The 113,858-nt window shown below is 69.6% G+C and carries 108 protein-coding genes, 3 tRNA genes and 1 pseudogene (2 of these 112 cut by a window edge); 43 read left to right on the plus strand and 69 right to left on the minus strand.

Annotation, left to right across the window (positions count from 1 at the left end; all coding sequences use genetic code 11):
- Positions 1-1,067: the 3' portion of a nicotinate phosphoribosyltransferase gene (locus tag CCR79_RS09595; RefSeq protein ID WP_201171508.1), read on the plus strand. The gene continues 259 nt to the left of window position 1, outside the view; only the last 1,067 of its 1,326 coding nucleotides appear in the window; its start codon lies off the left edge, out of view; the stop codon is at positions 1,065-1,067.
- Here the strand turns inward: CCR79_RS09595 and CCR79_RS09600 are convergent.
- From CCR79_RS09600 to adk, 4 genes are read right to left on the minus strand one after another with little or no spacing between them, the layout of a single operon-like run.
- A complete protein-coding gene (locus tag CCR79_RS09600; protein ID WP_201171510.1) occupies positions 1,064-1,255 on the minus strand; it encodes an H-NS histone family protein in 192 nt (63 codons plus the stop codon). The two genes, CCR79_RS09595 and CCR79_RS09600, sit on opposite strands and share 4 nt — an antisense overlap.
- Positions 1,256-1,283: 28 nt before the next feature.
- Positions 1,284-1,889 carry a pyridoxamine 5'-phosphate oxidase gene (gene pdxH, locus CCR79_RS09605; RefSeq protein ID WP_201171512.1) on the minus strand — a complete coding sequence of 202 codons (606 nt, stop codon included), beginning with the start codon at positions 1,887-1,889 and terminating at the stop codon, positions 1,284-1,286.
- Positions 1,882-3,330 (minus strand): NfeD family protein, encoded by a 1,449-nt coding sequence (locus CCR79_RS09610; RefSeq protein WP_201171515.1) that lies wholly within the window; start codon positions 3,328-3,330, stop codon positions 1,882-1,884. Before CCR79_RS09610 ends, pdxH begins: the two co-directional genes overlap by 8 nt.
- A gap of 57 nt (positions 3,331-3,387) precedes the next feature.
- Entirely contained in the window at positions 3,388-4,047 is a 660-nt protein-coding gene (gene adk / locus CCR79_RS09615) for an adenylate kinase (RefSeq protein WP_201171518.1), read from the minus strand.
- A gap of 127 nt (positions 4,048-4,174) precedes the next feature.
- Here adk and CCR79_RS09620 point away from each other — a divergent pair, with 127 nt between their 5' ends.
- Entirely contained in the window at positions 4,175-4,891 is a 717-nt protein-coding gene (locus tag CCR79_RS09620) for a pentapeptide repeat-containing protein (protein WP_242510896.1), read from the plus strand.
- 21 nt (positions 4,892-4,912) lie between these two features.
- Here CCR79_RS09620 and bamB read toward each other — a convergent pair whose 3' ends face one another.
- The 10 genes from bamB to CCR79_RS09670 all read right to left on the minus strand — a co-directional run bounded on the left by bamB (position 4,913) and on the right by CCR79_RS09670 (position 12,893).
- A complete protein-coding gene (gene bamB / locus CCR79_RS09625) occupies positions 4,913-6,055 on the minus strand; it encodes an outer membrane protein assembly factor BamB (protein ID WP_201171524.1) in 1,143 nt (380 codons plus the stop codon).
- On the minus strand, positions 6,052-6,678 hold the full coding sequence (locus CCR79_RS09630; protein ID WP_201171527.1) for a YfgM family protein: 627 nt from the start codon (positions 6,676-6,678) through the stop codon (positions 6,052-6,054). The genes bamB and CCR79_RS09630 overlap by 4 nt, the downstream gene beginning before the upstream one ends.
- Before the next feature lie 27 nt (positions 6,679-6,705).
- Entirely contained in the window at positions 6,706-7,977 is a 1,272-nt protein-coding gene (gene hisS / locus CCR79_RS09635; protein WP_201171530.1) for a histidine--tRNA ligase, read from the minus strand.
- 4 nt (positions 7,978-7,981) lie between these two features.
- Positions 7,982-8,566: a helix-turn-helix domain-containing protein gene (locus CCR79_RS09640; protein WP_201171533.1), complete on the minus strand. Its 585-nt coding sequence runs from the start codon at positions 8,564-8,566 to the stop codon at positions 7,982-7,984.
- Positions 8,563-9,306: a tetratricopeptide repeat protein gene (locus CCR79_RS09645; RefSeq protein ID WP_201171536.1), complete on the minus strand. Its 744-nt coding sequence runs from the start codon at positions 9,304-9,306 to the stop codon at positions 8,563-8,565. Before CCR79_RS09645 ends, CCR79_RS09640 begins: the two co-directional genes overlap by 4 nt.
- Positions 9,303-10,412 (minus strand): 23S rRNA (adenine(2503)-C(2))-methyltransferase RlmN, encoded by a 1,110-nt coding sequence (gene rlmN, locus CCR79_RS09650; protein WP_207190351.1) that lies wholly within the window; start codon positions 10,410-10,412, stop codon positions 9,303-9,305. The genes CCR79_RS09645 and rlmN overlap by 4 nt, the downstream gene beginning before the upstream one ends.
- Positions 10,393-10,818, minus strand: a complete 426-nt coding sequence (gene ndk / locus CCR79_RS09655; RefSeq protein WP_201171538.1) for a nucleoside-diphosphate kinase — start codon at positions 10,816-10,818, stop codon at positions 10,393-10,395. Before ndk ends, rlmN begins: the two co-directional genes overlap by 20 nt.
- A gap of 132 nt (positions 10,819-10,950) precedes the next feature.
- Positions 10,951-11,280 carry a HesB/IscA family protein gene (locus CCR79_RS09660; RefSeq protein ID WP_201171540.1) on the minus strand — a complete coding sequence of 110 codons (330 nt, stop codon included), beginning with the start codon at positions 11,278-11,280 and terminating at the stop codon, positions 10,951-10,953.
- A 67-nt stretch (positions 11,281-11,347) separates the two neighbouring features.
- The gene (gene cysE / locus CCR79_RS09665; RefSeq protein ID WP_201171543.1) at positions 11,348-12,136 is read right to left on the minus strand and encodes a serine O-acetyltransferase; all 789 of its coding nucleotides are present in this window, start codon (positions 12,134-12,136) and stop codon (positions 11,348-11,350) included.
- A gap of 22 nt (positions 12,137-12,158) precedes the next feature.
- On the minus strand, positions 12,159-12,893 hold the full coding sequence (locus CCR79_RS09670) for an RNA methyltransferase (protein ID WP_201171546.1): 735 nt from the start codon (positions 12,891-12,893) through the stop codon (positions 12,159-12,161).
- Between the two features lie 72 nt (positions 12,894-12,965).
- Here CCR79_RS09670 and CCR79_RS09675 point away from each other — a divergent pair, with 72 nt between their 5' ends.
- Positions 12,966-13,775: an inositol monophosphatase family protein gene (locus CCR79_RS09675; RefSeq protein ID WP_201171549.1), complete on the plus strand. Its 810-nt coding sequence runs from the start codon at positions 12,966-12,968 to the stop codon at positions 13,773-13,775.
- 13 nt (positions 13,776-13,788) lie between these two features.
- Here the strand turns inward: CCR79_RS09675 and CCR79_RS09680 are convergent, their stop codons facing one another.
- From CCR79_RS09680 to CCR79_RS09735, 12 genes are read right to left on the minus strand one after another with little or no spacing between them, the layout of a single operon-like run.
- A complete protein-coding gene (locus CCR79_RS09680; RefSeq protein WP_201171551.1) occupies positions 13,789-14,988 on the minus strand; it encodes an O-succinylhomoserine sulfhydrylase in 1,200 nt (399 codons plus the stop codon).
- Complete coding sequence (gene purF / locus CCR79_RS09685) at positions 14,969-16,483, minus strand: amidophosphoribosyltransferase (protein WP_201171553.1); 1,515 nt, start codon at positions 16,481-16,483, stop codon at positions 14,969-14,971. The genes CCR79_RS09680 and purF overlap by 20 nt, the downstream gene beginning before the upstream one ends.
- Before the next feature lie 44 nt (positions 16,484-16,527).
- Positions 16,528-17,091 carry a CvpA family protein gene (locus CCR79_RS09690; RefSeq protein ID WP_201171555.1) on the minus strand — a complete coding sequence of 188 codons (564 nt, stop codon included), beginning with the start codon at positions 17,089-17,091 and terminating at the stop codon, positions 16,528-16,530.
- A complete protein-coding gene (locus CCR79_RS09695) occupies positions 17,088-17,720 on the minus strand; it encodes an SPOR domain-containing protein (RefSeq protein WP_201171563.1) in 633 nt (210 codons plus the stop codon). The genes CCR79_RS09690 and CCR79_RS09695 overlap by 4 nt, the downstream gene beginning before the upstream one ends.
- A gap of 3 nt (positions 17,721-17,723) precedes the next feature.
- Positions 17,724-19,028, minus strand: a complete 1,305-nt coding sequence (locus CCR79_RS09700) for a bifunctional folylpolyglutamate synthase/dihydrofolate synthase (RefSeq protein WP_201171565.1) — start codon at positions 19,026-19,028, stop codon at positions 17,724-17,726.
- Positions 19,025-20,038 (minus strand): acetyl-CoA carboxylase, carboxyltransferase subunit beta, encoded by a 1,014-nt coding sequence (gene accD / locus CCR79_RS09705; RefSeq protein WP_238634476.1) that lies wholly within the window; start codon positions 20,036-20,038, stop codon positions 19,025-19,027. Before accD ends, CCR79_RS09700 begins: the two co-directional genes overlap by 4 nt.
- Positions 20,035-20,856, minus strand: coding sequence for a tryptophan synthase subunit alpha (trpA, locus tag CCR79_RS09710; RefSeq protein ID WP_201171578.1), 822 nt, complete (start codon positions 20,854-20,856; stop codon positions 20,035-20,037). The genes accD and trpA overlap by 4 nt, the downstream gene beginning before the upstream one ends.
- Positions 20,853-22,073, minus strand: a complete 1,221-nt coding sequence (trpB, locus tag CCR79_RS09715) for a tryptophan synthase subunit beta (protein ID WP_201171580.1) — start codon at positions 22,071-22,073, stop codon at positions 20,853-20,855. The genes trpA and trpB overlap by 4 nt, the downstream gene beginning before the upstream one ends.
- Entirely contained in the window at positions 22,057-22,680 is a 624-nt protein-coding gene (locus CCR79_RS09720) for a phosphoribosylanthranilate isomerase (protein ID WP_201171582.1), read from the minus strand. The genes trpB and CCR79_RS09720 overlap by 17 nt, the downstream gene beginning before the upstream one ends.
- Before the next feature lie 60 nt (positions 22,681-22,740).
- A complete protein-coding gene (gene truA, locus CCR79_RS09725) occupies positions 22,741-23,541 on the minus strand; it encodes a tRNA pseudouridine(38-40) synthase TruA (RefSeq protein ID WP_201171584.1) in 801 nt (266 codons plus the stop codon).
- An 11-nt stretch (positions 23,542-23,552) separates the two neighbouring features.
- Complete coding sequence (locus CCR79_RS09730) at positions 23,553-26,015, minus strand: FimV/HubP family polar landmark protein (protein ID WP_201171585.1); 2,463 nt, start codon at positions 26,013-26,015, stop codon at positions 23,553-23,555.
- Positions 26,016-26,037: 22 nt separating this feature from the next.
- Positions 26,038-27,060, minus strand: a complete 1,023-nt coding sequence (locus tag CCR79_RS09735; protein WP_201171593.1) for an aspartate-semialdehyde dehydrogenase — start codon at positions 27,058-27,060, stop codon at positions 26,038-26,040.
- 179 nt (positions 27,061-27,239) lie between these two features.
- On the opposite strand from CCR79_RS09735, the gene CCR79_RS09740 reads away from it, so the two are divergent.
- The gene (locus tag CCR79_RS09740; RefSeq protein ID WP_201171596.1) at positions 27,240-27,860 is read left to right on the plus strand and encodes an outer membrane beta-barrel protein; all 621 of its coding nucleotides are present in this window, start codon (positions 27,240-27,242) and stop codon (positions 27,858-27,860) included.
- 99 nt (positions 27,861-27,959) lie between these two features.
- Here CCR79_RS09740 and leuB read toward each other — a convergent pair whose 3' ends face one another.
- The 5 genes from leuB to aroC form a co-directional block, all read right to left on the minus strand.
- The gene (gene leuB / locus CCR79_RS09745) at positions 27,960-29,030 is read right to left on the minus strand and encodes a 3-isopropylmalate dehydrogenase (protein WP_201171599.1); all 1,071 of its coding nucleotides are present in this window, start codon (positions 29,028-29,030) and stop codon (positions 27,960-27,962) included.
- Positions 29,031-29,053: 23 nt separating this feature from the next.
- On the minus strand, positions 29,054-29,701 hold the full coding sequence (gene leuD / locus CCR79_RS09750) for a 3-isopropylmalate dehydratase small subunit (protein WP_201171602.1): 648 nt from the start codon (positions 29,699-29,701) through the stop codon (positions 29,054-29,056).
- 45 nt (positions 29,702-29,746) lie between these two features.
- Positions 29,747-31,147: a 3-isopropylmalate dehydratase large subunit gene (gene leuC, locus CCR79_RS09755; RefSeq protein WP_201171604.1), complete on the minus strand. Its 1,401-nt coding sequence runs from the start codon at positions 31,145-31,147 to the stop codon at positions 29,747-29,749.
- Positions 31,148-31,228: 81 nt separating this feature from the next.
- Positions 31,229-32,398, minus strand: coding sequence for an MFS transporter (locus tag CCR79_RS09760; RefSeq protein ID WP_201171606.1), 1,170 nt, complete (start codon positions 32,396-32,398; stop codon positions 31,229-31,231).
- Positions 32,399-32,402: 4 nt separating this feature from the next.
- On the minus strand, positions 32,403-33,506 hold the full coding sequence (gene aroC, locus CCR79_RS09765; protein ID WP_201171616.1) for a chorismate synthase: 1,104 nt from the start codon (positions 33,504-33,506) through the stop codon (positions 32,403-32,405).
- Positions 33,507-33,582: 76 nt separating this feature from the next.
- On the opposite strand from aroC, the gene CCR79_RS09770 reads away from it, so the two are divergent.
- The 6 genes and pseudogenes from CCR79_RS09770 (at position 33,583) to CCR79_RS09795 (ending at position 40,060) form a co-directional block, all read left to right on the plus strand.
- A complete protein-coding gene (locus tag CCR79_RS09770) occupies positions 33,583-34,584 on the plus strand; it encodes a CobW family GTP-binding protein (RefSeq protein ID WP_201171618.1) in 1,002 nt (333 codons plus the stop codon).
- Positions 34,585-34,674: 90 nt separating this feature from the next.
- On the plus strand, positions 34,675-35,418 hold the full coding sequence (gene queC / locus CCR79_RS09775) for a 7-cyano-7-deazaguanine synthase QueC (RefSeq protein WP_201171621.1): 744 nt from the start codon (positions 34,675-34,677) through the stop codon (positions 35,416-35,418).
- 31 nt (positions 35,419-35,449) lie between these two features.
- Positions 35,450-36,736, plus strand: a pseudogene (locus CCR79_RS09780) (D-amino acid dehydrogenase); the annotation flags it as partial.
- A 105-nt stretch (positions 36,737-36,841) separates the two neighbouring features.
- Positions 36,842-37,219, plus strand: a complete 378-nt coding sequence (gene pyp / locus CCR79_RS09785; protein WP_201171625.1) for a photoactive yellow protein — start codon at positions 36,842-36,844, stop codon at positions 37,217-37,219.
- Between the two features lie 58 nt (positions 37,220-37,277).
- Complete coding sequence (pcl, locus tag CCR79_RS09790) at positions 37,278-38,462, plus strand: 4-coumarate--CoA ligase (RefSeq protein ID WP_201171627.1); 1,185 nt, start codon at positions 37,278-37,280, stop codon at positions 38,460-38,462.
- Positions 38,463-38,467: 5 nt separating this feature from the next.
- The gene (locus CCR79_RS09795; RefSeq protein WP_201171629.1) at positions 38,468-40,060 is read left to right on the plus strand and encodes an HAL/PAL/TAL family ammonia-lyase; all 1,593 of its coding nucleotides are present in this window, start codon (positions 38,468-38,470) and stop codon (positions 40,058-40,060) included.
- Positions 40,061-40,064: 4 nt separating this feature from the next.
- On the opposite strand, the gene CCR79_RS09800 is transcribed toward CCR79_RS09795, so the two are convergent.
- From CCR79_RS09800 to CCR79_RS09820, 5 genes are read right to left on the minus strand one after another with little or no spacing between them, the layout of a single operon-like run.
- Positions 40,065-40,649: a GspH/FimT family protein gene (locus tag CCR79_RS09800; protein ID WP_238641590.1), complete on the minus strand. Its 585-nt coding sequence runs from the start codon at positions 40,647-40,649 to the stop codon at positions 40,065-40,067.
- Positions 40,571-40,987 (minus strand): type IV pilin protein, encoded by a 417-nt coding sequence (locus CCR79_RS09805; protein ID WP_201172523.1) that lies wholly within the window; start codon positions 40,985-40,987, stop codon positions 40,571-40,573. The genes CCR79_RS09800 and CCR79_RS09805 overlap by 79 nt, the downstream gene beginning before the upstream one ends.
- 10 nt (positions 40,988-40,997) lie before the next feature.
- Complete coding sequence (locus tag CCR79_RS09810) at positions 40,998-41,429, minus strand: hypothetical protein (protein WP_201171634.1); 432 nt, start codon at positions 41,427-41,429, stop codon at positions 40,998-41,000.
- A complete protein-coding gene (locus tag CCR79_RS09815) occupies positions 41,426-42,370 on the minus strand; it encodes a prepilin-type N-terminal cleavage/methylation domain-containing protein (RefSeq protein ID WP_201171635.1) in 945 nt (314 codons plus the stop codon). Before CCR79_RS09815 ends, CCR79_RS09810 begins: the two co-directional genes overlap by 4 nt.
- Positions 42,367-42,792: a type IV pilus modification PilV family protein gene (locus CCR79_RS09820; RefSeq protein ID WP_201171637.1), complete on the minus strand. Its 426-nt coding sequence runs from the start codon at positions 42,790-42,792 to the stop codon at positions 42,367-42,369. The genes CCR79_RS09815 and CCR79_RS09820 overlap by 4 nt, the downstream gene beginning before the upstream one ends.
- A gap of 182 nt (positions 42,793-42,974) precedes the next feature.
- Between CCR79_RS09820 and CCR79_RS09825 the strand changes: the two genes are divergently transcribed.
- From CCR79_RS09825 to CCR79_RS09845, 5 genes are all read left to right on the plus strand, one after another.
- Positions 42,975-43,050: transfer RNA gene (locus tag CCR79_RS09825), tRNA-Thr, on the plus strand.
- Positions 43,051-43,059: 9 nt separating this feature from the next.
- Positions 43,060-43,569, plus strand: coding sequence for a serine aminopeptidase domain-containing protein (locus CCR79_RS09830; RefSeq protein WP_201171639.1), 510 nt, complete (start codon positions 43,060-43,062; stop codon positions 43,567-43,569).
- 111 nt (positions 43,570-43,680) lie between these two features.
- Entirely contained in the window at positions 43,681-44,040 is a 360-nt protein-coding gene (locus CCR79_RS09835; protein WP_201171641.1) for a PA2779 family protein, read from the plus strand.
- A 14-nt stretch (positions 44,041-44,054) separates the two neighbouring features.
- Complete coding sequence (locus tag CCR79_RS09840) at positions 44,055-45,053, plus strand: PA2778 family cysteine peptidase (protein WP_201171643.1); 999 nt, start codon at positions 44,055-44,057, stop codon at positions 45,051-45,053.
- A 130-nt stretch (positions 45,054-45,183) separates the two neighbouring features.
- A complete protein-coding gene (locus CCR79_RS09845; protein ID WP_201171645.1) occupies positions 45,184-46,215 on the plus strand; it encodes a hypothetical protein in 1,032 nt (343 codons plus the stop codon).
- Here the strand turns inward: CCR79_RS09845 and CCR79_RS09850 are convergent.
- From CCR79_RS09850 to CCR79_RS09860, 3 genes are read right to left on the minus strand one after another with little or no spacing between them, the layout of a single operon-like run.
- Positions 46,212-47,231: an LPP20 family lipoprotein gene (locus tag CCR79_RS09850; protein ID WP_201171647.1), complete on the minus strand. Its 1,020-nt coding sequence runs from the start codon at positions 47,229-47,231 to the stop codon at positions 46,212-46,214. The two genes, CCR79_RS09845 and CCR79_RS09850, sit on opposite strands and share 4 nt — an antisense overlap.
- On the minus strand, positions 47,228-48,553 hold the full coding sequence (locus tag CCR79_RS09855; RefSeq protein WP_207190353.1) for a COG3014 family protein: 1,326 nt from the start codon (positions 48,551-48,553) through the stop codon (positions 47,228-47,230). The genes CCR79_RS09850 and CCR79_RS09855 overlap by 4 nt, the downstream gene beginning before the upstream one ends.
- Positions 48,554-48,566: 13 nt before the next feature.
- Positions 48,567-49,166, minus strand: coding sequence for a penicillin-binding protein activator LpoB (locus CCR79_RS09860; RefSeq protein ID WP_201171652.1), 600 nt, complete (start codon positions 49,164-49,166; stop codon positions 48,567-48,569).
- Between the two features lie 104 nt (positions 49,167-49,270).
- Here CCR79_RS09860 and CCR79_RS09865 point away from each other — a divergent pair, with 104 nt between their 5' ends.
- Entirely contained in the window at positions 49,271-49,714 is a 444-nt protein-coding gene (locus CCR79_RS09865; protein WP_201171654.1) for a DUF2058 family protein, read from the plus strand.
- Here CCR79_RS09865 and ispH read toward each other — a convergent pair.
- From ispH to murJ, 5 genes are read right to left on the minus strand one after another with little or no spacing between them, the layout of a single operon-like run.
- Positions 49,709-50,665 carry a 4-hydroxy-3-methylbut-2-enyl diphosphate reductase gene (gene ispH / locus CCR79_RS09870; RefSeq protein WP_201171655.1) on the minus strand — a complete coding sequence of 319 codons (957 nt, stop codon included), beginning with the start codon at positions 50,663-50,665 and terminating at the stop codon, positions 49,709-49,711. The genes CCR79_RS09865 and ispH overlap by 6 nt on opposite strands.
- A 28-nt stretch (positions 50,666-50,693) precedes the next feature.
- Positions 50,694-51,170 (minus strand): signal peptidase II, encoded by a 477-nt coding sequence (gene lspA, locus CCR79_RS09875; protein WP_201171657.1) that lies wholly within the window; start codon positions 51,168-51,170, stop codon positions 50,694-50,696.
- Between the two features lie 10 nt (positions 51,171-51,180).
- Positions 51,181-54,006, minus strand: coding sequence for an isoleucine--tRNA ligase (gene ileS, locus CCR79_RS09880; protein WP_201171660.1), 2,826 nt, complete (start codon positions 54,004-54,006; stop codon positions 51,181-51,183).
- A 13-nt stretch (positions 54,007-54,019) separates the two neighbouring features.
- The gene (locus CCR79_RS09885; RefSeq protein WP_201171663.1) at positions 54,020-54,955 is read right to left on the minus strand and encodes a bifunctional riboflavin kinase/FAD synthetase; all 936 of its coding nucleotides are present in this window, start codon (positions 54,953-54,955) and stop codon (positions 54,020-54,022) included.
- A gap of 47 nt (positions 54,956-55,002) precedes the next feature.
- Positions 55,003-56,577 (minus strand): murein biosynthesis integral membrane protein MurJ, encoded by a 1,575-nt coding sequence (murJ, locus tag CCR79_RS09890; RefSeq protein ID WP_201171666.1) that lies wholly within the window; start codon positions 56,575-56,577, stop codon positions 55,003-55,005.
- An 80-nt stretch (positions 56,578-56,657) separates the two neighbouring features.
- Here murJ and CCR79_RS09895 point away from each other — a divergent pair, with 80 nt between their 5' ends.
- The 5 genes from CCR79_RS09895 (at position 56,658) to rpsT (ending at position 60,510) form a co-directional block, all read left to right on the plus strand.
- Entirely contained in the window at positions 56,658-57,788 is a 1,131-nt protein-coding gene (locus CCR79_RS09895) for an MlaE family ABC transporter permease (protein ID WP_238632672.1), read from the plus strand.
- Positions 57,782-58,570: an ABC transporter ATP-binding protein gene (locus CCR79_RS09900; protein ID WP_201171670.1), complete on the plus strand. Its 789-nt coding sequence runs from the start codon at positions 57,782-57,784 to the stop codon at positions 58,568-58,570. The genes CCR79_RS09895 and CCR79_RS09900 overlap by 7 nt, the downstream gene beginning before the upstream one ends.
- Complete coding sequence (locus tag CCR79_RS09905) at positions 58,571-59,512, plus strand: MlaD family protein (RefSeq protein WP_201171671.1); 942 nt, start codon at positions 58,571-58,573, stop codon at positions 59,510-59,512.
- Complete coding sequence (locus CCR79_RS09910; RefSeq protein ID WP_201171672.1) at positions 59,509-60,129, plus strand: ABC-type transport auxiliary lipoprotein family protein; 621 nt, start codon at positions 59,509-59,511, stop codon at positions 60,127-60,129. Before CCR79_RS09905 ends, CCR79_RS09910 begins: the two co-directional genes overlap by 4 nt.
- A 114-nt stretch (positions 60,130-60,243) precedes the next feature.
- Complete coding sequence (gene rpsT, locus CCR79_RS09915) at positions 60,244-60,510, plus strand: 30S ribosomal protein S20 (RefSeq protein ID WP_201171673.1); 267 nt, start codon at positions 60,244-60,246, stop codon at positions 60,508-60,510.
- Positions 60,511-60,594: 84 nt separating this feature from the next.
- Here the strand turns inward: rpsT and CCR79_RS09920 are convergent, their stop codons facing one another.
- From CCR79_RS09920 to CCR79_RS09955, 8 genes are all read right to left on the minus strand, one after another.
- Positions 60,595-62,421, minus strand: a complete 1,827-nt coding sequence (locus tag CCR79_RS09920; protein WP_207190355.1) for an ankyrin repeat domain-containing protein — start codon at positions 62,419-62,421, stop codon at positions 60,595-60,597.
- Between the two features lie 36 nt (positions 62,422-62,457).
- Positions 62,458-63,594, minus strand: a complete 1,137-nt coding sequence (gene proB, locus CCR79_RS09925; protein WP_201171677.1) for a glutamate 5-kinase — start codon at positions 63,592-63,594, stop codon at positions 62,458-62,460.
- Positions 63,575-64,615, minus strand: coding sequence for an Obg family GTPase CgtA (cgtA, locus tag CCR79_RS09930; RefSeq protein ID WP_201171679.1), 1,041 nt, complete (start codon positions 64,613-64,615; stop codon positions 63,575-63,577). Before cgtA ends, proB begins: the two co-directional genes overlap by 20 nt.
- 87 nt (positions 64,616-64,702) lie before the next feature.
- Positions 64,703-64,960 (minus strand): 50S ribosomal protein L27, encoded by a 258-nt coding sequence (gene rpmA, locus CCR79_RS09935; protein WP_201171682.1) that lies wholly within the window; start codon positions 64,958-64,960, stop codon positions 64,703-64,705.
- A gap of 15 nt (positions 64,961-64,975) precedes the next feature.
- Positions 64,976-65,290 (minus strand): 50S ribosomal protein L21, encoded by a 315-nt coding sequence (gene rplU, locus CCR79_RS09940; RefSeq protein WP_201171683.1) that lies wholly within the window; start codon positions 65,288-65,290, stop codon positions 64,976-64,978.
- Positions 65,291-65,444: 154 nt separating this feature from the next.
- Positions 65,445-65,521 (minus strand) — tRNA-Pro (locus tag CCR79_RS09945).
- Positions 65,522-65,532: 11 nt separating this feature from the next.
- The gene (gene ispB, locus CCR79_RS09950; protein WP_201171684.1) at positions 65,533-66,504 is read right to left on the minus strand and encodes an octaprenyl diphosphate synthase; all 972 of its coding nucleotides are present in this window, start codon (positions 66,502-66,504) and stop codon (positions 65,533-65,535) included.
- Positions 66,505-66,562: 58 nt separating this feature from the next.
- Positions 66,563-67,066: a hypothetical protein gene (locus CCR79_RS09955; RefSeq protein WP_201171685.1), complete on the minus strand. Its 504-nt coding sequence runs from the start codon at positions 67,064-67,066 to the stop codon at positions 66,563-66,565.
- A gap of 116 nt (positions 67,067-67,182) precedes the next feature.
- Between CCR79_RS09955 and CCR79_RS09960 the strand changes: the two genes are divergently transcribed.
- A complete protein-coding gene (locus CCR79_RS09960) occupies positions 67,183-68,814 on the plus strand; it encodes a BCCT family transporter (protein WP_201171686.1) in 1,632 nt (543 codons plus the stop codon).
- Positions 68,815-68,847: 33 nt separating this feature from the next.
- On the opposite strand, the gene CCR79_RS09965 is transcribed toward CCR79_RS09960, so the two are convergent.
- The gene (locus CCR79_RS09965) at positions 68,848-70,182 is read right to left on the minus strand and encodes a DUF3422 family protein (RefSeq protein WP_238634521.1); all 1,335 of its coding nucleotides are present in this window, start codon (positions 70,180-70,182) and stop codon (positions 68,848-68,850) included.
- Between the two features lie 97 nt (positions 70,183-70,279).
- On the opposite strand from CCR79_RS09965, the gene cobU reads away from it, so the two are divergent.
- From cobU to CCR79_RS10005, 8 genes are all read left to right on the plus strand, one after another.
- Entirely contained in the window at positions 70,280-70,816 is a 537-nt protein-coding gene (gene cobU, locus CCR79_RS09970; RefSeq protein ID WP_201171687.1) for a bifunctional adenosylcobinamide kinase/adenosylcobinamide-phosphate guanylyltransferase, read from the plus strand.
- Between the two features lie 40 nt (positions 70,817-70,856).
- Entirely contained in the window at positions 70,857-71,954 is a 1,098-nt protein-coding gene (gene cobT, locus CCR79_RS09975; protein ID WP_207189817.1) for a nicotinate-nucleotide--dimethylbenzimidazole phosphoribosyltransferase, read from the plus strand.
- The gene (locus CCR79_RS09980) at positions 71,951-72,580 is read left to right on the plus strand and encodes a histidine phosphatase family protein (protein ID WP_201171691.1); all 630 of its coding nucleotides are present in this window, start codon (positions 71,951-71,953) and stop codon (positions 72,578-72,580) included. Before cobT ends, CCR79_RS09980 begins: the two co-directional genes overlap by 4 nt.
- Positions 72,577-73,329 carry an adenosylcobinamide-GDP ribazoletransferase gene (locus CCR79_RS09985; protein ID WP_201171694.1) on the plus strand — a complete coding sequence of 251 codons (753 nt, stop codon included), beginning with the start codon at positions 72,577-72,579 and terminating at the stop codon, positions 73,327-73,329. The genes CCR79_RS09980 and CCR79_RS09985 overlap by 4 nt, the downstream gene beginning before the upstream one ends.
- A gap of 9 nt (positions 73,330-73,338) precedes the next feature.
- Positions 73,339-74,265, plus strand: a complete 927-nt coding sequence (cbiB, locus tag CCR79_RS09990) for an adenosylcobinamide-phosphate synthase CbiB (RefSeq protein ID WP_201171696.1) — start codon at positions 73,339-73,341, stop codon at positions 74,263-74,265.
- A gap of 10 nt (positions 74,266-74,275) precedes the next feature.
- Entirely contained in the window at positions 74,276-75,301 is a 1,026-nt protein-coding gene (cobD, locus tag CCR79_RS09995; protein ID WP_201171698.1) for a threonine-phosphate decarboxylase CobD, read from the plus strand.
- Between the two features lie 147 nt (positions 75,302-75,448).
- Complete coding sequence (locus CCR79_RS10000; RefSeq protein ID WP_201171699.1) at positions 75,449-76,438, plus strand: Gfo/Idh/MocA family protein; 990 nt, start codon at positions 75,449-75,451, stop codon at positions 76,436-76,438.
- A gap of 12 nt (positions 76,439-76,450) precedes the next feature.
- Positions 76,451-77,557, plus strand: a complete 1,107-nt coding sequence (locus CCR79_RS10005) for an aminotransferase class I/II-fold pyridoxal phosphate-dependent enzyme (RefSeq protein ID WP_201171701.1) — start codon at positions 76,451-76,453, stop codon at positions 77,555-77,557.
- A 30-nt stretch (positions 77,558-77,587) separates the two neighbouring features.
- Here the strand turns inward: CCR79_RS10005 and CCR79_RS10010 are convergent, their stop codons facing one another.
- The 4 genes from CCR79_RS10010 to glgC form a co-directional block, all read right to left on the minus strand.
- Positions 77,588-80,344, minus strand: coding sequence for a cation-transporting P-type ATPase (locus CCR79_RS10010; RefSeq protein WP_201171702.1), 2,757 nt, complete (start codon positions 80,342-80,344; stop codon positions 77,588-77,590).
- A 62-nt stretch (positions 80,345-80,406) separates the two neighbouring features.
- Positions 80,407-81,264, minus strand: a complete 858-nt coding sequence (locus CCR79_RS10015; RefSeq protein WP_201171703.1) for a universal stress protein — start codon at positions 81,262-81,264, stop codon at positions 80,407-80,409.
- A complete protein-coding gene (locus CCR79_RS10020) occupies positions 81,261-82,931 on the minus strand; it encodes a cation:proton antiporter (protein ID WP_201171704.1) in 1,671 nt (556 codons plus the stop codon). The genes CCR79_RS10015 and CCR79_RS10020 overlap by 4 nt, the downstream gene beginning before the upstream one ends.
- A 62-nt stretch (positions 82,932-82,993) precedes the next feature.
- Positions 82,994-84,265 carry a glucose-1-phosphate adenylyltransferase gene (gene glgC, locus CCR79_RS10025; RefSeq protein ID WP_201171705.1) on the minus strand — a complete coding sequence of 424 codons (1,272 nt, stop codon included), beginning with the start codon at positions 84,263-84,265 and terminating at the stop codon, positions 82,994-82,996.
- A 169-nt stretch (positions 84,266-84,434) separates the two neighbouring features.
- On the opposite strand from glgC, the gene CCR79_RS10030 reads away from it, so the two are divergent.
- The 3 genes from CCR79_RS10030 to dinB are packed head-to-tail and all read left to right on the plus strand — an operon-like array spanning position 84,435 to position 87,188.
- A complete protein-coding gene (locus tag CCR79_RS10030; RefSeq protein ID WP_201171707.1) occupies positions 84,435-85,625 on the plus strand; it encodes an HD domain-containing phosphohydrolase in 1,191 nt (396 codons plus the stop codon).
- Between the two features lie 46 nt (positions 85,626-85,671).
- Positions 85,672-86,106 carry a small multi-drug export protein gene (locus CCR79_RS10035; RefSeq protein ID WP_201171713.1) on the plus strand — a complete coding sequence of 145 codons (435 nt, stop codon included), beginning with the start codon at positions 85,672-85,674 and terminating at the stop codon, positions 86,104-86,106.
- Positions 86,107-86,117: 11 nt separating this feature from the next.
- The gene (gene dinB, locus CCR79_RS10040) at positions 86,118-87,188 is read left to right on the plus strand and encodes a DNA polymerase IV (RefSeq protein ID WP_201171734.1); all 1,071 of its coding nucleotides are present in this window, start codon (positions 86,118-86,120) and stop codon (positions 87,186-87,188) included.
- On the opposite strand, the gene CCR79_RS13905 is transcribed toward dinB, so the two are convergent.
- The gene (locus CCR79_RS13905) at positions 87,172-88,110 is read right to left on the minus strand and encodes a diguanylate cyclase (protein ID WP_201171735.1); all 939 of its coding nucleotides are present in this window, start codon (positions 88,108-88,110) and stop codon (positions 87,172-87,174) included. The genes dinB and CCR79_RS13905 overlap by 17 nt on opposite strands.
- Positions 88,111-88,448: 338 nt before the next feature.
- Between CCR79_RS13905 and CCR79_RS10050 the strand changes: the two genes are divergently transcribed.
- A complete protein-coding gene (locus CCR79_RS10050; RefSeq protein ID WP_201171737.1) occupies positions 88,449-89,129 on the plus strand; it encodes an NBR1-Ig-like domain-containing protein in 681 nt (226 codons plus the stop codon).
- Here CCR79_RS10050 and amrS read toward each other — a convergent pair.
- Complete coding sequence (amrS, locus tag CCR79_RS10055; RefSeq protein WP_201171738.1) at positions 89,126-90,241, minus strand: AmmeMemoRadiSam system radical SAM enzyme; 1,116 nt, start codon at positions 90,239-90,241, stop codon at positions 89,126-89,128. The genes CCR79_RS10050 and amrS overlap by 4 nt on opposite strands.
- A gap of 91 nt (positions 90,242-90,332) precedes the next feature.
- On the opposite strand from amrS, the gene amrB reads away from it, so the two are divergent.
- The 6 genes from amrB to CCR79_RS10085 all read left to right on the plus strand — a co-directional run bounded on the left by amrB (position 90,333) and on the right by CCR79_RS10085 (position 95,579).
- Complete coding sequence (gene amrB / locus CCR79_RS10060; RefSeq protein ID WP_201171739.1) at positions 90,333-91,139, plus strand: AmmeMemoRadiSam system protein B; 807 nt, start codon at positions 90,333-90,335, stop codon at positions 91,137-91,139.
- Positions 91,126-91,728, plus strand: coding sequence for an AmmeMemoRadiSam system protein A (gene amrA / locus CCR79_RS10065; RefSeq protein ID WP_201171741.1), 603 nt, complete (start codon positions 91,126-91,128; stop codon positions 91,726-91,728). Before amrB ends, amrA begins: the two co-directional genes overlap by 14 nt.
- A gap of 44 nt (positions 91,729-91,772) precedes the next feature.
- A tRNA-Ser gene (locus CCR79_RS10070) sits at positions 91,773-91,861 on the plus strand.
- 113 nt (positions 91,862-91,974) lie between these two features.
- Positions 91,975-93,579: a C69 family dipeptidase gene (locus tag CCR79_RS10075; RefSeq protein ID WP_201171746.1), complete on the plus strand. Its 1,605-nt coding sequence runs from the start codon at positions 91,975-91,977 to the stop codon at positions 93,577-93,579.
- A gap of 234 nt (positions 93,580-93,813) precedes the next feature.
- Positions 93,814-94,380 carry a TetR/AcrR family transcriptional regulator gene (locus CCR79_RS10080; protein ID WP_201171747.1) on the plus strand — a complete coding sequence of 189 codons (567 nt, stop codon included), beginning with the start codon at positions 93,814-93,816 and terminating at the stop codon, positions 94,378-94,380.
- On the plus strand, positions 94,377-95,579 hold the full coding sequence (locus CCR79_RS10085; RefSeq protein ID WP_201171748.1) for an MFS transporter: 1,203 nt from the start codon (positions 94,377-94,379) through the stop codon (positions 95,577-95,579). The genes CCR79_RS10080 and CCR79_RS10085 overlap by 4 nt, the downstream gene beginning before the upstream one ends.
- Positions 95,580-95,601: 22 nt before the next feature.
- On the opposite strand, the gene CCR79_RS10090 is transcribed toward CCR79_RS10085, so the two are convergent.
- The 9 genes from CCR79_RS10090 to smc all read right to left on the minus strand — a co-directional run bounded on the left by CCR79_RS10090 (position 95,602) and on the right by smc (position 110,150).
- Positions 95,602-96,183, minus strand: coding sequence for a carboxymuconolactone decarboxylase family protein (locus tag CCR79_RS10090; protein WP_201171750.1), 582 nt, complete (start codon positions 96,181-96,183; stop codon positions 95,602-95,604).
- Positions 96,184-96,234: 51 nt separating this feature from the next.
- The gene (locus CCR79_RS10095; RefSeq protein WP_201171761.1) at positions 96,235-96,828 is read right to left on the minus strand and encodes a GNAT family N-acetyltransferase; all 594 of its coding nucleotides are present in this window, start codon (positions 96,826-96,828) and stop codon (positions 96,235-96,237) included.
- A 77-nt stretch (positions 96,829-96,905) separates the two neighbouring features.
- Positions 96,906-97,400 carry a DUF2867 domain-containing protein gene (locus CCR79_RS10100; RefSeq protein WP_201171763.1) on the minus strand — a complete coding sequence of 165 codons (495 nt, stop codon included), beginning with the start codon at positions 97,398-97,400 and terminating at the stop codon, positions 96,906-96,908.
- Between the two features lie 25 nt (positions 97,401-97,425).
- Positions 97,426-98,946, minus strand: coding sequence for a TolC family protein (locus tag CCR79_RS10105; protein WP_201171764.1), 1,521 nt, complete (start codon positions 98,944-98,946; stop codon positions 97,426-97,428).
- Positions 98,933-101,986 carry an efflux RND transporter permease subunit gene (locus tag CCR79_RS10110; RefSeq protein ID WP_201171766.1) on the minus strand — a complete coding sequence of 1,018 codons (3,054 nt, stop codon included), beginning with the start codon at positions 101,984-101,986 and terminating at the stop codon, positions 98,933-98,935. The genes CCR79_RS10105 and CCR79_RS10110 overlap by 14 nt, the downstream gene beginning before the upstream one ends.
- Positions 101,983-103,203: an efflux RND transporter periplasmic adaptor subunit gene (locus CCR79_RS10115; RefSeq protein ID WP_201171768.1), complete on the minus strand. Its 1,221-nt coding sequence runs from the start codon at positions 103,201-103,203 to the stop codon at positions 101,983-101,985. The genes CCR79_RS10110 and CCR79_RS10115 overlap by 4 nt, the downstream gene beginning before the upstream one ends.
- A 98-nt stretch (positions 103,204-103,301) precedes the next feature.
- On the minus strand, positions 103,302-105,434 hold the full coding sequence (gene ligA, locus CCR79_RS10120) for an NAD-dependent DNA ligase LigA (RefSeq protein WP_201171770.1): 2,133 nt from the start codon (positions 105,432-105,434) through the stop codon (positions 103,302-103,304).
- A 23-nt stretch (positions 105,435-105,457) separates the two neighbouring features.
- Complete coding sequence (locus CCR79_RS10125) at positions 105,458-106,639, minus strand: cell division protein ZipA C-terminal FtsZ-binding domain-containing protein (RefSeq protein WP_201171772.1); 1,182 nt, start codon at positions 106,637-106,639, stop codon at positions 105,458-105,460.
- Between the two features lie 13 nt (positions 106,640-106,652).
- Positions 106,653-110,150: a chromosome segregation protein SMC gene (gene smc / locus CCR79_RS10130; RefSeq protein WP_201171783.1), complete on the minus strand. Its 3,498-nt coding sequence runs from the start codon at positions 110,148-110,150 to the stop codon at positions 106,653-106,655.
- Positions 110,151-110,221: 71 nt separating this feature from the next.
- Here smc and queF point away from each other — a divergent pair, with 71 nt between their 5' ends.
- Positions 110,222-110,578, plus strand: coding sequence for a preQ(1) synthase (queF, locus tag CCR79_RS10135; protein ID WP_201171786.1), 357 nt, complete (start codon positions 110,222-110,224; stop codon positions 110,576-110,578).
- A 13-nt stretch (positions 110,579-110,591) separates the two neighbouring features.
- Positions 110,592-111,479, plus strand: a complete 888-nt coding sequence (gene gluQRS / locus CCR79_RS10140) for a tRNA glutamyl-Q(34) synthetase GluQRS (RefSeq protein WP_201171790.1) — start codon at positions 110,592-110,594, stop codon at positions 111,477-111,479.
- Here gluQRS and CCR79_RS10145 read toward each other — a convergent pair.
- Positions 111,462-113,534 carry a TonB-dependent siderophore receptor gene (locus tag CCR79_RS10145; protein ID WP_201171793.1) on the minus strand — a complete coding sequence of 691 codons (2,073 nt, stop codon included), beginning with the start codon at positions 113,532-113,534 and terminating at the stop codon, positions 111,462-111,464. The two genes, gluQRS and CCR79_RS10145, sit on opposite strands and share 18 nt — an antisense overlap.
- A gap of 164 nt (positions 113,535-113,698) precedes the next feature.
- Between CCR79_RS10145 and CCR79_RS10150 the strand changes: the two genes are divergently transcribed.
- On the plus strand, positions 113,699-113,858 hold the 5' portion of the coding sequence (locus CCR79_RS10150) for a hypothetical protein (RefSeq protein WP_201171796.1). The gene runs 32 nt beyond the window's last position; only the first 160 of its 192 coding nucleotides appear in the window; the start codon lies at positions 113,699-113,701; the stop codon falls past the right edge of the window.

Below are 113,858 nucleotides of genomic sequence, written 5' to 3' on the forward strand. Positions count from 1 at the left end.
AGCTGCGCTTTACCGGTCACGTCGAGGCCGTGCCGGACGGCACCATCCTCTTCCCCCAGGAGCCGATCCTGCGTGTGACCGCCCCGCTGCCCGAGGCCCAGCTGATCGAGAGCCGGGTCATGAACCTAGTCCACCTGCACAGCCTGCTCACCAGCAAGGCCGCCCGCGCGGTACTGGCCGCCGGGGGCGGCAGCCTGGTGGACTTCGGCATGCGCCGCGCCCACGGCGCCGAGGCCGCCATGGCCGCTGCACGCAGCACCTGGATCGCCGGCTACGCCGGCACCGCCACCTGTCTGGCCGGCGCCCGGTACGACATCCCCACCGTGGGCACAATGGCCCACTCCTACGTGCTCGCCTTCGACCGCGAGATCGACGCCTTCCGCGCCTTCGCCACCGCCCATCCGCGGAACGTGGTGCTGCTGATCGACACCTACGACACCGCCGACGGGGCTCGGAAGACGGTCCAGCTTGCCCGGGAGGGCCACCCCGTCCACGGCGTGCGCATCGACAGCGGCGACCTCGGGGCCGAAGCCAGACGCGTGCGCCGCATCCTGGACGAGGGTGGGCTGGAGCAGGTGCGCATCCTGGTCAGCGGTGACCTGGATGAGTATGCCATCGCCCGCCTGCGCGCCGACGCAGCCCCCATCGACGGTTTCGGCCTGGGCACACGGATGGACACCGCCGCCGATCAGCCCCACCTGGACATGGCGTACAAGCTACAGGAGTATCGCGGCGTTGCCCGGCGCAAACGCTCCGTGGGGAAGATGCACTGGCCGGGCCGCAAGCAGGTCCGGCGGCGCTTCGTCGATGGTGTGGCCGCCGGCGACACCCTCTGCCTGGCCGAGGAGGAGCTGCCCGGGGCGCCATTGCTCACCGAAGTCATGGACGGCGGCCAGCGTACCCGCTCCCCGGAGGGCACCGCCGCCATCCGCGAGCGGGTGCGGGAGGGGCTCGCCGCCCTGCCCGAGGCCTGCCGCGCGCTGGAGGCGGAGCCGGACCTCTACCCTGTGGAGGTCTCCACCCGGCTGCGCGCCTGCGCCGAGGCCACGGACCGCCAGCGCCACTAGCCGGAGTCCCCCGTCCCGCGCATGCCCTCAAGCAGATCGCTGAGGGCGAATCCGTAGCGCTCGGCGATGGCTTTCAGCTCGCGCCGCGCCTGGACGATGTTCTCCCGGCGACGGCGCTCGATCTCGCGTTCCACATCCTTGCGCAGGTCGCGCAACTGCTCCACCGAGTACCTGGACAGATCCTCCATCACGCTCCCTTTCGGCCCGATACGCCCATCACGGATTGAGCAGGAAATGGCTCCAGCCGTCCGGTCGGTGCTCGTATCGCTCGCGCTGATGCAGGCGTCCGTCACCGGCCGACCAGAGTTCGATACTGGACGGGATTATACGGTAACCGGACCAGTGCGGGGGACGCGGCACCCGCTCCGGGAAGCGCGACTCGACCTCCTCCAGGCGGGCCTCCAGCTCGTGACGGCTGGCCAGCGGGTCGGACTGATGCGAGGCCCACGCTCCCAGCTGGCTGAGCCGCTCCCGCTGCGCCCAGTAGTGGTCCGCCTCACTCGCACTCACCGCTGCTACCACGCCGCGAATCTCGACCTGCTCGTAGAGGGGCTGGAAATGGAAGCACAGCGCCGCGCGGGGATTGGCCGCCAGGTGCTGCCCCTTGCGGCTGTTGCGATTGGTGTAGAACACGGCGCCCTGGTGGTCCAGCTGTTTGAGCAACACCGTCCGCGCCGCCGGCCAGCCGTCGGGGCCGACCGTCGCCAGAACGCCGGCGGTAGGCTCCGGCAGGTCCGTGGCCCGGGCCCGCTCCAGCACCTGGTGCACCCGGCTCAGCGCCTCCTGGTAGATCGTGTCCGAATCCATCCCCGGTTCACTCATTGGGTTCGACCCTCAACGTCAGTCCCTCCTTGCTGACCACCCGCACCCGCTGACCGCTACGCACCGGGCGGACCGCCACGGCATTCCAGCGCTCGCCGGCGTAGCGCACATGGCCCGTGGCATCGAAAGCCTCCTCGGCGATGGCCTCGGCATCGATCAGCTCATCGGCCCCGCCGAGCTTCGGCCGTCGCCACGCCCGAGCGGCCATGGTGGCCACCCCGGTGAAGACGATCAGGCTAGCGACCGTAAACCCGGCGATCAGGCCGATCGAGACCTGGAAGGCCTCGAGATCGGTATCGAACAGCATGATCGAACCGAGCACAAAGGCAACGGCTCCACCGATGCCCATGATCCCGAAACTGGGCATGAACGCCTCGGCGATCATGAAGGCGATCCCCAGCCCGATCAGCCCCAACCCGGCGTAGGTGATCGGCAGGGCCTGGAAGGCGTAAAGCGCCAGCAGCAGGCTGATGCCGCCGAGCACCCCCGGCACCAGGGAGCCGGGATTGATCAGCTCGAAGATGATGCCGTAGATCCCGACCAGCATCAGGATATAGGCCACGTTGGGATTGGTGATCACCGCCAGCAGGCGGTTGCGCCAATCCGGCTCGAGCAGCTCCACCTCCAGACCGGCGGTCTCGATGGCGCGCTCGCCCACCGGGAACTTGACCACCATGCCGTCGGCCTTGGCGAGGAGTTCGTCCACGTCCTCGGCGACAAAGTCGATCACCCCCAGCTCGGCCGCCTCGCTGGCCGAGGCGCTCACCGACTCGCGCACCGCCTTCTCCGCCCACTCGGCGTTGCGCCCGCGCAGCTCGGCCAGGCCCTTGATGTAGGAGACCGCGTCCTCAATGATCTTGCGCTCCATGGCATCCGGGCGCTCGTCCGCCCGCTCTTCCGCCGGCTCGTCCTCGTCGCGGGCTTCCTCGTCGTCGTCCTCGCCGAGCAGATCCTGGAGTTCGTCGAAGCCCTCGCCGTCGCGCTCCTCGTCGTCCCCGCCGGGGAAGATCCCACCACCGCCACCGCCGATCTGCACCGGCGTGGCCGCACCCAGGTTGGTTGCCGGCGCCATGGCCGCAACATGGGAGGCGTAGAGGATGTAGGTCCCGGCACTCGCCGCCCGGGAACCACTGGGCGCGACATAGGTGGCCACGGGGATTTCGCTGGCGAGGATCTCGCTGATGATGTCGCGCATGGCGTCATCGAGGCCGCCCGGGGTGTTCATGCGCAGGATGACCAGCCTGGCGCCGCGCTCCTGCGCCTCGGCGAGGCCGCGGACGATATAGTCGGTGGTTGCCGGGCCGATGGGCCCCTTGACCTCGAGCATCAGCGCCGTACCGGCCGCTTCCTCATCGGCGTCCGGCGTTGTCTCGGCACTGCCCAGCGGCACGGCCGAGAGGAAGTAGGCGAGCAGGACGGCAAGCAGACGTCGAATCCACATGGCCAGGCACACCTCCAGAAAGCGGCGAGGGCCGACAAGCCCTCGCCGCCTGTCCGATCAACGCGCCTTGAGCGCGGCGAGGATCTCGTCCCGCACCGTCTCCACGGGCCGCTGCCCGTCGACGGTGATGTAGGCGGGCGCATCGGCACCACCCTTTTGCGCCCACTGGGAATAGTAGTCGACCAGCGGCCGAGTCTGCTCGTGATACACCGAAAGGCGGTGGCGGACGGTTTCCTCGCGATCGTCATCGCGCTGGACCAGGTCTTCGCCGGTGACGTCGTCCTTGCCCTCTTCGCGGGGCGGATTGTGCTTGATGTGGTAGACCCGCCCGGAACCGGGATGGACGCGCCGCCCGGCCATCCGATCGACGATCTCCTCGTCGGGCACCTGGATCTCGACCACGGCATCGATGCCGATCCCCTGCTCGTTCAGGCCATCCGCCTGGGCGATCGTCCGCGGGAAACCATCGAACAGGAAGCCGTTGCCGCAGTCTGGCTGAGCGACCCGCTCCTCGATCAGGCCAAGGATGATATCGTCCGACACGAGGCCACCCTCATCCATGATCTTCTTGGCCTGCTGCCCGAGCGGGGTGCCGGCCTTGACGGCGGCGCGCAGCATGTCACCGGTGGAGATCTGAGGGATGCCGAAGGCCTCACAGATATGGGCAGCCTGCGTACCTTTCCCGGCGCCCGGAGGGCCTAATAGAATGAGCCGCATTGATTCACCTCGTATATCGTTTAGTGGGATATGCCGTCGAGGCCGAGGGGCCTGCGACACGAACGCAAACGAACAAGAAGACGAAAGGCTGATGAGACGGCACGTATGCAGAGTCGCCGCGGTGGCGATGTTGGGCGCGAGCGTATCACCGGCCCTGGCCACCTGCAATGACGCGCCCGCCCCCGGCGTCAACTGGTTCAACTGCGACCTGAGCGAGGCACAGCTCGCCGGTGAGGACCTAGAGGGGGCGGTACTCGGACGCAGCCGACTGGAAGGGGCCAACCTGGAGGGGGCCCACCTGCGGCGGGCAGACCTGACCAGTGTCAGCGCCGCCGGCGTCAACCTGCGCGACGCCAACCTGTCGCGGGCCCGGCTGAGCTCCGGGGATTTTACCGACGCCGACCTCTCGGGCAGCGACCTGCGAGACGCCCGGGCAGGCCGCGCCGATTTTGAGGGTGCCCGGCTCGACGGCGCCATCGCCACCGGTATCGACCTCAACAGCGCCCGCATGCGCGGCGCCAGCCTGCAGGACGCCGATCTGAGCGGTGCCTCGCTGCGGCGCACGGGCCTGCGCGAGCTGCAGGCAGCGAGGGCGAAGCTGGCCGGGGCCGATCTCAACGGCGCGGATCTAGAGGGGGCCAACCTCTCGGGAGCGGAGATGCGGCAAGTGGATCTGCGCGATGCGAACCTAGTCGATGTGGACTTCACGGACGCCGACTTGGGGCGGGCCGACCTGCGCGGCGCGGACCTCAGCGGCGCCGAGTTCACCGAGGCCCGCCTCGGCAGCACCCTGTGGACCGACGGCCGGCGCTGCCGCCCCACCTCCGTGGGGGAGTGCCAGTAGCGGCGCCCGCAGGCGCCGCGCCTAATGCAGGCGCAGCGCCGTCATGCGGCCGCGGGCATCCAAGACGTAGACATCGCCGTCGCCGGTGACCACCGGAGGCCTCTCCAGGGGCACGTCAGAGAGGCGCTCCCGCGCCACCAGCTCTCCGTCGCGCAGGCGCAGCCAGTTGACGTGTCCGGCATCGTCGCCCATCACCAGGTAGCCCTCGTGGACCACAGGGCGCGTTAGGGCCAGCCCCTCGAGGGCCTCCTGTCGCCAGGCGGTGGCACCGTTACGCCGATCGAAGGCCCAGACCCGCCCGTCATCGGCGGCCAGGTAGACCTCCTCGCCCTGAGCGACCAGCCCTCGATGGCTTGCCACATCCCGGCTCCAGGCCTGGGCCCCGCTGGCGATGCGGACCGAACCGATCGCCCCCTGATAGGCCACGGCGTAGGCGGCACCGCGGTGAATGACCGGATCGGCGGCGATGTCCGACATACGCTCGAGTTCAGTCCGTCCCCGCGGCTCGGTGAGGGTGTGCTCCCAGCGCACGCTGCCATCGGCCACGTTCAGCGCCACCAGTCGCCCGTTCTGCAGACCCACCACCGCGGTACCGCCGCTGACCGCCGGCGCGCTGTTGCGACGCAGGGTCAGGGCGGGGATGCTGCGGTCGAAGATCCACTGCCGCGACCCGTCCTCGGCGTCGAGGCCGTAGATCCGGCCATCGGCGCTACGCGCCACCACCATCCCGCGGGTGTAGCGCGGGCTCGCCAGCACTTGGGCCGAGAGGCCGGTCATCCACGCCGGCTCGCCGCTGTCCCGTTCGTACGCGTAGACCCGCCCCTTGCGATCCCCCACCAGCAAGCGGTCACCGGCGACCACCGGACCGGCGGACAGGGGACGGTTTAGGCGATCGTGCCACAGCCCCTCGCGGGTCTCGGCATCGAGGGCCCGGACCCAGCCGCGGGCGTCAGCCACGTACAGCACGCCGTCCGCGTAAGCCGGCTCCAGAGCGAAGGCGCCGGACTCCAGGCTACCCACCGGCCGCCCGCTCCAGACCAGTTCGACATCCAGCGTGTCGGTGGCCTCGACCTGCGGGTTGGGCAGCGGATCCTGCAGCGCGCAACCGGCCGCCATGCCGAGCACCGCAGCAACCCCGATGGAACGCAGTCCCGCGCGGATCACGCCTCACTCTCCACGGCCTGCAGCTTCAGGCGGACCAGCTCGCGTGACTGTGCGCCCAATCCTTCCTGATCCAGCGCCTGCTGATATGCTTCGGTGGCCTCGTCATAGCGACCGAGCTCGCGGAGCAGGTCACCACGCAGCTCGGCATAGGCGGCCGCAAAACCAGCCGAGACAGAACCCTCCAGCGCCGCCAGGGCCTCCTCCGCGTCAACCTCGCCGAGGACCCGGGCCTGGCGCAGCCGGGCGAGCTCCGCCATGGCGCTATGGTCGGCGTTGTCGATCAACCAGCCGAGCGTCTCCGCCGCACGCCGGTACGCGCCGGCTTCGGCCTGGATACGGGCCATGCGCAACGCAGTCAGCCCTGCGTAACCGCTGCGGGCGTGATCGTCGAGCACCCGCTGGCCCGCCTGCTCGGCCATCTCGGGCTCACCGGACCGGGTGGCCTGCAGGAACTCGGCGTAGGCCGCGGCGGCCTGCTGCGCGCCTCGCTCTTGCCAGGTGCCGTAGCCCCACCAGCCGGCCACGATCAGCAGCGCCGCGGTCAAACCCAGCATGATCGACCCACCGTTGCGCCGCCACCAGTCCTTGAGCTGCTGAAGCTGTTCGTCGTCGGTGCGCTCCATCTCCAGTCCCCTTGCCAGCGACCGGGGCTACGCCCCGATCAGCCCTCGCAGATATTTGACTGCGTCGTCGAAGGGCAGCCGCTGCTGCCCGTCTTCGCCACGCAGATCCTTGATCGTCAGTGCACCGGCCGCATGCTCCTCGTCACCGAGAATCAGGGCCACCCGGGCACCACTGCGGTCGGCGCGCTTGAGCTGCGCCTTAAAGCCGCCACCGCCGGCATGGGTCTGCAGACGCAGTTCCGGCAGCGCGTCACGCAGGGCCTCAGCCGTCTCCAGCCCGGCCCCGACCTCGGTGGCCACCACCAGGTAGGCGTGGGGCACCCCGCCCTGACCGGGCACCCCCTGTTCCTCGAGCAACGCCACCAACCGCTCCAATCCCAGGGCGAAACCGATCGCCGGGGTCGGGCGGCCACCGAGCTGCTCGACCAGCCCGTCGAAGCGCCCGCCGGCGCAGACCGTGCCCTGGGCACCGAGTCGATCGGTCACCCATTCGAAGACCGTGCGCGTGTAGTAGTCGAGCCCCCGCACCAGCGAGGGATTCACCTCGTATTCGACGCCGGCCCGCTCAAGCAGGTTCCGTACCGTGTCGAAGTGTTCCGCCGAGGTAGCATCGAGGCAGTCCATCAGCCGTGGCGCATCGGCCATGATCTGCTGCACTTCCGGGTTCTTGCTGTCGAAGATGCGCAGCGGATTTGTCTCCAGGCGTCGCCGCGCGTCCTCGTCGAGCCGGTCCTCGTGGCGGCGCAGGTAGGCGACCAACTCCTCGCGATGGGCCGCGCGGCTCTCCGGGGTGCCGAGCGAATTGAGCTGCAGGCGCACATCGGGCAGTCCCAGCTCACGCAGCATGCGCGCGGTCATGATGATCATCTCGGCGTCGAGCTCGGGCCCGGGGATCCCGAAAACCTCGGCCCCGACCTGATGGAACTGCCGCAGCCGCCCCTTCTGCGGCCGCTCGTGCCGGAACATGGGGCCGGCGTACCAGAGCCGCGGCTCGGCATTGTGCAGCAGACCGGACTGGATGCCGGCGCGTACACAGCCGGCCGTACCCTCAGGGCGCAACGTGACGCTGTCGCCATTGCGATCGTCGAAGGTGTACATCTCCTTCTCGACGATATCGGTGACCTCACCGATGGACCGGCTGAACAGCTCGGTGCGCTCGAGCACCGGCAGCCGGATCTCGCGATAACCGTAGGCCTCCAGGACCCGGCGGATCACCGACTCGGCGCGCTGCCACAGCGGGCTCTCCTCCGGAAGGATATCCGAGAACCCGCGAACGCTCTGAATCCCCTTTTTTGACAAAACGCTACTCCGACTCCATCGACGTCCAAGGCACACCGGCGACCGGCGTGCCCACCTGCGCGGCGGAGGCCTCCCGGGCCTGTGCACCGTCCTCGCCCGGGCCTGTCGGTTCCGGCTCGCCACCATCGAGCAGGATTGCGGTCATCACCACGGCCACGGCGAGCAGCAGCACAAGGAGCATCAACGGCAACCAGCGCCGCCGGCGGCGCCCGGCCGGTCGGGGCTCAACGGCTCCCACATTGCCCACGGCCCGCTCCTCGCTGGCCGGATCGCTGCCCCGGCGCCGGTTGTACGCCTCGACCACCGCCTCGGGATCGAGTTCGACCAGGCGCGCATAGGCGCGTAGGTAACCGCGCACGAAGGTTGGCGGCGGCAGACGTTCGTCGTCATCTTCCTCGAGGGCCGTCACCCGGTCCGCCGACAGGTTGAGACTCGACCCCACCGCACGCACGGTACGCCCCTGCGCCTCACGGGCGCGGCGCAGTTGCTGCCCCGGCGACGGCCGGGCGCCCTTGTCCCCGGCATCATCCGGGGCATCGGCCCGGGGCCGCGCCCCGTCGCTGTCGTCCTGCCCCGTTTCATCAGTCATGGCCCGACCTCATCCGCGTGCAAACGTTCGTTCCACCCCGAACCAGGGAAACGCTCGGCCAGCATCTCGGCGAAGGCGGCCGCCTCCTCCGGCCGCCCCTGCTCGGCCGCCACGCGTGCCGACCAGTAAAGGCCGCGCGCCCCGGCGCCACCGCTGTCACGGGCACGTTCCAAGTCTTCGGCGGCCGCCTCCAGCGCCCCCTGGCGGTAACGCAGCTCCCCGCGCACCACACGCGCCGGGGCAAACCCCGGTGCCGCCTCGACGGCAGCATCGGCGCGGCGGGCAGCGGCATCCTCGCGCCCCGCATCGAGGGCGCAGCGGGCGGCGTTGGTCAACGGCACTTCGGCGGAATCATAGCCACCCGCCCCGGCGGCATCCCCGAAGACCTCCAGCGCCTCATCCACTTGCCCGGCACGGCACAGACTCCGCCCCCGGTTGTTCAGGATAGGCCCCGAGTCCGGAGCGGCCTGCGCGGCACGCCGATGGTATTCGTGGGCCATCTCCAGATCGCCCTGCGACTCGGCCACGAGCCCCATGCCGGAAAGCGCCTGTGGGTGTTCTCCATCGATCTGCAACGCCCGCTCCAGGCGCGAGCGGGCGGCCTCCGGCTGCGCATGGGCGATCAGATGAAGCCCTGCCCCGGCGTGGCTGTCGGCTGCGCGCTGGTCATCCGGCATCTCGGGCCCGGCAGCGCACCCGACCGCCAGCAGGGCCGCCAGCATGGGCCCCGTGCGCTTCACGCCGTTCCCGCCACCTTACTGGGCCGCGCATCGCGGATCTCGCCGACGAGCTGGCCGCACGCCCCATCGATATCATCACCACGGGTTTCGCGGATGGTCGCGGTCAGGCCGTGCTCGAGCAGTCGATCCGCGAAGCGGCGCACCCGCCGCTGTGGCGAGCGGCCGTAGCGTGCCCCCGGGTAGGGATTGAACGGGATCAGGTTCACCTTGGACGGAATCCCCCGCAGCCGCTCGATCAGCTCCCGGGCGTGCTCGTCTTGGTCGTTGACCCCATCGAGCATGACGTACTCCCAGGTGATGCGCCTATGGGGCTTGTCGGCGATGTACGCGTGGCAGGCCGGCAGCAGGCGCTCCAGAGGGTTCTTGCGATTGAGCGGAACCAGCTCGTTGCGCAGCTCGTTATTCGGAGCGTGCAGTGAGACCGCCAGACTCACGTCCGTGATGCGCTGCATCCGCTCGATGGCGTGGACCACTCCCGAGGTCGAGATCGTGACCCGACGCTTGGAGAGAACGAACCCGAAATCGTCGGTGAACACCCGCGACGCCGAGATGACCGGGTCGAAGTTGAGCAGCGGCTCGCCCATGCCCATGAAGACGATGTTGGTGATCGCCCCCTCCGGCAGGTGGCGGCGCGCGATGTGAACCTGACCGACGATCTCGGCGGCGCTGAGATTCCGCGAGAACCCGCCCTCCGCCGTAGCGCAGAAGGTGCAGCCCATCGGGCAGCCGGCCTGCGAGGAGACGCACAGCGTCCCACGCTTCGGCTCCGGGATGTAGACGGCCTCGACACAGTTGCCGTCGGCCAGGCGCACCACCCACTTGCGGGTGCCGTCGCTGGCCTGCTGGTCGGCGGCCACCTCGGGCAGACCGACCCGGGCGTTCTCGCGCAGCCGCTGGCGCAGCGCCTTGCTCAGGTCGGTCATCTCGTCGAAATCGTAGACGTGGCGCTGATGCAGCCACTGCATCATCTGCCGGGCGCGGAACCGCTTTTCGCCCAGGGCATCGAAGAAAGCGGCCAGCCGCGGCCGATCGAGCCCGAGCAGCTCGACCGGGCCCGACTGGCGCTCGGCGTGCACCGCCTCGTGGTCAGCGGGAGCAGATCTCATCGGCCTTGAAGAAGAACTCGATCTCCTGTTCCGCCGTCTCGGGGCTGTCCGACCCGTGGACCGCATTGGCATCGATGCTCTCCGCGTAGTCGTGGCGGAGGGTGCCTGCAGCCGCCTCCTTGGGGTTGGTGGCGCCCATGATCTCGCGGTTCTTGCGGATGGCGTCCTCGCCCTCGAGAACCTGCACCATCACCGGCCCGGAGGTCATGAAGCCGACCAGGTCATTGAAGAACGGACGCTCCCTGTGCACAGCGTAGAAGCTCTCGGCCTGCTCGGTGCTCAGCCGAACCATGCGCGCAGCCACCACGCGCAGGCCAGAGCGCTCGAAGCGGGCAAGGATCTCGCCGATCGCGTTCTGCGCTACGGCATCCGGCTTGATGATGGAAAGGGTTCGCTCGACGGCCATTAGGATCTCCTGACTGATGAATGCTCGCGTTCAACAAAAAAGCCGCAGCGCTGGAATGCTGCGGCGCCTTGGGCAGTCGGACAGTCTACCCCTCCGTTCCGGGCGCCGACAATCTCGCCGCGGTTGGGCCGTTCACACGGCAAAGCTCTCGCCGCACCCACACAGATCGCGGACGTTCGGGTTGCGGAAATCGAAACGGTAATTGATACCGTCGCGCACGTAGTCCACCTCGGTGCCTTCCAGAAACGGCCGGTGCTGTTGCGCCATCACCACCTTCACCCCGTGGCTCTCGACGACAAGATCCTGATCGCCGATCTCCTCGGCGTAATCGACCACGTAGGCGAAGCCGGAGCAGCCACTGGCCTTGATCCCCAGGCGCAGGCCGTGGGCCCGGTCAGCATCCTGGCTGGCGAGCATCTTCTCGACATGCCGCGCGGCACGTTCGGTCAGGGTTACGGGCATGACTTGCCTCCTGTCACTGGGCGCGCCGTAACGGCGCATCTGTCTGCATTCTAGGGGGTTCCGGCAGCTAGCGGGAAGCGTCCCGGTGGTGCTCGCCGCACGCCTTCTCGACCGACGTCTCGTCGACCTCCAGATCCGGCACGCGGGTCTCTTCAAGCCGCCCGCCCATCTGCTGCACGGCGCTGCACAGCTCCTCAATGCGCCGATCGGTGACGTGGATATGATCGAGGATCGCGTTCACCGCCTGGGCCACCGGGTCCGGCATCTCGGTGGTCCCGTAAGCATCGAAGCCAATTCGCCGCGCCACCCGGGCTCGCTGCTCGTCCCCGTCAACGTCGCGCTTGCGCTCGCCGACCTGGCGCGCCGGGATCCCCACCATAGTCGCCCCGTCGGGGACATCCTTGAGCACCACAGCATTCGAGCCGATGCGCGCCCCGCCACCCACACGGATGGGTCCAAGCAGCTTGGCGCCGGCGCCGACCACGACGTCATTGCCCAGGGTCGGGTGGCGCTTGCCCGACTGCCAGCTGGTCCCGCCCAGGGTGACGCCGTGGTAGAGGGTGACGTCGTCGCCGATGTCTGCAGTCTCGCCAATGACCACCCCCATGCCGTGGTCGATGAAGAAGCGCCGGCCGATGCGCGCCGCCGGGTGGATCTCGATCCCCGTGACCCAGCGGCTGAACAGCCCCAGCATGCGCGCCAGCCATCGCAGCCGCCAGCGCCAGAGCCGCGCGCTGATGCGGTGCAGGATCAGGGCGTGGAAACCGGGATAGGTGGTCACCACATGGAAGGCGTTCCGGGCGGCCGGATCGCGATCCATGACACACCGGATGTCCTCACGCAGGCGTCGCAGCATCCATTTACCCTTTACAACGGTCCTACTTGCGCCAGCGGCGCGGATTGAGCACGTGGCTGAGCAGCCCGCGCAGCATCCGCACCTCGTCCTCGGTCAACCGCGCACGGCGGAAGATGTTGCGCAACCGCCGCATGGTCAGCGCGGGGTTGTGCCGGTCCAGGTAGCCGACTCGACCGGCCATCTCCTCCAGGTGAACGAAGAAGCGCTCCAGCGTATCCACGGCGGCGGGCGGCTCTTCCGTCTCGGGCTGCGGCGGTGCGCCCCCCACCTCGGCCGCCATGCGCAGCTCCCACGCTACCAGCTGCACGGACTGAGCCACATTCAGGGAACTGTAATCCGCGTCGGTCGGGATCTGCACGAGGTAGTGGCAATGATCCAGCTCGGCGTTGGTCAGGCCGGTGCGCTCCCGACCGAAGACCCACGCCAACCCCCCTTCGCCCCCCTCAGCGGCGGCCGACTCGGCCGCCGGGCGCAGCGCCAGCCGGGGCTGCCGCTCGGCGCGGATACGCGCCGAGAGCCCGAAGGCCAGACGACAGCCGGCCAGCGCCGAGGCGAGATCCGGATAGCGCTGCGCCTGCTCCAGAACCTCGCCGGCCCCGGCCGCCCGCGCGACGGCCTCCGGGTCATCGGGGTCGCACTGCGGATCCACCAGACACAGATCCCGCAGCCCCATGGTGCGCATGGCGCGCGCGGCGGCGCCGATATTGCCGGGGTGCGTGGTCCCGACCAACACAATACGAGTGCGCTCAAGGCTCAAGATGGCCTCCCGGTCTGAATCGCATCAGTTTTGCTGTTATCCTGTACCGCGTCCAGCGTAGGAGCTTTCCCGATGCACCCAATGGTCAACATCGCAGTCCGTGCCGCACGGGCTGGTGGTGATCTAATCGTCCGCAACATCGACCGCCTCGACCGCGTCCGGGTCGAGACCAAGGGACGCTACGACTTCGTCTGCGACATCGATCGCCAGGCCGAGGCGGCGATCGTGCAGACCATCCAGCGCGCCTACCCGCAGCACGCCATACTCGCCGAGGAGAGTGGCCTGCAGGGGCGCGCGCAGGGTGAGGCGGAGTATACGTGGATCATCGACCCGCTGGACGGGACGGCGAACTTCCTCCGCGGCTACCCCCACATCGGCGTGTCGATCGCTGTGCAGAAGGACGGCCAGCTGGAGGCAGCCGCCGTCTACGACCCGCTGCGCCAAGAGCTGTTCACCGCCTCACGGGGCAACGGGGCGCAGCTCGACGGCCGCCGCATCCGCGTACCGCAGCGCCGCGGGGTGGACGGGGCGATGATCGGGACCGGCTTTCCGTTCAAGAACCAGGCCCTGATGCCGGCCTACCTGCGGATGTTCTCCGCCCTGACCGAGCACGCCGAAGACATGCGCCGTGCCGGCTCCGCGGCACTGGACCTGGCCTACGTCGCCGCCGGGCGGCTGGACGGCTACTTCGAGTTGGGCCTGAAACCGTGGGACATCGCCGGCGGCACCCTGCTGGTCCGTGAGGCCGGCGGCATTGTGACGGACATCACGGGCGAGGATCGCGCCCTCGCCACCGGCCATGTCGTCGCCGGCGCCCCCAAGGTCCACAGCGGTCTGCTGAACACCATCCGCGCCCACACGGCGGATCTGCCTACCGCCTGAGCAACCCGACCGCTCAGGCGCTGCCCAGGCCGCGCTCCAGGTCGCGGATGATGTCCGCCGGATCCTCCAGGCCGACGGAGATCCGGACCAGCCCCTCGCCGATGCCGGCCGCCGCCCTCAGTTCGTCGGTGATGGTGCCGTGGGTGGTGGTCGCCGGGTGCGTGATGGTGGACTTGGTATCGCCGAGGTTGCCGGTGATCGACAGCATGCGGGTGCTATCGATCACGCGCCAGGCCGCCTCCCGTCCGCCAGCCAGCTCGAAGGCAACGATCCCGCCAAAGCCACTCTGCTGCGCCGCCGCCAGCCGGTGGTGCGGATGGTCCGGCAGCCCCGCGTAGTAGACCCGCTCGACCCGCGGATGATCCCGCAGCCACTCGGCCACCTGCTGGGCATGGCTACTGTGGGCGCGCATGCGCAGCGAAAGCGTCTCCAGCCCCTTGAGAAACACCCAGGCATTGAAAGGACTCATGCACGGCCCGGCAGTGCGGATGAAACCGTGGATCTCTTCGCCCACCCGCTGGGCGTCGCCCACCACCGCGCCGCCGACACAGCGCCCCTGGCCATCCAGGTACTTGGTCGCCGAGTGGACCACCAGATCGGCCCCAAGCTCCAGGGGCCGCTGCAGGGCGGGGGTACAGAAGCAGTTGTCGATCGCCAGCAGGGCGTCGTGGGCGTGCGCGATCTCCGCCAGGCGGCGGATGTCAGCGACCTCGTTGAGCGGGTTGGAGGGCGTCTCGGCGAAGAGCAGACGCGTATTCGGCTGGATCGCCCCGGCCCAGGCCCCCTCGTCGCTCAACGGCACCCAGCTGACCTCGATCCCCCAGCGCGGCAGGTACTTGGTGAACAGCGACAGCGTGGTCCCGAACAGGGTCCGCGACGCGACCACGTGGTCCCCGGACTGCAGCAGGCCAAGGCACGTCGCCAGGACCGCGGACATGCCCGAGGCCGTCCCGACGCAGGCCTGACCGCCCTCCAGGGCCGCCAGGCGGTCGCAGAAGGTCCGCACCGTTGGATTGGTGAAACGCGAGTAGACGTTGCCCGGCTCCTCGCCGGAGAACCGGGCGGCCGCCTGAGCGGCGCTCTCAAAGGTGAAGCTCGAGGTCGGGTAGATGGGCTCCGACTGCTCCTGGCCATCGGTCCGCACCTGCCCGGCTCGCACCGCCCGGGAATCAAACCCGGAGAGCGGCTCGTCGTCAGGCCTGGTTGTGCACATCCACGATCTCCAAGTCCTGGTCGCTGCGCGCCTTTTCCCTGGCGGCATCGGCCCGCGCCTGGGACAGGCCACGCAGGTAGTCCTGGCTCACGCCACCGGTGACGTACTGACCATTGAAGCACGAGCTGTCGAACTGCCGGATCTGCGGATTGCCATCGGCCACGGCGGCCTCCAGGTCAGCGAGTTCCTGGTAGATCATTCGGTCGGCCCCGATGGCCTCGGTGATCTCGGCCTCGTCCCGATTGTGAGCGATGAGTTCCTCGGGGGCGGGCATATCGATGCCGTAGACATTGGGGTAACGCACCGGCGGCGCCGCAGAGGCCAGGTAGACCCGCCGCGCCCCGGACTCCCGGGCCAGCTGCACCAACTGCTGCGAGGTGGTGCCGCGGACGACCGAGTCATCCACCAGCAGGACGTTCTTGCCCTCGAACTCCAGCGGAATGGGGTTGAGCTTCTGACGTACTGACTTCTTGCGCGCCGCCTGCCCGGGCATGATGAACGTACGCCCCACGTAGCGGTTCTTGATGAAGCCCTCACGGGACTCCACACCCAGCTGATAGGCCAGCTGCATCGCCACCGTACGGCTGGTGTCCGGGATCGGGATGATCACATCGATATCGTGCTCGGGCCACTCGCGCCGGATCTTCGCGGCCAGCCGCTCACCCATGCGCAACCGCGCCTTGTGCACGGCCACCCCGTCGACGATGGAGTCGGGCCGGGAGAGGTAGACGTACTCGAACAGGCACGGCGCATGGACCGGATCCTCGGCACACTGCCGGGTGTGGAGCTCGCCAGCCATGTCGATGAAGATCGCCTCGCCCGGGGCTACCTCGCGCACCAGGCGGAAGCCGAGCATGTCCAGGGCCACGCTCTCGGAGGCGATCAGGTACTCCCGCCCCTGCTCGGTATCGCGCTCGCCAAAGCACAGCGGGCGGATTCCAAAAGGATCCCGGAAGGCAAGGATACCGTAGCCGTTGATCATCGCCACGGCCGAGTAGGCCCCGTGGCAGCGTCGGTGGACCTGCTCGACGGCGCTGAACAGGTCGCCGGGCTCGAGCCGGTCGTGGGGCGAGACACTCAGCTCGTGGGCGAGGATATTGAGCAGGATCTCGGAGTCGGAATTGGTGTTGATATGGCGCCGGTCGGTGCGGAAGAGCTCCTGCTTGAGCTCCTCGGTATTGGTCAGATTGCCGTTGTGCGCCAGCGAGATGCCGTAGGGCGAATTGACATAGAAGGGCTGCGCCTCGGCGGAACTCTCGCAGCCGGCGGTGGGGTAGCGGACGTGGCCGATGCCGATATTGCCGGTCAGGCGCATCATGTGCCGGGTTCGAAAGACATCCCGGACCAGCCCGTTGCTCTTGCGCAGACTCAGCTGCCCCTGGTCATAGGTGATGATCCCGGCAGCGTCCTGACCCCGGTGCTGGAGCACGGTCAGCCCCTCGTAGAGGTCCTGGTTCACCGGCCCCTTGGCCACCATTCCGATTACGCCACACATGGATTGCTCCTACCTCTTGCTGGGCGCCGGCACGGCGGGCGGATTCACGGCCGCCGGCCGGCGCAGTATTCAGCCCAGTAATCCGGCAAGCCATCGAAGCCCTCCATTGCCTCGCCCTCAACAGGCGGCTGCCAATCAAAGTCTTCCAGCCAGGCGTCCAGGCCGGCTCGACAGATCCACGGCTTGATCCCCGGCAGCACGACGGACTCCTCCCAGGCCCGCTCCTGGGTCATCGGCGAGAACCCGAGCAGCAGCACCACCAGCGCCACCACCACCGCCCCGCGCGCAGCCCCGAACAGCACCCCTAGGAGCCGGTCGGTGCCGCCCAGACCGGTGCGCGTCACCAACGCCGACAGGGCGTTGTTGAGCAGCGCCCCGAGGATCAGTGTTCCCACGAAAAGCACCACGAAACCGGCACCCAGGCGGATCGTCGGCGATGCGATCCACTCCTCGAGCAGCAGCGCCACGGCCCCGGAGTAGCGCACCGCAACCCAGAAGGCGGCCACCCAGACCAGCACAGAGAGCACCTCGCGGACGAAACCGCGGATCAGGCTGATCCCCGCCGACAGGGCGATGACACCGAGAATGGCCAGGTCCAGCCAGTTCATCGCGTGACCACGTAGCCCTCGACCCCCGCCTCATCGACGGCGCGCTCGAGCAGCGCCTGCGCCTCGTCACGCTCCATGACCGGCCCGACACGGACGCGGTGGAAGCTTCCGTCCCCTTCGGCCGACTGGATATAGGCCGGTAGCCCCAGCTCGCGGATGCGATCGCGTTCGCGCTCGGCGTTGTCCGCCTCCCGGAAGCTGCCCACCTGGACGGAGTACGCCCCCTGGTCGCGGCTGACAATGGCGATACCGTCCACCTCGTCCACTACACCATTAACGTCGTCGTCTTCGCTCACGACGTCTTCGGCTTCGTCATCGGCGGCGGGCTCCCGCGCCTCGGGGTCGTCACGTCGGGTCTCGTCGTCGTCCCCGTCCCGCGGCGCCTCCGGCTCCTCGAACCCAACCGGCTCGTCGGTGCTGAAGTCCTCCGGCTCGTCCTCCAGGCCCTCGGGCGGCTGCTCGGCGAGTTCCTCCGGCTCCGGCTGCTCGTCGGGCCGCGGAGGCACCTCCACGGGGACGTCCACATCCTCGGCATCGTCGGAACCAGAGAAGATCATCGGCAGGAAGATCACGGCCAGGGCGACCAGGACCGCGGCGCCAACCAGCTGTCTTTTCGTGCTTGGATCCATCGCCTACCCCCAGCCTTTCTGCGCTTGTACGGCGGCCACAGTACGGAAGGAACCGAACACCACCACCCGGTCACCGGGGCGGGCCTGTTCTTCCAGTACGGCCAGGGTGGCCGCCACGTCGTCGCCGCAGTGGACCACCGGTTCCCCGGCTGCGGCAAGCTCACGGGCCAATTCATCGGCGTGACGCATATCCGGCTCGTCGAGCTGCGGCAGGTACCAGGCATCGATCCGGCCGCTCAGCGCGCCAATCAGCGCGCCGGCGTCCTTGCGCGACGCCACGGCGAATACAGCCCGCGTCCACCCGGACGCCGCCCCGTCGTCGAGCACCCGGGCGAGTTCTTCCGCCCCATCGGCATTATGCGCGACATCCAACAGCCACTCCAGTGACCCGGTCCCGATCCGCTCCAGCCGTCCGGGGACGCGGATCCGGCCGAGGATGCGGGCAACGGCTTCCGGATCCGCACCGGTGCCCTCCGGCAGCTGAACCAGAGCGGCCAGGGCGGTGGCCACGTTACCGCGCGCCGCCCGGCCGGAGACCCCGGGCGCCGGCAGGCCGCACCAGTGGTGTCCGGCGCAGCGCCACCACCAGAGCCCGTCGTCCCCCTCCCCCCAGGTGAAGGCGTCCCCGGCCTCCACCAGTCCGGCACCGACCTCCAGGGCGATCCGACGCAGCGCCGCCGGCGCATCCGGCTGACCGATCACCGCCGGCCGGCCGGAGCGAAAGATGCCGGCCTTCTCCGCGGCGATCACCTCGAGGTCGTCACCCAGGAACTCGGCATGATCGCGGGCGATGCGGGTCACCACGGCGATATCAGCATCCACCGTGTTCACTGCGTCCAGCCGGCCGCCCAGGCCCACTTCGAGGATCCAGACCACCGCGCCACTGCGCCCGAAGAGGTCGAAGGCTGCGAGGGTGGTGTGCTCGAAGTAGGTCAGGCTTACGCCCGCCTCGCTCCGGGCCTGCTCGACCCGACCCAGCGCCTCGATCAACGCGGCATCGCTGACCTCCGCGCCATCGATGCGCATGCGCTCGTTGAAGCGCTGGAAATGCGGCGAGGTGTAGAGTGCCGTGGCCACGCCAAGACCGTTCAGCACACCCTCGAGGGTCCGCGCCACGCTCCCCTTGCCGTTGGTCCCGCCGACGGTGATCACCCGCGCGGCGGGATCGAGGACACCAAGGCGCCGACCCACCGCGGCCACCCGCTCAAGGCCCAGGTCGATGGCCGTCGGGTGGGCCGCTTCCAGGCGTGCCAGCCAGCCATCGAGATCCGCCGGGACTGCCGGCTGCGCCGTGCGGGCGTCGTTCATGCGTTGCGTGAGCCGCCCCCGTCCTCACCGGCGTCGGCCGGACCGTCACCCGCCTCGCCGGAGCCGTCTCCCTCGCTCGGCTCGCCGGCCTCGGTGCCCTGCGCCTCGGCAGCCGTCGGCTCGGACTCCACCGCCGGAGCGGGCGCCACCGAGACATCGCCGCCGAGCTTGCCCATCAGCGAGGCGATCTCGTCGCGCATCTCGCGCCGGTCGACGATCATGTCGATGGCGCCGTGCTCGAGCAGGAACTCGGCCCGCTGAAACCCCTCGGGCAGGGTCTCGCGCACGGTCTGCTCGATCACCCGGGGACCGGCGAAGCCGATCAACGCCCCGGGCTCGGCGATGATGACATCGCCCAGCGTGGCCAGGCTGGCCGAGACACCGCCCATGGTCGGATCGGTGAGCACGGAGATATACGGCACCCGGGCCTCGTTGAGCCGCGAAATGGCCGCCGAGGTCTTGGCCATCTGCATCAGCGAGAACAGCGCCTCCTGCATGCGCGCCCCGCCCGAGGCCGAGAAACAGACCAGCGGGATGTCGTGGGCCCGGGCCTCCTCGGCGGCACGGCAGAAGCGCTCGCCAACGATGGTGCCCATGGACCCGCCCATGAACCCGAACTCGAACGCGCAGACGACGACGGGCCGCTGATGGACCGCACCGCGCATAGCCACCAGGGCGTCGTTCTCGCCGGTAGCCTTTTGGGCCTGGGTCAGCCGATCCCGGTAGCGCTTGCTGTCGCGAAAACGCAGGAAGTCCGAGGGCTGCAGTTCGGCGCCGATCTCCACGGCCTCGCAGGACTCGTCCAGGAACAGCCGCAGGCGCTGCCGCGCCGAGATCCGCATGTGTGCATCGCACTTCGGGCAGACCTCGAGGTTGCGCTCCAGATCCGGGCGGTAAAGGATGCCCTGACACGACTCGCACTTGGTCCACAGCCCCTCGGGGACGCTGCGGCTGCGCGGTCCGGCCTCAGTCCGGATGCGCCGCGGCATGAGTTTCTGAAACCAGCTCACGAATCACCCCCCGTCGTCGTCTCGTCCATCGCCCGGCGCAGGGCGCGGACGGCATCGCGCAGGCGCTCGGGCAGATCCGCCGCCGCGCCGTGTTCGCCGATCATGCGCACCAGCGCGCTGCCGACGATCACACCGTCGGCGCAAGGCGCCAGCGCCGCAGCGCTCTGCGGGTCGCGCACCCCGAACCCGACGGCCACCGGCAGATCAGTGACGCGGCGGATACCGGTGACCTGCTGCTCCACCAACCCGGCATCCAGGTCCGCCGCACCGGTGACCCCCTTGAGGGCGACCGCGTAGACGAACCCGCCGGCCACCGAGCAGACCCGCTCGAGGCGGGCGGCGCTGGTGTTGGGCGCCACTAGGTAGATGAGATCGAGGCCGTGGGCCTGCGCCTCGTCGGCCAGCTCTTCGGCCTCCTCCGGGGGCAGATCAACCGTCAGCAGCCCATCGACACCGGCGGCGGCGGCATCGCGCGCAAAGGCGCCGTAGCCGGCAGCCTCGAGGATATTGGCGTAACCCATGAAGACCACCGGCGTATCCGGATCGTCCTCGCGGAAACGGCGCACGACCTCGAACAGCCGCGCCGGCGTCGTCCCCGCCGCCAGTGCCCGGGCGCAGGCGGCCTGGATCACAGGGCCGTCGGCCATCGGATCGGAAAACGGGACGCCAACCTCGATGATGTCGGCGCCGCCGGCCACCAGGGCGTGCATCAGGCGCACGGTGTCGTCGGGCGACGGATCACCACCGGTGATGTACGGGATCAGGGCCGTTCGCCCGGCGGAGCGGCAAGTGCGGAAACGTTCAGCGATGCGGCTCACAGTTCGATGCCCTCCTGCGCCGCGACAGTGGCGATGTCCTTGTCACCCCGTCCGGAGAGATTGACCACCAGGGTGGCGTCCGGCCCGAGTTCCGCGGCCAGGCTTTCGGCGTAGGCGACCGCATGGGCGGTCTCCAGCGCCGGCAGGATGCCCTCGGTTCGGCTGAGCCGGTGGAACGCCGCGAGCGCCTCGGCATCGGTGACCGCGACGTACTCGGCGCGCCCGGTATCCTTCAGCCAGGCGTGCTCGGGGCCGACGCCGGGGTAGTCGAGGCCGGCCGAGATGGAGTGGGTGCCGATGATCTGCCCCTCGTCGGACTCCATCAGGTAGCTGCGCGCGCCGTGCAGCACCCCGGGCCGTCCGGCATTGAGCGGAGCGGCATGCCGACCGCTGGCCACGCCTTCGCCACCGGCCTCGACACCCACCAGCCGGACAGCGGCGTCGTCGAGGAACGGGTGGAAGATGCCCAGGGCATTGGAGCCGCCGCCGACGCACGCCACCACGGCATCGGGCAGACGGCCCTCGCGCTCCAGCATCTGCGCCCGGGTCTCGACGCCGATGACCCGCTGGAGATCACGCACCAGGGTCGGATAGGGGTGGGGGCCGGCGACGGTGCCGATGATGTAGAAGGTGTTGTCGACGTTCGCCACCCAGTCGCGCATCGCCTCGTTCATGGCGTCCTTGAGGGTGCGCGTACCGGCATCCACGGCGCGGACCTCCGCACCAAGCAGGCGCATCCGATAGACGTTGGCGGCCTGGCGCTGCACATCGTCGGCTCCCATGTAGACGACGCACTCCAGGCCCATTCGCGCCGCCACCGTCGCCGTGGCCACGCCGTGCTGGCCGGCCCCGGTCTCGGCAATGATCCGGGTCTTGCCCATGCGTGCGGCCAGCACCGCCTGGCCGACGGTGTTGTTGACCTTGTGCGCGCCGGTATGGGCCAGGTCCTCACGCTTGAAATAGATGCGCGCCCCGCCGGCGCTGGCGGTCAGCCGCTCGGCCAAATACAGCGGAGTCGGTCGGCCGACGAAATCGCGCAGCTCGCGGTCGAGTTCATCCTGAAAGGCCGGATCGCGACGCGCTTCCGCGTACGCCTCGGCCAGCTCCTCAAGCGGCCCCACCAGGGTCTCGGAGACGAACCGTCCCCCGAAACGGCCAAAGTGCCCGTCGTGCTCCCCGGCGGGATCGCCGCCGTACTGCTCAGGTCTCGTCGCCACGTTCCACCTCCGCGAGAAACCGGGCTATGCGCTCCCGGTCCTTGATCCCCGGCTCCGACTCGACGCCGCTGCTGACATCCACGGCGAAGGGGCGCACATTGCGCACCACCCCCGCCACATTCTCGGCGTTCAGGCCGCCGGCCACCGTAAGCCCCCGCACGCCGCCCGGGATCGTGTCGTGATCAAAGGACTCGCCCCGGCCACCCCGTTCGCCCAGGCGGTGGCTGTCGAACAGGAACCCGCTGGCATCGGGATAGGCCGCCACATAATCCTGAGGATCCACCCCGCCGCCCATGGGCACCGCCTTGACGTAACGGCGCTCGTAGAAGCGGCAGAGCTCAGGCGCCTCATCGCCGTGGAACTGCAGGGTATCAAGGTGCAGCCCCTCGAGCGCCACTTCCACCTGCCCCGGCTTGGGATCGACAAACAGGCCGACCACGGAGACAAAGGCCGGGACCGCGGCCACAATGGCGCGGGCCTCTTTCATATCCACCGCACGCGGGCTGGCATCGCAGAAGACCAGGCCGATGGCATCGGCCCCCAACTCCACGGCGGTCGCGGCATCTTCAGGGCGGGTGATTCCGCAGATCTTGACGCGCGTGCGCACGCTCGGCGTCCCCCTTCGGCGGCTCCAAGGAAAGCGCAAATGTTACCGCGTGGGCCGGCTTTACGCCAAAAACGGCCAGTGCCCTTCGGCGGGGAGTCCGTAATGCGGCGGGTAGACCACCCGGGTCAGGTAGAGCCCGGACGCCGGCGCCGTGATCCCGCTGCGGGTCCGGTCGCCCGCGGCCAGCAGATCGGCGGGCCAGTGCTCAGCCTGCTCGCCGGTTCCGACGGCCATCAGCGTCCCGGCGATGTTGCGCACCATGTGGTGCACGAAGGCGTTGGCCTCGATGTCGATGAACAGAAGCTCACCGTGGCGGTGCACATCGATCCGGTACACCTCGCGAACGGCGTGGGGTGCCTGGCAGGCGACGGCACGGAAGGCCGAGAAGTCTTGCTCACCGACCAGGGCCTGGGCGGCCCGGTGCATACGCCCCGCATCGAGCTCGCGGTGGGTCCACGCCACCCGGTGGCGCAACAGCGCCGGGCGGGCGCGGCGGCTCAGGAAGACGTAGCGGTAGCCACGGCGCTGGGCGCGGTAGCGGGCGTGGAAATCGGCGTCGACGGCGTGGGCCGAGCGCACGCTGACCGTCTCGGGCAGTTGCGCGTTGGTCCCTAGCACCCAGGCGTGCAGCGGGCGCGACGCCGTCGTATCGAAATGAACCACCTGCGCGGCGGCGTGCACCCCGGCATCGGTTCGCCCGGCGCAGACCACGGTCACGGGGTGATCCGCGATCCGCGACACCGCCCGCTCGAGGGCCTGCTGCACCGAGGGGGCGTGGTCCTGGCGCTGCCAGCCGCTGAAATTGGTGCCGTCATACTCCAGCACCAGCGCGATGCGTTGCTCGGTACACGCTCCCGCCAAGGCCGCCCCGCCTACTCGCCGCCGAGCTCAGCCAGGACCTGCCGGGCGCTCTCGCGCTGCGACTCGGTCCCCTCCTCCAGGACCTCCTCGAGCAGGCTGCGGGCCCCCGGCTCATCCCCCAGGTCGATGTAGGCCCGGGCCAGGTCGAGCTTGGTGTCGGCCTCATCCCCCTCACCGACCCCCAGGGACGGCTCCGGCTCAGCCTCCGGCTCGGCACCCTCGTCCGCCTGCAGGCCGAGCCCCTCCTCGGCGCCCTCGTCTTCCTCCTCGCTGAACAGGCTGTCGAGGTCCATTTCGTCGAGTTCATCGCCGCTGGCATCCGCACCGCCGAAGAGCTCATCGGCGACGTCCTGCGCGCCGGCACTCGATTCCGGCTCGCGGGCCATGGCCGGCTCAGGCTCCTCGGCGGGCTCGGCAGCTGCCGGCCCCCCGGCGGCCTCGGGCTCCGCCGGCTGCGGCTGCTCGTCAAAAGCCGCATCAAGACGGCGATCGAAGTCATCCTCGCCCTCGCCTTCGCCCGGCGCCTGCTTGCCGACTCCTTCGCCCTCGTCAGCGTCCAGACCCAGATCCAGGTCTTCCAGATCCGGCTTGGTATCCAGACCCTCCTCGACCTCGGGCGCCGGACTCTCCGGCGTACCGCCATCGGCTGCCGCCCCCCCAGGCGCCTGCGCTTCGCCCTCCGCCTCGTCGGCGTGCGCCTGGCTTGCTGCCGCGGCATCGGCGAACAGCGGACTATCCGGCACGAAGGCCACACCCAGTGCCACCGCTGCCTGCCAGGTCGGGTCGGCGTCGCTGCGGGTCCGGTCGTAGAGGTCCTGGGCCTGGCTGAGGAACGCCTCCCGATCGCCGAGACGGGAGTGCACCTCGAGCAACCGCAGGCGCAGATCGGTGCGTGCCGGTTCGCGGTGAATGCCGCGCTCGAGCACGTCCCGGGCCCGGCGCAGGTCGTCGTCTGCCAGGTACTCGTCGGCGAGTTCGAGGGCGTCGCGGCGTGCTCCGCTGTCGAAATCGAAATCGAGGTCGCCGCGATCGAGGCGCAGCCCCTCCCGGCTATCAGGCTCCGCCGAACGGCGCCGCCGGCGCAGCAACAGGCCGGCGACCACAGCGAGCGCCAGCAGGGTTCCTCCGGTGGCGATCAGCATCTGCCGCCGTGCCTCCTCGTCACGCCAGAGGTCGGCAGCGGTGACGTCGCCGTCGCCGGAGAGCCACTGCGCCCAGCCGACCTCATCTTCCGTCTCTTCCTCGCGCTCCGGCGCCTCCGGCTCAACCTCGACGGGCGCTGGCTCCGGCTCGTCCAGGGGGTCGAGGGGCTCGTCCACCTCGGGCAGCGGGACGATCGGCGTCGGCTCGGCATCCGGCGGCGGCAGCACCCCTTCCATGTCCAGGTCCACCAGCCGCTCGAGCGCCGCCACCCGCTCGCTCAGATCCTCAACCTGCGCCCGGAGGCTGTCACGTTCCGAACGCAGGCTCGCCCGCTCCTCCCGCAGGGCCGCCAGCGCCCCCTGCAACCGGCGTACGTTGGCCTCAGAGGCCTCCAGCTCGGTATCAAGCAGCGAGAGCACCTCTTCGGTGCCTTCCTCATCGCCCAGGGCCAGGATGCGCAGACGGGCCTCCTCGGCTGTCGGCGCCTCTTCCTCCCCAACGGGCGCGTCGGGGTCCGCCAGGTCAGGGATAGGCACCGACTCGTCGAGCTCCTCCACCGCCGCGCGTCGCTCGGCTGGCGGCACCCAGCTGGCCAGGTGCTCCTCGTAGATCGCCTGGGCCTCGCCGGCAGAAAGCTGCTCGATCTGCTCGCGGCTGGGCAGCTTCAGCCACCACCCACTGAGCAGGTCGTTGACGTTGTCGTCAGAGAAGGCGCGGGGGTTAAGCCGCTGGATGGCCAGCATGGTCTGCGCGACCGTCACCGAGTCATCGGGGCGGTGCTCCGACGCGATCCGCCACAGGGTATCCCCCTCCTCCACCGGCCCATAGGCGGTGGATCGGCGCTCGCGCTCACCGTCGCGGGTCACCTCCTCAAACGGCTCGCCCTCGCGGGCCAGTGGCTGCCCCTGTGCCGGGGCATCGTCGTCGGCGGTGGTCGGCCGCTCGAGGAGCAGGGTGTACTCGCGGACCAGGTCGCCCTCGGGCCAGCTGACCTGGACCAGGAAATCAAGCAGGGGCTCATCGATGGGCTGCTGGCTGGTGACGGCGATGTACGGGGCATCCTCGCCCGACTCGATCAGCTCAAAGTCGAGCAGCGACAGCTCGGGCGCACGCTCGATCCCGGCGCGATCGAAGATCCGCCCCGGGGCCAGACCGACATCGAGCCGCGCCAGCTCGTCGGAACCGAGATCCCGCACAGGGATGCGCGCCGAAACCGGCTCGCCGGCCTCGGAGCGGCCCTCGATGGTACCGAGGCTGACCTCCACCGCGGCTGCCACCGAGACCAGTGACAGACCTGCCAGGCCGGCGAGGCCGTGAATCGCCTTGCGCACGGGCTCGCCCCTCCGTCCGCCGTCAGATGTATTCGCCAATCAGCAGCTCCGCGATCTGCACGCTGTTCAGCGCTGCTCCCTTGCGGACGTTATCGGCCACCACCCACAGATCGAGACCCCGCTCGTGGCTGATGTCCTCGCGGATGCGTCCGACGTAGACTGGATCGCGCCCCGCGGCCTCGGTCAGTGCCGTCGGATAGCCGCCACCGGCGCGCTCGTCCAAGACCTCGATGCCCGGAGCGCCGGAGAGCACCTGCCGGGCACGCTCGGCGGTGATGCGCTCGCGGGTCTCGATGTGCACAGCCTCGGAGTGGCCGTAGACCACCGGCACCCGCACCGTGGTCGGGTTCACCCGCACGGAGGAGTCCTCGAAGATCTTGATGGTCTCCCAGACCATCTTCATCTCCTCCTTGGTGTAGCCGTTGTCCTGGAAGTCGTCGATGTGCGGCAGGCAGTTGAAGGCGATCGGCTTGGGATACTCGGCACACTGCGGCTCGGCGCCGTCGAGGATCGCCCGACTCTGGGTGTGGAGTTCGTCGATGGCCGGCTTGCCACTGCCGGAGACCGCCTGGTAGGTGGCCACGTTGATCCGCTCGATGCCCACGGCGTCATGGATCGGCTTGAGCGCCACCAGCATCTGGATGGTGGAACAGTTGGGGTTGGCGATGATCCCCCGCTTCTTGTAGCCAGCCACCGCGTGAGGGTTCACCTCGGGGATGATCAGCGGGATATCGTCGTCATAGCGGAAGTGGGAGGTGTTGTCGATGACCACCGCACCGGCCTCCGCCGCCCGCGGCGCATGCTCGGCGGAGATGGAGCCCCCGGCGGAGAAGAGCGCGATCTGCACCTGCGAGAAATCGAACTCGGCCAGATCCTGGATCACCAGCTCCTGCCCGGCAAAGGTCACCGTGTTCCCCGCCGAGCGCGCGCTGGCCAGCGGGTAGATCCTGCGCGCGGGGAAGCCGCGCTCGGCCAGGATGGAGAGCATCACCTCTCCCACGGCGCCGGTGGCACCAACGACGGCGACGTCGTACTGCTTGCTCATGGATCCTTAGCCCCTGTCTGGACGTTTTCCTGTCCGGAGTCTAACGCCTCGCGGCAGCGCGGGGCCAGCGCGACCCGCCGCCTCGGGCCGCCCCAGCAATCCGCGGACTGGCACGCCGGCAGGTACCTGCTAGATTGTCAGCAGTTCCCCCCAACCCGTGAAACCAAGGAGCGGCACCCATGCACAGAGGCATTCTCTATACGGCCGCCAGTGGCCTGGTCGCCGGTGGTTTGATCGGCGGGCAGGCGTTTGCGCAGCTGCCGGCCCAGGACTTCAGCTACGACTACGCCGAGGGCGGCGTTGTCTTTACTGAGCTGGACGACGCGGATCAGGACCTTGTCGGCCCGCGGCTGATCGGCTCGCTGAACCTGACCGACGACATCTTCCTGCGCGGCGAGGCCAGCTACCTCACCGACGACATCGACATCACCACGCTCTCGCTGGGCCCGGGCTACCGCCTGGCCGTCACGCCGGGCATCGACCTCTACGGGGTCGCCGCCCTGGTCTACCGCGATACCGACTTTGATGATGGCTCAAGCAGTGAGAGCGAGACCGGTTTCGAACTCACCGCCGGCATCCGCCACGGCTGCATGTTCCTCGACGGCCTGCAGTACGCCTGGGAGATCCGCTACCTGGATGTGGACACCGGGGAAGATCTCGACGACGGCATCTTCAATCTGGCGGCCAAGTTCACCTACGCGCTGACCCCGCAGTGGGACGCCGTGGGCGATCTGCAGATCAACGACGCCGGCGACGAGAACGACCTGGGCCTGGCGCTCGGGGCCCGCTTCAACTTCTAACGCCTCCCCGGGACGCGCGGAGGCACCCACGCAAAGGGGCCGCACCTTGTCGGGTGCGGCCCCTCTGTCGCGGATGGTCGCTGCGGGCTGTAGCTGGAGCTACAGCCGCTGCGCCACCGCCTCGCCCATTTCGCGCGTGCCCACCGGCCGCGTGCCGCCCTGCAGGTCCGGGGTGCGCAGCCCTTCCTCGAGCACCGCCCCCACGGCGGCCTCGACCCGGTCGGCAGCCTCGCCGGCACCCAGGCTATAGCGCAGCATCATCGCCACCGAGAGGATCGTGGCCAGCGGATTGGCCTTGTCCTGCCCGGCGATGTCCGGCGCCGAGCCGTGCACCGGCTCGTAGAGCCCCTTGCCGTACTCATCCAGCGAGGCCGAGGGCAGCATGCCGATGGAGCCGGTCAACTGGGCGGCGCAGTCCGAGAGGATGTCGCCGAAGAGGTTGCCGGTGACCACCACGTCGAACTGCTTCGGCGCGCGCACCAGCTGCATGGCGGCGTTGTCTACATACATATGGGAGAGCTCCACCGCCGGATAGTCGGCGGCCACCCGCTCGGCGACCTCCCGCCAGAGCTCCGAGCTCTCCAACACGTTCGCCTTGTCCACCGAGCAGACCCGCCCCTGGCGCTGCTGCGCCGCCTCGAAGGCCAGGCGCATGATCCGCTCGATCTCCGACTCGCTGTAGACCTCGGTGTTGTACCCCTGGCGCTCGCCGTTCTCCAGCGTGCGGATCCCCCGGGGCTGGCCGAAGTAGATGCCGCCGGTGAGCTCGCGGACGATGAGGATGTCCAGCCCCGCCACGACCTCCTCGCGCAGCGCCGAGGCCCCGGCCAGCTGCGGGTAGAGGATGGCCGGGCGCAGATTGCCGAACAGCCCCAGCTCCGAGCGGATCGCCAGCAGACCACGCTCCGGGCGCACCTCGCGGGGCAGCGCGTCGTACTGCGGGCCGCCGACCGCGCCGAGCAGCACCGCGTCGGCCGCCCGCGCCAGGCGCAGGGTCTCCTCGGGCAGGGGCTGCCCCGCCGCGTCGTAGCCGGCGCCGCCGATGGGCGCCGTCTCCATCTCGCAGCCAAGCCCGTGGCGCTCGTTCAGGGCCTCCAGCACGCGCCGGGCCTCCGCGGTGATCTCGGGGCCGATACCGTCGCCGGGAAGCAGCAGGATCTTGTGGGACATAGGTTCTATTCAGGTTCCAGGGTTCAGGGTTCGGGGAAGAGCCAGGGGGCTTCCTGCTTGCGCCGCTGCTCGTAGGCTTGGATCGCCTCGCTCTGCTCCTCCAGGGTGACGCCGATCTCATCGAGCCCCTCGAGCAGCATGCGCTTGCGGAACGGATCCACCTCGAAGCCGAAGCGCTCGCCATCCGGGGTCAGGACCTGCTGCTCGAAAAGATCGATGGTCAGCTGGTACCCCTCGGTGGCGTAAACCGCCTGGAAGAGCCGGTCCACCGCCCCCTCCTCCAGCACCACAGGCAGCAGGCCGTTCTTGAAGCAGTTGCTGTAGAAGATATCGGCGAAGCTTGGCGCCACAATCGCCCGGAAGCCGTAGTCCTTGAGCGCCCAAGGGGCGTGTTCCCGGGATGAGCCGCAGCCGAAGTTGTCCCGGGTGAGCAGCACGCTGGCCCCCTGATAACGCTCCTGGTTGAGGACGAAATCGGGGTTGCGCGGCCGGTTCGCACAGTCCATCCCCGGCTCGCCGCGGTCGAGGTACCGCCACTCGTCAAAGAGGTACGGACCGAACCCGGTGCGCTTGACCGACTTGAGGAACTGCTTGGGGATGATGGCGTCCGTGTCCACGTTGGAGCGATCCAACGGCGCCACCAGACCGGTGTGTCGAGTGAAAGGTTCCATGGGCGTTTCCAGTCGTTGGATGAAGGGCCGGAGACGTGTCGGCGACTACTCTCGGATATCCACGAAGTGGCCGTGAATGGCTGCGGCGGCGACCATCGCCGGGCTGGCCAGATGGGTGCGTCCCCCCTGTCCCTGCCGGCCCTCGAAATTGCGGTTCGAGGTGGAGGCACAGCGCTCGCCGGGCTCCAGACGATCAGGATTCATGCCCAGGCACATGGAGCACCCCGGCTCCCGCCATTCGAAACCGGCCTCGAGGAAGACCCGGTCCAGCCCCTCGGCCTCGGCCTGCTGCTTGACCACGCCGGAGCCCGGCACCACCAGGGCCTGGCGAATGTTCTCCGCCACCCGGCGGCCACGGACCACCTCGGCGGCTTCGCGCAGATCCTCGATACGGGCGTTGGTGCAGGAACCGATGAAGATCTTGTCCATGGGGATGTCAGTCAGGGCGATTCCCGGCTCCAGGCCCATGTACTCCAGTGCCCGGGTCATTGCCCGGGCACGGACCGCATCGGACTCCTCGGCCGGGTCGGGCACGTGCCGGTTCACCGAGGCGACCATCTCCGGCGAGGTTCCCCAGGTCACCTGGGGCTCGATCTCGTCGGCGTGCATCTCCACCACCCGGTCGAACTCGGCGTCCGGATCCGAGACCAGATTGCGCCAGCTGGCCACGGCCTGCTCCCACCGCTCGCCCTCCGGGGCGTTGGGCCGGCCACGGACGTAATCGATGGTGGTGTCGTCCACGGCCACCATGCCGGTGCGTGCCCCGGCCTCGATGGACATGTTGCAGATGGTCATCCGCCCCTCCATGGAGAGGTTGCGGATGGCTTCACCGCCGTACTCCAGGGCGTAGCCGGTGCCGCCGGCAGTGCCGATACGGCCAATGATCGCCAGGATGATGTCCTTGGCCGTGACCCCGCGCCCCAGCTGCCCGTCGATGCGGATGAGCATGGTCCGGGCCTTTTTCTGGACCAGGGTCTGCGTGGCCAGGACGTGCTCCACCTCGCTGGTCCCCACGCCGAAGGCCAGGGCACCGAGCGCCCCATGGGTGGAGGTGTGGGAGTCACCGCAGACCAGCGTCATCCCGGGCAGGGTGGTGCCCTGCTCGGGACCGACGACATGGACGATCCCCTGACGCGGGTCGTGGATGCCGAACTCGGTGACCCGGAAGTCAGCACAATTGCGGTCCAGCGTCTCGATCTGAACACGCGAGACCGGATCCTCCACCGGCTGGCTGCGATCGGTGGTGGGAACATTGTGATCGGTCACGGCAAGATTGGACGCCACGCTCCAGGGCTGGCGCCCGGCCAGGCGGAGACCCTCAAACGCCTGCGGCGAGGTCACCTCGTGCAGGAGCTGACGATCGATGTAGAGCAGCGCCGAGCCGTCGTCGTACTCGGTAACCACATGGCTATCCCAGAGCTTGTCGTAGAGGGTCTTCCCGGTCATTGGCCTGTTCTATCAATTGACTTCAAAACATTCACCGTACAATTATATCGGACCGACCCCCTTCGGGGGAAATGCCTCCCCTCAGGCCCGCTGCCCGCGCAGGCTCCAAGCCGCCAGGATCGCCGCCAGGAAAGCCACCGCGCTGGCGGCCAGGAAGGTCTGCCCACCGAAGAGATCCCAGGCCATGCCCGAGAGCAGCGACCCCAGAGCGACGCCGGCGCCGAAGGTCAGGCTGGAGTAGAGCGCCTGCCCGCGCCCCTGCGCGGCGCCGGTGAAAAAACGGTTGACCACGTCAATGGCCACCGCGTGGTAGATCCCGAAGCTGGCGGCGTGGAAGGTCTGACTCAGGGCCACCAGCCAGGCCGAGTCCACCCAGGCGGCGACCATCAGCCACCGCAGCCCGCCCAGCGTCAGCGCCAGTGTCAGCAAAGTGCGGGCCCCGAAACGGGGTAGTAGCCGATGCATGACCAGGAAGATGACGATCTCGGCCACCACGCCCCAGGCCCATAGGGCCCCGATCAGCCCGCCGCTGTAGCCGTGGTCCTCCAGGTAGATGCTGAAAAAGCCGTAGAACGGTCCGTGGCCCATCTGGTTGAGGAAACAGGCCAGAAAGAACCCGATCACCGCCGGCCGGCGCAGGGTCTCCCAGAAACCGTCACCATCGGCACGGCGCATGGCGCGCCCCGCCTCCGGCGCGATCAGGCTGGAGATGGCCAGCCCGCCGAAGATCAGCAGCACCACGTAGGGCAGCGCGTCGAACCCGGCCCGGTCGAGCATCTCCCCGATGCCCATCACCGACAGGATGAACCCCACCGAGCCCCAAAGCCGGATACGCCCGTATCGGTGCTCCTGCCCACGCAGGTGGTTGAAGGTATTGGCCTCGTACTGGGGCAGCGCGGCGTTCCAGAAGAAGCCGAACAGGGCCATCACCAGGGCCACCGCCCCGTAGGTCTCGGCGATGAGGATGGCGGAGAAGGCCAGGAAAGCCACCACCGAGGCGGCACGCACCACAGCCATGCGCCGGTCGAGCCGATCGGCCAGAGCCCCCCAGACGTTGGGCGCGATGATCTTGGTGGCGTGCAGGATGGCCAGCAGCTGACCGATCTCCGCCGAAGAGAACCCCTCGGCGCGCAGATACGGCCCCCAGTAGGGCATCAGCGCCCCGAGGGCGGCGAAGAAGAACAGGTAGAAGCCGGAGAGCCGCCAGTAAGGCAGCGGCGTCTGCGCCCCGCCCGGAGCCCCGACGCTCAACGGGTCACTCCCGGTCGCGGGCGGGCAGCACCGGGGTCCCGGACTCGACGTCGGCGTTCTGTGCCCGATGCCGCAGCCAGTGATCCATCACTACCAGCGCCGCCATGGCCTCGGCAATGGGCACGGCACGGATCCCGACGCAGGGATCGTGGCGTCCTTTGGTCACCACCGAGACCGGCTGGCCGTGGACGTCCACCGAGCGTCCCGGAATAAGCATGCTCGAGGTGGGCTTGAGCGCAGCCCGCACCACCAGATCCTGCCCGCTGGAGATACCACCGAGCACTCCGCCGGACTGGTTGCCGGCGAACCCGTCCGGAGTCAGTTCATCGCGATGGGCGCTACCCCGCTGCCCGGCGGCGGCCATACCCGCGCCGACCTCCACCCCCTTGACGGCGTTAATGGACATCAGCGCCTTGGCCAGATCGGCATCGAGCCGGTCGAAGACCGGCTCGCCGAGCCCCGGCGGCATATGGCGGACCTCGACCTCCACCGCCGCACCCACCGAGTCGCCGGCCTTGCGAACCTCGTGGATCAGCGCCTCGAGCTCCGGAATGCGCGCCGGATCAGCGCAGAAGAAATCGTTGCTGTCGACGGCGGACCAGTCTTCGGCCCCAAGTTCGATCTCGCCCATCTGCGCCAGCCGTCCACGGATTTCGATACCGAGACGCTGGGCGAGATAGCGGCGGGCGATGGCCCCGGCCGCCACCCGGACGGCCGTCTCCCGGGCCGAGGAGCGCCCGCCGCCACGATAGTCACGGATGCCGTACTTTTGCTGATAGGTGTAGTCGGCGTGCCCGGGCCGGAAGCGCTCGGCGATCTCCGAGTAATCCTTGGAGCGCTGATCGGTGTTTTCGATGAGCAGCCCGATGGACGTCCCGGTGGTCACCCCCTCGAAGACCCCGGAGAGGATCCGCACCTGATCGCTCTCGCGGCGCTGCGTGGTGTGCTTGGAGCGCCCGGGCCGGCGCCGGTCGAGTTCGACCTGCAGATCCGTCTCGGTAAGGGCGAGCCCCGGCGGGCAGCCATCCACGACGCCGCCAAGCGCCGGGCCGTGGCTCTCGCCGAAGGTCGTAACCGTGAACAGGGTGCCGAAGGTATTCCCAGACATAGGTCTCCGATTGTAGCACTGCAGACCTGTGGGCGGGCCTGGTCGGGTGCGGGTCGCTGCGCGTATGCTTCGCATCATGCAGAGTCCCGCCCCCGCCAATCTGATCACTGGCTTCCTGGGCGTCGGCAAGACAACGGCCATCCGGCACCTGCTCGCCGAGGCCCGCCCTGCCGGCGAGCGCTGGGCCGTGCTCGTCAACGAATTCGGCGATGTCGGTGTCGACGCCACACGATTCGAGGACGACGCGGCCATCGAAGAACTGCCCGGCGGCTGCCTGTGCTGCACACTCGGGGCGCCCTTCCGGATCGCCCTGGCCCGCCTGCTGCGCCGCAGCCGTCCGTCCCGGCTGCTGATCGAGCCGACCGGACTCGGCCATCCGGCGCGCATCCTCGACCTGCTCCGCGAATTCGAGCAGCAGGGCGCTATCTCGCTGCGCGCCACGCTGACCCTGATCGACCCGCGCCAACTCGATGATCCGCGGGTCGCCGGGCACGACGCATTCCTGGATCAGGCGCAGCTGGCCGATGTGCTGGTTGCCCACAAGACCGACCTGTGCAGCGCCGGCGAGCGCGCAACCTTCCAGGCCTGGGCCCGATCGCTGTATCCACCCAAGCAGCGCATCGAGGAGGCCGCCCACGGCTGCATCGATCCGGCTTGGCTGGACGAGTCAGCTGGCCGTGCCGGCCCCGCAGGCAGCGCGGCAGCGCCTCACCACGCCGGGCACCACGACCACCACGCCGACCGTGCCGCCACCCCCGAACCGGGCCGCCCGGTGCGCGCCGAGCAGGCTGGCGGCGCCGCTGCGGCCTGCGGGTGGATCTTCCACCCCGACGACGCCTTCGACCGCCAGGCCCTGCTCCGGGCCCTTGAGACCCTTCGCGGCTCCCAGCGCGTCAAGGGCGTCGTGCGCACCGGCCGCGACTGGCTGCGCGTGGATGTCGACGCCGATGGGGTCCGGATGGAAGCCACCGCCTGGCGCGGCGAAAGCCGGCTGGAGATCATTGGCCCGGCCGACGGGATCAGCTGGGCCGCCACCGAGCAGGCCCTGCTGGCAGCCCGCCGGGACGCCGGCGAGTGACCGCCGGGGCACCGCCGCATCGCTCTGGCGGACGCTGCACGCAACCCCTATCCTGTTACGGGAACGCGACAACCAACCAGGAAGCAGGCGATGGCCGAGTCCCGGCAGCGGACACCCGCCAGCACCGATGAAGAACACGCCCTGGTCCTCTTCTCCGGGGGGCAGGACTCCACGGCCTGTCTTGCCTGGGCCCTGGAGCGTTTCAGCCGCGTCGAGACCATCGGCTTCGCCTACGGGCAGCGGCACGACGTGGAACTCTCGGCCCGCCGCGAGGTTCTTGACGGCCTGCGGGCCCTGCGCCCCGATTGGGCGGCGCGCCTGGGCGAGGACCGCGTTCTCGACGCCGGCGTGCTCGGCGAGATCAGCGACACGGCGCTGACCCGCGAGGCCGAAATCACCTACGACGCGCGCGGCCTGCCCAACACCTTCGTCCCCGGCCGCAACCTGCTCTTCTTCACCCTGGCGGCGGCCCTGGGCCACCGGCGGGGCATCCGCCACCTGGTAGCCGGCGTCTGCGAAACCGACTTCTCCGGCTACCCCGACTGCCGCGACGACACCGTCAAGTCCCTGCAGGTCACCCTGAACCTGGGCATGGCCGAACGACTGGTGCTGCATACCCCCCTGATGTGGCTGGACAAGGCCCAGACTTGGGCGCTGACCGAACGACTCGGCGGAACCGCCCTGGTGGACCTGATCGTGGAGGCAAGCCACACCTGCTACTACGGCGCGCGCGAGCAGCGCCACGAGTGGGGCTACGGCTGCGGCGAATGCCCGGCCTGCCGTTTGCGCGCCGAGGGCTGGCACCGTTACCGAGACAGCAGCGCGGCGCCGTGATCCCACCGCCCGCGCCGGAGAATCGTGCCCGAACCACAACCGAGGGAGAACACCGATGCGCATCGCTGTAGTCGGGGCTGGCGTGGTCGGAACCTCCGTGGCCTGGGAACTGACCGCCCGTGGCCACCAGATCGTGCTCATCGAGCGCTGCAGCGACGTGGCGCAGGAGACGAGCTACGCCAACGGCGCCCAGCTCCACGCCGGCCACGCCGCTCCATGGAACCCTCCGGGCGTACTCCGGGATGCCATTGCCTGGCTCGGCAAACCCGACTCCCCGCTGCGCATCAATCCCTTGCGCGTACTGCGCAATCCGAGCTGGTCGCTGCGCTTCCTGGCCAACGCGACCGCCCGGCGCTACCGCCGTCACGCCGACGCCAATGCGGTCCTGGCCCTCTACGGCCTACAGCAGGCACGGGCGTGGCGTGACGAGCTCGACCTCTCGTTCGCCGCTCGCGACAGCGGCATCCTGAAGCTCTTCGATGACCCGGACGCTCTGGAGCAGGGGTGCACCGAAGCGGCTGCCGTGGAAGCGCTGGGCATCCGGCACCAGGTATTGGGAGTGGACGAGACGCTCGCCCGCGAACCCGCGCTGAGTGATACCGCAGACCAGCTGGCTGGCGCCATCGAGTTCCCCGACGACGGCTGCGGCGACCCGCTGCAGTTCACCGCGGCCCTGGCGCAGCGACTCACCGCCGAAGGCGCCGAACTGTGGCTCGACACTACGGCACGCAGGCTGCTCGGCGGCCCAGCGGGTGTGGAGGGCGTCGAGACCAGCCGCGGGATCATCGACGCGGACGCCGTAGTTGTCGCGGCGGGCAGTTACAGCCCGGCCCTGACCCGCAGCTTCGGTCTGCGCCTGCCCATCGAACCCGTCAAGGGGTATTCGGTGAGCATCCCGCTGCGCGGGATAGAGGGCGCACCCGGGATGCCCATCATCGACGACGCCCGCAAGGTGGTCGTTACCCGACTGGGTGAGCAGCTGCGTATCGCCGGCAAGGCGGAGATCACCGGCTTCGATCTCAGGCTCGACGAGCGGCGCTGGCGAGCCGTCCGCGAGCAGGGTCTGAGCCGCTTCCCGCGCCTGGCCGAACAGCTGGCGGACGCCCCGAGCCAACCCTGGGCCGGCCTGCGCCCGATGACCTGCGACGGCCCCCCGATCCTGGGTCCGACCCCGATCTCCGGCCTGCACCTGGCCACGGGCGTCGGCCACCTGGGCTGGACGTTCGCCGCCGGCAGCGCGCGCCTGGTCGCCGACCAGCTGGAGGAGCGCACCTGCGACCTCGATCCCGCCCCGTACTGGCTCCAACGCTACGGATGAACAAAGGGACGGGTCTTGTTATACAAAGGCTGTACATCTAGGCTGGAGTCCCGAGAGTGAGCAAGGCTCACCACGAAGCCCCCGGTCCATGAAAGGAGTATCACGATGGAACACGTAGCCTTCGGTAGCGAGGACATCGAGAACACCCTCGCCAAGATGGACGACGGCCAGCTCGACGGCCTGGCCTTCGGCGCCATCCAGCTCGACGGCGACGGCAACATCCTTCAGTACAACGCCGCGGAGGGCGACATCACCGGCCGCGACCCGAAGGAGGTCATCGGCAAGAACTTCTTCAAGGACGTGGCCCCGTGCACTGACAGCCCGGAGTTCTACGGCAAGTTCAAGGAAGGGGTGGCCTCGGGCAACCTGAACACGATGTTCGAGTACACCTTCGATTACCAAATGACGCCCACGAAGGTGAAGGTGCACATGAAGAAGGCCCTCTCCGGCGACAGCTACTGGGTCTTCGTCAAGCGCGTCTAGACCAGACCCCGCTGCCCGTGCCCGTCCCGGGCGCGGGCAGCCGCGAAAGGACCGACCGATGCAAGGGCTGAATGCCGATGAAGTGCTGCGGTTGCTGCGCAGCCTGATCCCCGGCGAGCTGGCCACCGGCCGCGGTCAACGGGGCGACCCGCCCGAAGCGCAGGACCTGTGCGCCGATAGCCGCCTGGATGCCGAACCAATCCGGGCGGACTCCCTGGATCGACTCAATCTAGCCAGCGCGCTCAACCGCTTCTTCCGCCTGCATGAGACCGGTGTGGAGGACCGTCTGCTGGCCGTGCGCCGGATCGGCGACATGGCCGAACTCATCGCCGACGCCAGTCAGCACACCAGCGGCCTGACCTTCTCGACCTCGGGCAGCACGGGCACCCCGCAGCCGCACCACCACAGCTGGGCGGCGCTGACCCAGGAGGCCGAGGCACTGGCCAACGCCCTGGGCAGTCACCCGCGGGTGATCGCCTGGCTGCCCGTCCACCACCTCTACGGTTTCGTCTTCGGCGTCGCCCTGCCCCGCGCGCTGGGCAGCACCGTGATCGAGAGCCACGCCGCGCCCACCGCCCTGTTCCGCGAGCCGGCACCTGACGACCTGATTGCCACCGTCCCGGCACGCTGGCGTTACCTGTTCGATAGCAATCACCGCTTCCCCGGCGGCACGGGCATCAGCTCGACCGCCGCGCTGGAGACCGCCTGCCGCAACGGGCTGTTGCAGGCCGGCCTGGACGCGCTGCTGGAGGTCTACGGCGCCACCGAGGCCGGCGGGATCGGCCTGCGCTGGGCACCCTCGGAGGACTACCGCCTGCTGCCCCACTGGCAGCGCGACGCGGACGGCAACCTCCAGCGCACTCAACCCGATGGTGCAGCGGTGACCGTGGCCCCGCTCGATCGCCTCCAGTGGCGGGACGAGCGGGTCTTCCGACCCACCGGACGCATCGATGACATCATTCAGATCGGCGGTGTGAACGTCTCTCCGGGGCACGTCGCGCGGCGCCTCGAAAGCCACGAGGCCGTTGCCGCCTGCGCGGTCCGCAGCCACGGCGAAGGCAGTCGTCGGCGCCTGAAGGCGTTCATCGTTCCCGCGCGTTCCGACGCCGATCCTGAAACGCTGCGCCAGACGCTCGAGAACTGGATCTGGGAGCACCTACCGGCGGTCGAGCGACCCACGGATCTGCGTATCGGCACCGAGCTTCCGCGCAACGCCATGGGCAAACTGCAGGACTGGGACTGAACAGCATGGCTGCAGTGGATCTGGCCGGTGGCCTGAGCGCCGCCGATATCGAGGGTATCGGACACGGCAGCAGCTCAGCCACGGTCTTAGCGGCCGGCTGGGAACGCTTGCGTGCCGCTGAGGGCTACCTCCAGCGCCTCGTGGACGAACGCCGGCTGGTCTACGGTGTCACCACCGGCTACGGACCGCTGGCCACCAGCCGGATCGACCCCTCCGCCTCGCGCACCCTGCAGCGCAACCTGGTCTACCACCTGTGCAGCGGCGTCGGCGATCCGCTCTCCCGTTGCCACACCCGCGCCACGCTGGCCGCGCGCATTGCCAGTGTCACCCGCGGACACTCCGGGGTCACGCCGGCGGTTGTGGAGCGCCTGCTGGGGTGGCTGGAGCAGGACGTGATCCCGGAAGTGCCGGCCATCGGGACCGTCGGCGCCAGCGGCGACCTGACCCCGCTGGCCCACGTGGCGCGGGCCCTGATGGGGGAGGGCCGGGTGAGCGTCCACGGCGGCGCCTGGGAGCCTGCTGACGCCGCCCAGCGCCGCCTGGGCTGGGAACCGTGGACCCTGGACGGCAAGGACGCCATCGCCCTGGTCAACGGCACCTCGACCACCGCCGGCATCAGTGCCGTCACCGGCGCGGGCGCCGAGCGGGCGGCCGGGATCTGTGCGGTACTGGGCATGCTCTACGCCGAGTTGCTTGGCGGCCATGCCGAGGCCTTCCAGCCGGCCATCGGCGCCGCCCGCCCTCACCCTGGCCAGATGCGGGCCCACGCCTGGCTCACCGCCCTGGCCGAGGACAGCCGGCGCCTGCAGCCGTGGCCCGGCGTGCCACCCCGGCTGGATGAAGAGCAAGGCGCCGTCCTGCCCGACCAGCCGCTGCCCCAGGACCCCTACTCGATCCGCTGCCTGCCTCAGGCGCTGGGCGCGGTGCTGGACAGCATCACCTTCCACAACCAGACCGTGGCCAGCGAGCTGGATGCGGCCAGCGACAACCCGCTGCTCTTCCCCGAGGAGGGGCGCGTGCTGCATGGCGGCAATTTCTTTGGCCAGCACCTGGCCTTTGCCGCCGACGCCCTGAACAACGCCCTGGTCCAACTGGCCGTGCACAGTGAACGGCGCATCAACCGCATCACCGACCCGGTGCGCAGCGGCTTCCCGGCCTTCATGCAGCCCCGCCAGACCGGTCTGCACAGCGGCTTTATGGGCGCCCAGGTGACGGCGTCGGCCCTGGTCGCGGAGATGCGCACCGGCGCCCACCCGGCCTCGATCCAGTCAGTGCCGACCAACGCCGACAACCAGGACATCGTCCCCATGAGCACCCGCGCCGCCCGCCAGGCGGCCACCAACCTGGACCACCTGCAGCGGATCCTGGCCATCGAGGCGCTGGTCCTGGCCCAGGCCCTGGAACTGACCGACAGGACCGGTTTCAGCCACAGCGCGCGTCAGACCCTGGCGTGGGTCCGCGAACTGGCGCCGCCATTGGAGGCGGACCGCCCGCTGGCCGAGGAGATCGCCGCAGTCGCCGACGCCCTGGCCACGCCCCACCGGGCCCAACGCCTGGTCGCCGGGCTGCCGGGCGCCCCCCCGGGCCCGGCCTCCTGAGGCCTCAGTCGCAGGGCTCACCCCGCTTGTCGTCGGCCGGCCTTGGCCGGCCGGTCATGGCCACCTCGATGGCGGCCACTTTCACGCCGTCGCGACAAAGGGTGATGGACCCGGCGATACCGTGCCACCAGTCATTTGGCGCGAACTTGAACCCCTCCGACCCGGTGCCCGCCGCGACCCGATGACCCGGCCCGGCGCCACGCCCCCGGGCGAGGAGCTGCTCCGGTTCCGGCGCCTGGCCGGATGCGGCCTCGCCGCGGAACAGGATCCAGCCGTCATCCCAGCCCTGCGCCTCGCACCCGCTCTGCGGGGTGCCGCCGCACAGGGTGACGATCTCGTCGTGGTCCAGCGCCTCGATGCGGGCCCGCTCCAGCCCGGCGAGGAGCTCCCGCTGCCAGGCCCAGGCACGGACCTCGTCCACTCCAGCGCCCAACCGGGGCGCTGCCACGGCCGCCAGCCCGGCAACCAGGGCGAGGACCACCAGCAGCTCGGTGAGGGTAAAGGCCGGGCTCAGTCGCCCCAGCAGACCTCGACGCCCTCGGGGCCACTGCCCCGCTCGCCGCGGTGATCGAGGGTGAATTCCGTACACGCCTCATCCGCCTCCTGCGGACTTCCCGGCGCCGGTGTGGCAGTCAGGCGAAAGCCATCGGCGTCGGTCTCGACCCCCAGCTCATAAAGGCCCCGCTCGGACAACTCCGGGACCTCATCCGTACACGCGTCGTAGTCCATCTCCTGGATGAAACAGCGCTCCAGCGCCATCCAGGTATCCATCAAGGTGGCGGTGGCGTCGCTACGGTCCGCCTGCACCTTGTACTGGCCGTAGAAGGGGTAGGCGATCGCCACCAGGATGGCCAAGATGGCCAAGACGATCATCAGCTCGACCAGGCTGAAGCCAGCCACGCGGACGCGCTGATCCGCTCTCCTCATAACACCTTCCTCAATCCCGATTCCCGTAGGGACATTCGCGCTGCCAGCGGATTTCGAAGCGGTCAGCTGCTCCCGTTACCGGCGCCGGCGCGAGCACACCACCCGCTTGCAGGCAGACCTCGGCCCCGTCCCCCCCGCTGCCGCGAGCACAAATCCGAAATTGCCCGTCGTCGCGCTCGATACGGTAGCACGGCGCCGCCACCTCGCCGCTGCAGCACCCCGGATCGCCGGCTTCTTCGCGCCCGGCTGCCAGCTCCCGCCTTGCCCTGACCAGTTCATCGGCAGCCGCCAGGCGGGCTGCAGCCCGGGACTCCAAGGCCGCGGCCGCGCGCAGCTGCAGCGCGGTGGGGGCAACCACCGACCAGGACAACAGCGCCAACATGACCAACACGGCACTCAGGCCGAGCACCGCAAAGCCGAGCTGCCGGGAGGCCCCCGTCAAGGCAGCCTCCCGTGGATCGGCACCGTCACCGTCTGGACCTGCTCCGCGCCGGTCGCACCCCGCTGGCCACCGGTGCGGATGCGTGCCGTAAAGCGCACGGCACACACCCGCAGCCAATCCTCCACCTCCTCCGCGCGCTGGAAAGGCCCTGGATGATCCGGGACCTGGGCCGGGTCGTCGGCCCCCGGGCACTCGGCGAAGCCCATCTCCAGCGCCTCGACCCCGCGCAGGATCGGCTGCGGAGCCCCCTCGCCACGGCCGAGGTTCAGGGTCGGCACCCCATCGACGCCTCCGCCATCCGACCACCGCAACCGCCGCACCTGGACGGGCGACGCATCGTCGTCCTCCGCGGACTCCTCCTCCGGCCACCAGGGGACCCACGCCACCCCGCGCTCGGGCAGGTCGTGGTCCTCGCCCAGCCCGTCCAGGGTGAGATCCTTGGCGCCATCCTGCGCCTCGGCCTCGAGCAGGAACAGGCCCTCGGCATTACCGACCAGGACCTTGGCCGGCAGGCTTCCCAACGCCTCCTCGGCCGGCTCATCCAGCTCGATTTGCGCCTCCGGGGCCGCTACCTCGATGGCATCGTAGCCGGTCGCCACGCTCCGCGGCGCCTCCTTACCGCGCACCCAGGTCAGCTCGCCTTCATCGGCGCGCAGACCCGGCGGATCGAGCTGGGCCCCGATCACCTCGCCGGCCGCGCCCTCGCCTCGATACAGCGGGGTCCGGCCACCGCAGGGGACCTCCCCGGCCAGCGCGACTTCGCCATCGAGGACCTGACGCAACACCGCGCCCTTATCCGCCACCCGCCCCAGGTCCTCCACGGTGGCGCTGGCCCGCAGCGCGCTGCCGAGGATCTGCACCGCCGCGAGCAGCGCCACCGCCGCCACGGCCAGCGCCACCAGCAGCTCGACCAAGGTCACGCCATAGGCACGCCCGGTCATGGGCCGACCTCGAGGAGTTGCCCGGAGAGCTCAAGGGACGATGCCTCGTCCCGGTGGGGAGCCTGCCAGCGGAGTTCGACGCGGATGCGATCGGCGCCCGCCTCGACCGACACCTCGGCCTGCGGCAGCTGGCAGGCAACCTCGGCCCGCCAACCGTCGGCATCAACCACGTCGCCGCGGGCCTGGTCCCCGACCGACGGCGGTTGGCACGTGCCCCCGTCCCCCGCATCGACCTCGGCCAGATCAGCCGAGCGCTGATCTGGCGCGACCAGCCGGGCGCGGGTGATCAACTCTTCGGCGAGGAGAGTGGCTCGTACGTGATACGCGGCATCACGAGCCCCGTGCACCCCACCCAGAAGGGCCTGGAGCGACACGGCCGCGACACCGGCCAAGAGCCCGAGGGCGACGAGCGCCTCGAGCATTGTGAATCCAGAGTGGCGAGGCATCCCTTCCTCGCGTTTGGGTTCCATCCGCACCTTCCATGCGCACCCGCTGAGACTAGCGCAAGATCGCCGGGACGCGACCGCGGCCCGATGACGCACGGGGGGCTTGGTTCCCCACCCGCCCTTCGGCTACAATTCGCGGCGTTGTTCAGGCAGCCTGTGCCGGTGTAGCTCAGTTGGTAGAGCAGCCGATTCGTAATCGGCAGGTCGGAGGTTCAAGTCCTCTCGCCGGCACCAGAAACCCCGATGACTCACCCCCAAAACCGTCTCTATTACGCCCACGGCAAGGGCACCGGCCCCTGGGGCCGCAAGAGTTCCGCCCTGCTGCCTGTCGCCGAGCAGGCCGGCTTCACTGTCGAGAGCATCGACTTCACGGCCACCGAGGACCCGGATGAGCGGGTAGCCATGCTGCTCGAGCACCGACCCCGGGCCGCCGGTCGGCTGGTGTTGGTCGGCTCCAGCATGGGTGGCTATGTCATGGCGAATGCGGCCAACGAGCTCAAGGCGGACGGCCTCTTCCTGCTCGCCCCGGCCATCGGCATACCGGGTTACCCGGCCTACCCGACGCCCACCACGCATCACCAGGAGATCGTCCACGGCTGGCGAGACGCGCTGATCCCGCCCGAGGCGGTGATGACCTTCGCACAGCGCCAGCGGGCCCGCCTACACCTGCTCGACGCCGAGCACGACCTCAACGACCACCTGCCGACGCTACAACACCTGTTCGAAGATTTCCTCCGACGGGTGCGCGGCTGAGCGCTTCCCGCCAGTCCGCGCAGCATCACGTTGCATGACCCGCATCAGCGTGCGACGCTCCACCACAAGTGGATCATTCGTGAAAAAACCACTCAAAATAGGAGCTTCTCCATGAAGCGCACCGGTATCAAAGGTCTCATCGTCCTAATCGGGCTCGCGCTCTCGCTGGGTGCCATGGCGCCGACCACGGCGCTGGCGGGTGTGGTCGGGACCAGCGACGTGATCAGCGAGCGCCAGGCGGCATCCGACCGCGATCGCGTCCAGGAGGCCCTGCAACGCGAGGATGTCCAGCAAGCCCTGACCGACTACGGCGTTGATCCGGCGCAGGCCAAGGAGCGTGTCGCCGCGCTGAGCGATGAGGAGGCGCGGGAGCTGGCCGAGCGCATCGAGCAGCAACCGGCCGGCGCGGGCGTTTCCATCGGCGCAACCACCATCCTCCTGCTGGTCATCATCTGGCTGCTGGTCCGCTGAACCGCTGCACCGCCATGGGGCCCGCAATCCGGCTGCAGCGGCGGATCACCCCGCGGTACGCCCTGATGGTGACAGCGCTTCTCGGTGCCGGGCTGGCCGGCTGCGCCGGCCAGCCACTGCAGCACCCGGAGGTAATCGCCGAGGCGCGGGAGACCGCCGAGCTACCCCGCGCGGTGGAGCTGAGCGACACGCCCTTCTTCCCGGACGAGACCTACTACTGCGGCCCGGCGGCACTGGCCACGGTCTTGGTCGCCAGCGATGTGGTGACTACCGGCGATGAGCTGATCGACGCCGTCTACCTTCCCGAGCGCCAGGGCACGCTGCAGAACGAGCTGCTGGCCGCCGCCCGCCGCGCCGACCGCATCCCGTATGTCCTCGCACCGGATCTAGCCGACCTACTAGCGGAGGTAGCCGGCGGCCGCCCGGTTTTGGTCCTGCAGAACCTGGCCCTGGAGGCGTTGCCCCACTGGCATTACGCCGTGGTGGTGGGCTTTGACCTGGACGCTGGAACGGTCACCCTGCGCTCGGGGACCGAGCGACGCGAGACCCTCTCGCTGCGCCGGTTCGAGCGAACCTGGCAACGCGGCGACCATTGGGCGATGGTGATCCCGCGCCCCGGGCACCTGCCCCGCAGTGCCAACGCCGATGACTGGGTCGCCGCCGTCGCCGAGCTGGAGCGCCAGGAGCGCTGGGAGCCGGCCCTGGCCGGCTACCACGCCGCCACGACGCGCTGGCCCGCGCACGCAGACGCCTGGCTGGGCCTCGGCAACATCCGCTACGCCCGGGGGGAGTACGCCGCCGCTGTGGACGCCTATGGCCACGCTATCGAGGCGGAGGACGAGTCGGGGCCAGCGGCCCACCACAACCTGGCTTGGGCACTGCTGCGCCTGGACCAGGTCGCCGAGGCGCTGGAGGCGGCTCGCCGGAGCGAAGCGGCAGCACCCGATCATCCGCAGTACGGCGAGGCGGTCGAACGGATCCGCCTAGAGGCTGCGAGCGGCCGCGGGGAATAACCCACCGGCGCTGGGTCGCGAGACGGGCACGGGCTGACTATCCTTCGGGGCAGGGCCGGCGCGCCTCACCAGCCGACGGGCCGCGCTGGCCGGAAGCAAGAGGTAGCGGCACAACAGACAGGAGCCACCCATGCACCGGTATCGTCGGCCCAACCGCACGCCCGGCAGCAGGCACCTCGCCGGGTTACTCATCGTGGCCGCCACGCTGTGGCCGGTCCTCCAAGCGACGGCCGAAGACGCCGAGGCTCCGGCGCCCCACGGCAGCGCATCCGCTGATCCGGGCCTGCTCACCGAACACCAGCGCAGCATCCTCGATGACGCCCTGACCCGCATCGAGGAGGCGGCGCTGCGCGACGATGAGGCCTTCCTCGATGAGCTCGACGAACTGCTGTCGACCTATCCGCGACTGGCCGACCCGATTGCCCGCCACGCCATGGAGATGCGGCCGGCGTTGATGCCCGGGATCATGCGCATCCTCGAACAGGCCGACGGCCCCGAGCCACCCGATACAACGCGTGAGACACCGCCCACCGACCGACCGGCCTGGTGGCAGGGTGGAATCCCGGGGGCGACTCATGACGAGACCGAGGAGGAACGGGCAGAAGAAGCGGAGACGATACGCGTGGCCGAGCGGGCCGAAGAGCAGGCGCCGCCGCCCCGGCGCAACTGGAGTGTGGGGGTCGGCTACGGCTACCACCACCTGTCGGTTGAAGAGCGATACGGCGACGACTCAACGCGCCTGCGCGCCCACGGACCCGTGCTGGACATCCAGTACGCCGTCAGCGAACACGCCTCGGTGGGCATCGCCCACCTGCACAGCGAGCAGCTGAGCACCAGCGGCAGCCTCTACGCCGACCCGGAACCGAAACGCTGGAGCGCCACAGACCTGACCCTGCGTTTCGGGCGCGAGTTCCGCGAGGCCGGGCCGCGCGCCTACATGGGGGCCGGCCTGCACTACGAGCGCCTTGAACGCGACAACGGCGATACGCTCTCCGGCACTGGCTTCCACCTGCTCGGCGGCGGCGGCTATGCCTGGGAGCGGATCGAGCTCCGGCTGGAGGCCTCGGCAAGAAGCGTTGACCGCGATCTGGTTCCGGATGACTTCCGCGGCAGCCGCTCGAGTTCGCTGCTCGCTACGGCCACGCTGCGCGGTCGCTTCTAGCCTCGCGGCGCCGACTCGCCCTGGCCGACAGCCAAGGCGATGATCAGGCCGAACAGGTCTTCGCCGAGGCGCTCGAATGCCTGCTCCAGGGCGCGACGCTCGGCCGTCGTGTAATCGGTGGCGGCACCGCGCACCGGCCAGCGCTGCTCGCCACGGACTTCACCGGCATCATCCAGCAAGCGCAGGGTCAGGCCGCCACGCTGCCAGTACCAGCCATCGCGCTGCCCGAGATCCTCGAGTTCAAGCACAGCCTCCAGCCGGTAGGCATCCTCCCGTTCATCGACCCGGAACCCGGCAGCGGCCACCGATGCCCGCAGTTTGCTTGCCACCCGTTCGGCATGATCACCCCGCGCGCCGATGCCGAAGGGGATGCTCCCAGCCTCGGCGGCCAGCCGCGCACGCAGCACCGCCAGCTCGTACCGCACCGTCATGCCGGCGCCGGTGAGCACCCGCAGGGCCTGCTGATACTCGGCACGCTGGCGCTGCGCCTCCAGCCCCCGGGCCAGCGCGGCGAGTGCGTGCAGCGGGTCGGCGGCAGCGTCTGCCTGGCGCAGATAGCGACTGGTCGCCGCGTCCAGGCCCGCGATGCCCTCGCGCAGCGCGCTGGCCGCCTGCTGCCGATCCATGACGGCGAGGACGTGATACCGGCCGCTCTGCGGCTCCCGCCAGGTCTCGCCGATCTCGACACCGCGCAGGGTGACCGCGGTGCGCGTCGCGACCTGCTGACCCAGCGTCGCCCGGTGCCGGGTCTCGCCGTCGCCGAACGCCAGCCGGTCCTCCTGCTGTGTCGCCGCCGTTACATGAACCTCGAAGGCGCGCGCCAGCTCGGCCCGGGCCCGATCGTGGGCCAGCTCACGGTGATCGGCCGTGCCCACCGCACTGAGATAGCTTTCACGGGGATAGGAGGCCGGCTCACCGCCGACCACCCAGGATGGCTGATCTCCCGATGGCGGAGCACTACCAGCACAGCCGGCCAGCAGGAACAGCGCCATCAGGACTACGAGAAGCGCTTTCACGGCTCCCCCCTGTGGGTCACGGAGCCGGCACGCGCCGAGACCCAGCGATCGAATACAAAGTGATAAGCCCCGGCCTCGAGTTCCAGCGCCCCGAGGTCCACCCGGGTCAGCGGGTGACCGGACCGGCCCTGATAGACCAGCTCAAGCCGGTGCTCGCCGGGTGGCAGACTGATGCGGGCCATGTAGTACTGCGCCGGCAGCATGCCCCAGGTGCGGGTGTCCGCCCGGTCCGCCACCAGGGTGAAGACGTTCATGGCCAGACCGGCTACCGGACTGGCCTCGCGGGCCTGATCGATCATCTCCTTCTGCACCAGCAGTCGCCCCAGCGCGCGGGCGGCGAGCACGCCCTGCTGCTCTTCGAGCAGGATCCGGGCGACGGCGTCCACGTCGTGCACCGGCTCTGCCGGCACCGAGGCCTCCCCAGCGCTGAACTGGACCCCGCCCAGCGGCCTGCGCCGCGGCTCGTAGTACGGCAGGGCCACGCTGTGGATGCGTCCCTGGCGATCCTGCACCGCGAACCCCTGCTCTCCCTTGCGCGGGGCCAGCCCCACCCCGGCAATCAACACCACGTGCGCCTGCTCGCGATGCTCGGCCGGATCCGGCCAGGCGTCCAGCCCAAAAGCCTGCTGCCACTCGGCCCGCTCTTCGTCGAGTCCCAGCTCATCGGCTAGGCGCAGCAGATCGCGCTGTAGCGAGCGGGGCACCGCAACCCCCAGCCGTCCGCCCTGCTCGCGGTAAGCCTGGTAGGCCTGGCGATAGGCCACCAGGGCCTGATCCGGCTCACCCAGACGCTCGAAGATCAACCCGCTGAGGTACCGGGCAAACGGATCCTGCCGGTAGACGGACCGCCCCTGCTCGGCGGCGAGACGCTGCAGGCGCAGATCCACGCGCAAAGCCTCGACCCGCGCCGCATCCGGATCCCCGAGATCCAGATAATTGAAAGCCATGAGCAGATGGAGCAGGACCCGTTCGTGGGGCTCGCCGGCGTAGGCGAAAGCGGTCTCACCCACCATCAGACTGCCCACGCTCTCCGAGACGCTCAGCGGATCGACCTCGGCGATGGCGTCGTAGGCCTCTTCCAGGGCACGGTTGCTGGCCTCGAACTCCCCGGCCATGCGCAGGAGCGCTCCGCGGTTGAGCAGGTCGACAACACGGTCCCCCGGCCCGCCGGAGTCCGCATCGAGCAGCTCCACCGCTCGACGCGGATCGCCGTCCTCCACGGCGGCCTCTACCGGTGCCATCCGATCGCCGTAGGTCGTGCACCCGGCCAGGGCAGCAGCCAGTATCAGTGCCAGCCAGGGCCTATACAGCCAATGCGTCACGCGGCCGCGCCGCTCAGGGCCGCGCCGAGGCCGAACGCACGAGCTTGCGGATCTCCTTGTTGCCAATCCAGACCTTGCGGTTATCGGCCAGGCTGATCAGCTCCATGTCGACCTGGTAGTAACGGACCTGACGTCGCCCCTCCTGATCGATGATGGAGTTCACCGAACCAAGCAGCATGTAGTCAGCGCCCAGCTCCTCCCCCATGGCCTTGCGGGTCTCCTCGCTGGCGTGCAGATCCTGGTCGCGGCGCTCCTCACGGATGCGCTCGCGCTGATCGGCGTCGGCGACGAAATCCACCTGTCCGGAATTGATCAGCTCCCGCTGGATATCGTTAACGAACGTGCGGGTATTGATGTGCTCGTGGCTGAGATTGCGGACACCCCCCACGATGACGGTGGGCCGCCCGCCCTCGTCGCGCCGAAACTCCCGCAACCAGGGGCGATCCAGCGCGTCGGCGATCATCTCCTCAGCAACCAGTCGCGAATCCTGGTCGTTCCACCGACCGGAGAGGTCGTGCTCCGCATCCCGATCGATCCGCTCCACCGAGTGACCGCAGCCCGCGACCGCCGCCATGGCCAACAGCACCAGGGCACCCCGAATCCACGCCTTCATAGCCCCCTCGCCTTATCCGGAAAAACTGGCTGCGGGATCAGTATAACCCGCCATGTCGCGACCGGGGGTCGACGCCGGCAGGCCACCTGTGCAGAATGCTGCACATGTCAAATTCTCTTCAAGAACAGCTTGTTAGAGCAGGTCTGGCGAGCCAGGAGGAAGCTCGCAGGCAGCAGTCGGGCAAGCGCCGAGGCCCCCGCGACCGGGCAACCCCGCGCGGGAGATCCCGCCCGGACAAGGCACGGGATCACCAACCGCTCGAGGCGCACATCCCACTACCCGACCTGATCCGCCATTACGCGCTACCGCGCTGGGGAGGCGACACCGCCTACCACTTCATCGAGGGACAGCGGATCCGCCACGCCTGGGTGACCCGGCAGCAACAGCGGCAGCTGGCGGACGGCTACGCCGGCTTGGTCATCAGTGGCGACGGCCTGGCCGTGGTGCCCAGGGCGGTTGCCGAGCAGGTGCGCCAGCGCCAGCCGGAGGCCCTGCTGGTGCTGCACCCGCTCAAGCGGCGGGAGGAGTCGCCGGCACGGCGCTCATGAGGCCGCCGGAGGCTGACCGAGCTCCCGCGGCAAACCAAAGGTGACCGTCTCCGCCTTGCCCGGCCGCTCCTCCGGCGCTTCGCAGCCCCACGCCTGGAGCTGCTCGACCACCTCCACCACGGTGCTCTCCGGCGCCGAGGCGCCGGCGGTCACGCCGATCGCCTGACGGCCATCCAGCCAGCCCCGGTCCAGATCGGCAGCACCATCGATCAGGTACGCCTCGGTACCGCAGCGCACGGCCAATTCGCGCAGGCGGTTGGAGTTGGAGCTGTTGACCGAGCCGACCACCAACAGCAGGTCAACCTCGTCGGCAAGAGTACGCACCGCATCCTGGCGATTCTGCGTGGCGTAACAGATGTCGTCCTTGCGCGGCCCCTGGATAGACGGGAAGCGGCGCTGCAGCGCCTCGACAATGCCAGCGGCGTCGTCCACCGACAGCGTGGTCTGGGTGACAAAGGCCAGATCGTCCGGGGTCCGGACCTGTAGCGCCGCCGCCTCCTCCTGGCTCTGCACCAGGTAGATACCGCCCTGTCCCTCCGGGGCCAGATACTGCCCCATGGTGCCCTCGACCTCCGGATGACCGGCGTGGCCGATCAGGACCACTTCACGGCCCGCTCGCGCATGATCGCGCACCTCTTTGTGGACCTTGGTCACCAGCGGGCAGGTGGCATCAAAGACCTGCAGCCCCCGCCGCTCGGCCTCGTCGGCGACCCACTGCGGCACGCCGTGGGCGCTGAAGATCACGGTGGCCCCGTCGGGCACCTCGTGCAGTTCCTCGACAAAGACCGCGCCGCGCCCGCGCAGATCATCCACCACAAAACGGTTATGCACCACCTCATGACGGACGTAGACGGGCGACCCGTAAACCGCCAGCGCCCGATCGACGATGGCGATGGCCCGGTCCACGCCGGCGCAGAAACCGCGGGGATTGGCAAGGTGAATCTTGGGCACGGAAACCTCCGGTTCTGCCTGCAGCGGTTCAGTGTTCAGTGGCCGATTTTGAGAACACGAGCAGCGCGATCACCAGGCCGGCGCCCAGTGTGATGGCAATATCGGCGACGTTGAAGATCGGCCAGTGAAACCCAGCGTAATGGAGGTGGATGAAATCAACCACGTACCCCAGGTACAGGCGATCGACCAGGTTGCCCAGGGCCCCGGCCAGGATCAGAGCCACCCCCAAGGCGAGCCAGGGCTGCGACGCCCCGATACGGCGCAGCCAGTAGATCAGGTAGACCCCCACGGCGGCAGCGATGCCGGCAAGCAGCCAGCGCTGCCAGCCGCCGGCGTCGCCGAGCAGGCTGAACGCCGCCCCGGGGTTGTAGCCGAGCGTGAGACTGAGCACGGGCAGCAATTCGACCGACTCGTAAGGTCGCAGCGCCGCTTGGGCCCACGCCTTGGAGGCCTGATCCAGGGCCGCGATGGCGACGGCGAGCAGAAGCCAGAGCCGGTAGCCCATCCCACCCCCGTCAGGCCGTGGCCCGGCGCTCACCGGCCCCGGCCACGTTCTCGACGCAGCGCCCACACAGCTGCGGGTGCTCATCACTGGCGCCGATATCGGGACGACGATGCCAGCAACGCGGGCACTTGTCGTGGCCGGAGGCGGCCACCACGATGCGCACCTCGGTGCCATCCTCCAGGGCGGCGCTGGCGGCACCGGCCGGAGCCTCGGCGACGTCGTGGATGCGTGCCGCCGAAGTGATCAGCACGAAGCGCAGCTCATCGCCCAGCGGGGCGAGCTCCGCAGCGAGCGCCTCGGGGACGTAGAGGTCCACCTCGGCATCCAGATTGGCGCCGATCACCTTCTCGTTACGCAGCCGCTCCAGCTCGCGGCTGACCACCGTGCGCACTTCCATGACCCGCTCCCAGAACGAGGCCTCGCGCGACTCGTTGTCCAGCGGGAAGAGCCCATCGTACCACTCCGCCGTGAACACCGGCTCGCGGCGATCGCCGGGCAGATGCCCCCAGATTTCGTCGGCGGTGAAGGAGAGGATCGGCGCCAGCCAGCGCACCAAGGCCTCGGCGATGTGGTACATAGCCGTCTGGCCGGAGCGCCGGGCGCGGCTGTCCGCCGGCGTGGTGTACAGACGGTCCTTGAGCACATCGAGATAGAAGCCACCCATGTCCACCACGCAGAAGTTATGCAGCAGGTGGTAGATGCGGTGCAGCTCGTAGCGGTCATAGGCGGCGACGATCCGCTCCTGCAGTTCCCGGGCCCGCGCCACCGCCCAACGGTCCAGGGGCAGCATCTGCTCCGCGGCCAGAGCATCACGCCCGGGCTCGAAGCCGTGCAGATTGCCGAGCAGGAACCGGGCAGTGTTGCGCATGCGACGGTAGGCATCAGCGGTGCGCTGCAGGATATTGTCGGAGACAGCGATCTCGCCGCTGTAATCCGCCGAGGCCACCCACAGGCGCAGGATATCGGCGCCGAGGCGGTCCATCACGTCCTGCGGGGCCACCACGTTGCCGCGCGACTTGGACATCTTGTGCCCCTGCTCATCCACGGTGAATCCGTGGGTGAGCACGCCACGGTAGGGCGCCGAACGGCGGATTGCCGCCGAGGAGAGCAACGAAGACTGGAACCAGCCGCGGTGCTGATCCGAGCCCTCCAGATAGAGATCCGCCGGCACCTGCAGGCCGTCGCGCTGATCCAGCACGGTGGCGTGGGTCACCCCGGAGTCGAACCAGACGTCCAGGATGTCGGTGACCTTCTCGTACTCGGCGGCCTCGTCACCGAGCAGCTCCGCGGGATCCAGGTCCCACCAGGCTTCCAGTCCCTCGCGCTCCATGCGCTCGGCGACCGCTTCCATGTGCTGAGGCGTCTGCGGATGCGGTTCGCCGCTGCGGCGATGGATGAACACGGCGATGGGCACGCCCCAGTGGCGCTGCCGGGAGATACACCAGTCCGGACGCCCGCGGACCATGGCGTCGATGCGCGCCTGGCCCCACTCCGGCATCCAGCGCACGCCCTGGATCCCGGCCAGAGCGCACTCGCGCATGCCGTGACGATCCAGATCGATGAACCACTGCGGCGTGGCCCGAAAGATCACCGGGGTCTTGTGCCGCCAGCAGTGGGGGTAGCTGTGCCGGTACTTCTCGTGGTGCAGCAGCGCCCCGCCGGCCTCGAGCACCTCGACGACCCGGGGATTGGCATCCAAGACATTCAGCCCGCCGAAGTGCTCGGTATCCTCGAAGAAGCAGCCGGCGCCGTCGACCGGATTGGTCACCTCCAGAGCGTAGCGCTGCCCGACTTCGAAGTCCTCCTGGCCGTGCCCCGGCGCCGTGTGCACGCAACCGGTACCCCCGTCGGTGGTCACATGCCCGCCGAGAACCACCGGGACTTCGCGCTCAAGGAAGGGGTGGCGCAGGGTCAGTCCCTCCAGATCCGCCCCGCGGCAGCGGCCCACCACCTCGTGGCGGCCGATGCCGGCCCGCGCCAGGGTCGACTCGGCCAAATCGGCGGCCAGGATGAGCCGCTCGCTGTGATCCAGGGCGACCACCAGGTACTCCAGCTCGGGATGCACCGCCACCGCCCGGTTGGCCGGTAGCGTCCAGGGCGTGGTGGTCCAGATCACCACCGAGGCCGTTCCCGCCTGGGCACCCTCGCCCTCGAGCAGGACGCGCTGCTGCAGCGCCATCTCGTCCGCCACAGCGAAGCGCACATCCACCGCCGGCGAGGTGCGCTCCTCGTACTCCACCTCGGCCTCGGCCAGGGCCGAGCCGCAGTCGGCACACCAGTGCACCGGCTTGAACCCCTGGGTAACGTGCCCGCCCTCGAAGATCCGGGCCAGGGCCCGCAGGATGCCGGCCTCGGTGGCGTAATCCATGGTCAGATAGGGGCGCTCCCAGTCGCCGAGCACGCCCAGGCGCTTGAAGTCCTGGCGCTGTCCGTCCACCTGCTCGGCAGCGAACGCCCGGCAGCGCTCACGAAACTGCGCGTAACTCAGGTCTACGCCGGGCTTGCCAGCCTCCTCCTCGACCTTGTGCTCGATCGGCAGGCCGTGGCAGTCCCACCCGGGGATGTACGGCGCGTCATACCCGTCCAGGGTGCGCGCCTTGACGATGATATCCTTGAGGATCTTGTTGACCGCGTGGCCGATATGGATATCGCCGTTGGCGTAGGGCGGACCGTCGTGCAGGATAAACCGCTCGCGCCCCGACCGCGCACGCCGGATGGCGCCGTAGAGGTCCTCTTCCTCCCAGCGCTGCAGGCGCTGCGGCTCACGCTCGGCCAGACGCGCCCGCATCGGGAATTCGGTGTGGGGAAGGTTGAGGGTGTGCTTGTACTCGCTCACGTCGCCGCCTCGCCTAATGGTGTTCTTGACCGAGCACGCGCCGCGCCGCGCGTACATCCTCGCCGATTTGTCTCGCCAGCGCATCGAGCCCGTCGAAGTGCTCCTCGCCCCGGAGCCGGGCCACCGGCTCGACGCAGAGGTGGCGGCCGTAGAGGTCGCCGTCGAAATCGATCAGGTGAGCCTCGAAAACCAAGCGCCGCCCCCCCACCGTGGGGCGCACGCCGACACTGATTGCCGTCGGCCACGGGCGTTCGGCAGCCCCCCGGGCCCACCCGGCGTAGATACCGTCGAGCGGGATGCGCTCCGGTGACAGCCGTAGATTGGCCGTCGGCCAGCCGAGCTTCCGGCCCATGGCATCACCGTGGACCACACGCCCCTGCACGCAATAGGGATGTCCGAGCAGCTCGGCCGCATCGGCGAAGCGCCCCTGGGTAACGGCCTGACGGATGCGGGTGCTGCTCACCCGCTCCCCGGAGCGCACCACCGTGTCCATGGGTGCCACCTCGTAGCCCCGCTCGCGGCCAACGCGCCGAAGCATGTCCAGATCTCCCCGGCGCTGGCGACCGAACCGGAAATCGTCGCCGACTAGGACGTATCCGGCACCCAGGCGCTCACCGAGCAACTCGCCGGCAAAGGCCTCGGCCTCCACCGCCGCCAGATGCTGATCGAAGCGCAGGCAGAGCACCGCATCCACACCGGTCTCGGCGAGCCGGCGCACCTTCTCGCGCAGCCCGGTCAAACGCGCCGGCGCCCGCGCCGGGGCCAGGCGCTCCATGGGGTGCGGCTCAAAGGTGACCACGACGGCCGGCCGACCACGCCGCGCCGCCTCCCGGCGCAGGCGCTCGATCATGGCCCGGTGCCCGCGGTGGACCCCATCGAAGTTGCCGATGGTGATCGCCGCGCCGCGGTGACGGGCCCGGACGTTATGCAATCCCCGGATGAGTTCCATGGCCCCTGAGAAAAGGATCAAGTGTACTAGCCCGGCAACAGCCTCGGCTAGCCGCCCGGCTCACCGGCCGCCTCCGGTTCGCGGAACTGCCGCGGCCGGACACCCAGGGCGTAGAGCGCAGCGAAGTAGACGGCCCCGCCGGCAGCCACGACACCGGTCAGCGCCAGCACGCGCGCCACAACGCCGGCCTCCAGCCACGCCTCCAGGCGCAGCGCGGGGTAGAGCAGGACCGCCACCATCAGTGACGTGGCCACGGCCACCTGCACCGTCAGGCGCAGCCAGCCGCTGCCCCCCCGGTAGACCCGCCGGCGAACCAGGCCGGTGAACAACAGCGCCGAATTGACGGTCGCCGAGGCCGCCGTGGCGGCGGCCAGAGCCACGTGGCCGAAGGGCGTCTCGTGCAGGGCCCAGACCGCGCTCACTGAGAGGACCAGGTTGACCGCCACGGCGGCCACCGCGCAGTAGACCGGGGTCTTCATGTCTTCCCGGGAAAAGTATCCCGGCGTCAGCACCTTGACCAGGACGAATCCGAAAAGACCCAGGCTGTAGGCGGCCAGAGACCAGGAAGCGGCGACCACATCGTCCGCGCCGAAGGCACCGTACTGAAACAGGGTAGCCAGAATCGGCCCGGCGAGCACGATCAGCCCGGCCGTGGCCGGCGCCACCACCAGCAGCACCAGACGCAGCCCCCAGTCCAGCGTGCGCGAGAAGCGCTCCGGCTCACTGCCGGCGTGCTCGGCCGAGAGCCGCGGCAGCAGCACGGTTCCCAGCGCGATGCCGAACACCCCCAGCGGGAACTCCACCAGGCGGTCCGAGAAGTAAAGCCAGCTGACACTGCCGGTGATCAGGAAGGAGGCGAGGATGGTGTCCACCAGCAGGTTGACCTGCATCACCGAGGAGCCGATCACCGCCGGTCCCATCAGCCGGGCCACCCGCCGCACCCCGGGGTGGCGCAGCGACGGCCGAGGCCAGACCAGCAGCCCCTCCCGGTAGAGAAACGGCAGCTGCAGCAGCAGCTGCAGGACACCGGCCACCGCCACGGCCACCGCCAGGGCCATGATCGGCTCTTCGAACCACGGCGTGGCCCACAGCGCGGCCCCGATCATCGCAGCGTTCAGCAACACCGGCGCAAAGGCGAAGGAGGCGAACCGGTTGCAGGTATGCAGCACGGCCCCGGCGCACGCGACCAGGGATATGAATAGAATGTAGGGGAAGGTCACCCGCAGCAGGTCCACGGTCAGCGCGAAGCGCTCCGGATCGTCGCTGAAACCGGGGGCGAAGACACTGACCACCGCCGGCGCCGCCACCATGCCGAGGGCCGTGACCAACGCCAATGCCGCCCCGAGGGTGCCGGCGCTGTAGGCGATCAGGGCGCGGACTTCGCGGTGCGTGCTGTGCGTGCGATAGTCGGTGAGCACCGGGACAAACGCCTGCGAAAACGCCCCTTCGGCGGTAATCCGCCGCATGAAATTGGGGATTTTGAAGGCGACAATAAACGAGTCCGTCTGCGCCCCCGAGCCGAACACCCCGGCGATGATCACATCCCGGGCCAAACCGAGGATCCGCGAAACCAGGGTCAGGGAGCCGAACGTGAAGATGTGGCGAAACAGACCGGTAACCACGCAGGGAACGCCTCCTCGGCACACAGCAAACAGCGACGGCGCTGATGATACAGCGCCCGGTCAAGGGGATACGACCATCCGTGGCTGACCCGGGCTACCTGAGGTGCCGGCACGGGGCAGCGGGGCCCGAGGTGCTTGTCGGCGGCGACTGGACCCTGGCCCACTACCGCACCGTGCTCCGGCAAGTGGAGCAGACGCGGCTGGACGGCGAACCGCGGGTCGATCTCGGCGCACTGGAACGACTGGACACCGCCGGCGCGACCCTACTGGCCCGCCTGCTCGGGCCGGAACGTGTCGAAGCGCTGGCGCGCACGGCACCCGAGCTCTCCGCCGAGCGACGCAACCTGCTCCAGGCCGTGGCGGCAGCTAGCGAGCGTGCCCGCGCCACCCCGGAACCGACCCGTGAACCCTACTTCTTCGGGCGCCTGACGATCGGCCTGGGGGCACAAATCAGCCATGCGGGCCAACAATTGGCCCGGGCCATCGCCTTTACCGGTCTGGTCCTCGCCGCCTTCGCCGCCAGCGCCCTGCGCCCCTGGCGCTGGCGCCCGGCCGCGGTCTCGCGCCAGCTCCAGCATACGGCGCTGGAGGCGCTGCCCATCGTCGCCCTGCTGACCTTCGCCGTCGGGGCGGTGATTGCGGTTCTCGGAATCACCGTGCTGGGGCGCTTCGGTGCCGGCATCTTCACTGTGGACCTGGTGGCGTATGCGTTCTTGCGCGAGTTCGGCGTCGTGCTCACCGCGATCCTCCTCGCCGGACGCTCGGCCAGCGCCTTTACGGCCCAGATCGGCTCGATGAAGGCCAACGAGGAGATCGATGCCATGCGCGCCCAGGGGCTCAGCCCCATCGAGATGCTGGTCATCCCGCGGGTTGTCGCGCTGCTGATTGCCGTGCCGGTCCTCTCCTTCGTGGCGGTGGTCTGTGGCTTGGCTGGCGGTGGGCTGGTCACCCTGCTCAACGTCGACGTCCCCGCGGGGCGGATCATCTCGCTCTACAGCGACATCTCGCTGCGCCACTACCTTGCCGGACTGGCCAAGGCGCCGGTTTTCGCCTTCGTGATCGCCATCATCGGCTGCCTGGAAGGACTCAAGTGCAGTGCCAGCGCGCAGTCGGTGGGCACGCACACCACCTCGGCGGTGGTGCAGTCGATCTTCTGGGTCATCATCCTCAACGCCGTGGCCGCCCTCATCTATGTGGAGATAGGATGGTGAGCGCCAGCACCACCGATCCTCACCCGGCGATCCGGGTCCGCGGCCTAGTCACCCGACTCGGCGGGCAGACCATCCACGACGGGCTGGATCTGGACGTGCACCGGGGCGAGATCCTCGGCCTAGTCGGCGGCTCGGGCAGCGGCAAGTCGGTCCTGCTGCGCACGCTCATCGGACTGTTGCGCCCGGCCGCCGGCCAGATCCGGATCCACGACCAATCCGTCGACGCCCTCCGACAAGGGGGCGGGCTGGAGCGGCGCATCGGCGTACTGTTCCAGCACGGCGCCCTTTACTCGTCGCTGACCATCACCGAGAACGTCGCGCTGGCCCTGATCGAACACGCCGGGCTAACCCGCGCCGAGGCCGAAGACCTGGCCCGGGTCAAGCTGGCGCTCACCGGCCTCGACCCGGCGGCCGGCCCGCGCTACCCCGCCGAACTCTCCGGCGGGATGGTCAAGCGGGCTGCCCTTGCCCGCGCCCTGTCGCTCTGCCCGGACGTCCTGTTCCTGGACGAGCCCACCGCCGGCCTGGATCCGATCAGTGCCGGCGGCTTCGACCGATTGCTGGTCACCCTGCGGGACGCGCTGAACCTGACGGTCTTCCTGGTCACCCACGACCTGGATACGCTCTATGCCACCTGTGACCGCGTTGCGGTGCTCGCCCACCAGCGGGTTCTGGCCACGGGCACGCTTGAGCAAGTGAGCGCCATCGACGACGATTGGGTGCGGGCCTATTTCCATGGCGCGCGGGGGCGCGCCGCCCGCAGCACGCAGGAGAACCGCTGAATGGAGACCCGGGCGCGGCATTTCTGGATCGGGCTGGCCACCCTGGCCCTGATCGTGGGCGTCATCCTCTTCGGGGTCTGGCTCACCGACTCCGATCTCCACGGTGAACGGCAGCGCTTCGAGATCGTCTTCGAAGAGGATGTCAGCGGCCTGACCACGCGCAGCCCGGTGAAGTTCAACGGGATCAACGTCGGCGAGATCGACCACCTGACCCTCGACCCCGACGACCCGCGGCGGGTGATCGCCCGCATCACGGTGGGGGGCGACACCCCGGTCCGCAGCGACACCCGGGCCCAGATCGGCAGCTCGAGCCTGTTCGCCGGCGGTGCCCACATCCGGCTCAAGCCCGGCGATGCCGACGCTCCGCCGCTTGAACCACCGGATCGGGGAATGGCGCGGATCGAGACGGAGCCCTCGCCCATGGCCCGTCTGCGCCAGGACAGCGACCAACTGCTGGCCGGCATCAACGACCTGGTCGAGACCGCCAATCAGCTGCTCTCTCCGGAGAACATCGAGACCCTGAGCGCCACCCTCAAACACCTTGAGCGGACCAGCGGGACGGTCGCCTCGCGCAGCGACGACCTGGGCCGGGGCATCACCGCCCTGGCCGATGGCGGCGAGCAGCTTCAGGAGACCCTGAGCGAGGCGCAACAAATGCTTGAGGAGATCCGCGCGCTGCTTGACGGCCCGGGCCGCGAGATCCTACGCAGCACCGCGCGCGCGGCCGAGGCGCTCGAGGGAAGCAGCAGCGAGGCGCAGGAGCTGTTCCGCGACAACCGCGAGGCTGTCGAACGCGGCCTGCAGAGCCTGCAGGACCTGGAACCGTTGAGCGAAGAGCTGCAGCAAACCCTGGGCGCCCTGCGCGGCCTGCTCCGACGCCTGGGACAGGACCCCGGCGGGCAACTGCTGCGCCGTGAGCAGATGGAGGAGTACCAGCCGTGAAAACGCCCCGCCGCCCCGGCCTGCTGCTGACGCTGCTGGCAGCCGCGACGCTGAGCGCCTGCACCCTGCTGCCCGACCCCGAGACCTACACCGCCTATCGCCTGCCGCCGCCCGATGCGGACGCACCGTCGCCGGCTGGTCGCGAGGTGGACTGGACGCTGCGTGTGGCCGCTCCCGGCAGCAGTGACCTGCTGGCCGGTAACCGGATCGCCGTCGCTACCGGCGAACACCGCATGAGCGCCTTTAGCGGCGCGCGCTGGGTCTCGCCGCTGCCCCGGCTCTGGCAGGAGCACCTCATCGACACCTTCCGGAGCGACGGCCGTGTCCGGCACCTGAGCGCCGACGGCGACCGCCTCGCCGCGGACCTGGAACTGCGCACCACCCTGCGCGACTTCCAGCTGGATGCCCGTGATGAGACACCACGAGCGCGGGTGGTGGTGGATGCCCGTCTGGTGGACGTCGGGCAACGGCGGATCATCGACGCCGAGCGATTTTCGGCCACTGAGGAGGCACCGGCCCGTGACGTCGATGCGGCTGTTGCCGCCCTGGGAGCCGCCAATCGAAGCGTCGGCAGCGAACTGTTGGCCTGGACGCTGGCCACCGCTGCCGGGGAGTAACCCGGCGCGCTTGACAGCGATCACGCCAGCAGGCATATTTACGCGCTTTGCAGGGTCCGCTATGACAGCTTAGGACCCCGTCTCCGAGGATCGCAAGCGAGCAGGAGTACAACCGTGGCGAATATCGCGAGCGCCAAGAAGCGTGCCCGTCAGGCCGAAGAACGCCGGCTGCGCAACAAGTCGCGCCGCAGCGAGATGCGCACCTCGATGAAGAAAGTTCTCAAGGCGGTCAAGACCGGGGACCACGATCAGGCTCAGCAGGCCTACCGCAGTGCCGTGCGAGTCATCGATCGTTCGGCGAATCGCGGGATCATCCACAAGAACAAGGCCGCGCGCCACAAGTCCCGGCTTAACGCCAAGGTGCGTGGCCTCGCCGGCTGAACCGGGCAACCGGAACGCGCAGCATCCCAAGCGGGCGCCCTCAAGGCGCCCGTTTTGCGTTGTGCCCCCCCCCATCCGTGGCCGTCACCAGAACAGCCCGCCTGTGGCAGCTGGCAGATCGACATCGAAGATCTCGACCCAGTCCATGCCGCGGATGTGCGCCACCCGCCCCACGCTGATCTCGCTGACCGCCGTCCCGTCCGGTGGCCAAGCGCCGAACAGGTAATCCTCGAACAGCAGTCCGCGCAGGCCCGGCTCCTGGACCAGGAAGACCCCGTGGAGCCGGCCGTCCTCGGCTGCCTCGCGGGCCACCAGCTCCACCGTTGTCCCGGCCGGCAGCACGACCACGGGCGGCACCAGGCAACCGTGACCCCGGCAAGCCGTGGTGTAGGGCAGAAAACGGGCACTGTGACCGTCGTAGCCGGCACTGTCGAAGATGGCCACCGGGGCGTCGAGACGCATCAGGCGCTGGTGATCGCCGCCAACGGACAACCCCGGCGTCCCCTGGCGCGGCCCCACGGCCTTACCGCCCCCGGCTTCGCGCACGGCCGTTACCGCCTCTTCGGCCATACCACGCGACTCGGCCAACCGGGCATGGGTCAGCGCCGTAGCGCCGAGCGCATCCACGGCCCGCGGATCGGCCCCTCGCGCCAGCAGGGCGGCCAGGGTCGCCTCGTTGCCGGCCTGGGCGGCGAAGATTAGCGGTGTCCGGCCGTTGCGATCGGTCTGCTCCAGGCCGGCGCCGGCATCGAGGAGCGCCTCGACAGTCTTCGCCTCCGCCCGGGCCGCCGCTGCATGAATGGCGGCAAAATCGTGACGGTCGCCGCTGGACGGGGCAACGCCGGCCTCGAGCAGGGTCCGGACCACAGCGCCCCGATCCGCGTCGCGCTCCAGCCCGGCCTGCTCGTCCCCCGGCGAGACGTAGCCTACCGCGGCGTGCCAGAGCGCATCGGCGCCGTGCTCGTCGACGGCGCTGGCATCAGCCCCCGCAGCCAAGAGGTCTGCCACCACCTCGTCATACCCAAGGCGTGCCGCCTCCATCAGGAGCGTACGGCCCTCGGCATCGCCACCGCGGACCGTCACGTCGGGATCCACCCCTTCGCCGAGCAGCTCGGCGACCTGATCGGCATCCCCGTGGAGCGCCGCCGCCACCAGGGCCGCAGTCCCGTCCCCGTGCAGCTGCGCACCTCGGCGCAGCAGTAGAGCCGCAGCCCGCGGGCTGGATTCGGCGGCGATATCCGCCAGGGAGAGGAAGTCATCGCCATCCTGCCAAGCGAGATCCACTGGCAACCCGCGGTCGAGCATCCAGGCCAGGGTCTCGACATCGCCCGCGCGCACGACCCCGATCAGGGCCCAGGGGGCGGCCGGTCGCTCGCTGACCTCGCGCAGCTGCGCTGCGACCCGGGGGTAGCGGGCGGCCGATGCCATCGACAGCGCGGTCGCACCATCGGCATCCTGACGATCCGGTTCCGCCCCGGCAGCCAGCAACGCCTCCACTGTGCGCGGATCACCGCTGCGGGCGGCCAGCATCAACGGTGTCCGCCGATCCCCGTCAACGGGATCCACCGCTACCCCGGCTGACAGCAGCGCCGCCACCGCCTCGGTGTGCCCACCCGCGGCCGCCTCGTGCAGGGGCACCCGCCCGCCGTCGTCGCGGAGCTCGAGATCCGCCCCGTCCGAGCGTTCGATGAGCAGCTCCACCACCCCCGCCTCGCCGTTGAGGGCGGCGTAGTGCAAGAGTCCGCGCCCGGATCCGTCGGTTGCCTGCACATCGGCAGCACCGTCCAGGGCCCGCTCCAGGGTGGCGGCATCGCCGTCACGCGCCGCGTTGAAGGCCTCCTGCTGCGCCGGTGACAGCGGCCAGGCGCCACAAGCGGCGAGCAAGCCGCCGAGCAGACATCCGGTCGCCAACGGCACCAAGACGCGAAGGGCGGGCCCGAGCATGACCTACACCGTCACCACCATGTTGTCGCGGTGGATCAGCTCCGGCTCATCGACGTAGCCGAGCGCCGCCTCGATATCACGACTGGCACGTCCGCAGATCAGTCGCGCCTCGTCGGCGGCATAGTTGACCAGACCGCGCGCCACCTCGATCCCCGACGGATCCCGGCAGACGACCATCTCCCCGCGGGAGAAGTCACCCGCCACGGCCACCACGCCGACCGGCAGCAGGCTCTTGCCGGACGCGCGCAGGGCTCGCGCAGCGCCTTCGTCGAGGGTCAGCGCGCCACGGGTCTGCAGGTGGCTGGCCAGCCACTGCTTGCGCGCCGCCAGGGGCTCCTGATCGGGTACGAAGAGCGTCCCCAGCCCTCGCTCGGCTTCGACCAGACGCTGGATCACCCGTGGCTCATGCCCGCTGGCGACCACCGTGTAGGTACCGGAGCGGGCGGCCCGCTCAGCACCGCGGACCTTGGTCAGCATGCCGCCACGGCCCAGGACCCCGGCAGTGCTGCCGCACAACCGCTCGAGTTCCGGGTCGCCGGCACGGACTTCATCCAGCAGCGCGGCGTCGGGATGCGCACGCGGATCGCGGTCCATCAGGCCGGGCTGATCGGTCAGGACCACCAGCGCCTCGGCCTCCACCAGGTTGGCGACCAGCGCAGCCAGGGTGTCGTTATCACCGAAACGGATCTCATCGGTGACGACCGTATCGTTCTCGTTCACGACCGGCACCACGCCGAGGCGGAGCATCTCGCGCAGCGCGCTGCGGGCATTGAGGTAGCGGCGTCGATCAGAGAGGTCGTCGTGGGTCAGCAGGACCTGGGCGGTTTGCAGTCCGTGCCGCGCCAGGCCCTCGGCCCAGGCGTGGACCAGGCCACTCTGCCCGATGCCGGCCGCAGCCTGGAGCTGATAGACGGCTCGCGGCCGGTTGCGCCAGCCCAGCCGCTGCATCCCCTCGGCCACTGCCCCCGAGGAAACCAGGGTCACCTGGCGTCCGGCCTTGCGCAGTGCCGCCACCTGATCCGCCCAGGCGCTGATCTGCTTATGCGCCAACCCCCGCCCGTTGTCGGTGATCAAGGCACTGCCGACCTTGATCACCCAGCGCTGGGCCTGGCGCAGCGCCTCACGTCGCCCCACCTTCATCCTCCCTGCGTCGCGCCTCCAGGTCCCTCATGATATCCCCACAGAGCCGATCTACCCCTTCGCCGGTCAGCCCCGAGATGCCGTAAGCCGGGCCGTCCCACGCCAGGCCCCGGGCGATCTCCGCTACCCGCTCCTCGCGCACCTCCTCGGGCAGGGCGTCGAGGCGATTGACCACCAACCAGCGCGGCTTTTCAGCCAGCTCGGGGCTGAACGCCTGGAGCTCGGCGAGCAGGGTTTGCGCCTCGGCCACCGGGTCACCGCCACGCTCCTCCTCGGCCACCCCGTCGACCAGGTGCAAAAGCAAACCGGTCCGGCTCAGGTGCTTGAGAAACCGCACCCCGAGTCCGGCCCCCTCGGCCGCCCCCTCGATGATGCCGGGGATGTCGGCCACCACGAACGAGCGCTGCGCCTCGTAACGGACCACGCCCAACTGTGGATAGAGGGTGGTGAAGGGGTAATCGGCGACCTTCGGGCGAGCGGCGGAGATGGTGCGGATCAGGGTCGACTTGCCCACGTTGGGCATGCCGAGCAGCCCGACATCGGCCAGCAGCTGAAGCTCCAGACGCAGCTCCCGAGACTCCCCGGGGGTGCCGTCGGTGGATTGACGCGGGGCGCGGTTGGTCGAGCTCTTGAAATGGAGGTTGCCCAGCCCGCCACGTCCGCCGGCGGCCACCATCAGCCTCTCGCCGTGGCGGGTAATGTCGCCGATGACCTCGTCGGTGCCTTCGTCCATGACCAGGGTGCCGACCGGCACCGACAGGACGCGGTCGACACCCGAGCGCCCGGTGCACTGCCGGCCTGCGCCAGCCTCACCGCTCTCGGCACTGAAGAAGCGATCGTGACGGTAATCGACCAGGGTGTTCAGGCCTTCGTCGCCCTCGAGGTAGACACTGCCGCCGCGGCCGCCATCGCCGCCGTCAGGCCCCCCCCGGGGCACATATTTCTCGCGCCGGAAGTGGACACAGCCGTCGCCGCCGTCCCCGGCGCGGACGACAAAGGTGACTTCATCGACGAATCGCATGCTCGGCCTCTGCGCTGTAGCGCGTCCGTATACAAAAAAGCCCCGCTCCATGGCGGGGCTTTACGGGTCCGGAATGGGTCGCCGCCCTTAGACCGCTTCGATTCGCACCCGGCGGCGCTGGGCCGGCCCCTTGCGCTCGAAGACAACCCGACCGTCGCTCTTGGCGAACAGGGTGTAGTCCTTGCCCACCCCGACGTTCTCGCCGGCGTGGAAGTGGGTGCCGCGCTGGCGGACGATGATGCTGCCCGCAGAGACCGCCTCACCGCCGTAGCGCTTGACGCCCAGACGCTTTGACTGAGAGTCGCGACCGTTCTTGGTGCTGCCGCCCGCCTTCTTGTGTGCCATGCCTGATGCCCTCCGTCAGCCGGCGTTGATGCCGGTGATCTTGACCTGGGTGTACGGCTGCCGATGACCGTGGTGGCGACGATAGCCCTGCCGCCGCTTGAACTTGGTCACCTCGACCTTGCGATGCCGGTCCTGCTCAAGGACCTCGGCCTTCACGCTGCCGCCCTCGACCTGCGGCGTACCGATCTTGACCTCGCTCCCTTCGCCGACCATGAGGACATCGTCGAACTGCACGGTCTCGCCGACCTCGGCCGGGAGCTTCTCGACTCGCAGCACGTCTCCTTCCGAGACCCGGTACTGCTTTCCGCCGCTTCGGATCACCGCGTACATCGGCGTCTTGCTCCTGTCTACTCTGATGGCTACGGGCCGCCGCTCGATTCGACACGATCACCGCGCCTGACCCCGGGGCCGCTTCCGGGCCGTCGAACGATTGGGGAGAGGCGGGCGTGGTGGCTGCGGTCGATCCGCGGCGCCTTGGATTGTCTGGTCGGGGTGGCAGGATTTGAACCTGCGGCCCCTGCCTCCCGAAGGCAGTGCTCTACCAAACTGAGCTACACCCCGTGTGCAACCTGTTACGCTGTCCGGGATACCGAGTTGCGGGCCAAGTGTACCAGCGCATCCCGCCAGGGACTACCCGGAACCGCTGAGGTGAGCTGCTCGATGGCCTGCTCAACCTCAACCTCAGCGAGGCGCCTAGTATATTCAGCCGATCCGGTCTTTTCAATCGCCCGGCCGACGGCTTCCATCTGATCCAGCCCACCGGCCTCGATGGCCTCCCGGATCAGGTCACGGTCCGCGGGCTCACCCTCGCGCATGGCGTGGATCAGGGGCATGGTGGTCTTGCCCTCGGCCAGGTCGTCACCGATGTTCTTGCCGATCTCGGTGGCATCGCCGCTGTAATCCAGAGCATCGTCCACCAGCTGGTAGGCCGTCCCCAAGTGCCGCCCGTAGGCCGCCAGGGCCTCGCATCCGGCCTCGTCCAGTCCCGCGAGCACCGCTCCGTTCTGACAGCCGGCCTCGAACAGGGTCGCCGTCTTGCGGTAGATCACCTGCCGGTAATCGGCCTCAGTGAGATCCGGCTCGTGGACGTTCATCAGCTGCATCACCTCGCCCCGGGCGATGGTGTTGGTCGCCCGCGCCAGGATCCGCAGTACGGCCATGGAGTCGAGTTCGACCATCATCTCGAAGGCCCGGGTATAGAGGAAGTCGCCGACCAGCACGCTGGCCTCGTTCCCCCAGATGGTGTGCGCCGTCTGTTGGCCACGACGCATGTCCGAGCCGTCCACCACGTCGTCGTGGAGCAGCGTGGCGGTGTGGATGAACTCGATGATCGCCGCCAGCTGGACGTGATCCGTGCCCTGGTAGCCGCAGGCCCGCGCCGCCAGAAGCACGACCGTGGGGCGCAGACGCTTACCGCCACTGTTGACGATGTGGTGGGCGAGCTGGTTGATCAGAACCACGTCCGACGACAGCCGCGCCTGGATCAAGCGGTTGACCTCCGCCATGTCGTCGGCGGCGAGCTCACGGATTGCATCAAGGTTCATGGGCAGGATCTGCGCTCCGGGTCAGCCCCGCGGATGCTAGGCAGGGGGGCCAGGGGTGTCAAGCACGGCCGCGGCGACCGCGCCGGCCGCTGCGCCAGATCGAGACCAGCACCAGCAAGGCCAGCACCGGGGCCGCATAGACCGCCACCAGGGCTACGGTCGCCCCCAACTGGGGCAGCGGCTCGGGAATCGGCGGGGCCCCCAACAGGCTGTAAGCGGTGACCCGATCAAGCCAGTGGCTGATCTCGTCCGCACCGAGCGCCTGCTCGCCCCATCCGGCCGTCGGCAGCCCGTAGCGACCACCGACGACGGCGTAGACCAGCGCCGGCATCGCCCAGAGTATCCAGGCCAGGAATGCCCGAACCGCCGTTACCCGGGCCAGCCAAGGCCGCTGCCGGGCGACGTGAACGGCCAGTACACCGATCAGGGCAAACCCGGACCATACCGGCCACCAGGCGGGCCAGGCGGCGGCGATCGGCGCCGAGACCATGGGCCCGAGTGCGACGGTCACCACGGCCAGGATGCCGACGACGGACAAAACGGGGAGCATCCCGCGATGCATGCACGCCTCCTTGGGCCCCGCGGCGCGGCCAACGCCGCAGGACGCGTCGGTGGTTGTTAGGCTAGGGCGCCCGTGCGCCAGCCCGTTAGCCTACCGCAAAGCAGGAGCCAGCAGCGATGTTCAACGTAGCGACCCGCGGTTTCTTCAAGGGCATGAGCCCCCGGGTGACCGCCGTGTCCACCTTCCTTGTGGCCGCCTTTGCCCTGGCCGGAGCCGTCTGGCCGAAGCAGCTGGAGACGGTGGTCACCGGCTGGCGCGAGGCCTTGACCCCCTTCCTGCAGTGGTACTACGTGCTGGTCGTGGCCGCCTTTCTGCTGCTGGTGATCTGGCTGGGCACCGGGCGCTTTAAGAACGTGCGCCTGGGCCAGGACCACGAGGTGCCCGAGTTCCGAACCTTCTCCTGGCTCACCATGCTCTTCGCCGCCGGAATGGGCGTCGGCCTGATCTTCTGGGCGGTCGCCGAGCCCATCTCCCACTTCGACCGAAACCCGTTCACGGTCAGCGACGACCCGAGCGAAGCCGCCGACACCGCGCTACGCCTGGCCTACTTTCACTGGGGCCTCAACGGCTGGGCGGTCTTCTCGCTGGTCGCCCTCATCCTCGCCTACTTCAGCTTCCGCCGCGGGCTGCCGCTGACCATGCGCTCGGCCTTCTACCCGCTCATCGGCAAGCACATCCACGGCCCCTGGGGGGATGCCATCGACGTCCTAGCCGTGTTCGCCACGGTCTTCGGCATCGCCACTACGCTGGGGCTGGGCATCCAGCAGCTGAACACCGGCATCGGCGAACTCACCGGGATCACGGCGGGCACCACCGGTCAGATCGCCATCGCTGTCACGGTGATGGGCGTCGCCACCGTATCGGTGCTTTACGGCGTGCAGTCCGGGGTGCGCATGATCAGCGAGGCCAACTTCTGGATGAGCGCCGCGGTGCTGCTCTTCTTCCTGCTCTGGGGGCCGACCCAGTACCTGCTGGCGCTGATCGTGCAGTCCACCGGCGACTACCTGCAGAACCTCTTCACCCTCTCCTTCCATACCCACGCCAACGCCGAGGGCAACTGGCAGGCCGAGTGGACCCTCTTCTACTGGGGGTGGTGGCTGGCCTGGGCGCCCTTCGTCGGGATCTTCATCGCGCGCATCTCGCGCGGCCGCAAGCTGCGCGAGTTCGTCATGGGCGTGCTGCTGGTGCCGACCGGTATCACCATCGTCTGGATCGGACTGTTTGGCGGCAACGCCATCCACCTTGAGCTCTTTGGCCCCGGCGGGGTCACCGAAGCCACCCGCGAGGAGGTCAGCACCGCCGTCTTCCGCACCATCGAGCTGATGGACGTGGGCCTCTGGGGAGCGGCAGCGTCGGTGCTGGTGACCGTGCTCATCGGCACCTACCTGATCACCTCCGCGAACGCCGGCATCCTGGTCACCCAGACCCTGCTCTCCAACGGCTCGACGGAGATCTCCCGGCTGCACACGGTGATCTGGGGCACGGTCATCACCCTGGTGACCATCGTGCTGCTCACCGCCGGCGGCCTGACCACCCTGCAGGGCGCGGTCATCGCCGCTGCAGTGCCGTTCTCGTTCATCATCCTCGGGATGGTCGTGGGCCTGCTCAAAGCGCTGGAGGAGGAGCGCTTCGCACCGCGGCCCGGCGAACGCAGCGAACCGCCCATGGAACCGTGGGCGCAGGTGGAGTCGGACTGGCACACCAGCGACACCAGCACCGGCACGGCCACCGACCGGGTGGAGGGCTGATCCGCGGCCGGCGCCGCGCCGGCCGGCGCGGCGCTAGGCCTCCTGGCGTTTGGCGATGCGGTAGCGGACCAGGCGCACCACCAGCCAGATGGTGAACACCACCACCGGCACCGCCAGCCCCTGGGTGACCTCCACCCGGATCGGGGCACCGGCGTCGCGCGCCGCCTCCAGGACGTAGCTGATCAGCCCCATCAGGTAGTAGCTGATGGCCGCCACCGACAGCCCCTCGACCGTCTCCTGCAGCCGGAACTGCAGCTTGGCGCGGCGATCCATGGAGTCGAGCAGATCGCGGTTCTGCGCCTCCAGGGCCACGTCGATGCGGGTGCGCAGCAGATCGCCGGTGCGCGATATACGCTCGGAGAGCGACTCGCGCCGTTCGGTGACCGTGGCACAGGTGCGCATGGCCGGCACCAGGCGCCGCTCCATGAACTCCTGGATGGTCTGTACGCCCTGGATGCGCTGCTCGCGCAGCTCCTGGATGCGCCGTTCGACCAGCTCGTGATAGGCACGCGCCGCATGGAAGCGGTAGTTGGTGTTGTTGCCGATACGCTCCACCTGGGCGGCCAACTCCATCAGCTGACCGAGCAGGTGCTGCTCGTCACGCTCCCGGCTCGAGCCGGTCATGCGCTCAGTGATCCCGGCCAGCTGCTCCTCGAGCTCGTTGAGCTGAGGGTTGAGGCGCCGCGCCACTGGGAAGGCGAGCAGCGCCATCATGCGGTAGGTCTCGATCTCGAGCAGACGCTGGATGGCACGCCCGGCCTGGCGCTCGCGCATGTTCACATCGCGCAGGAGGATGCGCGAAAAGCCGTCATCGTGGATACGGAAGTCCGTCCACACCCGCGCCGCTCCGCCGGCGATCTGGCTGCCAACGATCGTGTTGTCGTTGAACAGCGCCACGATTCCGCTGCTGGTCCGCGGCTGCGACCAGGACGGCTCCAGCGCGAGATGGATACCGACCAGGCGCGGTCCGGGCAAACTGGCCAGCCAGTCCTCGGGCAAGCGTTCGATGGGTGGCCCCTCGAACGGGTGCTCGAACTCGTCCTCGACGATGAAGGTGTAGGTCGAAACCTCGGTGCGCCGCTCCCACTTGAGCCGAAAGGCGCCGAAGTCACGGGACATGTGCTGGGCATCCGGCTCCGGCGGCTCCACGCCGAAGCGCTCGCACAGATCCGCTACGGCCGCCCGATCGGCATCCGCGGAGTGGCGCCCGGAGAACATCCCCAGGTGACTGACCCGGGCCGGGGCCCGCAGGCGCTCATAGGGTCGGGCGTGAATCTCGTCGTTGACTTCCTGGCGCAGGGGGTGGTCGACGTAGGCCCCGGGGACGGGGTCACTGGCCTGGTGCCTTTCCGTTACGTTAAGGGTCATGCTGGCTGGCTTTCTCTGCATCGGGCATGCGGTCCCGACCGGGACCGGCTAGTGCAAGGGTATGGTATCCTCCCTCACCCGTGCCAGGGGGAATACCATGCGGGAACTCATCCTCGGCGGCGTCCGTTCGGGCAAGAGCCGTCATGCCGAAGAGCGCGCGCGCGAACTCAGCGACGATGTCGTCTACATCGCCACGGCCCGACCCCGCGGCGATGCCGGCATGGCCGAGCGCATCGCCGCGCACCGGGCGCGACGCCCCGCGCACTGGCAGACGATCGAGGCCCCGCTGGAGCTGGCCCGGGCCATCGAGGCGCACAGCGCCCCGGGCCGCGTACTCCTGGTCGACTGCCTGAGTCTATGGCTGACCAATCAGCTCGTCGCCGGGGACGGGGCCACCGAGGCAAACGTCACCAGCGAGAGCCTTGAGCAGGCACGAACCGGGCTGGTCGACGCGGTTGCCGCCGCAGGCGGCGACCTGCTGCTGGTCAGCAATGAAACCGGTCTGGGCGTAATGCCGATGAACGCCCTGGCGCGGCGCTTCTGCGACGAGGCCGGAGCGCTGCACCAACAGATGGCCGAACGCTGCGAGCGAGTGACCTGGACCGTCGCCGGCCTCGCACAGCCCCTGAAATAGAGTCGTCCCCCCGCGACGGGCTGACGCCGCCAAGAAGGGAATGAGGAGCGCAATCGTGAACCAACCGGAGTGGCTCGATGAACCGATCCAACAGACCCATCCGCATTACGCCCAGCAGGCGCGGGCTCGACAGGATCAGCTGACCAAGCCGCCGGGATCGCTCGGCCGGCTCGAAGAGATCGCCATCCAGCTCGCCGGGCTTCAGCAGACCCCGCACCCCGCCGTGGATCCGGTCCAGATCACGCTGTTCGCCGGCGACCACGGCATCGCCGAGGACGGCGTCTCCGCCTTCGACCCGGTGGTCACGCTGCAGATGATGGAGAACTTCTCCAACGGCGGCGCAGCCATCTGCGTGATGAGCGAGGAGATCGGCGCCCAGCTGGAGGTGGTGGATGTCGGCACCCGATGGCAGGGCGCGGTGCCGCAGGCGGTGCGCGACGAACGCATCGCCGCCGGCACGGCCAACATGCGCCGGCAGCCGGCGATGACCGACGAGCAGTTCAGCGCTGCGCTCACCGCCGGCGCGCGGGCCGTCGACCGGTCCATCGATCAGCACGGCACCCGGGTCTTTATCGCCGGCGAGATGGGCATCGCCAACACCACTGCGGCCGCCGCCGTGGTCGGCGCCCTGCTCAACAAACCGGCGCCGGGGCTAGTCGGCCCAGGCACCGGACACGATGCCGCCGGGCTGCGACACAAGGCGGAGGCCGTCGACGAGACCCTGGCCCTGCACCGAGAACAGCTCGGCGGACCGGCAAACCTCAGCGAGCCGTGGCAAGCCGGTCGTCGCGTGGGCGGCCTGGAGCTGGCCGCCATGACCGGTGCCTACATCCGCTGCGCCCAGCGCGGTGTGGTCATCCTCCTCGACGGCTTCATCAGCGGCGCAGCCGCCCTGCTGGCCGAGCGACTGCGCCCCGGCACCCGCGCCTGGATGATCCTCGGCCACGGCTCCGCCGAGCCGGGTCACCACCGCATCGTCGCGGCCCTCGGCGGGCGCCCGCTGCTCGACTTCAACATGCGCCTGGGCGAGGGCAGCGGCGCTGCGACCGCGATACCGCTGATGCGCATGGCCTGCGCCATCCACAACCGCATGGCCACCTTCGCGGAGGCCGGCGTAACCCCGGAGGGCAAAGGGTGAGACCCCCCATCGAAGGCCAGGAGACCTGGATCGATCTGATCCGCCACGGCGAGCCGGTGGGCGGCCGCCGCTACCGCGGCACCCAGGACGACCCGCTCAGCGAACGCGGCTGGGCGCAGATGCGCGCCGCCCCGCTCGAGCCCGCGGCGTTGACCCGGATCGTCTGCTCCCCGCTGCGCCGCTGCCGCGAGTTCTCCGAACGCTACGCCGCCGAGCAGGGGCTGCCATTACAGGTGGAAAACGGTTTCCAAGAGATCGGCTTCGGTGACTGGGAGGGCCTGACCCCGGCGGAGCTCTACGAGCAGGACCCCCAGGGGCAGGCCCGCTTCTGGGCCGATCCGCTCCACTATACGCCGCCCAACGCCGAGCCCATGGCCGACTTCCAGCGCCGCGTCATCGATGCCTGGGTGCGGCTGCTCGCAGAGCACCCCGGCGAGCACCTGCTGCTCGTCGGCCACGGCGGGCTGATCCGCGTGGTGCTGTCGCACCTGCTGGAGCTCCCGCTGCGCGGGTTCAACCGACTCTACGTGCCCTACGCCTCGGTCAGCCGGGTCCGTGTCGAGCCCGGCACCGATCCGACCCTCTACTTCCATAACCGCGCAACATCGGCGGAGGGGGAGCGATGACCGCCTTGCGACCGCTGCTGATCGCCATCGCCTTTCTCACGCGCCTTCCGGTGCCTTCGCTCGGCCGCATCGACGACGAGGAGAGTGGCGCCTCGCTGGTCGCCTACCCCCTGGTCGGGGCGATCATCGGCACCCTGCTGATTCTGATGGCCTTCCTGACCCAAGCTTTGCCTGCACTGCTCACTGCAGCCCTGGTAGTGGTGATCTGGGCGCTGCTGACCGGCGCATTGCACCTCGACGGCCTGGCCGACTCCGCCGACGCCTGGGTCGGCGGCATGGCGCAGCGGGAACGCACCCTGGAAATCATGAAGGATCCTTCCTGCGGGCCCATCGGGGTCACGGCGATCGTCGCCGTCCTCCTGCTCAAGGTGGCAGCGGTGGCCGCCCTGCTCGACGCCGGCGCCGTACTGGCCATCGCCACAGCGGCGGTTGTCGGACGCGCCGGGCTGACCCTGCTGTTCCTGACCACACCCTATGTGCGCCCCGGCGGGATCGGCGAGGCCCTGTCCCACTTCGGGCCACCCGGCGCCTCGCTGGGCAGTGCGGCCGTAGTCACCGCCCTGGCCGCCCTGCTCACCGGATGGGCCGGGCTGGCGGCGGTGGCCGCCGGGGCAGTCGCCCTGGTCTTGGCGCAGCACGCGATGTCACGGCGCCTCGGCGGGACCACCGGCGACACCGCCGGCGCCACCGTGGAGCTCACCGAGACCGCCGCACTGCTTGGCGCCGCCGCCGTGGCGGCGAGCGTCTAGGCCGCTCCCGTGCCGTTCCCCGCCCTGATCATCGGCGCGTGGCTACTCGACCGGGTTTTCGGCGAGCCCCGCGCCGGGCACCCACTGAACGGCTTTGCCCGGGTTGCCGGCTGGCTGGAGCGGCTGCTCAACCAAGGGCGCCTGCCCGACCCGGACCGGCGCAAGGCCGGCATGGTGGCGGTCGCCATCCTGGTCGCACCGGCCGTGCTGCTCGCCACCCTGCTCACGCTGGGGCCGCTCGGCTGGGTGGTGGAGCTGGGGCTGCTCTACCTCTGCCTGGGCAGCCGCAGCCTGCGCGAGCACGCCTTGGGTGTGGCGCAACCGCTGGCCCGTGGCGACCTGGCCGAGGCCCGCGCGGCGGTGGGCAGGATCGTCAGTCGGGATGCACAGTCCATGGACGCCGAAGACACCGCCCGCGCCACCACCGAATCGACCCTGGAGAACGGCAACGACGCGGTCTTCGCCACCCTCTTCTGGTTCCTGGTCGCCGGCGCTCCGGGGGCAGTCGCCCACCGACTGATCAACACCCTGGACGCCCTCTGGGGTTACCGGACCGTGCGCTTCAACGACTTCGGCTACGCCGCCGCCCGCCTGGACGACCTGCTCGGCTGGATCCCGGCGCGCCTGACGGCGCTCACCTATGCCCTGGCGAGCCTGCGCCCGCAGGCGGTGTGGGCTGCAGTGCGCAACCAGGCCCCGCAATGGCCCGGCAGCAACCCGGGCGTGGTCCTGGCCGCCGGCGCCGCGGCCCTCGATACCACCCTCGGCGGCGCGGCCGTCTACAGCGACGGCGTCCGCCAACGCCCCACGCTGGGTAGCGGGCATCCGGCGGACGCCAACACCATCGAGGCATCAGTGGCGCTGGTGGAACGCGGGGTGCTGATCTGGATCGCGGCGGCGATCGCCCTGTGGGCGCCCTCCCCGCTGATCCCCTGAGGGGTCGTTGATGAGCGAAGCACAGCACCTGCCCGACACGCTGGAGCACGGCGGCAACCTCGCCGAGGCGACGGCGCGCTTCGGCGAGCCGCCGGGGGGCTGGGTGGACCTCTCCACCGGCATCAACCCGACCCCCTTCCCGCTGAGCGCCGCCCCGGCGGCCACCTGGCACCGGCTGCCCGAGGCCGACGGACTCGAGGCGCAGGCCGCGGCGCACTACGCCGCCGGCAACGGCGCGGCCCTGGCCCTGCCCGGCTCCCAGGCCGCCATCAGCCTGCTCCCGGCTCTCCACTCCCCAGGAAACGTGGCCATCCCGGCGCCGGAGTATGCCGAGCATGCGCGGGCGTGGCAGCACTGGGGCCACCGCGTCGAGCGCATCACCGCCGAGCGGATCGCCGCCGGGCCACCCACGCCCCCGCCCTGGCACACGCTCGTGCTGAGCCATCCCAACAACCCCTCCGGCACCCGCTACCCCGCCGCCACCCTGCTCGCCTGGTGCGATGCGCTGGCCGCCGGGGGCGGGCATCTGATCGTCGACGAGGCGTTCTGCGACGCCGAGCCGGAGACCTCCCTGGCCCCGGCCGTCGGCCGCCCGGGCCTGATCCTGCTGCGCTCGCTGGGCAAGTTCTACGGCCTCGCCGGCGCCCGGGTCGGCTTCCTGCTCGGCCCGGAGGGGCTGCGCCAGCAACTGGCCGGGGTGCTCGGTCCCTGGCCTCTGGCCGGCCCGGCCCGCCATGCCGCCGGGCAGGCCCTGGCCGACGAGGCCTGGCAGGCGGCCCAGCGACGCGCCCTGACGGCGGCGACGCAGCGGCTGGATGGGCTGCTGACCGCCGCCGGGCTGGCACCGGCGGGGGGCACGGCGCTGTTTCGCTGGGTCCCCTGCACCGCGGCGCGGCGCTACCAGGCGCTGCTGGCCCGGGCCGGGGTCTGGGTCCGCGCCTTCGATGAGCCGGCGGGACTGCGCTTCGGCCTGCCCGGCACCGAGGCGGCCTGGCAGCGCCTGGCGGCAGCGCTGCAAACCCTCGCCGCCGACTGATGCGACGCGGCCCTACAGCCCGCAGCGATCCGGTCGATAACCTGCCCAGCACGATTTTTGATAAATTAGCGCGGTTTCGCCGCAGGCCGCGTCCGGCCCAGCGCGGGCGAAGCGCGCCGCCGGCACCAAGAGAGGATCGATACGCCCATGGCCACGACCGAAGCCGCCCAGGCCGCCACACCCCGGGTTGCCGTCATCGGCGCCGGCGGCTGGGGCCGCAACCTGGTCCGCAACCTCCATGAGCTCGGCGCCCTCCACGCGGTCGTCGAGGTCAACGCCGAAAACCTGCGCCAGGTCCAGACGATCTGCCCCGACGTCCCCACCTACACGGACACCGCGGCGGCGCTGGCCAACCCGCAGCTCGACGCCGTCGCCGTCGCCACCCCGGTGGCGACCCACTACGAGGTGGTCCGCCAGGCCCTGGAGGCCGATAAGGACGTCTTCGTCGAGAAGCCCCTCACCCCGGACCCGAGCCAGGCCTGGCACCTGGTGGAACTGGCCGAGCAGCGTGGGCGGCTGCTCATGGTCGGCCACCTGCTGCTCTTCCAGCCGGCCATCCAGTGGCTGCGCGACGACCTGGCCGCCGGGCGCATCGGGCAGGTGCACAGCGTCCATCAGGAGCGTCTGGGCCTGGGGCGGGCGCGCGACTACGAGAACGCCCTGTGGTGCCTGGGCACCCACGACGTGGCCGTGCAGCGCTTCCTGCTGCCCGGGCGAACGCCCCGCGGCATGCAGGTCCACGGCCAGTGCATCCTGCAGCCGGGCATCGAGGACGACGTCTACCTCCACCTGAGCTACGACGACGGCCTGCAAAGCCACCTGCACTGCTCCTGGCTGTGGCCGGAGAAACGGCGCAACCTGGTCATCGTCGGCAGCGAGGGGATGGTGGTCTACGACGAGATCAACCAGGTGGTCACCCACCACCGCAAGGGCATCGACGGCCACCTGGACAACATCGACGAGGGCGCCGAGACCATCCACCAAGGCCACGGCCAACCCCTGCGCCTGGAGCTGGAGCACTTCCTCGACTGCCTGCGCCACGGGCAGACGTGTCAGTCGGACGGTCGCTTTGCCGCCGGCATCGTCGACCTGCTGGCCGAGGCCACGGGGCGCCTGAGAAACGCAGAGAACGCATAGGAGCTGGAAAGCGTGCAGATCCCCATCTACAACCCGAAGCCGCAATACGACGCCCTGCGCGGCGAACTCGAACAGGCCGCCACGGATCTGCTGGCCTCCGGGGCCTACGTCCTCGGTCCCACGGTGGAGCGTTTCGAGCAGGCGGTGGCCGAGCACCTGGGCTGCCGGCACGCCATCGGCGTCAACAGCGGCACGGACGCCCTGCTGATCGCCCTGGTCGCCGCCGGGGTCGAGCCGGGCGACGAGGTGGTGACCTCGCCCTTCACCTTCTACGCCTCCGCCGAGGTCATCAGCCTGGCCGGCGCCACGCCGCGGTTTGCCGACATCGACCCGGACACCTTCAACGTCACCGCCGAGACCCTGGAGGCGGCCTGCACCGAGCGCACCAAGGCGCTGCTTCCGGTGCACATCTTCGGCCAGGGGCCGGATATGGCCGCCGTCAACGAGCTGGCGCGCCGGCGCGGCCTGCGGGTGATCGAGGACGTGGCCCAGGCCTTCGGGGCCCGCCAGGGCGAGGCCCGGCTGGGCACGCTGGGCGATCTCGGGGCCCACTCGTTCTATCCGACCAAGAACCTGGGCGGTTTCGGCGACGGCGGCATGATCACCACCGATGACGACGAGCTCGCCGCTCAGTGCCGGCTGCTGCGTCTGCACGGCCAAGAGCGCCGCGACCACCACACCCTGATCGGCTACAACTCGCGGCTCGACGCCATGCAGGCGGCCCTGCTACAGGTCAAGCTGCCCCACGTGGACGGCTGGAACGCCCAGCGCAAGGAGATCGCCGCGCTCTACGACCGCGAACTGGCCGGCCTGCCGGGTCTGACCACGCCGCATACGGCGCCCCACGGCGATCACATCTTCCACCAGTACACCGTGCGCATCGCCGACGGCCGCCGCGACGCCGTGCGCGACGCCCTCCAGGCGGCCGGCATCGGCTGCATGGTCTACTACTCGGTCCCGGTCCACCAGCAGCCGGTCTACCAGCACCTGGAGGCCCACTGTCCGGTGGCCGAGCAGGCCTGCCACGAGGTGCTGAGCCTGCCCATGTGGCCGTACATGGGCGAGGAGCGCGCCCTCCAGGTGGCCGAGGCGGTGCGTCAGGCCCTCCAGCAGGCCTGAGCCGGGCACCGCCCCGACCCGGATCACCGGCTACCCCGTCGTCGCCACCGAAGCCGGCTGCCGCGCAGGCAGCCGGCGGACGACGGCCTTCTCCAACTCCACGATCACGAACACCGCCAGCCCGAAGAGCAAGATGCGCGCCCAGTCCTGGGGCCCAATCGGCGTGGTGCCGAAGAGCGCGTGCATGACCGGGGCGTAGGTGAAGGCAATCTGGAGCAGGATGAGCACGCCGATGGCGATCCACATCGCCTGCGAGCGGAACAACGCCCAGCCCCGCCAGATCGGGTCGTAGATCAGGCGCAGGTTGAGCAGATAGAACGCCTGGCCGGCGACCAGGGTGTTGATGGCCACGGTCCGGGCCAGCTCATCGCTGGCGCCGACCACCTCCTCCATCCACACGAAGTGGCCGAAGGTCCCCAGCCACAGCAGCAGCGCCACAAACGGGATACGCCAGAGCATGAAGCCGGAGAGCAGCGGCGCCTTCGGATCCCGCTGCGGGCGCCCCATCACCCCCGGCTCGGCCGGCTCGAAGGCAAGCGCCATGGCCAGCGTCACCGAGGTGACCATGTTCACCCAGAGCACCTGCACCGGGGTCAGCGGCAGGGCCAGCCCCATCAGGATCGCCATCATGATGGTCAGCGACTGCCCGGCGTTGGTGGGCAGCATGTGCAGGATGGCCTTGCGGATGTTGTCGTAGACGGCGCGCCCCTCCTCCACCGCGTGGGTGATGGAGGCGAAGTTGTCGTCGGCCAGGACCATCTCCGAGGCCTCCTTGGCCGCCTCGGTGCCCTTGTTGCCCATGGCCACGCCGACGTCGGCGCGCTTGAGCGCCGGCGCATCGTTGACCCCGTCGCCGGTCATGGCACAGATGCCACCTTCGGCCTGCAGGGCCTGAACCAAGCGCAGCTTGTGCTCCGGCGTGGTGCGGGCAAAGACATCGACGCGGCGTACCGTCTCCTGCAGCGTCGCGTCGTCCATGCCGTCGATCTCCTGGCCGGAGACCGCCGCCCCCTGCCCGATCCCCAGCTGCCGGCCGATGGCCCGCGCGGTGGCCAGGTGATCCCCGGTGATCATCTTCACCCGGATCCCCGCCCCCTGGGCACGGGCAACCGCCTCGATGGCCTCCTCGCGGGGCGGGTCGATGATGCCGACCAGCGCCAGCAGGGTGAATCCCCCCGCCTCCACCTGCTCGTAGGTCAGCTCCTGCTGATGGGGCTCGACCTCCCGCACGGCCAGGGCCAGCAGGCGCTCACCGCGAGCGGCCACCTCGTCCATGGCCGACTCCCACCGGGCCCGCTCCAGCGGCTGCGCCCCCGCGGTGGTCTGCTCGTGACTGCAGAGCTCGAGCAGCCGCTCCGGACTGCCCTTGAGATAGATCCCCTGCCATCCGTGATGGTCAGAGTGCAGGGTCGCCATGTATTTGTGATCCGACTCAAACGGGATGACGTCCACGCGCGGGCGCTGCTCCGCCTCGGCCACCGGATCGTAGCCGGCCTTGCGTGCGGCCACCACCAGCGACCCCTCGGTGGGGTCGCCGCGCAGACGCCACTCGCCGTCGCGCTCGAAGTGCTCCGCGTCGTTGCACAGCAGGGCGCAGAGCAGGGCCTGGTGGAAGACCGGGTCGCGGTCGGGGAACACCTCCTCGTGCCCCTCGCAGAACCCGCCGTGGGGGGCATAACCGACGCCATCGACCCGCAGCTGCCGCTCGCCACTGACCAGCGTGGCAACGGTCATCTCGTTGCGGGTGAGCGTGCCGGTCTTGTCCGAGCAGATGGTCGAGACCGAGCCGAGGGTCTCCACCGCGGGCAGGCGCCGGATAATGGCGTTGCGCCGGGCCATCTTCTGAACGCCGATGGCCAGGGCGATGGTCAGGATCGCCGGCAGACCCTCGGGGATGGTGGAGACCGCCAGGCTGGCCGCGGCCAGGAACATCTCGTCGAGCGGGTAGTCCCGCACCCAGTAGCCGAAGGCGAAGGTGAAGGCCGCCACCACCACGATGATCGCCGCCAGCCAGCGGCCGAACTGCTCGGTCTGTCGGATCAGCGGCGTCTGCAGGCTGTGCACCTCGCCGAGCATCTGCGAGATGCGCCCGACCTCGGTTTCCGCCCCGGTGGCCACCACCACGCCGAGCCCCCGGCCGAAGGTCACCAGGGTGCCGGAGTAGGCCATCCCCCGCCGGTCGCCGAGATCCGCACCGGCATCCACCGCCTCGGTGCCCTTCTCCACCGGCACCGACTCACCGGTGAGCACCGCCTCGTCGATGCGCAGGTTCTTGGCGTTGAGCAGACGCAGGTCGGCGGGCACCTTGTCACCGGCCTGGAGGAAGACGACGTCGCCGGGGACGATCTCGGCGGCGTCGACCTCCTGGCGCTCGCCGCCGCGGACCACCACCGCCTGGGGCGAGAGCATCTGGCGGATGGCATCCAGGGCGCGCTCCGCCTTGCCCTCCTGGAGGAAGCCGATGAGGGTGTTGATCAGCACCACCGCCAGGATCACCCCGGTATCGACCCAGTGGCCGAGCAGCGCGGTGCCCAGCGCAGCGGCGATCAGGATGTAGATCAGGATGTTGTGGAAGTGGCGCAGGAAGCGCACCACCGGGCCGGCCCGCTCGGGCGGCTGCAGCCGGTTGGGGCCGTGGCGCTGCAGACGCGCCTGGACCTCGTCGACCGCCAAGCCCTGCGGCCCCGAGCCGAAGTGCTCGGCAACCTGCTCGGCCTCTCTGGCATGCCAGCGTCCAGCCGGCTCCTGCGCGGCCCCGGGGGCCGCGTCCCCTTCGTCCTCCACCATGAAACCTCCGCGCAGTCGGGAAGGTTGCGGACCGCCACCGCAGCGGCATGCCCGGGGCGTCCTCAGCCCTCCCCGGCACGGACCAGTAGCAGGTCCGTGTCGATCTGGTGCAGCACGCGGCTGGCCACGCTGCCGAGCAGCAGATTGCCCCAGCGTCCGCGGCCGTGATTGCCCATGGCCACCAGCTGGGGCTGGCGGGTCCGCACGCGCTCGAGCAAGAACTCCGCCGGATGGCCCGCCAACAGCGTCATCGTCACCTCATCCGGATCGACCCTGCAGGCGAGCAGTTCCTCACGTAGACGGGACTCGGCTTCGGTGCGCAGCTGCTCGTAGCGCCGCTCCACCCAGCGCGGATCCACCCCGGCGGTACGCATCTGCTCCAGGGCCTGGGTGTCGAGGACATGGAGCAGCTCCAGGTCCGCGCCCGGGAACCAGTCCGCTACGCGCTGCAGGGCGGCGCGGGCACAGGCGGAAAAATCGGTGGCGACCAGGATGCGCCGGTAGGGATGCTCCGCCGACTGCCGGACCACCAGAGTGGGCACCGGCAGGTGGCGCACGACCTGCTCGGCGGTCGTCCCCAGCACCCAGTCGGCCGCGAAATGCTGACCATGGGCACCAAGGAGGAGCAGCTGAGCCTGCTCCTCCTCGGCCACCCGAGACAACTCACCAAGCGTGTCTCCGAAACGCACCCGCACGGATGCCCAGTGCCCCGGCGTGACCCGCTGCAGCTCGGCCTCGACCGCCTGTTGTACCGTGGCCCGCGGATCGCCACCGCCGCCCTCGGCCGGGATATCACCCTCGACGACACAGACGGCTACGACGCCGGCTCCCGCCTCTTCGGCCAACTGCGCCGACCGAGCGCCGGCCAGCGCCGCCCGTTCCGATAGGTCGCTGGCAATCAGGATCCGCTCAAGGCTCATCGTTCACCGCCTCCCTGCCCCCCGGTGATCCCGGCCACGGCCATCTCCGCGGCGTCGACGAAGGGCAGCAGGACCCGGTCGGGCCCGTGGCCACGCAGGTAGTCAGCATCCATCCGCGAGTGGGACGTAACCGCCACCTTACCGCGGTAGCCGGCCCCGCGCAGCGCAGTGATCAGCGTTGCCCCGATGTCCCGATCGGGCACCGTGCTGATCACCCAGCGGGCCCGGCCCAGCGGCAGGGTCTGCGGGAACTCCGGGTCCGAGGCATCGCCGTAGTGGGCCATGTGGCCTTCGTCCCGCCACTGTCCCACCAGGGTCGGGTCGAAGTCCACGCCGAGCACCCGCCAGCCGCGGGCCTTGAAGTTCTTGGCCAGCTGGTGCCCGTAGCGGCCCAAACCGAAGATCACCACATCGGCCTCGTAGTGCTGATCCGGCTGACTGTCCAGGGCGATCTCCGCGTGCGGGGTCCTGCGCTCGAAGACCGAGAGCAGCGGCGCCAGACGCTCATAGAGCGGCTTGGAGTAGAGGATCATGTAGGTGGAAGCGCCGATGGTGATCAGCCCCACCAGCGTCACCAGCCCCATGGTGTCCTGGCCGATGTGCCCCACCGACATGCCCAGGGCCGCGAGGATCAGGGAGAACTCCGAGATCTGCGCCACCGTCAGCCCGGCCAGGAAGCCGGTGCGCTTGCGGTAGCCCATAAAGCCCATGATGATCAGCACGATGATCGGGTTGCCGATGAGCACGAAGGCCGAGAAGATCAGCGCCGGCACCACCTGATCGCCGATGGTGCCCATATCCAGCTGCGCGCCCAGGGAGATGAAGAAGAACAGCAGCAGGAAATCGCGCAGCGCCGTCAGCCGCGAGGCCACCGCCTCGCGATAGGGCGTGGATGCGATGGCGATACCCGCCAGGAAAGCCCCCACCTCCTTGCTGAAGCCCATCAGATCGCCCCCAGTGGCCATCGCCACAGCCAGGGCGATGGAGAAGAGCACCAGCAGCTCCGGTGTGCGCGCCAGCATGTTAAGCAGCCGCGGCAGCACATAGCGCATCAACACGCCCACGAACAGCAGCAGGGCCACGCCCGTCAGCAGGACCTGCCCCACCTCGACGGCGACGTTGGCGTCCCCCTCACCAGCTGCCAGGGAGGTGATCAGGATCATGGCCAGGACCACGCAGATGTCCTGCACGATCAGAAAACCGATGGCGATGCGCCCGTGCAGGGCGTCGATCTCCTTCTTATCCGACAGCAGCTTGACGATGATGATGGTACTCGAGAAGGTCAGCGCCACCGCCACGTAGAGGGCGGTGATCGGCTCCATGCCCATCGCCAGTGCGATCAGGAAACCAACCGCCGAGGTGAAGATCACCTGCCCCAGGCCAGTAGCGAGAGCCACGGGCCCCATGGTGCGGATCAGGTGCAGATCGAGCTTGAGGCCGACGATGAACAGCAGCAGCGCGATACCGATCTCGGCCAGCAGTTCCATCATCGGCTCGTGCCCGTCCACCCAGCCAAGCGCAGACGGGCCCACCAGGATGCCCACCGCGATGAAAGATACGATCAGCGGCTGCTTGAGGCGGGTGCCGATAAAGCCAATGACGGCTGCAACGAGCAGCAGGATGGCGAATTGGTTGAACAGTCCTTCGACAGCAGGGATCTCAGCCATACAAGCTTCCTGGTATCAGGGGCAATGGGCGGGGACGCGAGCGTCGGCGAAGCGCGGGCGTTTCAGCGCACGTGAGCCACTTCCTGGCCCAGCATCTCGGCGGTGACCAGCACCACACCGCCCGGGGTGACATGGAATCGCTCGCGGTCGGTCTCCAGGTCCTCGCCGATGACCATCCCCGGCGGGATGCGGCAGCCCTCATCGATGACCGCATTGCGCACCCGGCAGCCGTCGCCGACGGTCACCCGGGGCAGGATCACCGACTCCTTGACCTCGGCACCGGGGCCCACCTTCACCCGCGAGAAGAGCACCGAGCGACGCACCGAGGCACCGGCGATGATGTTGCCGCCGGAGACCATCGAATCGATGGCCATGCCGCGCTTGCCACTCTGATCATGCATGAATTTCGCCGGCGGCAGCTGCGCCTGGTAGGTCCAGATCGGCCACTCGTCGTCGTAGAGATCGAGCTCCGGCTCCTCCTGGATCAGCTCCTGATTGGCGCGGTAGAAGGCGTCCACGGTGCCCACATCCCGCCAGTAGGCCTGCTTGCCGCTGACCGGGTCGCTGAACGGGAAGGCCTGGACGTGATCGCGCTGGATGGCCGCGGGCAGGACGTCCCGCCCAAAGTCCCGCGAGCTGGCGAAGTTCTCGGCGTCCTCGCGCAGCACCTGCAGCAGGTAGTCGCGGTTGAAGACATAGATACCCATGGAGACCAGGGCCACATCGTCCTTGCCCGGCATCGGCTCGGGGTGCGTCGGCTTCTCGGTCAGGGCGGTGACGCGCCCGTCCTTCTCGACGGTCATCACCCCGAAGGCGCGGGCCTGCTCCAGACTCACCTGCACGCAGCCGACGGTGACGTCGGCGTCGGACTCCACATGGCGGGCGATCATCGCACCGTAGTCCATCTTATAGACGTGATCGCCGGCGAGGATCAGCACGTAGCTCGGGTCGTGGGCCTGGATGATGTCGATGTTCTGGTAGACCGAATCAGCCGTGCCGGAGTACCACAGCGGCTTGTCCATGCGCTGCTGGGCGGGGATGAGTTCGACGAACTCGCCGAACTCACCGCGCAGGAACCCCCAGCCGCGCTGGACATGCTGGATCAGTGAGTGGGCCTTGTACTGCGTCAGGATGCCCACCCGACGGATCCCCGAATTGATGCAGTTCGAGAGCGGGAAGTCGATCAGCCGGAACTTGCCGCCAAAGGGGATCGCCGGCTTGGTGCGCCAGTCCGTGAGGCTGGAGAGCCGTCCACCGCGGCCGCCGGCCATGATCAGCGCGAGGGTCTCACGCGTCAGCCGGCTGACGAATCGCGGGTTGCGCTCTAGGAACATGCGACCTCCGGGGCGGGCTCGAACCCGATCAGGATATAAGGGCGGTGCGGCAATGCCAACGGCTCCCCTCTCCGGGTTGCGGGAAATGGCGTTTGGGTTACGCTGACCGCTGGAGTTTCAAATGCAGGGTTGCGATCCCCGGCAGGGAACCGGGCGGAGGGAAGCAGTCGTGGAAAGACCACCACCCAGGGACGCGGTCGAGGTCCCGGTCGAGGACCTGCGCCCCGGCATGTACCTCGTCGACCTGGGCGTGCAGTGGGCCATGCACCCGTTCCTGTACAACCAGTTCGAGCTAGAGCAGGCGAGCATCGACAAGATCCGCGCCATGGGGCTGACCCGGGTGCGGGTCGACCCACACCGCGGACGCCCCGAAACCTCCGGCGCGGCGCAGCAGGCCGCCGAACCAAGCCACCGGCGCCCCGCCCGGGCCAAGGCCGGCGACGGGCGGCAGTGGGCACGGCAACTGACTCAGGAGGCGCGCTCGGCGGTGCGCGAGCTGCTGCAGGATGCCCGCGCCGGCCGGGCCCTGCGCATGCAGGACATCGACACCATCAGCGAGGAACTCTCCGCTGCCCTGCACGAGCACCCGGATGCCATGCTCGCCTTCGGGCGCATCCGCTCCCGCGACCACTACACCTACCAGCACAGCGTCAACGTCGGCGTACTGCTGATGGCGTTCGCGCGCTACCTGCGCATGCCCGAGCCCCATGTACGTGCACTAGGCTCCGCCGGGATCGTCCACGACATCGGCAAAACGCTGCTACCGGATGCCATCATCTCCAAGCCGGGTCCGCTGACGCCGGAGGAGTATCAGCAGGTCAAGGACCACACCTGGCGCGGCGCGGCGCTACTGCGCGAGACGGCCCAGGCCACTCCGCTGGCCGTGCGCATCGCCGAGCAGCACCACGAACGGATCGACGGCTCCGGGTACCCCTACGGCCTGAGCGGCCGGCAGCTGAGCATCGAGACCCGCATGGCCGCCATTGTCGACATCTACGATGCCGTCACCGCCATCCGCGCCTACCACCGCGGCCGCCCACCGACCGAAGGACTCCGCATCGTCGCCCACGAAGCCGGCCAGGGGTTGGACGGTAAGCTGGTGCAGCGGTTCGTGCGCTGCGTCGGAATCTATCCACCGGGCACCCTGGTGCGCCTATCGTCCGGCAAGCTCGGCGTGGTCCTGGAGGCCCGGGACCGCCCCGCAGACAAGCCGCGTGTCCGGGTGGTCTACGATATCTCGGCGCAGCGCATGATCGAACCACCCCCCACTCTGGACCTGTACCACGGCCACCCCGCTCACCGCATCGAGCGTGCCGAGGATCCCGCAAACTGGGCCCTGCCCCCGGAACTCTTTATCTAGACGATTCGCTTAGAATGGGCCGCTCATTCATGCGCCGGCCCCCTCTATGGAACTGCTGCTCAAGTACTCGGTCGTCTTCCTGCTCGCCGCCACTCCGTGGGTGGAGCTCATGGTCGTCATTCCCATGGGCGCAGCCATGGGGCTCTCGGTGACCCCGCTCACCGTAGTCGCATTCATCGGCAACGCGCTGCCGGTTTTCGCCATCATCGCCCTGTTTCGCTGGTGGGAGCGCCGCCGCGGGCCGGTGCGCCGGCGCTGGAGCGACCGCGCCACTCGAGTCTGGGATCGCTACGGGCTGCCCGGACTGGCGCTGCTCGGGCCAGTGCTCACCGGCATCCACCTGGCGGCAGTGATGGCCCTGGCCCTGGGCGCCTGGCGGCGGCAGACGGCGCAGTGGATGATCGGTAGCCTGGCCATCTGGGCGGTGGTCACCGGGGTGGTGACCGCCGCCGGCGTGGAGTGGCTGACCCGAGCGGACTGAGCGTTGTAGCGATGACCGCGCGCAAGATCATCCACATCGACATGGATGCCTTCTACGCCTCGGTGGAGCAACGCGACAACCCGAGCCTGCGTGGACGACCGGTGGTGGTGGGAGGGTCCCCCGACGGGCGAGGGGTGGTCGCCGCGGCGAGTTACGAGGCGCGAACCTTCGGCATTCGCTCGGCGCAGCCGGCTGCCCGGGCCCGCCGCCTGTGCCCGGACGCCACCTTCCTGCGCCCGCGCTTCGACCACTACCGCGCCATCTCGCGGCAGATCCACGGCATCTTTGCCGACTTCGCCACCACCATCGAGCCGCTCTCGCTGGATGAGGCGTACCTGGACGTCACCGGCTCGCAGCGCTTCCACGGATCCGCCACCCACATGGCCCAGGCGATCCGCCGGCGCATCCGCGAGGAGACCGGCCTGACGGCATCGGCGGGGGTGTCTTACAACAAGCTGCTGGCCAAGCTCGCCTCGGACGAGGGCAAGCCGGACGGCCTCTACGTCGTCCCACCCGAACAGGGACCGGCGTACGTCACCGCTCAGCCAATCCGAAGGCTTCACGGCGTCGGGCCGGCCACCGCCGCCCGGCTCGAGCGCCTCGGCATCACCCGGGTCGGCGACCTGCTCGACTGGGAGCTGGCCGATCTGCACGTGTTCCTCGGCAACCGCGCCGGCACCCTGCACGACGCCGCCCGCGGCATCGACCACCGCCCCGTCCGGCGGCGCCGACCACGGAAATCCATCGGTGCCGAACGCACCTTCGGGGATGACACCCGGGATCCGGAAGAGATCCGCGAGCGGCTGGCTCCGCTCATCGCCAAGGTGGCTACGCGCCTGGAGAGCCAAGGCGTGGTGGCCCGGACGGTGACACTGAAGCTGCGCTACGCCGACTTCGAATCCATCACGCGGCGGGTCTCCCCGCACGGGCCGGTCGCCGGGGCGGCGGACATCGAGGCCCTGATCCCCGCCCTGCTCGCGGAGACCGAGGCCGGGTCCCGGGCGGTCAGGCTGCTCGGCGTGAGCCTCTCGGGGCTGCAACCGAGACAACGCGAACAGGACCTTTTTAGCGACCTGACCTGACGCAGACGCGCCCACCACCCTGGCGCTTGGCGTCGTACATGGCCTCGTCGGCACGGGCAATCAACTCGCGGAAACCCTCTCCGGGCTGCCAGGCGCTCACCCCGATGCTTGCCCGACACCCACCCGGCATCCGCGGCCACTGCGCCAGGCGCCGGGCGAGCGCATGGGCCAACGCCTCGCCCCCGGCCAAGTCGGTGTCCCGGCAGAGAATCACGAACTCGTCGCCGCCCCAGCGCGCCACCGCATCGGCCTCGCGTACGCGCCGGCGCAGCAGTCTGGCCACCTGCTGCAGGGCCCGATCCCCGGACTCGTGGCCCTGCTCATCATTCAGCGCCTTGAAGCCATCGAGATCCAGGAAGACCAGGCTGACCGGGGCCCCGGAGCGCCGCGCCCGATCCAACTCCACGAGCAAGGCCTCCTCGAGGCCGCGCCGGTTGCTCACCCCGGTCAGCCAGTCGGTATGCAGCTGCTCGTCCAGCGCCTCGATGCGCTGCTCCATGGCCTCTCGAGCGCGGTTGTAGCGCTCCTCGACCATGCGCAGCTCGCGCACGGCCCCGGCCATCCCCCGCAGGCGCATCGGCGCCCCAACCTCGATGGACCGGGCTGCCTCCTGCAGCGGAACGACCAGTTGCCGGCGCAGCCACAGGCCGAACAGGCCCACCACGGTGAAGCCTGCCCCGGCTGAGATGAGCGCCACGAGGTAGGTCGACGTGCCAGCCGGTGCTTGCCCGCCCTCCGGCATGCGCAGCAGGCCGGGGAGCGACGGGTGGGCGGTGAGCAAAGCGGGATGCGTGCGGGCCGGCTCAGCAGCGTGGCTCTCTGGGCCGAGATACGTCCCGGCTGCGGTGAAGGCGACACCGAAAACCAGGGCAAGACCCAGCCCACCGAAGACAATCAGGGAACACAGCGGGATCCCTCGCACGCAAACCACCTCGGAAGTCCATTCCAGACCGCTGGCGGATCCAGGCTCCGCCCTGCCCCAGCTGGCCGAAGTCAGGGCAGTACAGCCCCCCGTATCGGGCCGAACCGACAGGCAGGAGCCTTCGCACCCGAAACTGCACTGCCCTGACTTCGGCCAGCTTCCGAGGGGATCGTAGCCCCCTTATACAGTGGATGACCATGCAAGGCGTGCGAGTCGTCCAGATCGCTGGACAGTTGCGCCAGTTTCCCTACTATGAAAAAGGATTAAAGCCCACTACCCTAGTCCATCCCGTCAGCGGGGCTACGCTTAATCCACGGACGAAGACGAAACCCGAGCTCATGCAGACGGAACTGGAGCAGTACATCCGCAAGACCGCCCGGGAGCGAGGGCTCCCGCTGGCAGAGCTGGCCCGGCGGGCAGGCATGAGCCGTCAGGCCCTCTACGACGCCTGGCAACCGGGGCGCTATCCGAGCATGAGCACCATCGTCCGCATCGCCAACGCGCTGGAGGTCCACCCGCTGGCACTGCTCGAGCCCATGTTCCGCAACGACCCCAACGCGACGGGGGTCACGGAGACCGTCGAGAACGGCCTCGACCGCAGCGGCTTCATCGGCGACCTCAACTACCCGGACGGCGCTCCGGTGCTGGCGGGTAGCCGCTTCCGCAAGGGCTGGCAGCTCCAGAATCTCGGCGACCAGCCGTGGGTCGACCGCTATCTCACGTGTCAGGATGACGACATCCGCATCCTGGATACGGCCGGTACCCCCCGGGAGATCGGCGCCCGACTGGTACCGCTGCAACCCTCGGTACCGCTCCCGCGGGTCGACCCCGGGGAGCGGGTCACGCTGCAGGTCGACTTCACCGCCCCGCAGACCCCCGCCACGGTCATCTCGTACTGGAAGATGACCTTCGCCGACGGATCCCTGTGCTTCCCGGACGCACGAGGGGTCTGGGCGAAGGTCCGCGTGATTGCGCCGATCGGCACCGCCTCGGGGACCGGGGAAGCCAGCAGCGACTAGCTGAAACGCAAGGGTAGGCGCCGCCCCGCCCAGCGCCCGGGGCGGGCCTCGAAGACCCCGGCGCACGGCTCCCCGCAGCGCCGGCAGGCGCCGGCGGCGCCCAGCCGCCAGGCACCGAGTTCGTACCGGTCGCGCTCAATGAGCCGCTCGCCGCAGGCGTGGCAGTAGGTGGCACTGCCCTCCGGGTCGTAGACGTTGCCGGTGTAGACATAGCGCAACCCCTGCGCCAGGGCGATCTCCCGGGCACGGCTCAGGGTCTGCGGCGGCGTTCGCGGATGGTTCACCATCCGGAAGGCCGGATGGAAGGCCGTGAAGTGCATCGGCACATCCGCGCCGAGGTGCTCCAGCACCCACTGCGCCATGGCCTCAATCTCGGCATCGTTGTCGTTCTCACCGGGGATCAGCAGCGTGGTAAGCTCAAGCCAGCAATCGGTTTCGTGGCGAACGTAGCGCAGGGTATCCAGCACCGGTGCCAGGTGGGCGCCGGTCAGACGGTGATAGAAACGCTCACTGAACGCCTTGAGGTCGACATTCGCAGCATCCAGGGCAGCGAAGAACTCCGCCCTGGGCTCCGGGCAGATATACCCGGCGGTCACCGCCACCGTGCGGATGCCGCGCGCCCGGCACGCCGCCGCCACATCCACTGCATATTCGTGGAAAATGACCGGGTCGTTGTAGGTGAAGGCCACGCTCTGCGCCCCTTGGGCCGCCGCGGCGTCGGCGATCTGCTCCGGCTCGGCGCGATCGGCGAGGATGTCCATCTCCCGGGACTTGCTCATGTCCCAGTTCTGGCAGAACTTGCAGGCGAGGTTGCAGCCGGCGGTGCCGAAGGAGAGTACCGACGAGCCGGGCAGGAAGTGGTTGAGCGGCTTCTTCTCGATGGGGTCGATACAGAAGCCGCTGGAGCGGCCGTAGGTGGTCAGCACCACCTCCCCGCCCCGGGCCATACGCACGAAGCACAGCCCCCGCTGCCCGTCCTTCAGGCGACAGTGGCGCGGACAGAGGTCGCACTGGAGCCGCCCGTCGTCACACCGGCTCCAGAAACGCGTGGCCACGACGGACGGGTCCGCGGGATCGCGCTCTCTTGGTACAGGGGTCGTGGTCTGATTCATGATCGCTCGGAAACCGCGCTCGGGTTGAATCGTCTAAAGTTTAGACGGGTTCATCGACATTGCGGTTCCTTCGCCACGGGAGGTCACGCCCATGCACGAGACCACGCCCTCGGTTCGCCCCCCTGCCGTCGCCGGACGCTTCTACCCCGGCGAGGCGGAAGCCCTGCGCCGGTCCGTCCAGGAACTGCTCGCCGAGGCCGGCGAGCCGGAACAGGACCCGGCCCGGGCCCCCCGCGCCATGGTGCTCCCCCATGCCGGCTACCCGTTCTCGGGTGCCGCCGCGGCGCGGGGCTATCAGCGCATCGCCCCGATCCGCCAGCAACTGCGCCACGTGGTGCTGCTCGGACCGGCCCACTTCGTCGACCTCAGCGGCATCGCCCTGCCGATGGCCGACGCCCTGGCGACCCCGCTAGGCACGGTGCCCGTTAGCGACACCCTGCGCCGAAAGGCGCTGGCACTGGATAGCGTGCACATCGACGACACGGCCCACGCACGCGAGCATAGCCTGGAGGTCCATCTGCCCTTCCTGCAGACCCTGCTCGAGGACTTCGACGTTCTCCCCCTGGTGGTCGGCCGCGGTCCGGCCGAGGCGTGCGGCCGCCTGATCGAGCGTTTCTGGCAACCGGACACCCTGGTGGTGGTCAGCTCGGACCTGAGCCACTTCCACGACGACCCCACTGCCCGGCAGCTCGACGCCGAGACCACCGCGGCCATCGAGGCCGGCACCTTCGAGCAGATCACCCCGCAGCGGGCCTGCGGCGCCGCCCCGCTGCGCGGGCTGCTGTGGTTCGCGCGCAAGCACGGCCTGCAGGCGCAGACGATTGCGCAATGCAACTCCGGCGATGTCACCGGCGATCGCTCCTCGGTCGTAGGGTATGGCAGCTATGTCTTCCACTGAGCAAACTCCCATCGGCACCGACGTCCCGTCGGAGCACGGCGCCCTCCTGCCCCGCTTCGCCCGGCAGAACATCGCCCACCAGCAGGAGGTGGGCGAGCCGCTGCCCATCGCCTCGGGCCTGCCGGAGGCCCTGACCCGGCCCGGGGCCGCCTTCGTCTCGCTCCACCAGGGCGACGTGCTGCGTGGCTGCATGGGCAGCCTGGTGCCCCGCCAACCGCTGGTGCGCAGTGTCATGGACTCGGCCCTGGAGGCCGCTTTTAGCGATCCGCGCTTCGACCCCGTCACCCGCGAAGAACTCGACGCGCTGACCGTCAAGGTCGCCGTCCTCGGCGAGGCCGAACCCCTGGAGGTGGAGCACGAGGCGCAACTGCTCGAAGAGCTGGTCCCCGGCGAGGACGGCCTGATCCTCCACGACGGTCTGCGCCGCGCCACCTTCCTGCCCGCGGTCTGGGAGGGCCTACCGGACCCGCAGGAGTTCCTCGCTCAGCTCAAGCTCAAGGCCGGCCTGCCCCCGGACTACTGGTCCAGGACCCTGCAATTCGCGCGCTACCGCTCGGTCACCTTCACCGACACACCACGCGCGCCGTAACCCCTTGCAGCAGCCCGCCCTTACTGGCTATCCTAAAAGGCTTAGGAAGGGTGGCCGAGCGGACGAAGGCGGCTGACTCGAAATCAGCTGTGGGCCCTGCCCACCGGGGGTTCGAATCCCTCCCCTTCCGCCATCTTCCCAACCTTCTCACCGCCTTCCCGGAAGTGTACGCCTTGCGCCTGCGGGCGAGAGTGAGGCGTGCCTTCACGGTTCATCCATGATGGAAGCAACCAACCGGAGGCAATCTTGCCGCAACGCCTGATCACCCTCGCCGCACCGGCACTGATGATCGGCGGCGCTGCCAGCGCACCCACCCTGGCCGGAGGCGAGGCGAGCGAACTGCTCGCAGCCACGCCCGCGACCTACCCCAAGGAGGAGCGAGGCAAGAGCGTAGGGCTCTACGTCGGCCACGAGCTGACCGAGGATGGTAGCGTCCTGCTCGGCGGCTACGGCGATGAGCCATCGAGCCACTTCATCGAGGTCATCCCGGCGCAGTCACATGAGCCTGGCGCCACGATGGAGGTAGGCATCACAGACCAGGCCGACATCCCCGGCGAGCGCATCGAGATCCCGCAGGCAAGCCAGACGAACAAGTACATTGCCGTGCGCTACACCTCGTGGGCCGGCTTCCCGCCCCCGCTGGTCAACGGCGGCCTCAACGAGCAAGGGCTGGCGGCACGGGATATCTGGTCGCCGTCCCGCGAGGAACTCGTCGAGATGACCCCGACGCCCCAGCGCGGCCTCTCCTACAGCGATCATGCGCAGATCGCCATGGAGCGTGCCGAGTCGGCGAGGGGCGCGACCGCACTCGTTGGCGAGATGGTCGAGGAGCACGGCCACGCGACCTACGGCGGCAACTCGCACCTGTTCGCCGACGAGGACGAAGGATGGATTCTGATCCAGCTCGCCGGCGGAGAGGGCCTCTGGGCTGCTAAGCGCCTGGCGCCGGACGAGGTACGGGTTTCTCGTCCCGGCTACATCGGCGAGATACCCGCGGACTTCCAGGACCACCCGGACTACATGGGTGCCGAGCACCTTATCTCCTTCGCCGAGGAGCAGGGGTGGTACGATCCGGAGCAAGACGGCGCCTTCCATTTCAATGAGGTCTATGGCACGGATCGGCAGCCCGAGCAGGACGGCATGCAGATGCGCGCGCCGGCGGTCGCCGAGATGGAGCGCTGGCTTGAGGCGCGTGAGCCGGTCTCGCTGAGCGACATGAAGGAGGCCGTGCGCTCGCCGAAGATCACCAGCCAGACGGCGGGTTACGGGACGGTCGCCCACCTGCGGGACGACCTCGAGCACCACACACTGCAGACCCTCTGGGCGACCGTGGCACCCTCGTCAGCGAGCCCGTTCATGCCGCACTACATTGGCCAGGAAGACGTTCCGGTCGAGTTCAAGTGGCACCGCTACCTGAGCCAGGACGAGGACGCCCAGTTCCTGCCGCCCGAACTCTTCGAGCAGGAAGCCAGCCGCTACGCCTTCCGGGAGTTCAAGCGCCTCTTCCACGCCATGGGCGGATCCCTGTGGAATGCCGGCCCGGCCCACGAGAAGCGCTACGAGGCGTTCTACCCGGAGGTCGAGGAGGCGCTGACCGCGTATGAGGCGGCGCGGCGAGCCGAGCAAGAACAGGTGCACGCCATGGCCGGGGCTCTGATCGCCTCCGGGGAGCCGGAACTGGCCGAGACATACCTGACCGAGTACAGCAACACCCAAGCCCTAGATGCGCTCGACCTCGTCAGCACCATGGCCGACAGCATCGAGAAGCGCGGCCGCCTACTCTTCGGCGTCGAGACTTATCGCAGCGACGAGATCTATGAGGACCTCCTCCCCTACGACGGCTGGGAGTAGGATCCTTCCTCGGCCTTGAGCGAGAGGTGCGACCACGACGGCCCGGCAACAAAGTCGGCCTGCCGCCGAATCACTGGTCCCCGACGCTTGTATTTCGCCCGCTATAGCTCGCTGAGCTTCACGGATCCGCCGCCGCAGGAGCAAGAGGAGGCGTGAGCGCAGCCCGGTCCATTGACGAGGTCGCGACCTCTACCCCAGACTAGACAGATCGTTCTATCTGATCCGGTGTATCGCATGATCAACAGCAAGCGCGAAAATCTGCTCGACACGGCCGAGCGGCTTTTTTACTCGGCCGGCTTCCACGCCACGGGTATCGACCGCGTCATCACCCAGGCGGGGGTCGCCCGGATGACGCTGTACAACCACTTCCCATCCAAGGAGGCACTGGTGGAGGCGGTGCTCGCCCGCCGCTACGAGCGCTATCTCCAGGATCTGCGCGCTGCCGTCGACAACGCGGCGCCGGGTGAGGCCGTCACCGCACTGGCACAACGCCACTGCCGTTGGCTGGAGACCACCCCCGGTCGCGGGTGCATTGTCCTCAAGGCCATCGCCGAGTACGAGCAGGATCATCCGGTGATCGCCGAGCAGGGTCGCCGGCTCAAGCGCGAGCTCCTCGCCGTCATCGGCGACGCCCTGGAACGCGACCGCTCGAGAGGCGATCCGAAGCTGGCGGAACGCCTGCTGATGGTGCTTGAGGGGGCCAACGCCCTGGTCCCGGTGCTCGGCGCGGCCGCCGCCACCGAGCACTTGCAGGGGATTATCCCCGCCGTCCTCGCGACTGCGCAGGGTGCGGAATCATGAGGCCCGTGGGTGCTGTCGGCTACGCTGTTCTCGGGGCCGGACTGATCGCGGTCGCCTTCGGGCTCGCCCGATACGCGTTCGGGCTGTTCGTCCCCGCCATCCGCACAGAGCTGGGGCTCTCGGCAGACGCCGTCGGCGTCATCAGTTCGATGGCCTTTGTCAGCTTCTGCTTCGCCAGCCTGATCGCGTCACCTATCGTCGACCGCCTCGGTCCGCGCTACGCGGCCGTGGTCTCCGGTCTTTTTGCGTTCGGTGGCCTTATGCTGATCAGCCAGGCGGCTGACGCGCTGACGCTCGGCGCCGGCGTCTTCGCCTGTGGCATCTCCACCGGGCTAATGATGCCGGCGCTGTCCGCCGGTGCGCAGGTGGCCGTGCGGGCCGACCTCCGCGGGCGGGTCAACGCCGTGATGAACGCCGGCACCAGCTTCGGCCTGATCCTGTGCGTCCCCACGGTACTACTGCTCAGCGGGGCCTGGCGCCTGGCCTACGGCTCGTTCGCGGCCCTCGCAGCCATGGGCGTCATTGCCGCCCTGTTCCTGATCCCGAAGACGGCAAGGGCGCAGCCCGGCGACAACGCTCCGGCCTCCGGGGCCTACGAACCCGGGCGGTGGCTGCCAGTGGTCGGGCTGACCGTGTTCTGCGTCGCGATGGGCCTGACCTCGTCCGCCTACTGGATCTTCGCGCCCGACCTGGTCGTGGAAATGGGCGATCTTCCCGAGAGGCTCACCGGGCTGCTTTGGTTGGCCGTCGGCATCACCGGTCTAGCCGGGGCGTGGGCGAGTGACCTCGGTGACCGGTTTGGCGCCCCCACCACCCAGGCCATGGCGCTGGTCGCCCTCGGCGCTGCCACCGGGCTCGTGGCCATCGCCCCGGGCGAGTGGTGGGTCGCGCTGTTCTCGGCCGGCGTCTTCGGTTGGGCGTTCATGACCCTAACCGGACTGTACCTGGTTACCGGCGTCCGACTGTTGCGTCAACGGCCCTCGCTGGGACCGGTGGTCCCCTTCCTGGCGATCACCGTCGGCCAGGCCCTCGGATCGCCGCTGGTCGGCTGGGCCATCGCGCAGGCCGGCTACACGGAGGCGTTCGTGGCCTTCGCAACGCTCGCACTCCTCGTGGCGGCGGCCTCGTTCCTCTTCCCGCGCACGGCACCGGACGGGGCTGCCGTGGAGGGGCCACCGCCGTCGGCAACCCGAACGTAAACGCGGCACCGGGCGGCGCGGCTCAGTCGGCGCCGGGCCGGCCGCCTTTCACCCGGCTCCTGCCAGGCGCCTGACAGAACCCCTGGGCCGGCACGTCGAGGGCACTGTTGAACTTGCTCGACATGTTTTGGAAGGCGATCAGACCGGTCAGCTCCACGAGCCCGTCTTCGTCGAAGTAGGGCCGCAAGGCGTCAACGTGCTCATCCCGAACCCCGGCATCACTGCAGGTCATGGCCTCCGTGTAGGTCAGCACGGCCCGCTCACGCTCGTCGAAGGCATCGCTTTGCCGCCACTCGGACAGCGCAGTGATCTTCGTCCAGTCAACGCCGCGCCGGTTCAGCGTGCGGGTATTGATATCGATGCAGAACGCGCAGTGGTTGATCTGTGACACACGGACGGTAACCAGCGAGCGCAGCGCCGGATCCAGGGGGCTGCGTCTGCGCTCCAGGGCACCGAAAAGCAGAGCCAAGGCGGCAAAGACCCTGGGCGAGCGCCCCCAAAGCAGCCCCGGCTGGAGGACTTCACCGTATTTGCGGCGCTGGTTCCAGAAGAACGGGCGCAGGTACCAGGGATAGGCGTTCAGAGGCTTGGGCTCGATGCGCATCACTCCTCCCCGTCCGGCCACGCCCTCGGCCGGGATCCCGCCGCAGCGCCTTCACAACTGCTTGATCCAGAACTGCAGGGGCTTATCGGTCTCCGCAGGCTCGTCGACCTGCTTCCAAGGGTAGTAGGCGATCAGCTCCTCGCGGGGCGTATACCCGAAGTGCCGCCAGACGGGGTCCAGTGGCTGGTAGTCCGCCGGGCGGAGCGGATGGGCCGGATCACGGACCACAGTGCACAGGGTGGCCCACTGGTAGTCGCCACAGCTTCGAGCATGGCGCTCCCGGACATCGAAAAAGTGCCGGTAGAACCCCCGGCCGCGATAGGCCGGCAGGAGGATCGACTCGGCCAGGTAGAACACCTGCCCCGGATCGAAGCCTTCATCGATAAACGGCTTCTGGATCCGCGGGGACTCGTCCGTCAGCGGCATGGCCGTCGACAGCCCGACCACCTCGTCGCCATCCACAACCACGGTGGCCAACGCCCACGGGGCGTCGAGGTAAAAGCGCAGGAAGTACCGCTCCTCCTCCATGCTGCCGTCGTAGAGGTAGGGCCATTCCCGGAAGACCTGCAGCCGCAGCGCGGCGATCTGCTCAAAACGCTGGCCGATCTCCTCGCCCTGAAGGTATTCGATGTGCGGCTCGCTCATGGTCCTCCAGCTCCCGACAATGCGGTTCAGAAGGGATCAGGATCCGGCACGCGCTCGCGGTGTGTCAAAGAAGGGGCTCAACCACTCGCCCGCGTCTCCGCGCGGCGGCAGATGGCGCGGGCCAGCCCCTTGAACAGGATGGCGTGGGCGGGCTCCATGGCGTACCAGTACATGCGCCCGGGCACCCCCCGCGGGGACCAATACGCGGTCACCCGCACGCGGGTCTGCTGCTCATGGGGCCGGACGGTGAACTCCAGCACCCCGGTCCCCGGGGCCTTCATGCCGAAGCCCAACGCCAGACGCTCCCGCGGCTCCACCACCAGCACCCGCCATGAGTCGATGACATCGCCGGGGCGCAGGTCGGTATGCAGCGGCCGCCCCCGGCTGAGCCCGCGACCGCCGAGCAGCGCATCCAACGACTCGCGCAGGCTCCACAGCGGGTTCATGTAGTAGTAGCGGTTGGGCCCGCCGATCGACACGCACTGCTCCCAGACCGCCGACAGGGGGGCCGTGGTCATCGCGCTCGCCCCGGCACGAAAGGGAAAGCGCGGGTAGTCCAGCGGGTTGGTCATGGGCCACGGCTCCTTGGTATCCGCCTCAGTGCGGCGCACCCTCGTCGGTCGCCGCCTGTATGCCGCGACGCTCCAGCAGCGTACCATCCAGCCGGTAGAGTTCGACCAGCGCGGTGCGGTACTCCACCTGCGCCGCCGCCTCGCTGATCCGACTCTCGAGCAGATCGCGCTGGGCCTGGACCACGGCGAAGGCGGTCGCATCCCCGGCCCGGAAGCGCTCATCTGCTGCGCGCACCTGCTCCTCGCGGGCACGGCGGGTGGCACGGCTCGCCTCGATCTGGGCGGCCGCCCGCTGCAGCTCCAGATGGGCCGTGCGGACATCGTGGCGCACCAAGCGGGCCATATTGCTCAGACTCAGATTGGCCTGGTTGCGCAGGGTCAGCGCCTGGCGGTGCTCCGCCTCAGGGGCGCGATTGGTCAGCGAGCGTCCCAGGGAAATCCCCACCTGCGCGTCGTAGCTGGACCCGTCCAGGTCCCGGGGCGCACCGCTGAAAGAATCGGCATATCCACTGCTGCCCAACTGGATAAACAACTCGAGCTCGGGCAACAAGCCATTCCGCGTCCGGGTAACCTGCAGGTTCTCGCTGCGCAGATCCAGGCGGGCCTGATTGAGTTCCGGGCGCCGCTCCAGGGCCAGGGCCAGGTGCTCGGCCACCGGATCGGGCTCGACGACCAGGCGCTCGGGGTCGGTCAGGGGCTCGATCTCTCGATCCTCCTGGAGCTGATCCTCGCTGCCGATCAAGCGCAGCAGCTCCAGCCGCGCCGCCTCGCGGCGGCTGCGCGCATCGATCAGCTCCTGGCGGCGCAGGGCGGCCTCGGACTCCAGCGGGGCCAGCTCGGTCTCGGCCAGGTCGCCCAGCTCGATCCGCTGCTCGGCCCGCTCCACCTCCTGCTCGGCCAGCTGCAGGGACTCCTCGAAGATGGCGATCTCGCGGTCGGCGAGCACGAAATCCCAATACGCCGACTCCACGTCCGCCACCAGTTGCTGCGCGAAGCCCTGCAGCTCGTGCTCCGAGCGCAGGGTTTCCAGCTCCGCCTGGCGCAGGCTGACCAGGTTGACCGCTCGCCCCCGGCCCTGCAGGAGCTGCTGGCTGAGCCGTAGCTGCAGGCCACTGGTATGAAGCTCCTGCCCGGTTTCACGATCCTCGTCGAAGTCCTGGACCGCCGACAGGCGCCACTCGGCCCCCATAGGCAGACGCTGACTGATGCCGGCCGAGAGCCCGACGTCGGTGCGATCGGTATCCCGCGCCCGACCCGTCTCAAGGCCGATCTGCTCCAGCTGCCGCCGCCGGTAGTCCCCCTCTAGGAAGACTTCCGGATCGAACGCCCCCAGCTCGATCTGCTCAAAGGTGCCCGCCACCACCGGGCCGAGGCGCTCGGCCTGGAGCGCCGGATTGTGCTCGACAGCGCTGTAGACCGCCTCCTCCAGGCTCAGCTCCCACGCCTCGTCGCCGCCGGCCACCACGCGGCCGGCGAGCAGCAGCGCCGAGCCCAGGAGCAGGCCGCCGGTCAGCGGGCGGCGCCAGCCGCAGTCACACCATCGCATGCCGTCTGCCCTTCGCCGAGTGGAACAGGGTGAAGACCACCGGGATGACCACCAGGGTGATCAGGGTGCCGGTGATCAAACCGCCGAGCACGGCGCGGGCCATGGGGGCCTGCGCCTCGGCGCCCTCGCCAATGCCCAGTGCCAAGGGCAGCAGGGCCAGGCCGGTGGTCAGCGAGGTCATGAGCACCGGGCGCAGCCGTCGTCGCCCGGCGATGAGCACCGCCTGACGCGGCGGGGCCCCGCGGACCAGGCTGCGGTTGGCGCGGTCGACGAGCAGGATGCCGTTGTTCACCACGATCCCGGCGAGCAGGATGATGCCGATGAACGACTGCGCGCTGATGGTGGTGCCGGTGGCCCAGAGCATCCCCACCACGCCGACACCGGCCAGGGGCACCGTGAACATCACCACCAGGGGATTGCGCAGGGATTCGTAGAGCGAGGCCATGACCATGTAGACTAGGGCCACCGCCAGCAGCAGGGTGATGGTCAGTTGCTGCAGCGCCTCGGCCTGCTCCTCGTAGTCGCCACCGATGCGCCAGCCGTAGCCACGCGGCACCGGGACCCCGGCCAGCTCGGCGCGGGCGTCGGCCACCACCGAACCGAGATCCCGGCCGCTGATGTTGGCCTGCAGCGTGGTCACCCGCTGGCGGTCGCGCCGCTCGATGGTCAGCGGCGACTCGCCCTCCACCACATTGACCAGGCTGCGCAGAGCCACCGGCTCACCGCTGCGGTTGGGCACGGTGAGATCGAGCAGCTCTTCACGCTCGATCTGCCGGGCATCGGCCAGGCGCACACGGATCGCCACCTCCTCGCCGGTATCCCGATAGAGCCCGGCGCGGGCACCCGCCACGGCCACCTCGATGGTATTGGCGATGCGGCTGACCGAGACGTCCATATCCGCCGCCCGGGCCCGGTCAATGTGCAGCTGTTCCTCCGGCGCCGAGCGGTCCTGACCGGTGCGCACGTCGGTGACCCCCTCCACCCGGCTGACCCGCTCCTCCATGGCGCCGGCCACGCGGTCCAGGGTCTCGCGCTGGAAGCCGAAGACCTCGATGGTCAGCTCCTCGCCCTCGGCGCCGAAGCCACCGCGGGTCGGCCGGGTCTGCCGGGCGCGCACGCGCACCTCGGCGCCGGGGGTGGCCTGGAAGGCCTCGCGAAGCTCGTCGGCCACCTCTTCGGTGCTGCGATCGCGCTCGGTGACCGAGACCAGGGAGAAGTCCAGGCGGCTGGTGTCCCCGCCGCCGGCACGGAAGCCGCCGGTGCCGGAACTGGAGACCCAGTGCTCGGCCTCGGGCACCATGGCGACGGCCCGCTGCTCGATCCGGCGCATGCGCTCGTCCATGAATGCCAGCGACACCCCCGGCTCCCACTCGAAGCTCATGCGGATATCGCCCTCGTCGGTGCCGGGCATGAGCTCGGTGCCGAGCCGCGGCACGATAGCCACCGCCAGCACCACCAGCGCCGTGGCCAGGCCCATCACGGCGCCGCGGCGACTGAGCACACCGCCGAGCAGACGCCGGTAGCCACGCTCCAGTGCTCGGTACCAGGCCACCCGGGCCACCCCTTCGGAGCGCTGGGGCAATCGGGCGGCGAGCATCGGCACAACGGTGAAGGCCACAATGAGTGAGCCGAACAGGGCGAAGCCGACCACCCAGGCGAGCTGGGTGAATAGCGCCCCGGCGATCCCCTCGAGAAAGACCAGCGGCACGAAGATAGCCAGCGTGGTCAGGGTGCTGGCGGTCACCGCCGGAGCCACCTCCAGGGTGCCGTTGACCGCCGCCTCATAAGGGGCCAGGCCGCGCTCGCGGCGGGCCATGATCGACTCCAGCACCACGATGGCGTTGTCGACCATCAGCCCCACGCCGAGCGCAATACCGCCCAGGGTCATCAGGTTCAGGGTGAAACCGGCAAAGTAGACCAGGGCGAAGGTGGTGACCAGCGACACCGGGATGGCCACCGCGGCCACCATGGCGGCGCGCAGGTCGCGCAGGAAGATCAGCAGCACCACCAGCGCTAGCACACCGCCGAGCAGGATCGCCCGCCCCAGGTTCTGCATCGAGCGCTCGATATAGACGGCGGTGTCGCGCACTGGCGTCAGGCTGACCTGGGGCAACTCGTTGCGCAGCTGCTCCAGTTCCGCGCGCACCCGCTCTGCCGTCGCCACGGTGTTGGCGTCGGAGCGACCGCGGACCGCCAGGCGGATCCCCGGCTCACCGTCGATGCGGATACGCCGCGTCTCCTCCTCGTGAGTGTCGCGGACCTGCGCCAACTGCCCCAGCCGGACCAGCGATCCGTCTTCCCCGCGGGCCACCGGCAACCCCTGCAGCGCGTCGAGGTCGGTCACCCGCCCCGGCACGCGCAGCCCGAGTTCCAGGCGGCCCTCCGCCCGGCGCCCGGCGGCCACCTCGAAGTCGGCATCCGCAATGGCCTCACGAACATCCTCCAGGGAGAGCTGCGCGGCGCGCAGACGCCCCGGATCCACTGCAACCTCGATCTCTCGCTCAAGACCGCCCCAGATATCCAGGGCCCCGACCCCGGGCACCCGCTCCAGGCGGTCGCGAATGCGGTCCTCGGCCAGAGAGCGCAACTCGATGGGATCGAGCTCGGCGGACAAACCGATAACCAGAACGGGACGGTCGGAGAGGTCCAGAAAGCGCAGCCGCGGCCGATCGGCCTCGTCCGGCAGATCGCGGACGATCCGATCCAGCCGCTCGCGGATGTCGTTGGCCGCGGCCTCCAGATCGGTCCCCCAGGCAAAGGAGAGGCTGACGTCGCCCTGATCCTCGGCGGAGACCGATTCGATGCGCTCCACCCCGGCCACCGGGGCAACAGCGTTCTCGATGGGCTCGACGATCTGCGACTCCACCTCCTCGGGGCCCGCGCCCGGGTAGTTGGTGGAGATGCGCAGGGTGGGGTATTCGATCTCCGGCAGCAGGTCCACCGGCAGCCGGTCGAGGGCGTTCAGGCCCAGGGTCACGGCGATCAGCGTGACCATCACGGTAAAGACCGGACGCCGGGCGCAGAAGGCGGCGATCTTCACGGCGCGGCCACCTCGTTACCCGGCTCGCCGACCACCTCGACGCGACTGCCGTCGGCGAGCAGGTGCTGACCGAGGGTCACCACGGCGCCGCTCAGGGGCGCCTCGCCCTCCGCCTGCGGGCGCACCTCGACGCGCCCCCCGGCACGCAGACCGGTCTCCACCGGCACCAGGCGCACCCGCGGCGGACCCTCCTCGGCCTCCTTGAGCAGAAAGACCGAGGACCGGCCGCCGCGCTGGATGACCGCCTCGCGGGGGACGGTGACCACGTCCTCGGCGCGCCCGACCTCCACCGCCAGGCGGGCGAACATGCCCGGACGCAGGCGGCCTTCGGGGTTGGGCACGGTGAATTCCACCCGGGCCTGGCGCGTGGTGGCGCTGAACAGCGGGGCCAGGCGAGCCACCTCGGCCGGGAAATCGGTATCCGGGTAGCCCTCGACGCGCAGCCGCGCGGCCTGGCCGGGCATCAGGCGGGCGTACTCCCGTTCGGTGACGAACGCCTCGGCCCGCAGCTGCGAGACATCCAGCAGGGTCAGGATCGCCTCGCCGGCGCTGACCGTGGCACCGGGGTCCTTGAAACGCTCGCCGACCACCCGCTCGCCGTCGTCCCAGTCGGCGCGGATCTCGGTGAACGAGCGGCGGATCTGCGCGGCGCTCAGCGCCGCCTGCTGCTGGGCGATCTGCGCGCGCGCCAGCTGCACGCGGCTGCGCTCGGCGGCCACCTGGGCTTCGGCCGCCTCCAGCTCGGCGGCGGATGCGATCTCGCGCTCCCTCAGCTCGCGGGTGCGGTTGAGGTCGCGCTCGGCGGAGGCCAGGGCCGCCTGGCTCTCGGCCAGCTGCGCGCGTGCTACCTCGAGGCCAGCCTCGGCTTCGGCCACCTCCTGCGCCACCTCCTGATCATCGAGCCGGGCGATCAGGTCGCCGGGCTCGAGGGTGTCACCGATGCGCACCTCCAGGCTGCGCAGCTCACCGGTGACCTTGGGGGCGAGCTCGTAGCGCACATTCGCCTCGAGGTTGCCGTCGAAGCGGCGCACATCCTTCAGGTCGCGACGCTCCACCGGCTCCACTTCGACGGCTACGGCGGCGCTCTCGCGCTCCCCGCCGGGGCCGGCGCCGGTACCCAGGTCGGCGCGGAACAGCGCCACGGCACCGATCACGATCAGGGCACTGGCGCCCCACAGGAGGAAGGTCTGGATGCGGCTACGGGCTCTGACGGGCATGGAGTCTCGATCGGTTCACCGGTTGGAGAGGTGCGGCAAAGTATACCAATCCCCTGGGCCGCTTCGGGGAAAACCGGCCCGGGCCCGCTGCGCAGTGGCTACGCCCTGCGCTCGCCGAGCAATTCCCTCAGGCCGGCTTCATCGAGGATTTCGACACCGAGTTCCCGGGCCTTGTTCAGCTTGCTGCCGGCATCCGCCCCCGCCACCAGGTAGTCGGTCCGGCTCGAGACGCTGCCGGTCACCCGACCGCCACACGCCTCGATGGCGGCCTTGGCCTCGTCCCGGGTCAGGCCCTCCAGGGTGCCGGTGAGCACCAGGGTGCAGCCGGCCAGGGGTGACGCGGCGACCTGCTCCGGCGGTTCCGGCTCAGGCCAGCGGACCCCGGCGGCGCAGAGGTGATCGACCACGTCGCGATTGTGGGGCTCGGCAAAGAAGCCGGCGATGGCCCGCGCCACCACCGGGCCGACATCCTCCACGGCCTCGAGCTCCTCGGCCGGGGCCGCCATCACCCGCAACAGCGCCTCGCTGGTGATCGCCGTCCCCGCTTCCACGCCGGCGGCCTCTCGCAGCCGGCCCAAATCGCCGCGGGGGATCGCGGCCGTCAGACCGTAGGCCGCTTCGGACAGGCGGCGCGCGGTCACCTCACCGACATGGGGAATCCCGAGGGCGTAGAGGAACCGCGCCAGCGTTGTACGCCGCGCCCGCTCGAGGGCGGCGAGGAGGTTATCGGCGGACTTGTCGCCCATACGCTCGAGCCCGGCCAACTGGGCGTGGCTCAGGCGAAACAGATCAGCCAGGTCGGCCACCAGCCCCTTGGCCACCAGCTGCTCGACGATCTTCTCGCCCAGCCCGTCGATGTCCAGGGCGCGGCGGGAGGCGAAGTGGAGGATGGCCCCCTCGCGCTGCGCGGGGCAGTAGAGGCCGCCCACACACCGGTGGGCCGCCTCGCCCTCGATGCGCTGCACCGCCGAGCCGCACTCCGGGCAGGTCTGCACGCGCTCCTCGAAGCGCCACGGCTCGGCCTGCCGCGGGCGCTTGTCGTGAATCACGGCGGTGATCTGCGGGATGACGTCGCCGGCACGGCGCACCATGACGGTATCGCCTTCGCGCACGTCCATGCGCGCCAGCTCGTCGGCGTTGTGCAGGCTGGCGCGGGCAACGGTGACACCGCCCACCTCCACCGGCTGCAGCCGGGCCAGGGGGGTGACCTTGCCGGTGCGTCCCACCGAGGGGACGATCCGCTCGACCACGGTGGTCGCCTCCCGGGCCGGGAGCTTGAAGGCCAGGGCCCAGCGGGGGGCGCGGGCGGTGAAGCCGAGCTGCTCGCGGGCGGCCAGGTCATCGACCTTGAACACGGCGCCGTCCACCTCGAAGGGCAGTGCATCCCGGTCCTCGATGAGCCGCTCGCGGTAGGCCTGGCACGCGGCCACGCCTTCCAGGCGCTCCAGCGGCGCGGTGGTGCGAAAGCCCCACTCGGCCAGGCGCTCGAGCACCTCCCAGTGGGTGGGCACCCCCAGCGCCAGCGGCTCGCCGACGCCGAAGGTGAACAGGGTCAGCGGTCGCTGCGCGGTGATCCGCGGGTCGAGCTGCCGCACCGACCCGGCGGCAGCGTTGCGCGGGTTGGCGAAGGGCCGCTCGCCCGCCTCGAGACGGGCCTGATTGAGCTGCTCGAAATCCTCCTTTCGGATCACCACCTCGCCGCGCACCTCAAGCCGCGCCGGATGGCCGCTGCCGCGCAGGCGCAGCGGCACGCTGCCGACGGTGCGCACGTTGTGGGTCACGTCCTCACCGCTCTGCCCATCGCCCCGGGTCCCGGCACGCACCAGCACACCGTCCTCGTAGGTCAGGCTCAGCGAGATGCCGTCGAGCTTCGGCTCACCGGTGTAGAGCACGCTGGCCACGCCGAGCCGGTCGCGGATGCGGCGGTCGAACTCGACCAGATCCTCGCCCTCGAAGGCGTTGTCCAGCGAGAGCATGGGGGTGTCATGGGCGACGGCGGCGAAGCCCTCCTGCACGGTCCCGCCCACCCGCCGGGTGGGCGAGTCGGCGGTGGCCAGATCGGGGTAGGCCGCCTCCAGGCGCTGCAGCTCGGCGAACAGGGCGTCGTACTCGGTATCCGAGATGCTCGGCCGGTCGAGGACGTAGTAGCGGTGATCGTGCTCGGCGATCTCGGCGCGCAGCTCGGCCACGCGTCGCTGCGCCTGCTCGCGGGACGGCGTCGATTCAGCCACGCTCGCTCCTTGTCGGGTGGGTCTTATTGGCGCTTATGCACGGCGATGTGCAGCCGCCGCCGGTGCTCGCGCAGCTGTTCGCGCATGTGCTCGGCGATCTGCTGCGTCATGGTGGAACGGGTGCTATCGAGCAACTCGCCACCGAGTTCCACGGATACCTGGTAGGCCGTGGCCAGCATCGCGTCGAGCACCTGCTCGCCATCCACTGGCAGGGGTAGCTGCATGAAGAACACCAGCCCCGGGGTCTCCAGGCCCGGCAGCGTCTCCTCCGGGTCCAGATACCCCGGCTCCACCATGCTCGCCGCACTGAACAGGGTCACTCGCCCCGTCTCACTCTGCCCGCGGCGGTGCCAGATGCGTTGCTCGCCCGGAACCATGCGCACCCGCCGCAGGGCCCGCTCGATCGCCGCCCCCCGGAAACGCTCGCCTTCCGGGGCGGCCACAAACGCCACCAGGATCTTCTCCGCTTCCTCGACATCGCCACTGCGGTAGGCGGCGATCTCCACCTGCGAGGCCGGCGAGAGCTTCAGCGGCGCCGGCTCCTCGACCCCGGCGGTGGCCGTCCCGCCGCCCCTCCCTGCCGGCGACGGCTCCGACTTCTCTGCCCCGCTCCCGGCGTCGCTTGCCCCGACCGGCTCCGCGTCGGCATGCCCCGCTGGCTGCGAACCGCTTCCGGCGGCGTCCGCCCCCGCCCCTACGGGTTCACCGGCCGCCGCCTGCGGCTGCTCCCCGGCTGGTGCCAGGCCGGCGCGTTCCGCCTCGGCGGCAGCGGAGCGGTGCGGCGTGCCGGTTCGCTCGTCCGGTTCGCCGGCGGCTGCCTCGGCGGACTGCCACCAGGGCCGATCGTCGCCCTGCTCGCCCGTCTGCGGCGTCGCACCCGACGCAGCGGGCCGTTCGCCCAGATCCAACCCCAGGTCGAGCTCCTCCGGGGCCAGCTCTTCCCGCTCGGCAAGGAGATCGTCGATGCCGCGCAGCTCATCGTCATCGATCACCGGGCGCTCTGACTGGCCGGGGCGCAAATCGCCGCCACCCCCTTCCTCGCCGGCGCCGGCGACGCCCCCGCGCCCCTGTGCGCTACCCGCCGCCGCGGCGGCCGGCTTCTGCTCGGCGTGCCGGCGGCGCCGATCCCGCCACCGGCCGAAGGCGTAGATCGCCAGCAACACCAGCACCCCTACGCCCAGGATCGTCCAACGCATCGCATCCATGGGTCTCTCTCCGTTATCCGGCCTCGGCGATATCGAGCGCCTCGTCCACGTCCACCGCAACCAGCCGCGAGACGCCGGGTTCGTTCATGGTGACCCCGAGCAAGTGGGAGGCCCGCTCCATGGTGGTCCGGTTGTGGGTGATCAGCACGAACTGGACCTTCTCGGACATCTCTTCGACCAGATCGCAGAAACGACCGACGTTGGCCTCATCCAGCGGGGCGTCCACCTCGTCGAGGAGACAGAACGGCGCCGGGTTGAGGTTGAAGATGGCAAAAACCAGCGCCACCGCACTCAGCGCCTTCTCGCCGCCGGAGAGCAGATGGATGCTCGATACCCGCTTGCCCGGCGGCTGCGCCATGACCACCACCCCGGTGGACAGCAGATCGTCGTCGGTCAGTTCCAGATAGGCGCGCCCGCCCCCGAACAACCGGGGGAAGAACCGCCCCAGCCCCTCGTTGACCTGATCGAAGGTCTCACGGAAACGCGCCCGGGTCTCCCGGTCGATGCGGCGAATCGCCGTCTCCAGGGTCTCCAGCGCCTCGTTGAGATCAGCGTGCTGCTCGTCCAGATAGCCGCGGCGCTCCTCCAGCTGCTGGCACTCGTCGATGGCCGCCAAGTTTACCGATCCCAAGCGCCGGATACGCTCGCTGACCTGCTCCAGGGCCTGCTCCCACGCGGCGACGGTGGCATCCGCGGCCAGGCGCTCGGCCACCTCGGCCTCCGATTCGCCGAGTTCTGCCAGGGCATCGGCCTCGTGGCTGCGGTGGACGCGCAGCTCGCCGGTCTCCAGGCGCAGCCCCTCCAGCCCCTCGCGCAACTGCTCGGCCCGCTGCTCGGCCTCGGCCCGCGCCTGCTCCTGCTCGCGCAGCTGATGATCCAGATGCTCAGCCTCGCTGCGCGCTTCGGTCAACTGCGCCTCCGCTTCGGACCGGCGCGCCAACAGGGTCTCGCGCTTTTCGGTCAATTCGGCAACCGGGTCTTCATCGTCGCCCAGAGCAGTCTCCAGCTCCGCCCGACGGCGGTCGTAGCGCTCACGCTGCTCCTCGGAGCGGCGCAGCTGCTCGCGCACGGACTCCAGAGCGGTGCGGGCACTCTCGAGCTTGCCGGCCAGATCGTAGCGCCGCTCACGGGCCTCGCGCAGCCGCTCGCCGGCGCGCTCGAGTTGCTCGCGCTGATCCTGCTGCTGCGCCTCGACCTCGGCGGCGCGCTCGGCGGCCGTGGCGGCAGCGGCGGCGGCCTCCTCGGCAGCGGCGGCGGCCTCCTCCTGCTCCTCGCTGGCCGCATCGCGCTGCTCGACCAGGCGGCTGCGCTCTCCGGACAGCTCCTCGCGCCGCTTCCGAGCCTGCTCGAGGGACTCGCGGCGGTGTTCCAGACGAGCCTGCAGGTCGGCGTGGCGCCGGTGCAGCGGACCAAGCTCGGCAGCCAGTTCATCGCGCCGGCGCTCGGCCTCGGCGGCCCCGCCGCGGGCGTCGGCCAGCCGGCCCTCGGCCTCCTGGACCCGCGCCTCGGCATTCTCCACCTCCTCGCGCAGAGCCTGGATCTCCTGCTCGCGCTCGAGCACACCGCTCTCGGCGTCCTCCTGCCCGGGCAGGCGCACCCAGTTGGCGCCCATCCACACCCCGTCGGGGGTGACCACCGTCTCGCCGGCGGCCAGCTCGGGGCGCAGGGCCTCGGCGGTGGCGGCGTCCGGGGCGCAGCGGATCCCGGCGAGGAGTTCGCGGGCCGCCTCGCTGCCGTGAACATGCGCCGCCAGGCGATCCTCGGCCGGTGCCGGCAGCAACTGGGCCTCGCCGACCAGGGTCAGCGGCCCGCCGTCCGGGGCCCCCTCGCTGGGCAGCGATTCCGGCTCGATGCAGACGGCCTGCAGGGCGTCACCGAGGATCGCCTCCACCGCCCGCTGCCAGTCGGCATCCACGCGCACGGTCTCGGCCAGACGCGGCGCCCGCGCCCAGCCCCGGCGTTCGAGCCAGGCGTGGCGATCGTCCCCGCGCCGGCCCAGGGCCGACTCCTGCAGGGTTTCCAGGGAGGTGAGCCGGGCCCGCGTGCCGGAGACGGCCTCACGCGCCGCCTCCAGCTCCCGGGCCGCCTCGTCCCGCTCGGCGGCGCGGGTCTCCAGCTCCTCGGCGGCGGCATCGCGGCGCTGCTGCAGGTCCTCAAGTTCGGCGGAGAGCTGTTCCTCCTCCGACTCCAACTCGCTGATGGCGCTCTCCAGCGCGTGCAGATCCACCGAGTCGCGCTCGTCGTCGAGGGCCTCGATGCGCTCGTCGAGCTCACGGACCCGGCGGGCGGCGGCGTCATGACGAGTCCGCTCCACCTCCTCGCGCCGCTGCGCCGAGGTCTGCTCGGCGCGGACGGCGTCGGCCTCGTCGCGCCAGGCATCCAGGCGCCCGCGAGCGTCCTCCTGAGCGGATTCCGCCACCTGCTCCTCTTCGCTGGCCGCCTCCAGGGCCGGCTCCAGCTCCTCGACCCGCTCCTCGAGGACCGCGCGCTTGTCCCGATCGGCGGTCACCGTGGCGTCCAGCTCCTCCAGCGCACGGCGGGCCTCGGCCAGCTCCTCCTCCCGCCGACGACGCAGGTCGCGGGCACTCTGGATGCGCTCGTCCACCGAGGCGATCTCGGCCCCGATCTCGTAGTAGCGGCCCTGGATGGTGTTCAGCGCCTCGTGGCGCTCCCGGGCCGACTCGCGCAGGGCCTCGATCTCACGCTCGGCGCGGCGCTGCTCGGCCACCGCCGACTCGCGCTGGTTCTCCTGCTCGCGGATGCTGGCGTCGCGCTCGGCGATGCGCTGATCCAGATCACGCAGCCGCAACAGCGAGAGTTCACCGCGTAGGCGCCGCTCCTCAGCCTTGTAGGAGCGGTAGCGCTCGGCGGTCTCGGCCTGGCGGCGCAGCTTCTCGAGTTGCTTGTGGACCTCGTCGCGGACATCCTCAAGCCGCTCCAGGTTCTCGCGGGTATCCCGGATGCGGCGCTCGGTCTCGCGACGGCGTTCCTTATAGACGGAGATGCCCGCAGCCTCCTCGAGGTAGACGCGCAGCTCCTCGGGGCGGGACTCGATCACCCGCGAGATCATGCCCTGCTCAATGATGGTGTAGCCCCGCGGCCGCAGGCCGGTGCCCATGAAGACATCCGAGATATCGCGCCGCCGACAGCGGGTGCCGTTGAGGGCGTATTGCGACTGCCCCTCGCGATTGACCTGGCGCTTGACGGAGATCTCGTTGTAGGCGGCGTACTGGCCGCCGATGGCCCCGTCGCTGTTGTCGAAAATGAGCTCGATGCTCGCCTTCCCCACCGGCGAGCGGGCGCTCGAGCCGCTGAAGATGACATCGCTCATGGACTCGCCGCGCAGGTGCTTGGCCGAGCTCTCGCCCATGACCCAGCGCACGGCGTCGATGATGTTCGACTTGCCGCAGCCGTTCGGCCCCACGACGCCGACCATGCGTCCGGGCAGGGGCACCGAAGTGGGGTCCACGAAGGACTTGAAGCCGGCGAGTTTGATCCGCTTGAGATGCATCGTAGAGACGACGGGCGCGTCCGGTTAGGATAACGGACCATTATCAAGCCTCACCGGACCCTTGGAAAGCCATGTCGACTGAACCCTCGAACGCCCTGGAGACCTTCGCAAACCCCAACCCGGAGCGGGATTACACCATCCGGATGGAGATCCCGGAGTTCACCTGCCTGTGCCCGAAGACCGGCCAGCCCGACTTCGCCACGCTCAACCTGGAATACACCCCGGACCGGCACTGCGTCGAACTCAAGTCGCTGAAGCTCTACATCTGGTCCTACCGCGAAGTAGGCGGGTTCCACGAGGCGCTGACCAACCAGATCCTCGCCGACCTGGTCGACGCCACGCAGCCGCGCCATATGAAGCTGACGGCGCACTTCAACGTGCGCGGCGGGATCTGGACCACGGTCGAGGTGGAGCACCACGGCCGCTGACCCCAGGGACGGCATGAGCGGGCCCGGCGCACCGTTCTCAACCCGCTTCGCCCCCTCGCCCACCGGGCCGCTGCACTTCGGCTCGCTGGTGGCGGCGCTGGGCAGCTGGATCGAGGCCCGCCACCACGGCGGGACGTGGCATGTGCGCATCGACGACCTCGACCCGCCGCGCGAGGAGCCCGGGGCCGCCGATGCCATCCTGCGGATCCTGGAGGCACACGGGCTGGGCTGGGACGGCGAGGTGGTCTACCAGAGCCGGCGCGGTGCGGCGTACCAGGCCGCGCTGGAGCGCCTGCGCGGCGCCGGCCTGGCCTACCCGTGCGCCTGCTCACGCCGCGAGACCCAGGCCGCCGCCCGCCGCCACGGGGCCATCGGGGCGGTCTACCCGGGCACCTGCCGCGACGGGCTGCCCGCCGGCCGCGAGGAACGCGCGGTGCGGGTGCGCACCGACGGGGCGCGGATCCGCTTTACCGATGGCGCCGCCGGCGGGATCACCACCGAGCTGGAGGCAGAGGTGGGCGATTTCGTCATCCGCCGCGCCGACGGCTTCTTCGCCTACCACCTCGCCTGCGCGGTGGACGATGCCGCCTTCGGTTACAGCCACGTCATCCGCGGTCAGGACCTGCTCGTCTGCACACCGCCACAGATCCACCTCCAGCGCCTGCTCGGGCTGCCCACCCCGATCTACCACCACCTGCCGCTGGCGTTCAACGAGCACGGCCAGAAGCTCTCCAAGCAGAACCGGGCGCCGCCGCTGAGCGAGGACCGGGCCGCGGCGAACCTGGTCGAGGCGCTGGGTCTGCTCGGCTATTCGGCCCCGGAGCGGCTGCGCCGAGCCGCCCCCGCGGAGGTGCTGGCCTGGACCCTGGCGGCGCGCGCCGGATCAGAACCGCTGGCTTAGCGCCACCCGCACCTCGCGGCGCTCGCCCTGCACCCGTGGGGCCGCCAGGTAGCGCTCGTCGGTGGCGTTGTTGACGCGCAGGTCGAGCCGGGCGCCCCGGGACCATTCGAGGGTGCCGCCGAGGCTGTGCACGGTGTAGGCGTCGGTGCGGTACTCGTTGGCATCATCCAGGTACCAGCCACCCACGTACTCGCCGCAATACCAGAGGCTGAGCGGCAGGGCGGTGTACGCGCCCAGATCGTGGCGCAGCTCCAGGCCCGCCAGGTGGCGGGGTACGCCCTCCAGGTGGTTGCCGCGCTGCTGCGGCTCTTCCTCATCGTAGCTGCGGCTGCGCTGGATGGTTACGTTGGGCACCACCTGCCAGGCTTCGGTCTGCAGCCGGTAGCGCACCTCGACCCCTTCCACCTCCACCTCGCCGACCGCGCGGAAGTAGTCCTCATCCGGATACGCCTCATCCTCCTGCGGCAGGTTCTCCTCGCGCAGGTGGTAGGCGGCCACGGCCAGTTGCTGGCGGTCGGTCGGCGCATGACGCCAGCCGAGTTCGGTGATCGCGCTCTCCCGCGAGGGGAGAAAATCGCCGTGACGATCCTCGCCCTCATTGGGGCGCAGGCCGGTCCCGGCGTGCACGTAGACGCGGCTTCGCGGGGTCACATCCAGCTCCGCCCCGGCCTGCCAAGTGACCCCACGGTCCTCGGCCACCACCGCCAGCTGGGGATCGTCCTCATCGCCCTCGCGCACCTCGTACTCGTTGTGGCGCACCCCGGCGGTGAAGGCCCAGCGCTCGCCAAGCTCGATGCGATTGGCCAGGTAGGCCCCGTACCGATCGACCTCCTCCGGGCCCTCCTGGCGCTCCAGGGCCAGGTTGCCGAGGCGGATCCCGGAGAAGTCGGGATCCCGGGGATCAACGCTGAACTGCTGCCACCAGTCGCCCTCGTCATCCCAATAACGCAGCTGGTCGCGCTGGAAGTCGATCTCCTGTCGGTGCGCATCCGCGCCGGCGACCGCCTGCCACCGTCCCCAGTGGGTGCGCCGCTCGAAATCGACCTGCAGCCGAAGATCCTCCTGGGTGTATTGATCATCGACTCTGGCCGCGTAGCCGGCCACCGGCTCCGGCGCCGGCAACAGGCCAAAGGAGTAGAACCCCAGGATCAACTCCTCCCGGTCCACCTCGGAGTACGCGGCGCTGAGCGAGACGCCCAGGCCCTCGGTGAGCTGGTGGTCCCAGTAGAGCGCACTGCGCTGATAGCGCCGGTCGCTCTCCTGCTCCGGGCTGTGCAGCGGGGTATCGTAGACCGGGCCGTCCTCCAGCCAGACGGTGCCCATGTCGTAGGGCCGACGATTGCGCTGGAATTCGTGCTCGAGGCGCAGCTCGCCGTCGGCGTGGTAGCGCCAGGCGAGGCCACCGAGTACATGGAGCCGCTCGGTCGGCTGCGCGGCGGGACGGCGCTCGCCATCCTGGCCGGCCAGTGTCAGGCGGTAGGCGAGGTCGTCGCCGATCGGCCCGGTGCTGTCAGCCACCACGCGCCGGTGGTCCGGATGGCCCACCTCCACGCCCACCTCATGGGCCGGCGTGTGTTCCGGTCGCTTGCCGTGGTAACGGATGGCGCCACCGGGTGAGCCGACCCCCTGGAGGATCGCATCGGGGCCGGGGACGATCTCGACACGCTCAATCGTGTAGGGGTCGCGGACGAAGAGCCGATCGATATCCGTCAGACCGTTCCACTGCGGGGTAGTGACGGTGAAGCCGCGCAGGGTCCAGGCGGTGCCCAGGCCGCCTTCCTCGCGCCCGGCATGCCCTCCGGGCACCCCGCCGGCCAGCCCTTCCAGGCGATCGGGGCGGCGGGTCGCGAGGGTGGACTCATCCAACTCCGTGCGGCTGAAGCCGGCCCGGTCCGTCGCACGGGCGCCCTCGCCCCCAGGGATGTCGCTGCCCACAGCGGGCTCGGAGAGGACGGTGACAGGTGGCAGGGCGCCTTCCGCAGCAACGGCCCACCCCGCGGCCAGGGGGCCGCCGAACACCAGTGCACCCAGGCTTATGGACGGTAGCGCGCGCATCAACATCCCTTTGGTGCGGACGACTGGGGGCGAGGATACGGGACCCCGGGGCGTCGGAACAAACTGACGGCGGCTTCGGAAACTGGCCACGCTGCGGCCGCCGTGCTACTTTCCGTAACATAACGAGAGCGCCCCGAACCGGCGCCGCCTGGAGGAGATTCCTGTTGCGCAATGGACCCGGACCCGCTGCCGGAAGCGTGGCGCTGTTCCTGCTGGTGCTCTTCCTGCTGGCCACGCCGTTCACCGACTGGTGGATGCAGGCCCAGCCGCCCTGGTACGTGCCATACCTGGGCTGGGCAGTGGTCATCGCCTTGGGCGGCTGGC

This window comes from Halorhodospira halophila (assembly GCF_016653405.1).
GTDB classification, from domain to species: domain Bacteria; phylum Pseudomonadota; class Gammaproteobacteria; order Nitrococcales; family Halorhodospiraceae; genus Halorhodospira; species Halorhodospira halophila_A.

Coding starts and splice junctions, on each gene's coding strand:
- CCR79_RS09600 (WP_201171510.1), bottom strand. CDS start 1,255: ATGGAGGATCTGTCCAGGTACTCGGTGGAGCAGTTGCGCGACCTGCGC.
- pdxH (WP_201171512.1), bottom strand. CDS start 1,889: ATGAGTGAACCGGGGATGGATTCGGACACGATCTACCAGGAGGCGCTG.
- CCR79_RS09610 (WP_201171515.1), bottom strand. CDS start 3,330: ATGTGGATTCGACGTCTGCTTGCCGTCCTGCTCGCCTACTTCCTCTCG.
- adk (WP_201171518.1), bottom strand. CDS start 4,047: ATGCGGCTCATTCTATTAGGCCCTCCGGGCGCCGGGAAAGGTACGCAG.
- CCR79_RS09620 (WP_242510896.1), top strand. CDS start 4,175: ATGTTGGGCGCGAGCGTATCACCGGCCCTGGCCACCTGCAATGACGCG.
- CCR79_RS09630 (WP_201171527.1), bottom strand. CDS start 6,678: ATGGAGCGCACCGACGACGAACAGCTTCAGCAGCTCAAGGACTGGTGG.
- CCR79_RS09640 (WP_201171533.1), bottom strand. CDS start 8,566: ATGACTGATGAAACGGGGCAGGACGACAGCGACGGGGCGCGGCCCCGG.
- rlmN (WP_207190351.1), bottom strand. CDS start 10,412: ATGAGATCTGCTCCCGCTGACCACGAGGCGGTGCACGCCGAGCGCCAG.
- ndk (WP_201171538.1), bottom strand. CDS start 10,818: ATGGCCGTCGAGCGAACCCTTTCCATCATCAAGCCGGATGCCGTAGCG.
- CCR79_RS09660 (WP_201171540.1), bottom strand. CDS start 11,280: ATGCCCGTAACCCTGACCGAACGTGCCGCGCGGCATGTCGAGAAGATG.
- cysE (WP_201171543.1), bottom strand. CDS start 12,136: ATGCTGCGACGCCTGCGTGAGGACATCCGGTGTGTCATGGATCGCGAT.
- CCR79_RS09675 (WP_201171549.1), top strand. CDS start 12,966: ATGCACCCAATGGTCAACATCGCAGTCCGTGCCGCACGGGCTGGTGGT.
- CCR79_RS09680 (WP_201171551.1), bottom strand. CDS start 14,988: ATGTGCACAACCAGGCCTGACGACGAGCCGCTCTCCGGGTTTGATTCC.
- purF (WP_201171553.1), bottom strand. CDS start 16,483: ATGTGTGGCGTAATCGGAATGGTGGCCAAGGGGCCGGTGAACCAGGAC.
- CCR79_RS09690 (WP_201171555.1), bottom strand. CDS start 17,091: ATGAACTGGCTGGACCTGGCCATTCTCGGTGTCATCGCCCTGTCGGCG.
- CCR79_RS09695 (WP_201171563.1), bottom strand. CDS start 17,720: ATGGATCCAAGCACGAAAAGACAGCTGGTTGGCGCCGCGGTCCTGGTC.
- CCR79_RS09700 (WP_201171565.1), bottom strand. CDS start 19,028: ATGAACGACGCCCGCACGGCGCAGCCGGCAGTCCCGGCGGATCTCGAT.
- CCR79_RS09735 (WP_201171593.1), bottom strand. CDS start 27,060: ATGAGCAAGCAGTACGACGTCGCCGTCGTTGGTGCCACCGGCGCCGTG.
- CCR79_RS09740 (WP_201171596.1), top strand. CDS start 27,240: ATGCACAGAGGCATTCTCTATACGGCCGCCAGTGGCCTGGTCGCCGGT.
- leuB (WP_201171599.1), bottom strand. CDS start 29,030: ATGTCCCACAAGATCCTGCTGCTTCCCGGCGACGGTATCGGCCCCGAG.
- leuD (WP_201171602.1), bottom strand. CDS start 29,701: ATGGAACCTTTCACTCGACACACCGGTCTGGTGGCGCCGTTGGATCGC.
- leuC (WP_201171604.1), bottom strand. CDS start 31,147: ATGACCGGGAAGACCCTCTACGACAAGCTCTGGGATAGCCATGTGGTT.
- aroC (WP_201171616.1), bottom strand. CDS start 33,506: ATGTCTGGGAATACCTTCGGCACCCTGTTCACGGTTACGACCTTCGGC.
- CCR79_RS09770 (WP_201171618.1), top strand. CDS start 33,583: ATGCAGAGTCCCGCCCCCGCCAATCTGATCACTGGCTTCCTGGGCGTC.
- queC (WP_201171621.1), top strand. CDS start 34,675: ATGGCCGAGTCCCGGCAGCGGACACCCGCCAGCACCGATGAAGAACAC.
- pyp (WP_201171625.1), top strand. CDS start 36,842: ATGGAACACGTAGCCTTCGGTAGCGAGGACATCGAGAACACCCTCGCC.
- pcl (WP_201171627.1), top strand. CDS start 37,278: ATGCAAGGGCTGAATGCCGATGAAGTGCTGCGGTTGCTGCGCAGCCTG.
- CCR79_RS09795 (WP_201171629.1), top strand. CDS start 38,468: ATGGCTGCAGTGGATCTGGCCGGTGGCCTGAGCGCCGCCGATATCGAG.
- CCR79_RS09805 (WP_201172523.1), bottom strand. CDS start 40,987: ATGAGGAGAGCGGATCAGCGCGTCCGCGTGGCTGGCTTCAGCCTGGTC.
- CCR79_RS09815 (WP_201171635.1), bottom strand. CDS start 42,370: ATGACCGGGCGTGCCTATGGCGTGACCTTGGTCGAGCTGCTGGTGGCG.
- CCR79_RS09820 (WP_201171637.1), bottom strand. CDS start 42,792: ATGCTCGAGGCGCTCGTCGCCCTCGGGCTCTTGGCCGGTGTCGCGGCC.
- CCR79_RS09830 (WP_201171639.1), top strand. CDS start 43,060: ATGACTCACCCCCAAAACCGTCTCTATTACGCCCACGGCAAGGGCACC.
- CCR79_RS09835 (WP_201171641.1), top strand. CDS start 43,681: ATGAAGCGCACCGGTATCAAAGGTCTCATCGTCCTAATCGGGCTCGCG.
- CCR79_RS09840 (WP_201171643.1), top strand. CDS start 44,055: ATGGGGCCCGCAATCCGGCTGCAGCGGCGGATCACCCCGCGGTACGCC.
- CCR79_RS09845 (WP_201171645.1), top strand. CDS start 45,184: ATGCACCGGTATCGTCGGCCCAACCGCACGCCCGGCAGCAGGCACCTC.
- CCR79_RS09860 (WP_201171652.1), bottom strand. CDS start 49,166: ATGAAGGCGTGGATTCGGGGTGCCCTGGTGCTGTTGGCCATGGCGGCG.
- CCR79_RS09865 (WP_201171654.1), top strand. CDS start 49,271: ATGTCAAATTCTCTTCAAGAACAGCTTGTTAGAGCAGGTCTGGCGAGC.
- lspA (WP_201171657.1), bottom strand. CDS start 51,170: ATGGGCTACCGGCTCTGGCTTCTGCTCGCCGTCGCCATCGCGGCCCTG.
- CCR79_RS09885 (WP_201171663.1), bottom strand. CDS start 54,955: ATGGAACTCATCCGGGGATTGCATAACGTCCGGGCCCGTCACCGCGGC.
- CCR79_RS09900 (WP_201171670.1), top strand. CDS start 57,782: ATGGTGAGCGCCAGCACCACCGATCCTCACCCGGCGATCCGGGTCCGC.
- CCR79_RS09905 (WP_201171671.1), top strand. CDS start 58,571: ATGGAGACCCGGGCGCGGCATTTCTGGATCGGGCTGGCCACCCTGGCC.
- proB (WP_201171677.1), bottom strand. CDS start 63,594: ATGAAGGTGGGGCGACGTGAGGCGCTGCGCCAGGCCCAGCGCTGGGTG.
- cgtA (WP_201171679.1), bottom strand. CDS start 64,615: ATGCGATTCGTCGATGAAGTCACCTTTGTCGTCCGCGCCGGGGACGGC.
- rpmA (WP_201171682.1), bottom strand. CDS start 64,960: ATGGCACACAAGAAGGCGGGCGGCAGCACCAAGAACGGTCGCGACTCT.
- rplU (WP_201171683.1), bottom strand. CDS start 65,290: ATGTACGCGGTGATCCGAAGCGGCGGAAAGCAGTACCGGGTCTCGGAA.
- ispB (WP_201171684.1), bottom strand. CDS start 66,504: ATGAACCTTGATGCAATCCGTGAGCTCGCCGCCGACGACATGGCGGAG.
- CCR79_RS09955 (WP_201171685.1), bottom strand. CDS start 67,066: ATGCATCGCGGGATGCTCCCCGTTTTGTCCGTCGTCGGCATCCTGGCC.
- CCR79_RS09960 (WP_201171686.1), top strand. CDS start 67,183: ATGTTCAACGTAGCGACCCGCGGTTTCTTCAAGGGCATGAGCCCCCGG.
- CCR79_RS09965 (WP_238634521.1), bottom strand. CDS start 70,182: ATGACCCTTAACGTAACGGAAAGGCACCAGGCCAGTGACCCCGTCCCC.
- cobU (WP_201171687.1), top strand. CDS start 70,280: ATGCGGGAACTCATCCTCGGCGGCGTCCGTTCGGGCAAGAGCCGTCAT.
- cobT (WP_207189817.1), top strand. CDS start 70,857: ATGAGGAGCGCAATCGTGAACCAACCGGAGTGGCTCGATGAACCGATC.
- CCR79_RS09985 (WP_201171694.1), top strand. CDS start 72,577: ATGACCGCCTTGCGACCGCTGCTGATCGCCATCGCCTTTCTCACGCGC.
- cobD (WP_201171698.1), top strand. CDS start 74,276: ATGAGCGAAGCACAGCACCTGCCCGACACGCTGGAGCACGGCGGCAAC.
- CCR79_RS10000 (WP_201171699.1), top strand. CDS start 75,449: ATGGCCACGACCGAAGCCGCCCAGGCCGCCACACCCCGGGTTGCCGTC.
- CCR79_RS10010 (WP_201171702.1), bottom strand. CDS start 80,344: ATGGTGGAGGACGAAGGGGACGCGGCCCCCGGGGCCGCGCAGGAGCCG.
- CCR79_RS10015 (WP_201171703.1), bottom strand. CDS start 81,264: ATGAGCCTTGAGCGGATCCTGATTGCCAGCGACCTATCGGAACGGGCG.
- CCR79_RS10020 (WP_201171704.1), bottom strand. CDS start 82,931: ATGGCTGAGATCCCTGCTGTCGAAGGACTGTTCAACCAATTCGCCATC.
- glgC (WP_201171705.1), bottom strand. CDS start 84,265: ATGTTCCTAGAGCGCAACCCGCGATTCGTCAGCCGGCTGACGCGTGAG.
- CCR79_RS10035 (WP_201171713.1), top strand. CDS start 85,672: ATGGAACTGCTGCTCAAGTACTCGGTCGTCTTCCTGCTCGCCGCCACT.
- dinB (WP_201171734.1), top strand. CDS start 86,118: ATGACCGCGCGCAAGATCATCCACATCGACATGGATGCCTTCTACGCC.
- CCR79_RS10050 (WP_201171737.1), top strand. CDS start 88,449: ATGCAGACGGAACTGGAGCAGTACATCCGCAAGACCGCCCGGGAGCGA.
- amrS (WP_201171738.1), bottom strand. CDS start 90,241: ATGAATCAGACCACGACCCCTGTACCAAGAGAGCGCGATCCCGCGGAC.
- amrB (WP_201171739.1), top strand. CDS start 90,333: ATGCACGAGACCACGCCCTCGGTTCGCCCCCCTGCCGTCGCCGGACGC.
- amrA (WP_201171741.1), top strand. CDS start 91,126: ATGTCTTCCACTGAGCAAACTCCCATCGGCACCGACGTCCCGTCGGAG.
- CCR79_RS10080 (WP_201171747.1), top strand. CDS start 93,814: ATGATCAACAGCAAGCGCGAAAATCTGCTCGACACGGCCGAGCGGCTT.
- CCR79_RS10085 (WP_201171748.1), top strand. CDS start 94,377: ATGAGGCCCGTGGGTGCTGTCGGCTACGCTGTTCTCGGGGCCGGACTG.
- CCR79_RS10090 (WP_201171750.1), bottom strand. CDS start 96,183: ATGCGCATCGAGCCCAAGCCTCTGAACGCCTATCCCTGGTACCTGCGC.
- CCR79_RS10095 (WP_201171761.1), bottom strand. CDS start 96,828: ATGAGCGAGCCGCACATCGAATACCTTCAGGGCGAGGAGATCGGCCAG.
- CCR79_RS10100 (WP_201171763.1), bottom strand. CDS start 97,400: ATGACCAACCCGCTGGACTACCCGCGCTTTCCCTTTCGTGCCGGGGCG.
- CCR79_RS10105 (WP_201171764.1), bottom strand. CDS start 98,946: ATGCGATGGTGTGACTGCGGCTGGCGCCGCCCGCTGACCGGCGGCCTG.
- CCR79_RS10115 (WP_201171768.1), bottom strand. CDS start 103,203: ATGCCCGTCAGAGCCCGTAGCCGCATCCAGACCTTCCTCCTGTGGGGC.
- CCR79_RS10125 (WP_201171772.1), bottom strand. CDS start 106,639: ATGGATGCGATGCGTTGGACGATCCTGGGCGTAGGGGTGCTGGTGTTG.
- smc (WP_201171783.1), bottom strand. CDS start 110,150: ATGCATCTCAAGCGGATCAAACTCGCCGGCTTCAAGTCCTTCGTGGAC.
- queF (WP_201171786.1), top strand. CDS start 110,222: ATGTCGACTGAACCCTCGAACGCCCTGGAGACCTTCGCAAACCCCAAC.
- gluQRS (WP_201171790.1), top strand. CDS start 110,592: ATGAGCGGGCCCGGCGCACCGTTCTCAACCCGCTTCGCCCCCTCGCCC.
- CCR79_RS10145 (WP_201171793.1), bottom strand. CDS start 113,534: ATGCGCGCGCTACCGTCCATAAGCCTGGGTGCACTGGTGTTCGGCGGC.